This window comes from Variovorax sp. 05T418 (assembly GCF_056396385.1).
Genome location: NZ_JBFTLJ010000017.1, coordinates 55,456 through 138,738 on the forward strand (window position 1 = coordinate 55,456; position 83,283 = coordinate 138,738).

Here is an 83,283-nt window from a genome sequence, read left to right on the forward strand (position 1 = left end):
CTCGGTCATGGTCGGCACGTCGGGCAGCATCGGGATGCGCGAGGGGCCGCTGTTGGCCAGCGCGCGGATGCGGCCGGCACGCACGATCTCCACGGTCGACGAGATGTCGGCGAACGCCGCATCCACCTGGCCGCCCACCAGGTCCTGCACGCAGGGGCCGCTGCCCTTGTACGGTACGTGCGTCATCACCAGGCCGGCCTGCTTCTTGAGGCTTTCCATCGCCAGGTGGCCGCCCGAGCCGTTGCCCCAGGAGCAGTAGCTCAGCTTGTCGGGCCGCGCCTTGGCGTAAGCGACGAACTCCTGGATCGTTTTCACCGGCAGGTCCTTGCGCACCAGCAGCAGGTTGCCGCCGCGCCCGACCTGCGCCACCGGCGCAAAGTCCTTCAAAGGGTCGTAGGGCAGCTTCTTGTAGAGGCTGGGGTTCACCACCATGGCCGCGGCATAGGTGAACAGCAGCCGGTAGCCGTCGGGCGCTGCGCGCGCTGCCAGGTCGGTGCCGAGGATGCCGTTGGCGCCCGGGCGGTTGTCGACGATGAAGGTCTGCTTCAGCTTCTTGCCGAGTGCGTCGGCGATCAGGCGCGCGATGGTGTCGGTGCCGCCGGCCGGCGCGGTAGGCACCACCAGCGTCACGGGCTTGTCGGGGTAGCTGTCGGCCTGCGCATGGCTGGCGGCGGCCAGTGCGGCCAGGCCGCAGGCGGCGAGCGTGCGCAGGCTGCGGCGCAAGGATGTTGTGCTTGTCATGGTCCGTGTCTCCGATGGAAAGGCTTCAGCGCATGCCGAAGCGCGCCTGCGTGCCTTGTTCGATCATGTCCGCGCCGACGCGGTACAGGTTGCGCGAGACGTAACTGGGCACTTCGCGCGCACGCTCGCGCAGCCATTCGGCCTTGAGCGAGCGCGCCTCGGCGATCTCGGGGGCGTCGCCCTCGGCGGTGGCCAGCAGGTCGATCACGTGCAGCGCGAGCTGCCACTGCTTGGCCGCCGCCAGCTTGCGCGCCTGGTCGATCACGCCGCGCTTGTCGGTGATGGCGTCGGCCACGGCGCGGCCGATGGCCTCGGGCGCGGCCGGGTGCAGCGAGGTCGGGTTGCGGTCCCACCAGCCGTTCTCCGAGCGGTAGATGTCGCGCACGATGTAGCCGGGATCGCCGTAGGTGGGCTTCATCCAGTCGACCGCGAAGAGCTCGTCGGGAAAGCGGATGCGCGCCAGCACGTCGCGCTCGTTGAGCCCTTCGTTCATGAGCCGCACCACCTCGGCGCGCAGCCAGCGCAGCGCGCGGGCCGTGTGCAGGAGCACGTGCTGCACCTGCTCTTCGCCTTCGAGCGTGGCGCCGAATTCGCGCACCGCCTTGCGCGGCTTCAACGCTGCCAATGCCTCCAGCGTGTCGGCCCAGCGCACCGTGTCGCGCATCGTGCGAAAGGGCGTGCCGATGTTGGGAATGGAGTCGATCAGCGCCGCGCCGCCGTACAGCACGCGCTGCGCGGGGCTCCAGAGCGCGATCGCATCGTCGGTTTCCGACGGTGCCCAGCGCAGCTCGACGCGGCGCTCGCCGCTGCCGATCTGCAGCAGGCCGTCGAAGGTTTCGGTCGGCGGGTGCATCACAAGGCGATGGTCGAAGAAGCCCGGCGGGCGGTTGAACTGGATCTCGGCCATGCGGTGCTGCAGGGCCAGCGTCTCGCCGTAGCGCGCGAGGCGGCGCGGCACGTTGCGGTGCGCAATGATTCGCGGCGGCGCATCGCCGCGCGCGGCGGCATGGGCCAGCCACATCGGCACGCCGGCGTTGTAGCCGATGTGGCCATGGCTGAAGCACAGCGCATGCACCGGCGCGTCGCTGAGCTGGCGCAGCGCATCGATCATGCCCTCTGTCACCGAGCCGCCCGGGCCGGCATCGATCACGACCAGGCCCGCGTCGGTCTCGGCCACGAAAGACTGCCCCTGCCCGCGCAGGATGTGCAGGCCCGGCGCCACGGTCTCGGTGCCGGTGCCGACGATGAGGAAGGGCTTTTCAGCGGTGGCGGTCATGCGGTTTCCTTGGTGACGGTGAGGGGCGGCAGCAGGTAGTGGCCGTCGAGCAGTTCGGCGCGCGGCACGTAGGCGCGCAGGCAGAGGTAGAAATCGCCTTCGGGCGCCGGCAGCCAGTTGGCCTGCGCAGCCTCGCCCTCCGGCCGGGCGTGCTGGATGTGCAGCGTGAGCCCGCCGTCCGCATCGCGACGCAGGCCCGGCGTACGGTCGCCGATGGCGTAGCGGTCGATCGGGTTGTCGACCAGCATGTAGTCGCGCGTGTCGTACATCGTGAGCGACCAGAAGGCCTCGACCGGCGGCATCGCGCCGGGCGCAAAGCGCAGCGTGTAGCGGCGCTGGCCGGTGAGTGCTTCGCCGGCCACGTCGTGCCAGGCCATCGGGTAAGTGGCCTCGCGGCTTTCGAGCATGCCGATGTACTTGAGCGCGACCAGCGCGCGCGCCAGGTGGTCCTCGCCAAAGGAGCCTTCCACCAGCGGCATCTGCACCCAGCCCGAGGCCGTGGTGCGGCCCGATTGCGCCTCGCGCAGCCGCGGCAGCACGGTGTCGAGCGCGGCCTGCAGCGCGGCGCGCTGGCCGTCGTCGAGCGCGCCGGCGCCGGGCCCGATCCCGAGCGCGGCATAGCGTGCGAGCCGCGCCGCATCACCGACCGGCGGCACGTTGTCGCGCAGCGCCGCGTTCACCTGCGCGGCGAAGTGATCGGCCGTGAGCGGCGCCTTCGGGTCGCAGGCCGGATCGAAGGCGCGCGGCGCCGAGGCGCGGCCGGCCTGCCAGTCGGCCAGCGTGCGCACGAGAAAGCCGTCTTGCAGCGCGTTGACGGCCGGCACGTCCTGCGGGCCGTCGACCAGCAGGCGCCCGATGATCCACAGCCAGCGCGTGGGCGCCTCGATGCGCGCGCCCGGTGCGTCGAAAGCCGCGGGCAGCGGGCTGCGCCATCCCGGCGGCGTGACCACGAAGGACCGCGCCGCCGTGCCCGTGAGGCGCTGCCCGAGGTGGGCGAAGGGGTTGGTGAAGAAGTCGAGCAGGCCCAGCACGTAGTAGCGGCCGGCGGTGTCGGGCACGTCGATCACGAGCGGGCCGTCGCCCAGGTCGAGCCAGGCGTTGGTGTAGAGCGTGTCGTTGTTCGGCGTGACGACGCGGCTCTTGCCTGCGCGCAGCAGCTGGCGCGCGTGCGTGAACACGTTGCACCAGCGCTGCGGGCGCGGCGCCTCGCCGGCGGCATTGGTGCGCTGCGGCGAGGTGGCCGCGCGCATGCGGCACATCTCGTAGAGCGGGTAGGCGTAGACCACGGCCTCTTCGGCCAGGGCTTGAAGGGTGTCGGTGTGCGGCTGCATCGTGCTCAGTCCTGCTGCGCCTGCAAGGCCGGAATGCGCCAGCTCTGCACGCCCTCGCGCGGGTAGTACATGCGCAGGATCAGGTAGAAGCGTCCGGCCGGTGCCGGCAGCCAGTTGGCGGCGTCGGCGGGGCGCGCGTGGCTCACCACCAGCTCGAGGCTGCCGTCGGCGGCGCGCTTCAGGCCGGGCGTGCGGTCGCCGATCGCGTGGCGGCGGATCTCGTTGGCGTAGAGAAAGCGGTCGGTGCCGTACAGGGTGACCGACCAGAAGGCGTTCGCGGGCGGCAGGTCGCCGGCCTCGAAGCGCATCGCGTAGCGGCGTTGGCCGTCCAGCGGCTCCTGGTTGGCGTCGTGGTGCGCGGCGGCGTACACCGCCTCGCTGGTGGCGAGCGCGCCCAGGCCCAGGTAGGCGGTGCGCGCGCGGCCGAGGAACTCGTTGCCGTAGCGGCCAGTGGCCGGCGTCATCGACCAGGGCTTGGGCCGGCGGTTGCGACCCACCGCGCCGACCAGCTGCACGCCCTCGGCGAAGCCTTCGATGAGGCCTTCGCGCAGTGGCGCTTCGAGCGCGTCCCACGAGAACGCGGCATTCGCCAGCAGACCGCCCTGGCCGAACCACGCCACGAGGCCGCGGTCTTCCACGCGGCCCGGCGCCTCGGCCAGTGCGTGGCACACGTTGGTGAAGAAGTGCGGCGCCACTTCTGCGGCCGGCTCGCCATGCTCGAAGGCGGCGGCCATGGCGTCCTCGTACGGACCGGCCCATTGCTCGACGGCGGCTGGGCGGCCCTGCAGCACGGTGCCGGGCGCGGGTTTCAGTTGGATCTCCGACTGCAGCGCGCGCGCGGCCGGCCAGTCGCTTTCGTCGCCCACCAGGATGCGGCCGATGAGCCAGACCAGATCGGTCGGGCAGCGCACCACGCGGTGGGCGGCGAGCGACTCCGGCACCGTGCCGCCCGGGCCCACGAGCACCACGGTCTCGCCCTCGGAGTTGCAGTTGCGCGGGCCGAGGTTCTCGAAGTTCTCGGTGTAGGCGTCGTACAGCGGCAGCACGAAGTAGCGCCCGGGATGGCGCGACGACGCGGGCACCGTGAGCAGCATCGGCCCATGGGCCAGGTGCAGCCAGGCCATGGTGTAGAGCAGGTCGTTGGCGGGCGTGACCACGTCGCGGTCTTCGTGGGTGGAGGGGCGCGGCGCATGGTGCAGCGTGTTCATCGGCGCACGCACGTCCGAGCCCGCCGAGGCGCCGCTGCGGCGTTCGGCGCGGGGCGCGGTCTGCATGGCGCAGGTGCGGTAGGTTTCGGTGAGCGGATAGCCGTAGACGAAGGCGGCCAGGCCGATGGAGCGGGCGAGCGCCTTGCGGGCAATGGCGATGTCGGGAACGGAGACGGGAGCGTTCATGGGGGAGGACCTCGGGACTGGGGTTCGAAAGGAAGATGTGGGAAGACGGTTCAATCGAGCTTCACGCCCGTGGCCTGCGTGAGCTTCAGCGTCACGGGCAGGAAGGCCTTGTAGGCCGCGACGGCTTCGGCCGGCAGGTTGCCCACGGGCTCGGCGCCGAGTTCCTCGATGCGCCGGCTCACCTCGGGCTGGCGCACCACCGCGCTGACTTCGCGGCCCAGGCGCTCGACGACGGCATCGGGCGTCTTCGCCGGCGCCATCAGCGAGGTCGGGCCGGTCATCGCGTAGACCTCGTCCGCATAGCCTTGCTCGGCAAAGGTCGGCACCTCGGGCAGCGCGCGGGCGCGCCGGGTGCCGGCCACGGCCAGCGGGCGCAGCTTGCCGGCCTTGATGTAGGGCTGCAGCGTGGTGATGGAGCCCACGGTCATCTGGATCACGCCGCCGATCAGGTCGATCGCCATCGGGCTCTCGCCCTTGTAGGGCACGTGCATCGTCTGCAGGCCGTAGGCCTTGTCCATGTACACCTGCACCTGGTGCGGCTGCGTGCCCGGGCCCCACGAGCCCATCGAATACTTGCCGGGCGCGGCCTTCACGGTGGCGATCAGGCTCTTGAAGTCGGTGGCCGGTACGGAAGGGTGCACCGCCAGCACCGTGCGCGTGGTGGCGATGTCCGACACCATGCGCAGGTCGGTGCGCGGGTCGTAGGGCAGCTTGCTGTAGAGCACCAGGTTCGCGGTGACGGGGCCCGGCACCGTGAGCAGCAGCGTGTAGCCGTCGGGCGGGCTCTTGGCGACGTAGTCGGTGCCGATGATCCCGCCCGCGCCGCTGCGGTTCTCGACCACCACCGGCTGGCCCAGCCGCTTGGACAGCCCCTCCGCCAGGAGCCGCGCGAGGATGTCGGTCGAGCCGCCCGCCTGGTACTGCACGATGATGCGCACCGGCTTGGAGGGGAAGGGCGGCTCCGCCGCCGACGCCGCGCCGCCCGCCGCGAGGGCCAGCCCGGCGCCCAGGCTGAGTGCGCGTCCAAGTCCGTTCTTCGATGTCGTGGTCATGCGATGTCTCCGGGGTTGTCGTTCGTCAGGGCGCGCGGCCGATGACCAGCGCATCGGCCGCCACACAGCCGCCCTCCGCCTGCGGCCGTGCGATCAGCGGGTTGATCTCGGCGCTGTCGAGCGAGTCGCCAGCGCGCTGTGCAAAGTCCGCGAGCGCGCACAGCGCATCGGCAATCGACGCGAGGTCCGCCGGCGGACGGCCGCGCGCGCCGTTCAGGATCGCGAAGGCGCGCAGCTCGCGCACCATGGCCAGCGCGTCGTCGCGCGTGATGGGCAGCGCGCGCAGCGACACGTCGCGCAGCGTCTCGACGTGGATGCCGCCCAGGCCGAACATCAGCACCGGGCCGAACACCGGGTCGCGGTGCACGCCCGCGATGCACTCGACGCCGCCTGCCAGCATGCGCGCCACCAGCGCGCCGTCGAGCCGCGCATCGGGCCGCGCCGTGAGCGCGTGGTTGCGCGTGCGCTCGAAGGCCGCGCGCGCCTGCGCCGCGCCGCGCAGGCCGAGCGCCACGCCGCCGACGTCCGACTTGTGCGGAATGTCGGCGCTGACGATCTTCACCACCACCGCGTCGCCGAGCGCATCGGCGGCGGCCGCGGCCTCGTCGGCGCTGCGCACCACGCGGTGCGCGACCACGGGCACGCCGGCGTCGGCCAGCAGGGCGAGTGCTTCGGGCTCGGACATCGCGCCGGGGGAGAGCGTCAACGGTTCAGCGGCTGGTGCCTCAGCCACTGCAGCAGCGGACGCAGGCTTCAGCCCCGCCAGCGCAGCGATCGTGCGGATGCCGTCCGACGGATCGGCGAACACCAGGCAGCGCATCGCCTCGAGCTCGGCGCGGCGCTCCGGCGACAGCAGCGTGCTCACCGCCAGCAGCGTGTCGGGATACGCCTCGCGCAGCGAAGCCACGAGCGAACGCAGCACCGGCCAGAACGCATCCGACGCACCGGCCGCCGCGAGAAAGCCCATCCACGATGCAAAGCCGCGGTCGTCGAGCATCACGCGGGCCGTGCGCTCGATCAGCGTCATGTCGTTGGTGACCTGCCCCGTGATGTCGACCGGGTTGCGCGGCGCCGCGAAGGGCACCCAGCTGCGCAGCCTGTCCTGCGCGGAATCGCCCAGCGGCTGGACATCGAGGCCCTGCGCCGAGGCCTCGTCGGCCATCAGCGCGCCGACGCCGCCCGAGAGCGTGAACAGGCCGATCGAGCGGTCGCGCGGGCGGCCCGCCACGGCCGCGCTGTGGGCCAGGTCGAAGAACTCCGTGAGGTTGCGCGCGCGCAGCACGCCGTACTGGCGGAACACGGCGTCGTACACCGCGTCGTCGCCCGCCAGCGCGGCGGTGTGCGAGGCCGCGGCCTCGGCGCCCAGCGCGGTGCGCCCGACCTTGACCATCACCACCGGCTTGCCGTTGGCCTGCGCCAGGGCCAGCGCCGCGCGCAGCCGCGGGCCGTCGCGGCAGCCTTCCATGTAGGCCATGATCACGTCGGTGCCGGGGTCCTGCGCGAGCCAGGCCAGGCAATCGGCGACCTGCACGTCGGCCTCGTTGCCGGTGGTGGCCCACAGCGACAGGCCGACGCCGCGCGCCCGCGCCATCGCGTACGCATAGGCGCCGAACGCGCCCGATTGGCTCACCAGCCCGATGCGCCCCGGCGCCACGCGGCCCACGCTGGGCGCCGGGGAGAAGGTCGCATACACATGGCGTGCAATGTTCATGAAGCCCAGGCAGTTGGGGCCGACCAGCCGCACGCCCGCGGCACGCGCCTTGTCGCCGAGCCGGGCCTGCGCCGCCGCGCCCTCGGCGCCCACTTCGGCGAAACCCGAGGAGAACAGAACCACGCCTTTCACGCCCGCCGCGATGGCGTCGTCGAGCGCGCCGTCGACCAGCGCCGACGGCACCGCGAGGATGGCCAGGTCCACCGGCTGGCCGATGGCGCGCAGGCTCGCAAAGGCAGGCAGCTCCTGGATGCGCTCGGCGTTCGGGTTGACCGGGTAGAGCGGACCGTCGAAGCCGAAGCGGCGCTGGTAGTCGACGGGGATGCCGCCGATCTTCTGCGCGTTGGCCGAGGCGCCGACCACCGCAATGGCACGCGGTGCGAACAGCGCCGACAGGGATTCGGCTTGCGAGGAGAAGAAGTCCATGGACATGGCAGCTGTCAGAAGTTGTGGCGGATGCCGGTGGCGAGCACGCGCACGTCGTTGCCGCTGTTGGGTGTGACCGCGATGGTGGCGAGCGAGGCCGAGGCGCCGTGCCGGTTCAGCAGGCGTAGCCAGCGCGCATAGAGCACCGTGCGCTTGCTCAGGTAGTAGTCGTAGCCCAGCGTCCAGGCCAGCTGCGAGCGTTCGCTCTCGGCCACCTTGCGCTGCGTGGCGCCGAAGATCAGGTTCGAGGCCGGCGTCACGTTGTAGGTGAGGCCCAGGTTGCTGAGCTTCGCGGCCGGCACGCCGGGCAGGCTCGATGCGTTGCGCACGTAGCTGGCGTACAGCTGCAGGCCGATCGACGGCAGCTCGTACGAGCCGGTCAGCGCCTGGTAGGTCGTGGTGGCGGGCGAGGCCACGGGCGCCGCGGCCGAGCCGGAGCGCGCGCGCTGGAATGCATATGCGATGTAGTAGGGCTTGCGCGCCCAGCCGATGCTGCCGCCGTAGACGTTGCCGCTTTGGTGGCTCGGCGCGCTCGATTCGCCCGGCGCATAGGCGATGTCGGCAAAGAAGTCCATGCTGGCCGGCGTGCGGTAGCGCACCATGTTGCTGGCGCGGGCCGCGAAGGGCGTGAGGCCCGGCTGCGCGTCGGTGGCCGCCACCAGGTTGATGGGCGAGAACACCGAGTTCAGGCCGTAGGGGTCGGCCTTGAACAGCGCGTAGAACATCGGCGTGTACATGCGGCCCGCATCGATCTGCCCCCACGGCGCCGAAAGGCCGACGAAGGACTGCCGGCTGAACGACATCGCGGGGCCGGGCAGCGTGCCGTTGCCGGTGTCGGGCGCAAAGCCGCTCTCGAGCGTGAAGTGCGCGCCCAGGCCGCCGCCCAGGTCTTCGGTGCCGCGAAAGCCGATGCGCGAGGCGGTCTGGCCGCCGTCCTCGAGCCGCGTCGAGGAGGCGGCGCCCGACTTGGCATGCGCCATGTACAGGTCGACCGTGCCGTAGATGGTCACGGTGCTTTGCGCGAACGCAAGGGCGCAGGCCGTCAGCGCGAGGCCGGCGGTGGCTGTCTTCTTCATTTGCTTTGTCTCCGGGTGTGGCTGCCGCCTGCGGGTGCAGGGCGGTGCCGCTTGTGTGCTTGTCGAGGTCCGGGGCTTACGATAGAAATGAAGACCCGCCGAATCTGTCAACGCCTTGACAGATTCGTGAACATCAAGGCAGGGAGAACCCGCTGGCCCGATCGACTGTTTCCTCCCCCCAAGACGCCGAAGAGAGCGCCGAATTGCTCGACCGCGCTCTGCGCTGGAACGAACTTTTCTCGCACTGGCCCGACGCGCTGCGCGCCGAGCTCATGAAGTCGGCGCGCCTGGTGCGCTACCGCCGCCGCACGCAGGTGCTGGCGAGCGACCGCCACAAGCGCGAGCTGCTGGCGGTGGTGTCGGGCTGCCTGGAAATCAGCAGCATGAGTTCGCAGGGGCGCAAGTACGTCAACGCGCTGCTCGGGCCCGGGCAGGTGGCGCCGCTGGTGCGCCTGCTCGCGGACGTGCCGCTGCCCTACGACTACCACGCGCACGAAGACTCGGTGATCGTCCATCTGCCCTGCGACGCCGTGATCGCGCTGCTCGATGCCGAGCCCGTGCTGTGGCGCGACGTGGCCAAGATGGCGCTGAAGCGCCAGCGGCTCAGCGTGGTGCTGCTGCAGAACCAGATGCTCAACTCGGTTCGCGGGCGCGTGGCCGCCACGCTGATGAGCGTGATCCACTTCTATGGCATGCAGGTGAAGGCGGCGGCGAGCCTGCCCGTGCGCCTGTCGCAGAACGACCTGGCGGCAATGCTCGGGCTGTCGCGCCAGACCATCAACAAGGAGCTGGGGCGGCTGGTCGCCGAAGGCGTGATCGACATGAGCTACAAGCGCATCCGCATCGTGGACCCGGACAAGCTCGCGCACATTGCGGCCGGCACCGGGCCGCAATGAACCGCGCCGGACCCGCTCAGGGATGGATCTTCTCGCCCTTGGCCAGCATTTCCACGAACTGCGCAATGCGCTTCGCCCGCGTCTCGGGCCTCTTCGCGCCCTGCGTGCGGAACAGCACCGCATAGCGGTTGCGCGAATCGAGCGTGGCGAAGAAGGCGGCGGCCTTGGGATTGGCGTCGAGCGCGGCCTGCAGGTCGGGCGGCACGGTGGCAATGCTCTGGGCATCGTAGGCCGCGTCCCAGCGGCCATCGGCGCGGGCACGCTCCACCTCGGCCAGGCCGGCGGGCTGCATGCGGCCCTCGTCGATCAGCTTCAGCGCCTTGTCGCGGTTGATCTTCGACCAGACGCTGCGCGCGGTGCGCGGCGTGAAGCGCTGCAGGAAGAACTGCGCGTCCTGGCTCTTGCGCTGGCCGTCGATCCAGCCGTAGCACAGGGCGGCTTCGAGCACCTCGGCGTAACTCACGGTGGGAAAGCCGCTGTCCTTCTTCGCCATCCGCAGCCACACGCCGGACGCGGTGGCGTGATGGCGCTTGAGCCAGCGCGTCCAGCCGGCCACGGTGGTGCAATCGACCGGCGTGTCGTGCGCGACGCGCTCGGCGGTCGTGGGGTTCTTCGTGCGGGCGCGGGCTGTGCTCACGGCACCCACCAGTAGCGCAAGGCGTGGAAGTAGATCGGCGCCGCGAAGATCACCGAGTCGAGCCGGTCGAGCATGCCGCCGTGGCCTTCGATCATCGAGCCCCAGTCCTTCACGCCGCGGTCGCGCTTGATGGCCGACATCACGAGCCCGCCGAAGAAGCCCATGAGGCAGATGGTGAGCGCCATCAGCGCGGCCTGCCAGGGGTTGAACGGCGTGGCCCAGTAGAGCGCCGCGCCCAGCGCGGTGGCGCTGGCCACGCCGCCGACCAGGCCTTCCCAGGTCTTGGAAGGCGAGAGCTCAGGCGCCACCTTGCGCCGGCCGAAGAGCTTGCCCCACACGTACTGCAGCACGTCGCTGCCCTGCACCACGATCACGAGAAACGCGATCAGCAGCAGGTTACGGCCTTCGAAACCGGGGATCTGCAGCGTGAGCAGCGCGGGCACGTGGCTGATGCAGAACACGCAGACCATCAGGCCCCACTGGATCTTGGAGGTGCGCTCCAGAAAGCGCTGCGTGTCGCCGCCCACGGCCGCGAGAATCGGCAGCACGAGGAAGGCGTAGACCGGGATGAAGATCGAATAGAGCCCGTACCAGTCGATCCACACCAAGAAATACTGCACCGGCAGCCCGATGTAGAAAGCCGCCGCAATCGCATGATGGTCGCCGCGCCGGGTGTAGGCCAGGCTGATGAACTCGCGCAGCGCATAGAACGAGATCAGGTAGAACAGCACGATCACGCCGCCCTTGCCGAACGCGAAGGACAGGCCGATCACCGCCACCATCACCCACCAGGCATTGACGCGCGCATTGAGGTTGTCGATCACCGAGTTCGGCTGCCCCGCCGCCACACGCCACTTGAGCAGCGCGCCGATGGCCGAGGCGAGGATCAGCACGCCGGCCACGCCGCCGAACAACTGCAGCGTGGTCTGGGTGGAAGCGGAGATGTTCATGGCGTTGCTGTTGCTGCTGCTGCTTTTTCTTGTTCGGGCAGGCGGTCGTACTCGGGCCGCAGGTCGAGCATGGCGGCGCGCGCGCGGGCGATGAAGGCATTCTTGTCTTCGCCTTCTTCGAGCCGGATCGGCGTGCCGTATCGCACCGTGCAGGCCAGCGGAATCGGCACCAGCGTGCCCTTGGGCAGCACGCGCTTGAGGTTCTCGATCCACACCGGCACCAGCCGCACATTGGGGCAGGCGCGCGCCAGGTGATAGAGGCCGCTCTTGAGCGGCAGCAGGATCTCGTCGCCGGTGTTGCGCGTGCCCTCGGGGAACATGATGAGCGAGTCGCCGCCGTCCAGCGCCTCCTTCATCTGCTCGACCGGGTTCTCGCCCTGGCCCGAGCCGTCGCGCCGGATCATGAGCGCGTTGAACACGTCGGCGCCGATGAACTGGCGCAGCCTGGAAGCCATCCAGTAGTCCTGCCCGGCCACCGGCCGCGTGAGTGCGCGCAGGTCGGGCGGCAGCGTGGCCCACAGCAGCACGAAGTCGCCGTGGCTCGTGTGGTTGGCGAAGTAGAGCGTCTGCTCGGCCTTGGGCGTGGTGCCGCTCCAGATGGCGCGCACGCCGGTCAGGAGGCCGGCCGCGCCGATGATGAGCTTGCCCGCAACCACGGCCAGCGCGCGGCGCAGCACGGTGCTTTCGGGGCGGCGGTCTTTTTTGTTGTTGTGGTCTTCTTCGGTCAAGAGAGATCCTGTGTCATCAAGGCAAGAAGAAACATCGCGCTCTGGCAGGCGACCACGATGGCATGCCGCTGCATGAGCTGGCGCGTGCCCTGCACGCGGTCCTCGAGCGAACGCAGCGCCTTCGACGCTTCGGCGTTGCGAAGGCCGAGCCGGTCGAGCGCGGTGTCGAGCGCGTCCAGCGAGGCGATGGCGCCGCGCGCCAGGTCGGCGAACAGCACCTGGTCCAAGCGCAGCCTGAACGCGAAATAGCGCTCGAGCGCACCCAGCACCAGCACTGCGCCAAACCCCATGGCAGCTGTGATCGACAGCGAACGCAGCGTGAGTGCGAGCACCAGCGCCGCGATGCATGTGAGCGCGAAGCCCCACGCCGCCAGCACCGCCGCCGCGCGCAGCAGTGCGGCGAGCGATGCGCAGGTGGCGCGTTCGTCGTCAGTCATGGGGTGGTGCTCCCGAAGCGGCGGTGCCCAATGGCGCGAGCGATATCCGCCACGCCGGCCGCAGCACGACCTGCGGACGCGCAAGCCGCACGGCGTCCTCGGCCTGCGCCAGTCCGCCCATCGCGCCATAGCGGCCCAGCCAGGCGATCACGGCGGCGGCGCTGCGCGAAAAGCCCAGCGCGCAGCACACCCAAACGGCCGCGCCGTCGGCATTGCGGCGCTGCCCTTCGATGACCGCGGCCGCGCGCTGCAGGCGCACGGTCGGCGGCACGGTCAGGTCGAGCATCGGCACGCCGCGCGCATGCGGCACGCCGGCCGGCATCTGCAGTTCGGCGCACAGGCTCACCAGTCGGGGCCGGCCGGCGGCGATCCATTCGGCGCGCGTGGGCTGCCGCCCGAGCAGCAGGCCCGGCACCACTTCGACGAAGGCCGGCAGCTTGCGCGTCCAGAGCCATGCGTTGACGGCTGCGCCCAGGCGATAGGGCGCGAGCAGCCAGCGCGCCGCCCAGCCCATGCGGCCTTGGCCGTCCATCTGGAAGCCGCGGGCGCCGAAGCCGACGTAGTTGAGCGCTACCAGCGCCAGCGAGGCCGAAGGCCAGGCGAGCCACAGCGCAACGCCGCCCAGCTGCACGGCCACGGCGAGGAACAGTGCCGCACCCACGGCGTAGAAACCCGCGAGCTTCCAGCGCTGCGCATCGCGCGTGCAGCGCCAGGCGCGCGGCATCGAAACCGTGCGCTCCAGCGGCCAAAGCCACACGCAGAACAGCCCGAGCAGCGCGCCGGTCGGAATGTCGATGAAGTGGTGCTGCCAGGTCGTGAGCACCGAGGCGCAGATCGCGAACGCCCACACATGCAGCACCAGCCTTGCCCACATGGCGCGCAAGAACTGCCGGTACCAGTCCCACAGGATCACCGCCAGCGCGATGTGCAGCGAAGGCGCCTGGTTGTAGGGCTGGTCGAAGCCGCGCAGCGCGTTGAACAGGAAGGCCGGCGCGCCCTCGACGGTCGGCTGCCCGAAGCTGAAATGCAGCGGCCAGATGACGAAGCAGGTGCAGGCGATGAGCGTTGCGCTCACCAGCCGCAATGCATGCCGGTCGAACGTGTGCCTGCTGCGCGCGAGAAAGAGCGAGAGTGCGTAGAAGACGTTGATCGTCCAGTACGGAAAGATCGTCCAGGCCCAGAACGGCAGCTGCCGCTCCCACTCGAAGGCCATCGAGGGCACCTGCGCGCGCGTGGTGGCCCACCAGTTGGCCAGGCCGTAGGTCGCATAGAACAACGGCCCCAGGAACACGAGCCAGGCGGCTGCGCGCTTCCAGGGCCGTTGTGCGGGCGGGGGTTTCATCTGGCGCGCAGCCCTGGGCTCACGCGACCCTCACCGCGAGCGAGACGGTGAAGATGCCCCATTCGTCGATGCGCTGGTCGATCTTGCGGAAGCCCGCTTCCTCCACCAGCTGGTCCATCTCGGCCTGCGTGCGGCGGCGCATCACCCAGGCTTCGCCCTGGCGATGGCTGGTGAGCGCGCGCGCAATCATCTCGAGCTGCGGATGCCAGGGCTGGCCGGTGTAGACCAGGTAGCCGCGGTCTTCCACCGCATCGCCCACGCCCGCGAGCGAGCGCCGCACCATTTCGTTGTCGGGGAACAGCTCGTAGAGGCCCGACACCACCGCGAGCGTGGGGCGCGGCGTCACGGTGGCCAGGCTGATGCGGTCGAAGGCGTCGGCCTGCACGAACTGCGCCACGTCTTCCAGGCCCTTCTCGGCAATCAGCGCGCGGCCGTCGCGCACGTTGATGTCGCTGTAGTCGCGCAGCAGGATCGAGCTGGCCTTGACGGGGCTCGCAAGCACCGCGTCGAGCACGTAGCGGCCATGGCCAGCCGCGATGTCCATCACGCGCACTTCGCGGTGCATCTCGGCCAGGCGCTCCATCGCGATGCGGATCAGCTCCTCGACGTGGATCTTGCGCTGCCGGATGCCGCGCCAGCCGATCGAGTTCAGGTAGGTCTTGTCGACGGAGCGGCCCAGCGCGCCCTTGCCCTTCGGCTCGTTGCGGTAGACGTAGTCGAGCGTGCTGCCCGAATCGAAGCCGGTGTCGTGCCCGAGCTTCACGCCGCGCGAGAGCACACCGCCCAGGCGCAGGCTGGCGCGCGTCATGCCCCAGTAGGCGCCGCGCAGCGAGAGCGGCGCCAGCGGCTCGGCCAGCGCACGCGATTCGTCGGCGGTGTTGCCAGCCAGGTGCGCGGCGCGCAGGTCGACCGGCGCGGGCGGCTGGTCGAACAGCTGCAGGATGAATTCGCGGATTGCCTGCACCGCCGGCGCGCGGTCCCTCTCGCCCAGCGTGTCGTGGAAGAAGCCCGGCAGCTCGAGCTTGGTTTTGACGGCGCTGCCCAGCCGCTCGAAGAACTGGTGCTGCGGCTTGTGGTGCACCACCCAGTCCGATCCCGAGACCAGCAGCTGCACCGGCAGCGTGATGGCGTTGGCGTCGGCCACCACGCGGTCGGCGGCTTCGTACAGGCCGAGCAGGATGTTGACCGCGATGGGCCGCGAGATCAGCGGATCGCTCTCGTAGCTCGCGATGCGCTCGGGGTCGTGCGTGAGGAACTTCGCCTTCACATAGCTGTTGACGAAGAACAGGCCGCGCAGCTTGTGCATCAGCCCGAGCCCGGCGCGTGCAAAGGGCACGTAGAGCTTCACCTTGAAGGCCGGCGAGGCCAGCGTGAGCCCGCGCACCTTGGGCGCGTAGTCGTGCGCCCAGGTGGAAACCAGCACGGCCCCCACGCTCTGCGCAATCACGTGGATGTCGTGCTCCGGCACGCCGTGCGCGCTGCCGATGTGCTGGATGAAGGTCTGCACATCGCGCACCGAGGTGGCAAAGCTCGGGCTGTAGCCGCGCTGGCCCGGCGAGCGGCCGTGGCCGCGCGCGTCCCAGGCGAAGAAGTCGAAGTCGGGCAGGCCGAGCTCGTCGACCAGGTGCGCCATGCGCGCCCCGTGCTCGTGGCCGCGGTGGAACAGCACGATCGCGCCGCGCCGCGCGCCGCCGGTGGCCGGCCAGTGCCGGTAGAAGAGCGATTCGCCGTCGTGCGTGCGGAACTGGCGCTCCTGCGGACTGCGTTGATTGGTGTTTGTGTCGGTCATCGGATCCCTGTGGCTATTTATGTTTGTTCGTTGTGGGGCTACGCCGCCTCGGCCAGTGCGCGGCGCACGCGGTTGGCCACCGTCCAGGCCACGAGCGCCGCGGCCAGCGGCATCAGCCATGCCGCCCAGCCCGGCAGCGGCCAGCCCAGCGCCACATAGAGACCGAGCGCGCCGAACACGAAGGCGCGGTCGCTCTTGCCGAGCGGCCCGTCGTAGCGGCGCGAGGCGCCCACCGTGGGGCCCAGCGCGCCCGCGAATTCGCTCAGCCCCGCCAGCACGATCACCGTGCCGACCCAGAACGGGCTGAACGGCGGCACCAGCGCAAACGGCAGGTACAGCGCGGCGTCGGACACCACGTCGGTCAGTTCGTTGAGGAAGGCGCCGAGCCGGCTTTGCTGGCCGTGCTCGCGCGCCAGCATGCCGTCGATCGCGTTGAACGCCATGCGCACGAACATCCAGGCCGGGATCAGCCCGAAGGCGGCCAGCGACGGCGCCGCAAAGAAAAGCCAGAGCCCGAGCGCGACCGAAACCACGCACGCGGCCAGCGTGACCTGGTTGGCGGTGACGCCCATGGCATGCAGGCGCCCCACGAGCGGCCGCAGCAGGCCCTGGAACCGGGGTTTCAGTTCGTAGATCGACACGTGCCGGCTTCCCCTCGTTTGTTATATGGCCGAAGCATTCTGCCAGTGTGGCAGGCACTAAACTTGCCCTTGCAGCCTCTCATTCCATGACCATCCAGACCGACGATTTCGCCCCAGCCCCGCCCCGAGTGGTGTCCGCCGCCCCCGCTTCGCCCCAGGAAGAGGCCATCGAGCGGGCGCTGCGCCCCAAGCTGCTGGACGAATACGTCGGCCAGGCCAAGGTGCGCGAGCAGCTCGAGATCTTCATCGGCGCGGCGCGCAAGCGCAAGGAAGCGCTCGACCACGTGCTGCTGTTCGGCCCGCCGGGCCTGGGCAAGACCACGCTGTCGCACATCATCGCGGCCGAGCTGGGCGTGAACCTGCGCCAGACCTCCGGGCCGGTGCTCGAGAAGCCCAAGGACCTGGCGGCGCTCCTGACCAACCTGGAGCCCAACGATGTGCTCTTCATCGACGAGATCCATCGCCTGAGCCCGGTGGTCGAGGAAATCCTCTACCCCGCGCTGGAGGACTACCAGATCGACATCATGATCGGCGAAGGCCCCGCGGCGCGCAGCATCAAGCTCGACCTGCAGCCCTTCACGCTGGTGGGCGCCACCACCCGCGCCGGCATGCTCACCAACCCGCTGCGCGACCGCTTCGGCATCGTGGCGCGGCTGGAGTTCTACACACCGGAAGAGCTGGCGCTCATCGTGCGGCGCAGCGCAGGCCTGCTCAAGGTCGACACCGACGCGGCCGGCGGCTTCGAGATCGCGCGCCGTTCGCGCGGCACGCCGCGCATCGCCAACCGCTTGCTGCGGCGCGTGCGCGACTATGCCGAGGTGAAGGGCAACGGCCGCATCACCGAGGACATCGCGCACAAGGCGCTCGCCATGCTCGACGTCGATCCGCAGGGCTTCGACCTGATGGACCGCAAGCTGCTCGAAGCCGTGATCCACCGCTTCGACGGCGGCCCGGTGGGCCTGGACAACGTGGCGGCCAGCATCGGCGAAGAACGGGACACCATCGAGGACGTGATCGAGCCCTACCTCATCCAGCAGGGCTACCTGCAGCGCACCCCGCGCGGGCGCATCGCCACGCTGGCGGCCTACCGCCACCTGGGCGTGACGCCGCCTTCGAGCCGCTCCGACGGACAAGACCTCTTCGGAATCTGACGACCCATGCATACCCATGACCTGAGTGCCTGGCAGCACGACCATCATTTCGGCGCAGGCAACGAATCGGCCGAGCGCAGCACCCGCCTCGTGATGTGGATCACCGCCGCGATGATGGTGGTCGAGATCGGCGCCGGCTGGTGGTTCAACTCCATGGCGCTGCTGGCCGACGGCTGGCACATGAGCTCGCATGCGCTGGCCATCGGCCTGAGCGCCTTTGCCTATGCGGCGGCGCGGCGCTATGCACGCGATCCGCGCTTTGCCTTCGGCACCTGGAAGATCGAGGTGCTGGGCGGCTTTGCGAGCGCGCTGATGCTGCTCGGCGTTGCGGCGCTGATGGTGGTGGGCTCGATCGAGCGGCTTCTCTCGCCCTCGGTCATCCTCTACCGCGAAGCCGTGGCGGTGGCCGTGCTCGGGCTGGTGATCAACCTGGTCTGCGCACGGCTGCTGGGATCGGCGCACCACCACGGGCATGGGCACGGCCATCGCCATGACGCGCACCATCACCACGACCACCATGGCCACGCGCACGGCCACGACCTGAACCTGCGCTCCGCCTACCTGCACGTGGTGGCCGATGCCGCCACCTCGGTGCTGGCCATCGGCGCGCTGCTCGGCGGCTGGTTCTTCGGCTGGTCCTGGCTCGACCCGGTGATGGGCATCGTCGGCGCGGTGCTGGTGGCCGTGTGGGCCAAGGGCCTGCTCAAGGAAACCGGCAAGGTGCTGCTCGACCGAGAGATGGACCACCCCGTGACGGCCGAGATCCGCGAAGGCGTGGAAACCATGCTGGCCGATTCGGAAACCCGCGTGGCCGACCTGCACGTGTGGCGCGTGGGCCGCGAGGCCTATGCCTGCGCGCTCACGGTGGTGACGCATTCGCCCACGCTCACGGCGGACGAGGTGCGCGCCTGCTTCTCCATGCACGAGGAGATCCGCCACTCGACCGTGGAAATCCAGCGCTGCTGAGGACGCCGCCCGAAGCGCGGGCTTCGGCGTCACCGATATGTCACGGGACCGCCATCGCCCGGTCACGCGTTGGTGGGAGCCTACCCGTCCATGCAACGCGACGATGCTTTCCTGCGCGCATGGCGCGACACCGCGACCCGGGCCCCCGAGCCGGAGGACGACGATCTTGCGCGCCCGCCGCTGCGCTGCCGCACGCTCTGGATCTCCGACCTGCACCTTGGCACGCCCGGCTGCCAGGCCCGCGCGCTGCTCGATTTTCTCAAGCACACCGAGTGCGAGACCCTGTTCCTGGTCGGCGACATCATCGACGGCTGGCAGCTCAAGCGGAACTGGTACTGGCCGCAGGCGCACAACGACGTGATCCAGAAGCTGCTGCGCAAGGCGCGCAAGGGCACCCGCGTGATCTTCATCCCGGGCAACCACGACGAGTTCGCGCGCAAGTACCTGAACCACAACTTCGGCGGCATCGACGTGGCCGAGGAATGGATCCACGAAACCGCCGACGGCCGCAAGCTCTGGATCATCCACGGCGACCTGTTCGACGGCGTGATCCAGTGCGCCAAGTGGCTCGCGCACGTGGGCGATTCGCTCTACGAATTCACGCTCAAGCTCAACCGCCACCTCAACTCGCTGCGTGCGCGCATGGGGCTGCCGTACTGGTCGCTTTCCAAGTACCTCAAGGGCAAGGTCAAGCGCGCCGTGAGCTACGTGGGCGACTTCGAGAACGCCGTGGCACGCGAGGCCCGCAAGCGCGGCGTGCAGGGCGTGGTCTGCGGCCACATCCACCATGCCGAGATGCGCGACATCGACGGCATCCTCTACTGCAACGACGGCGACTGGGTCGAGAGCCTCACGGCGCTGGCCGAGCATGCCGACGGCACGCTGGAGATCATCGACTGGGCGCAGCACATGCCGGTGCCGGCCAAAGCGGGCGCGCCGCGCGAGGCCGTCGCGGCCTGAGCCTGGGCCGGGCCCGCCTGCCGGTTCTTCTTCAGCGCCGCATCGTGTCGAGCTGCGTCACGGGCGCACTGTCATTGCCCCATGACCCGCGAATGTAGGTCAGCACCGCGGCCACGTCGCCCGCATCGAGCACCTGCCCGAACGGCGGCATGCCGTAGGGCCGCGGATTGCCCGCGGTGGAGGGCAGGTAGCCGCCGTGCGCGATCACCTGGATCAGGTTGGTCGTCTCGGCCATGTTCACGGCGCGGTTGCCCGCCAGCGGCGGAAAGGCGCCGGGCGCGCCCTGGCCCTGGTCGCCGTGGCAATAGGCGCATTGCTGGTCGTAGATCCTGCCGCCGCGGGCCATGGTGCCGGCATCGCGGCGCGCCGGTGCGGCAGCTGTGCGTACGGGGGCCGCAGCTTGCGCCGGCACGCCGGGCAGGTCCTTCAGGTAGCTGGCCATCGCGGCCAGATCGGCCTCGCTCAGGTGCTGCGTGCTGCGAAAGACCACGTCGGCCATCGGCCCCATGACCGAGCCGCGCGGCGCCACGCCGTTCTTGAGCAGCCCCACCACGTCGGCCGTCGGCCAGTCGGCCACGCCGGCCTGGTGCGGGTCGGCAAGCGATGGTGCATACCAGTTCTCCGCCGCGATCAGCCCGCCCGAAAGGCCCAGCTTCACCTGCGTGGCGCCGAGCGAATCGCGGCTGCCGTGGCAGGCGATGCAGTGGCCCAGCCCGCCGACCAGGTAGGCGCCGCGGTTCCATTCGGCCGGCTTGGCCGTGTTGGCCACGAAAGCCTCGGGCTTGAAGGAGAGCGCCCGCCAGACCGCCAGCGCGGCCTGCGTGTCGTAGGGAAAGCGCAGCCGGTGCGCCAGGTTGGGCGCCGGCGCGGGTGGCAGGCTGCGCAGGTAGGCGTAGATCGCGTCCGAGTCTTCGCGCGTGACCTGCGTGAAGTTCGGATACGGGAACGCGGGGTACAGCAGGCGGCCGTCCTTGCTGCGGCCGTTGTGCATCGCGCGCCAGAAATGCGCGCTGCTCCAGCTGCCGATGCCGTTCTGCACGTCGGGCGTGAGGTTGCTCGAATACACGGTGCCGAAGGGCGTCTCGATCGGCAGCCCGCCGGCATAGGGCTGGCCGCCGCGCGTGGTGTGGCAGCCGGCGCAGTTGCCGGCCAGCGCAAGGTAGCGCCCGCGCTCGACCCGCTGCGGCGTGGCATTGAAGGCTTCGGCCTGTTCGGGCAGCGGGTCTTCGCCGCGCAGGTTCAGCGCGACGATGCCGCCGGCCGCGGCGCCCAGCAGCAGCACCAGAACCAGCAGCGTCCAGCCGAGGTGTCGCATCTTCATCGGCGCCTCACTTCGGCATGCCGCCGCAGCGCATCGGCAGTGCGGCGGGCAGCGATGCGGCAGGCTTCGGATCGGCCGGCATCGGCTGCACCGCGAGCCAGCTGGCCACGGCGTTGATGTCGGCCGTGGTCATGCGGCGGCCGATGTCGGCCATGCAGTCGGGTGCGAGTGCATGCCGCTCGCTCGTGAGCCAGGCGCCAAGCTGCGAAGACACGTAGAGGCGGGGCAGCCCCAGCAGCCCCGGAATGGCCGGCTGCACGCCGGTGAGCGCAGCACCGTGGCATTGCACGCAGGCGGGAATTTGCCGCGCCGCATCGCCTTCGAGCGCCAGCTGGCGGCCGCGCGCCAGCTGCGCGGGTGGCGCGTCGCTCACGGGCGAGACGGGCGGGTAGGGCAGGTCCAGGCCCGCGAAGTATTCGGCCATTTCCATCAGGTAGGCATCGGAGAGGTGCTGCACCATGTAGTTCATGTCGGCATTGAAGCGCCGGCCGTCGCGAAAGCTGCGCAGCTGGTTGAACAGGTAGCCCGCGGGCTTGCCCGAGAGGCGCGGAAAGTAGCCGGCATTGGTGGTCGCGCCTTCGCGCCCGTGGCAGGCAATGCAGGCGGCCACGCGCTGCTCGATGCCGCTCGCGGAAGAGGCGGCCGGTGTGGCCGGTGCGGCCGCCATGGCGCAGATGCCGTGGCCCAGCAGCAGCAATGCAATTGCGGCGAACCGGCGAGCGGCTTTCTTCATGTGCCGGCCGCGAAGTGCGCCAGCGCCAGCAGCCCCGCAATGAGCAGCAGCACCGTGGCCAGCGCGACGCCGACGAGCGGCAGCAGCCCGACCTGTGCAGTGCGCCGGTCGGCATCCGCGCGGCGGCCGCCCAGCCCGATGAAACTCCAGAGAACCGCGCGTACCGCGCGCATGAGATTGGACATGCACCGACTGTGCCGCAAGCGCAGCCAAAAAAACAGATGCAGATCCGAACCAAATCACCGGAGCAGATAAAGTCCCACCACCGAATGAAGACCGCCCCGCCATGAAGCGCTACGAAGCCCTTGCCGCCGACATCGAGGCGTCGATCCGCCACGGCACGCTCAAGACCGGCGACCGGCTGCCCTCGGTGCGGCACACCGGCGAGAGCCGGGGCGTGAGCGCTTCCACCGTGTTCCAGGCGTACTACCTGCTGGAGGCGCGCGGCCTGGTGCGCGCGCGGGACCGCTCGGGCTACTACGTCACCGGCGGCGGGCTGCGCGATGCACCGCCCGAGGCCAACCTCACCTCGCGCCCGGCCGAGGGGCCCAGGTCGCTCGACGTGAGCGACCACGTGTTCGACATCCTCGAAGCCAGCATGTCGCGCAAGGTGGTGCCCTTCGGCTCGGCGTTTCCGAGCCCGCTCCTGTTTCCGCTGGCGCGGCTGGGCCAGTTCATGGCCGCGAGCGCCAAGTCGCTCGACCCGTGGAGCACCGTGGACGACCTCACGCCCGGCAGCGCGGCCCTGCGCCGGCAGATTGCGCTGCGCTACCTGGGCGACGGCATGCAGGTGGCGGCCGATGAGATCGTCGTCACCAACGGCGCACTGGAGGCGCTCAACCTGTGCCTCGCGGCGGTCACGCGCCCCGGCGATTCGGTGATCGTCGAATCGCCCACCTTCTATGCGGCCCTGCAGGCGCTGGAGCGCATGGGCCTGCGCGCCATCGAGGTGCCGACGCATCCCGGCGAAGGCATCGACCTGGCCGCGCTGGAGCTTGCCATCGCGGCCCACCAGCCCAAGGCCTGCTGGCTCATGACCACCTTCCAGAACCCGCTCGGCAGCCTGATGCCCGACGCGAAGAAGAAGGCGCTGGTCGAACTGCTCGCACGGCACGCGCTGCCGCTGATCGAGGACGACGTGTACGCCGAGCTCTACTTCGGCGACCGCCGCCCGCCGCCGGCCAAGGCCTTCGACACGCAGGGGCTCGTGCTGCATTGCTCGTCGTTCTCGAAGTGCCTGGCACCGGGCTACCGCATCGGATGGGCATCGGCCGGGCGCTTTGCGCGCAACGTGGCGCGCTTGAAGCTGACGACCACGCTCAGCACCTCGGTGCCCGCGCAGCTCGCGCTCGCAAGCTACCTGGAAAAAGGCGGCCTCGACAAGCACCTGCGCAAGCTGCGCCAGGTCCTGGCCGTGCAGCAGGCAAGCTTTGCGCAGGCAGTGGGCCACTACTTTCCTGCAGGCACGCGCGCCACGCGGCCGCTGGGTGGGTACTTCATGTGGGTCGAGCTGCCGGCGCAGGTCGATGCGCTCGCCATCCACGCCCAGGCGCTGGAGCGCGGCATCAGCGTGGCGCCCGGGCCCATCTTCTCGGCCACGCGCGGCTTCGCGCACTGCCTGCGCCTGAACTACGGGCATGCCTGGGACGCGCAGAGCGAAAAGGCGATGCAGACCCTGGGGCGATTGGTGGCAGCCGCCGCGGCAGGCAGCCCGCCGCGCGAGAAAATCGTGCTGCCGTGACCTTCGATCTTTTCTCCGATGACCTCGAAGACGCCGCGTTGCCGCGCGGCAAAGAGGCGATCGGCCCCGGCGCGTTCGTCCTGCGCAGGTTTGCGCTGCCTTATGTCGACGAACTGCTGTCCGGCCTGCACGAGGTCGAGCAGCGCGCCGCCTTCCGCCACCTGGTGACCCCCGGCGGCTTCACGATGTCGGTCGCCATGACCAACTGCGGCCGGCTCGGCTGGATCTCGGACCGGCGCGGCTATCGCTATGGCGAACACGATCCCGAAACTGGCCAGCCCTGGCCCGCCATGCCGGCGGCCTTTGCGCGCTTGGCCGAGGCGTCGGCCGCCGAGGCCGGGTTTGCGGGCTTCGAGCCCGACGCCTGCCTGGTGAACCGCTACGAGCCCGGCACGCGGCTGTCGTTGCACCAGGACAAGGACGAGCGCGACTACGGCGCGCCCATCGTCTCGGTGTCGCTCGGCATGCCGGCCATCTTTCTCTTCGGCGGACTCGCCCGCAGCGACAAGGCCGCGCGCATTCTGCTGGTGCACGGCGACGTGGTGGTGTGGGGCGGGCCCGACCGGCTGCGCTACCACGGCGTGCTGCCGCTCGAAGACCGGCCGCACACGCTGCTGGGCAGCCGGCGCATCAACCTGACTTTTCGCAAAGCGGGATGAAGCGGCCGCTCAAGTCAAATTGATGACTTGTTCCTTTTTTCTGTGCACAACTCTGTGGGTTGTCTGAGGACCGGGGACGCCGGAGCCAGCATTGGCGGGGGTTGGCACTAGGTTGCCTGCGGAATGGGCAGGGGGTCGGGGCGGTGGAAAAACGGGGGCTGCCTGGAACGGGCGTCTCGAAAAGCGGTCTGGATTCGTGACATACATCACGAATTCAGCCAAGGGCCGGCGGTCGGGACGGAGGCCTTTGCCGCTTCGATCACAATCAGTTACCGATCGATGACGGAGCCGTTGCCCGCAAAGCCCTTGGTCCTCCGGCGGCGAGCGGGCTCGGTCTTAAGGGCGCACGCATGGCTTACTTCCCTCAGGGCAAAACAACCGTTCATGCCCGCTGCAACACAGGTGAGCGCAAGCTCTTCGAGGCGCTGAAACGCCACTTGCCGGACGACCATCTGGTTTGGCACGACCTCCCGATTGGCGATGCCGGCCTGCAGCCTGACTTCGTGATCCTGAGCCCGCGACAGGGCTTGCTGGTGCTGGAAGTCAAGGACTGGAAGCGAAGCACGCTGGCCGGTGCTGACAAGCATCGTGTGCAGCTCAACGTGGAGCGGGGCGTGGTGACCAGCCCCCATCCGCTGGCCCAGGCGCGCCAGCACGTGCTCGCGCTCGTCGATCGAATGCAGCTTGACCCGGCGTTGGTGGCTGCGGAAGGCCGTTTCAAGGGAAAGCTGCTGTTCCCGTGGGGCTGGGGCTGCGCCTTGGTGAATCTCAAGCGTGACAGTGTGTCGGACCCCGGCTTCGCGGAAATCTTCCCGCCAGAACGAACGCTGCTGCGTGACGATCTGGAGGACGACACGGACACAGAGCTCTTCAGCCAGAGGCTGTGGTCGATGATGCAGGTGAACTTCCCGCATACGCTGACCCTGCCGCAACAGGATCGTGTGCGCTGGCACCTGTTCCCGACCCTGCGCGTGGAGCCGCAGCAAGCGGCGCTTCTGCTGGGCGAGGCGAAGCCCGATGGCCCCATTCGCATGCACGACATGATGCACGTCATGGACATGCAGCAGGAACGCGAAGCGCGCCGCATGGGTGATGGCCACCGGGTCATCCACGGTGTCGCCGGATCGGGCAAGACCATGATCCTGGTGTTCCGTGCGCAGCATCTCTCCAAGGCCGCCGCGGCGGTCGGGCGGCCTGTGCTGGTGCTCTGCTACAACCGCGCGCTTGCCGAGCGCATCGCCTATCTCTTACAGCAGCGCGGAGTCGACGGAGCCGACCATGGTGTGGTGGTGCGCTCGTTCCATAGCTGGTGCGAGGACATGGTGCGCACCTACCAACTGGAAGTGAAGGCACCGCGCAGCCCGGCCGACGCCTACTTCGCCGAATTGGCTGCCACCGTTGAACGTGCACTCGCAAGCGGCTTCGTACCCAAGGGCCAATACACGGCCGTGATGATCGACGAGGCGCACGACTTCGAGGACGCCTGGCTGCGGATGGCGGTGGAACTGGTCAACCCCGCCACAAAGGCACTGTTGGTCCTCTACGACCATGCCCAGGCAATCTACAAGAAGCAGAATCGAAAGACGCCGTTCAAGGCCCTTGGCATCGATGTGGTCGGCGGCCGTCGCAGCACCATCCTGCGCACCAACTACCGCAACACGGCGGAAGTGCTGAGCCTGGCGCTGCGGTGCGCAGGCGAGTTGATGCCTCAAGGTCCGGCCTCGGACTCCGCTGCCGACATGAACGACAGCGAACTCGGCGCGCTGCTCGATGGCGCAAACGGTGACGCGCCGGTATCTGTCGTTCGGCCGGACTCGGCGGGGCGCCGCGGCCCGATGCCAGTGCTCCACGAAGCAGACTCCGCCCGGACCGAAGCGCTGTGGCAGGCCCAGCGCATCGCGCAGTTGCAGGCCGAGGGCGTGCGGCTGGGACAGATCGCGGTGGTCTTCCGCTACAAGGCGGCGATGGAACCTCTGGAAGACGCCCTGCGTGTGCATGGCATTCCCTTCCAGTCAATGCGCACCATCAAGCCGCGCGACCTGCAATGGGCCGACGATGCGGTGCGGATCTTGACTGCCCACAGCGTCAAGGGACTGGAGTTCTCCCATGTCCTGGTCGGTGCGATTGATGCGTTCGAAGAGGCCAAGCATCAATCTGCTGCGGACGAGTTGCGATTGCTCTATGTGGCAATGACTCGCGCCACCCTGTGGCTGGCGCTTTCGGCGCGCCGGGCGGGTCCGTTGGTCGATCAAGTGCGCGGGCAGTTGGAGAGGCTTCGGGTGGAGTGGGCGGAATTGGGTTGAGCGTTGGTTGAAGCGCATCGCATTCTCTCGACGCAGGTGTTAGGCCTTATGCAACGCCTTTTCCGCCAACTCTTGGGCACGAGCCACTGAAATGCCTTGTGCTTGATCTATGACCAGTTGGTCGTCCTCGGGATCGCCTTTGTGCAGGACCACTTTTGGACGTTGATTGCCGGACTGAACCTCAACGTCGGCAGGCCGAGTCGATGGGTATGGATAAACACCAATGTCATTGCAAACCCAGCCGAAGAATCCTTCTCCCTGAACTGGATCATCGAAAGTCTCGTAGTAGCGATCAAAGCTCTTCTTGCTTAGCGAGACCCAGACCCCCCAAAGAAATGGATCTTCGACTCCGTGGATCGGTACTTCGAGTACTGCTCGGACAAAGTAGTCGGTGCCCTCGTCGTGAGTGACGGTACAAAAATCGTCGCTCAGTCTTCCCATAGAGGCCTTCTGCTCATCCGAGAGGCATGCATAGTGGTCTGGTGCTCGAAAAGCGAAGCTAGGGGAGCCTTCGTGGATGTCACCACAGCGACTGCATTTGAACGCGAAGATGGCAGCCATGAACTCTGAGCCCTCCATTTGAAATCGGGGGTGTGATCGCACTCTCCAGGCGTCCGCTCCTGGCCGCATTCTGTCCTAGTGGCCGCGGACCGCTACGCCCCCGCCTTGATCAGATCCACGATGGTGCTCTCCGGTCGGAGTTTGCAGGCGCGGCACCAGTCCAGATAGAACAGGACATCCATGTACCGCTCGCCCCGTTCGACTTTCGAAACATAGGACTGGTCGACCTTCAGCCGTGCGCCCAGTTCAGCCTGCGTCAGCCCTGCGGTAAGCCGTACCGCACGCAGGTGCTTGCGCAGGACTTCGTATCGGCGATGGTGAATGGACAGCAGCATTCATCGATGCTCATTGCCGCCCTGGAAAAGGCCATTTTGACCTTTTATGATTATGATTCTCTCGAGCCAAAAATGTCACTTTGGCCTTTTTATCGATAGAAATCAGGGATCAAAAAATGAAAAGCAGAATGGTTTTCTTGAGCACCGCCCTCGTATTGGCGGCTTGCGGCGGCGGAAGTGGAGGCGGCAGCGCCCAAATGGGGCCTGTCGCGGGGCTTCCCTCCACCCCGGCGCAAACGACGACGCCCACGGCGCCGGCTACACCTGAGGCACAGGCTCCGGCCGAGCCCGTGGCGCCAGTCGCTTCCGCCGGCCCGACCGATACCGAAATCCTCGGCCTCCTCGATTCCACCAATCTCTCCAGCGCCGGCTACCCGTGGAACGGCCGGTACGCAGGCGTGGTGAAGCGCTGGAACCTGCCCATCCCGGTCAAGACCAATGGCGAAGCCCGCGCGGTGCCTGCGATGGACGAGATCGAAGCCAAGCTCGGGTTTGCCGTCTTCGACCGCGCCAGCATCGCCGCCGCGGACGAGGCGACGATCACCCGCGGCATCGTGTTCCGCCGGGGCACGGCCTACCTGCCGGCCGGCGCCAATCCGCAGGGCTTCTGCGCCAACGTCAGCGATGCGCCCTTTGGTGGCGGCTGGTCCGCTTCACTGCTCAACCCGGGCGAACTCAGCGGGCGGATGTACGTGAACCTGGACAACCCGCAATGCGTGGCAGACGGCGCCATCGTCATCCACGAGATCGGGCATGCCTTGGGCTTGGCAACCCACTTCAAGGGCTTTGGCGACGACGACGGGGCTGTCGGGCCGGAGTTCTGGCCCGTGCTGGCGACGCTCTATGCGAACGCCATCGGTACGCCCAAGGCGTCCGTCCTCATCAAGCAGATCGACAAGAACTGAAGGAGGGGACGCAATGAAACTGATCGAAGGCAGGCTCACGCGGCTGGGCGAGTCGACCGTGAACATGAAGAACGAGGTGGTCAAGTATTCGCTCATCCAGATCGGCGACAAGACGCTGACGAACGTGATGATCGACCGCAAGCTCAACAACTTCCTGCAGGACGGGGTCGAGACGGAGAAGGCCACGCAGCTTTGGTTTCTCAACGGCGGCAAGATCGTGATGGGCGTGCAAGTCGGCGACGACACGCGGTACTACGGCACGATCAACCCGTTCTTCTACTTCGCGATGCTGTTCAATGTGGTGTTCACCTGCATCGTGTTCACGTATCAGCCACTCGGCGCTTTGGCGTGGGCCGTGCTCATCTACGCGATCGGCGGACGCAGGTGGCTGGACTACCGCAGGGTGGCGGCTGCCGGCGGCATGAAGGTGTGAGGGCACGGCCATGAAGCCAATTTCCATCGTCATCGCGGCCTGCGCCGTGCTGCTGGCCGGCTGCGGTTCGGAGCCCGGTGAAGCCGATGTCAAGGCCGCCTTGCTCAAGGAGATCGAAACGCTCGTCGGCAAGGAGGCTGGCAAGGGCCAGCAGGCCGAGTTGGATGCCCTGAAGCTCATCGGCTGCAAGAAGGCCGACAGCAACGGCTACGTGTGCGACTGGACCGGGCCATCGGGTGGCGGCAGCGGCAGGCTGGTGAAGGATGAATCCGGCTGGGTGCTGGTGAGCCTGGGCGGCGGGTAGGCCGCCAGGCTTTGCTGCGCCGCCGGGCCCTTGCCCGCGGCGTGCGCAAGCCCAAACAAAAAAGCCCAAGTAGTTGATTTACTCAAGGCTTTTTAACTTTTGCGGAGAACCGCAAAAGTGGTGTTGGTGGTCTTCACTAGATCGAAAGATCCTTGCCAGACCCGCCTCGTACACTTGATGAATGAAATCGCACCCACCAGTTCTCCGCTTCTATATGGACGATTCTGGCTCGCGTGATCCCGACAGAGACCGCTCTACAGATCCCAGTGTTGTTGATTGGTTTGGGCTCGGTGGAATCATCGTGCGTGAGGAGGATGTCGATGAACTGGAGGCACGGGTACTGGAATTTCGTGCCCGCTGGCCGAATCCCGGTGCTCCGCTGCATTCTTGGGAGATCCGTGCCCGTAAACATGGGTTCGCGTGGCTTCGCACCACGTCGAAGGTCAAGCAGGCGCGCTTCCTTGGTGAGCTAACTGATCTCATGTGCTCCCTGCCAATTGTTGTGCACGCATCGGTTGTGGATCGGCCTGGCTACAACAGGAGGTACATGACAGAGTACGGTCCTAGGCGATGGTCGCTCTGTCGCACGGCATTCAAGATCGCCGTGGAGCGTGCCGCCAAATTTGCGGCGTCGCGGGATTCCAGGCTGAGGGTCTACGTCGAGCAGAGCGATCGGCCTAACGAGGCCAGATTGAGAGGGTACTTCAACTCACTTCGCTCTGATGGCCCGCCCTTCAACAAGGAGACTTCTTCAGTTTACGCGCCGCTCGGCGCAGCTGAGCTTGCCAAGACCTTGCTCGAGTTTCGCGTCAAAACTAAAGGGTCTGTTGCCATGCAGGTGGCAGACTTGGCGTTGTGGCCCATCTGCAAGGGGCGTTATCACCCAGAGAATCAGTCACTGATTGCGCTCACCTCGAGCGGTCTGCTACTCGATGCCCATTGCAATGCAGAAAACGGCCTGCTTGGCATTAAATACAGTTGCTTCGACTAGCAGCATCCAAAAACGCAAAAGCCCACTTTCGTGGGCTTTTGGCGGCCGCCAAACTTTTGGGGGCGACCTCATAGGCTAGGCCTGCGAGCATTTTGCCTGAAGGCCGGTGCCATTGCAAAAATTTTTGCAGCAACCCTCTGTGGACAGCACATTCTTGGCAAGACGGGCGCAGTAACTTCCAGCCACCAGCAACGACCGCTGTTGTTACCGCGCAATCCGGCGGAAGCACGCAAACTAACGTGGACCACCTCGGACGTAAAAAAAGCCCTAAGTAGTTGATTTACTTAGGGCTTTTTGACTTTTGCGGAGCACCGCAAAAGTGGTGTTGGTGGCTCTTCACGGACTCGAACCGCGGACCTGTGGATTATGATTCCATCGCTCTAACCGACTGAGCTAAAGAGCCGTTCGGCACAGTTTTGTGCCGAGCCCAAGATTATAGCGCAGGCTGCGGGCCCGGAATCAAGCCCGCCGAGCCGCACACGGTGTCTTTTTTGCGATGGCCAACCCCGAAGCCGGCCGCCGCCCGTACAACCCCGGGTGAAAATCCGCCGATGTCTGCGCTGCCCCGCGCCCCTTCCGCCAAAGCCGCCACCGAGCGCGACGCCATGCCCGACGACCAGTTGATGCTGGCCTACGCGCGCGGCGACGGCGCGGCGTTCGACGTGCTCTACGCGCGCCACGAGGGCGGGCTGTTCCGCTTCGTCAAGCGGCTGCTGGGCGCCCGGCTGGCCGCGCAGGCGGACGAGGTGTTCCAGGACACCTGGGTGCGCATCATCTCGGCGCGCGACAGTTTTTCGCCGCAGGGCGCCGCCTGGCGCACCTGGGCCTTCACGATCGCGCACAACCTGGCGATGGACCGGCTGCGCGTGAGCGGGCGCGAGGTGGCGCTCGACGCCACGCATCCGGACGATGGCGAGGACGCCTTTCCCACGCTCGACCGCGGCGTGCGCGGCGCGATGGATGCCGCGGCGCATCCATCGGCCGAAGAACTCGCGTTCTGGCGCGCCGCCGGCCGGCGCCTGCTGGCCTGCCTCGACGAATTGCCGCCCGAGCAGCGCGCCGCGTTCCTGCTGCATCATGAAGACGGGCTGACGGTCGAAGCGCTCGCGGCCAGCCTGCAGGTCGGCTTCGAGACGGTGCGCAGCCGTCTGCGCTATGGGCTGCAGAAACTGCGCGGCTGCATGGAACGCTACCTGTCGGTGCTGGAGCAGCGCGCATGAACACCGGCAGCGGCAACGGCACCTCTGGCTTCGACGACGATGGCGGCGAGGACGCGGCGCTGCGCGATCCCGCACTGCGCCGCGCGCTCGACCACGCGCCCGACTGCGACGCACTGCCCGATCCGCGCACCCGCGACGCGATCCGGAAGATGGYGCACAACCTCGCACCGGTTCCCGCGGCGGCGCCGGCGGCTGAAGACGAGGGTGCCGCGCCCTGGTGGCGCCGGCTGTTCGGCGGCGGCGGGGGATCGCATGCGCGCATGCCGTGGAACGCGGCCTTTGCGACCGTGCTGCTGGCTACCTTCGTGACCGTGCTCTGGCATCGCGAACCGGTGCCCGATGCGCGGCTGGATGGAGAGGCGGGAGTTGCCTCCGCGCCTGCGACTGCTCAGGAGGCGGCGCCGGCTGCGGCTGCAGTTCCGGCGCCGGCCGCGGCACCCGCGCCCGCGCCAGCTACCGCATCGGCCCCGCCACCGGCACCAGCGCAAGCCCAGCCGCAGGCCGAAGCGGCGCGAGACACGGTGAGCGAAGAGTCCATGCGAAGCAGTGAGATCGCAGTGCGCCGATCGGCGCCGCCGCCCTCCGGCAAGCAGGCTGCCGCACCAGCGCCCGAGCCCCAGGCCAGCCAGGTCGCGCCAGAGCCGCCGCCCCTGCCAGCGTCGCTTCCCGCACCTGCGCCACCTGCAGCAGTTCCACCGGCACCAGCATCATCACCAGCAGCAGCGATCGCGCCGCCGCTGCCTCCTGCGCCCATGGCCCCCGCAGCGCCGCCCGCCACCCGCGAGGCCGCCAGCGGCGGCACTTCTGGTTCTTCTCCAGCCCTGTCGGCACCGCAGCGCAGCCCCAGCGCCGACGCCGCCTCCGGCATGCTGCGCTCGGCCCCCGCGCCGCGCGCGGCCGTGATGGCAGGCAAGGCCGCGGCAAGTCCGGATGAAGGTGCGTTCTCGGCGCTCGACCAATGGACGTCGTTGAACGCAACACGCGCCGGGCAGAGCGTGCGCCATGCGCGCGGCGACACCGAGGGGCTGGCCGCGTTGGTCAACACGCTGGCTCGTTCGGCCACCGCGCCGGGCGCTGAACCGGCCGCGCCCGTCGAGGCGCGGCTGGAGCTCTACCGCGGCGGCGCCCTGCTCGCGGTGCTCGAGATCGCGGGCGACCAGGTGCGCTGGACGCCGCAGGGCACGGCAGCCGGCGCCTCGGTCGGCACGCCGCCGGCGCAGGCGCTGGCCGAGTTGAAGGCGCTGCTCGCGCGCTGATCGCTCAGGCGTTCTTGAAGTCCGGCTGGCGCTTGGCGAGGAAGGCGTCCATGCCTTCCTTCTGGTCGGCCGTGGCAAACAGCGCATGGAACAGCCGGCGCTCGAACATGACGCCGTCGGAGAGGCCGCTCTCGAAGGCGCGGTTGACCGACTCCTTGGCCGCCATCACCGCGATCTGCGAGTAGCCCGCGATGATCAGCGCGGCGCCGAGCGCTTCGTCGGCCAGCTGCGCATAAGGCACCACGCGGCTCACGAGGCCCGCGCGCTCGGCTTCGGCGGCGTCCATCATGCGGGCGGTGAGCGCCATGTCCATCGCCTTGCTCTTGCCCACCGCGCGCGGCAGGCGCTGCGTGCCGCCGGCGCCGGGGATCACGCCGATCTTGATTTCGGGCTGGCCGAACTTGGCGTTGTCGGCCGCAATGATGAAGTCGCACATCATCGCCAGCTCGCAGCCGCCGCCCAGTGCAAAGCCGCTCACGGCCGCGATCACGGGCTTGCGGATCGAGCGGATGGTCTCCCAGTTGCGCGTGATGTAGTCGCCCTTGTAGGTGTCGATGAAGCTGTACTTGGCCATCGCGGCAATGTCGGCGCCGGCCGCAAAGGCGCGTTCGCTGCCGGTCAGGATGATGCAGCCGATGGCGTCGTCGGCATCGAAGGCCTTGAGCGCGGTGCCCAGCTCGGTCATGAGCGCGTCGTTGAGCGCATTGAGCGCCTTGGGCCGGTTGAGGGTGATGATGCCGACCTTGCCTGCTTCGGTCCGCACTTCGATGTTTTCGTAGCTCATGGGTGTCTCCAAGGGAAGGTGAAAACGCGATTCACTGTATACAGGCCATAGGCGCGGATCAGCGCCGCGCGCCCGGCGCGAGCCAAGCCGCGATCTTTGCTGCGTCGTGCGAGAACAGGCGCCAGGTGGTGGCGCCCTCCGGCAGCACCAGCGGCAGCCTCAGCAGCTTGCGGTCGCGCGCCACCAGCGCGGTGCAGCGGGTGGCGTCGCCAAGGTACAGCGCCAGGTCGTCGAGCTTGGCGATGCGCCAGGCCTGCGCAGGGCGCTGCTGGCCCTTGCGGCCGACGGCCGGCAGCTCGATGCCGATCCATTCGTCGTTGGCCGAGAAGCCGGCCTTTTCGGCGGCGCCGCCGCGCAGCACCACCTTGACCTGGACGCTGCCGTTGGCCTCGGCCACGCGCAGGCCCAGCGCCTGCGCCTGCTGCGACGGATCCTCGAGCGCGGCCACGCCGTGCGCGCGCAGCAAATCTGCCAGCGGCAGCTCCTCGGTCGAGTGGATCCACTGCGCGATTTCCGCCGCATAGGAGCGGCCGCCCACGGCCTGGAGCGCCGCGGCCACGTCGGCTTCGCTGATCGGGCCGCCGCCGCCTTGGGTCCACAGGTGGCGCATCACGTCGTCGAGCGTGCCCTTGCCTTCGCGGCGCAAGCTGAGGTCGAAGCACAGCGCCACCAGCGCGCCCTTGGTGTAGTAGCTGACGGTGCCGTTGGGCGTTTGCTCGTCCTGCCGGTAGTACTTGACCCAGGCATCGAAGCTCGCCTCGGCCACCGACTGCACGAGCCGGCCCGGCGTCTGCAGCACCTGGTTCACGGTCTTGTTGAGCAGGCGCAGGTAGCCCGCGTCGTCGATGCGGCCGGCGCGGCGCAGCAGCAGGTCGTCGTAGTAGCTGGTGAAGCCCTCGAAGAACCACAGCATCTGCGTGTAGTTCTCGCGGCTGTAGTCGTAGTGCGCGAACTCGGCCGGGCGCATGCGCTTGACGTTCCAGGTGTGGAAGTACTCGTGGCTGATGAGGCCCATCAGCGTGGTGTAGCCCTCGGGCTGCTTCTTCGCGCCGCGCTGGGGCAGGTCGCGCCGGTTGCAGATCAGCGCGGTGGAGTGCCGGTGCTCCAGGCCGCCGTAGCCGTCGTCCACCGCGTTGAGCATGAACACGTAGCGGTCGATCGGCAGCTTGGGGCCGCCTCGCTTGCCGGCCTTGTCTCCATGCCAGAAGCGGATCTCGGCTTCGCAGATGGCCTGCGTGTCGGCGATCAGGCGCTCGCCGTCGAACGAGGCAGCGGCACCTGCGATGACGAAGCGGTGCGGCACGCCGCAGGCCTCGAACTCGGCGCTCCAGAAGGGGCCCATCTCGACCGGGCTGTCGGCCAGCTCGTCGTAGCCAGCGGCCAGGTAGCGGCCGAAGCCGTGCTTGTCGATCTTCGAGGGCACGAGCGCGGTGGCGCAGGACCAGCGCGCATCGTCGCCGGGCGGCAAGGCGGGCGCGCTGATCTCCAGCGCATGCGGCGCATCGGTCTGGCCCTCGACCCGCAGGCACAGGCTGGTGCCGTTGAAGAAGCCGCGGCCGGCGTCGAGCCAGGCGGTGCGCACCGAGTTGTCGTAGGCGCAGACCTGGTAGTGCAGCACCAGCGGCTGGCCCGGCACGCAGTCGACCTGCCAGCTGCACTTGTCGAGCTGCGTCAGCGCGGGCTTGCGGCGTCCTTGCGTGGCGCGCAGGCCCTGCAGGTTCTTGGCGAACTCGCGCACCAGGTAGCTGCCCGGAATCCACACCGGCAGCGCCACGCGCTGCTGCGCGGCGGGGGCCTCGATGGTCAGGGTGACGGCGAAGAGGTGCGCATGCAGGTCGGCGCACTCGATGCGGTAGTGCACCGCGGCGGCCGGCGCAGCCGCTCGCGCGCGCCGGGAAACGGTCGGCGCGGCCATCAGTTGATGGAGGCGGCGAGTTGCTTCTCGACCTGGTCCGCGGGAATGGCGCCCGGCGTGCGGGTGCCGTCGCTGAAGATCAGCGTGGGCGTGCCGGTGATGTTGTACTTGCGCCCGAATTCCACGTTGCGCTGCAGGGCCGTGACGTCGCAGCCGGTTGCCGCGGTGGCGGGCTTGACGCTGGTTTCCATCCAGTCGCCCCAGGCCTTGCCCTTGTCCTTGCTGCACCAGATGTCGCGCGACTTGACGGCCGAATCGGGACCGAGCACCGGGTAGAGGAACAGGTAGACGGTGACGTTGTCGACCGTCTTCATGTCTTTCTCGAAGCGCTTGCAGTAGCCGCAGTTCGGGTCTTCGAACACCGCGAGCTTGCGCTTGCCGCTGCCGCGCACGATCTTGATGGCGTCTTTCATGGGCAGCTTGTCGAACGAGACCTGGCTGAGCTTCTCGATGCGCTCCTCGGTCAGGTTCTTGCGCGCATTCACGTCGATCAGGTTGCCCTGCAGCAGGTAGTTGCCCTGCTCGTCGGTGTAGTAGATCTGGAAGCCGTTCACGCGCACTTCGTAGAGGCCCGGCAGCGGCGACTTGGTGACTTCGTCGATGGCCGGGAACTGCGGAATGCGCGCCGGAAGGTTCTTGCGGATCTCGGCCTCACCGGCCAGGGCCGTGGCGGCCGCAGCCAGCGTGCAGGCGGCGAGAAGAAGGTTGCGTGCGAGTTTCATGGGAAGTCCGGTCGATGGATTCATGCCTTCAAGCCCATCGCCTGGTTGGCGATCCAGTGCTTGAGGAGGCGCGTGCGGTCGAAGCCGCGCATGCCCCAGTTGCGCAGCGCGGGCAGGGGGCCCACGCTGTGCGAGAACAGCTGCTGCAGGCCGTCGGTGGCCAGGCTCATCTGCAGCACGTCGGCGCGGCGCGCGCGCTCGTAGCGGCGCAGCAGGCGCGGGTCGCCCACGCTGCGCCAGTACTCGCGCTGCCGGATCACGTCGGCCAGCATGGCCGCATCGGCCAGACCGAGGTTGAGGCCCTGGCCCGCAAGCGGATGCACCGTGTGGGCCGCGTCGCCGGCCAGTGCCCACGACTGCGCGGCCGCACCCTTCGCCTGCGGCAGGGTGCCGGTCCAGCGGTCGGCGATGGCGCGCGCGAGCGGCCAGGCGGCACGTTCGCTCGTGAGCCGAAGCGGGCCGAGCGCGCCATGGCTGGCTTCGCTCACCGCGGCGTTGAATTCCTCGTCGCCTTGCGCCAGCAGCGCGGGCGCGCGAAGCTGGTCGACCGACCACACCAGCGCCAGCGAACGGCCCTGCACGCCGCCCATCGGCAGCAGCGCCAGCACCTCGCCCGTGTCGTTGAACCACTGGCGCGCCACGCCGTCGTGCGGCTGCGCGGCTTCGAGCCGCGCCGCAATCGCATGCTGCGGATAGCGCGTGACCGCGTAGCTCACGCCGAGGGCCTCGCGCGTGGCGCTGGCCTTGCCCTCGCACACCACGGTGAGCGGCGCGGACACCGGCTCGGAAACGACTTCGACCTGGGGCTGGAAGCGCACCGCATCGGCCAGCTGCTGCTCGAGCGCCGGCACGTCGACGATCCAGGCCAGCGCATCGACCTTCTGCCGCACGGCGCTGAACTGCACGCGCCCGCCTTCGTCGCCGTGCACGAGCATCTCGCGCACCGGCGTGGCATGCGCCGCGTCGGGCCAGGCGCGCAGCGATTCGAGCAGGGTGCGGGAGGCGGTGTTGAGCGCATAGGCCCGGATGTCCTGCTTGCCGGCCGCGGCGGGCGGAACCACCAGCGCGACGCGCACTCGCTCGCGTGCGAGCAGCAGGGCCAGCGTGCGGCCCACGATGCCGGCGCCGCGAATGCAAACTTCAGGAGGGAGGGCCATCCGGCCATTGTAAGAACAAGCCCGTTCCCGGGCTGCGCTCCCGGCGGCCGATGCGGGACAATCGCTGCCCAATTCCAAGGAATCCAAGGAACCCCACGTGCCACAGCCCGCCTTCGACATTGAAGCCACCATTGCGCGCCTGTTCGTCTACCCCGTCAAATCGTGCGCGGGGGTCGAGCTTCCCGAGGCGCTGCTGACCGAGACCGGCCTGGAATTCGACCGCGCCTGGATGGTGGTTGACGCGCAGGGCGAGTTCGTGACCCAGCGGCAATTGCCGCGCATGGCGCTGATCCGCCCGCAGATGAAGCACATGGAAGTGGTGCTGCGCGCGCCGGGCATGCTGGCCCTGCACCTGGCCTTCGAACGGGTCGAGAAGCCGGTGCGTGTGAGGGTCTGGAAGGACGAGGTGGCGGCCTACGACATGGGCGACATCGCCGCCCAGTGGTTCAGCGACTTCCTCTCCGAGCCGGGCAAGCCGCAGGCGTTGCGGCTGGTGCGCTTCGACCCCGAGCACAAGCGCCTGTCGAGCCTGCAATGGACCGATGGCGTCGAGGCGACGAACCAGTTCGCCGACGGTTTTGCGCTGCTGGTGGCCAGCGAGGGCTCGCTGGCCGAACTCAACGAGCGGCTGGCCGCCGCGGGCCACGATGCGGTCGGCATCGAGCGCTTCCGGCCGAACATCGTGCTGGCCGGCATCGAGTCGCACGACGAGGACCGGGTCGACGCGCTGCACGTCGCCACCGGCGAAGGCGAGGCCGAGCTCAAGCCCGTCAAGCCCTGCACCCGCTGCCCGATTCCCGACATCGACCCGGCCACCGCCACGAGCAGCCCCGAGGTCGGCGACATGCTGCGCACCTACCGCGCCGATCCGCGCGTCGACGGGCGCATCACCTTCGGCATGAACTGCATCGTGCTGCAGGGCGTGGAGCACATGCTCAAGGTGGGGCAGGCGGTGGGCGCGAACTACCGCTTCGAATAGCAGGCTCTATCTAGAAGGTCACGCCGGCGTACAGGACGATGTTGGCGTAGGGCGTGCATTCGCCCGTGCGGATCACCGCCTTGGCGCGCGCGCTCAGGCGCTTGAGTTCCTCGTGCGACACCGTTTCCGGCAGGGCGGCCAGCTGGCCTTCGCACCATGCCGGCAGCTGTCCCACCGGCAGCTGCCCGATGGCTTCGCGCGCGATCAGCGTGCGCTCCACCTGCATCTCCGAAAGCACGACCTTGAGCACGTCCGCGACCCGCGGAATCCCCGGCGTGAGCGCCAGGTCGATGCGCCGGGGGCCGTCCGGGATCGGCAGGCCCGCATCGCCGATGACCAGCATGTCGCCATGGCCCAGCGCGGCAATCACTTGCGAGAGTTCGGCATGCAGCAGGGCGGTACGTTTCACAGTGCGATCCAGTCGGGTGGCAGGGGGCTTTGCAGCACGGCGTCGCGCTGCGGAATGGAAGGCTGGGCGCCGGGCTGCTGGATGCACAGCGCGGCGGCGCGGATGCCCAGGCGCACGGCTTCGTCGAAGGACTGGCCCTCGCCCAGCGCCACGGCCAGCGCGCCCAGGAAGGTGTCGCCCGCGGCCGTGGTGTCGACCGCCTGGACCTGGGGCGCGGGATGGTGGCGCGCGCCATCGGCATCGATGGCCACGGCGCCGCGCGCGCCGAGCGTGACGACCACGCGCGCAATGCCCTTGGCGCGCAGGGCCTGGCCGGCCAGCGCGGCTTCCTGCGGGCTGTCGGCGGCCTGGCCGCACAGCGCCTCGGCCTCGATCTCGTTGACGACCAGCGTGTCGATGCGCGGCCACAGCGGCTCGGCGATCGGCTGCACCGGCGAGGGGTTGAGCAGCACCTTGCAGCCGGCCTCGTGCGCCACCGAAATGGCGCGCGCGACCTGCCCCATCGGTATCTCGAACTGCGTCACCAGGAAGGCCGCGCCCTGCAGCTGCTGGCGCAGCGCCGGCGCGTCGATCTCGGCCTGCGCATTGGCGCCGGGAATCATCACGATGCGGTTCTGGCCGCCGTCTTCCACCAGGATCAGCGCGGTGCCCGTGGGCTCGCCGGGGCTGGTGCGCAGCGCGGCGGTGTCGATGCCGTCGCGCCCGAGCGCATCGCGCAGCGCCTGGCCGTGCGCGTCGTTGCCGACGCAGCCGATCATGCCGACGCGGCCGCCTTCGCGCGCGCAGCTCACGGCCTGGTTGGCGCCCTTGCCGCCCGGAATGTGGGCGATCGAATGGCCCAGCAGGGTTTCGCCCGCGGCCGGTGCATGCGGCACGCGCAGCACGATGTCCATGTTCAGGCTGCCGAGCACCACGATGCGCGGCGGCGGGGCGGCGCTGGAAGAAGAGGAAGAAGGCGTCGAACTCACGGGGTGCGGGACTTTCGGCTTGGCGTGGAAGAGGAAGACGGTGCGGCGGCCTCGCGGAAGCTCGCGTGCCGCGCGGTCGAGGCGCGCACGCGCAGCTCGGGCTGCAGCACCACCTTGCGCGCATCGCGCCGCTTGCCGCCCACGCGCTCCAGCAGCATGTCGACCGCGAGCGCGCCGATGCGCTCCTTGGGCTGCGCCACGGTGGTGAGCGGCGGGCTGGTGTAGGCCGAGAGTTCGATGTCGTCGAAGCCCACGATCGAGAGCTCGTCGGGCACGCGCACGCCGCTTTCATGCGCGGCGCGCAGCGCGCCGATGGCCATCAGGTCGTTGCAGACGAAGACGGCCGAGGGCGCCTCTTCGGTCCGCAGGATGGCGTGCATCGCCTCGTAGCCGCCCTGGCTCGTGAAGCCGCCGCGCCACAGCAGGGCATCGGCATTCGGCGCGGTGCCGGCCTCGGCCAGCGCCATGCGCCAGCCCTCGATGCGCTGCTCGCTCGGCATCACGCCCACCGGCCCGCCGATGCAGGCAATGCGCTTGTGGCCGAGCGACAGCAGGTGCCGCACCGCGAGCAGCCCGCCCTGCATGTGGGCGGTTTCGACCAGGTCGCAGGCCGGGTCGGCAATCTCGCGGTCGACCAGCACCGTGGGAATGCGCAGGCCGTGCAGCTGCGTGACGAGCGAATCGTCGTCGCCGGCGCCGGTCGACACCACGATCAGCCCGTCGATGCGGCGCTCGGCCAGCACCTGCAGGTAGACGCTCTGGCGGCGCGGCTCGTCGTCCGTGTTGCACAGCACCAGCGTGTAGCCGGCGCCGAAGCAGCGGTCTTCGACGATGCGCACGATCTCGGCAAAGTAGGGGTTCGAGCTGTTCGGAATCAGCATGCCGAGCGTCGAGGTGGTGTTGCTCTTGAGGCTGCGCGCCATCGCGTTGGGCACGTAGCCCAGCTCGCGGATGGCCTCTTCCACGCGCTCGCGCCCCTTGGCGCTCACATGGCGCGTGTCGTTGACCACGTGCGAGACGGTGGTGACCGAAACGCCTGCGCGCAGCGCGACGTCCTTGATGGTGGCCATGGTTGCTTCCCCCTTTTTATGCAGCGTCAGGCCAGGCGGCGATCGGCCCGGCGCTGGCGCAAGGTGTCGATGATCACCGCAACCACGATGACCGCGCCGGTGATGATGCGTTTGCTCGGCTCGCTGGCACCCACCTGCGCAAGCCCGGCCTCGAGCACCGCGATGATCAGCACGCCGAAGAAGGTGTTGACCACCGAGCCGCGCCCGCCCATGAGGCTGGTGCCGCCGATCACCACGGCCGCAATCACCTGCAGCTCGATGCCGACGCCGGCATTGGGGTCGGCCGCTTCGAGCCGCGCCGACTGCATGAGTCCCGCGAGCCCGGCCAGCAGGCCCGTGGCGGCAAACACGATGATGCGGATCGGCCGCGGATCGATGCCCGCGAGCCGCATCGCTTCTTCGTTGGTGCCGATGCCCACCACGTGCCGGCCGAACACCGTGCGCGTGAGCACCAGCTGGCCGGCGGCCACCAGCACCACCGCGAGCACGAAGGCCGCGGAGATGCCGCCGATCCACGGCGCGGCCAGGCCCGAGATGGCGTCGCCCACGTACTGCGTGCGCGAATCGGTCACCAGGTAGGCGCCGCCGCGCACCGCCTCCAGCATGCCCAGCGAGACGATGAAGCTCGGCAGCCGCCATGCGACCGACACCGCGCCCGTCACGCTGCCGCACACCAGGCCGGTGGCCAGGCCCAGCGCGGCGGCCGCCGGTACCGGGAGCTTCCACTGGAGGATGGCGGCGGCCGTGACCGCCGCGCTCAGCGCAAGCACCGAGCCCACCGACAGGTCGATGCCCGCGATGATCAGCACGAAGGTCATGCCCACGGCCATCACCGCGAGCGCGGGAATCTCGTTGGCAATGGAGATGAAGGTTTCGCGCGTGAGGAAATATTCGCTCAGCGTGCCGAAGAGCGCGACCATGCCCACGAGCACGACGGTCAGGCCCACGTAGGTGCCCAGCTGGCCCTTCAGGGCGGAGGGTGGGGCGGAGGTGGCGGCGGCTGCGGTCATGGTGTGTCGGCGGTGGCCGGTTGGCCCGGATTCGGATCGGAAATGGCGGAGCCCGCCGTGGGGGTTGCCGCGCTGGCGGCGCGGCCTGCCGCATCGCTGAAGGCGGCGGCCAGCAGCGATTGCTCGCTCCACTGGCCGCGCTCGAACACCGCGACCAGCCGGCCGGCGCTCATCACGCCGATGCGGTCGCACATGGCCATGAGTTCGCGCAGGTCGCTCGACACCATCAGGAGCGCCTTGCCGGCGTCGGTCATGCGGTCGAGCTCGGCGTACAGGTCGGCGCGCGCGCCCACGTCCACGCCACGCGTGGGCTCGTCGAGCAGCAGCACCTTGCATTCGCGGTGCAGCCAGCGCGCGAACACCACCTTCTGCTGGTTGCCGCCGCTCAGGGTGGCCACCGGCTGCTCGATGCTGCGCGAGCGGATGCGCAGCAGCTCCACCAGCCGCCGGGCGATGCCGCGCTCCTTGGCGCGCTGCAGCCAGCCGGCGTGCGAGATGGCGCCCAGATCGCTCAGCGTGGCGTTGACGCGGATCGGCTGCGTGAGCAGCAGCCCCTGCGACTTGCGGTCTTCGGTCACCAGGCCGATGCCGGCGCGGATGGCCTGCATCGGCGAGCGCCAGCCCTTGCGCACGCGCAGCACCGGCTGCGTGGCGGCAATGCCGTCGTAGAGAAGAATTTCGCCTCGGTCGGCGCGGTCGGCGCCGAACAGCAGGCGCACGAGTTCGGTCCGGCCGGAGCCGACCAGGCCCGCCAGGCCCATGACTTCGCCCGCATGCAGGTCGATGTCGACGTCCTTCACGGCCTCGGCCCGGCCGATGCCGCGCGCGCTCAGCAGCACCGGCCCGGCGATGCGGCGGTCGCGGCCCTCATGCTCGTGCACCGCGCGGCCCACCATGCGCTGCACCAGCTCGGCTTCGCGCACGCCGGCCATGGCGCGCACGTCCACCAGCCGGCCGTCGCGCAGCACCGCCACGCGGTCGGCAATGCGCTGCAGCTCCTCGAGCCGGTGCGACACATAAATGATGGCCACGCCGCGCGCCTTCAGCAGCTCGATCTGCTCGAACAGGTGCGAGGTCTCGCGCGGCGTGAGCATGGCGGTGGGCTCGTCGAGCACCAGCACGCGCGTGTCGTCCTGCAGGTTGCGCGCAATCTCCACCATCTGCTGCTGGCCGATGCCCAGCCGCGCCACCGGCGTGGCCGGGTCGATGTGCTCCATGCCGATCTTCGCGAGCTGGCGCGCGGCCAGATCGTGCAGCTTGCCGCGGCGGATCCAGCCGCTCTGGTTGGGCAGCCGGTCGAGCAGCAGGTTCTCGGCCACGGACAGCGTGGTGACCAGCCCCAGCTCCTGCATGACCATGCGCACGCCCAGCCGCTCGGCGTCGCGGCGGGAAGCAGGCTGGAACGCCGCGCCGCCGAGCAGCATCTGCCCGCGCGTGGGCCGCACCAGGCCGCAGACGATCTTCGACAGCGTGCTCTTGCCCGCGCCGTTCTCGCCCGTGAGCGCGAGCACTTCGCCGGCGTTCAGCACCAGCGAGACGTCGTCGAGCACCGGCGCCGCATAGTCCTTGCCGAGCGCGCTCAGCGAGAGCACGGGGACGGCAAGGCCGGCATTCATGGCGGCGGCAGGTGCGTTCAACTTCGGCCCTTTTTTTTCTTACTTTGCGGAAGTCTTGGTGACCAGCACCACGTCGGTCTTTACTTCGGCCGGCATGCTCGACTGCGGCTTCTTCTCGGCCAGCGCCTTGAGCGCGGTCTCGATGCCGAACACCGCCTGCTTGGCCGCGAACTGGTCGGCGGTGGCAAGCACGCGGCCGTCCTTCAGCATCGGCTTGATGGCGCCGATGTTGTCGTAGCCCACCACCAGCACCTTGCCGGTCTTGCCCGCGGCCTTGACGGCCGCCACGGCGCCCAGCGCCATGCTGTCGTTGCCCGCGAGCAGCGCCTTCAGGTCGGGGTGCTCGCGCATCATGCCGGCGGCCACCGTGTTGCCCTTGTCGATTTCCCACTGGCCCGACTGCACGCCCACCACCGTGGCGCCGGCGGCCTTCATGGCGTCCTGGTAGCCGAGGGTGCGCTGCTGCGCATTGAAGGTGGTCGACACGCCTTCGATGATGCCGACCTTGTCGCCGGCCTTCAGGCTCTTGGCGAGCTCGTCGCCCACCAGCTTGGCGCCGGCGCGGTTGTCGGGGCCGACGAAGGGCACCTGGATGCCCTTTTCCTTCAGCGCGGCGGCGTCGAACTGGTTGTCGATGTTGACCACGAGAATGCCCTTGTCGATGGCCGCCTTGACCACCGGCACCAGCGCCTTCGAATCGGCCGGCGCGATGACCAGCGCATTGATCTTCTGCGCCATCATCTGCTCGACCATCTTGATCTGGGCGGCCGTGTCGGTCTCGTCCTTGATGCCGTTGGCCACCAGGGTGTACTCCGAGGCATGCGCCTTCTGGTGCGCCTTGGCGCCGTCTTCCATGGTGCGGAAGAATTCGTTGGCCAGCGACTTCATGACCAGCGCGACCTTCGGCTTGTCCTGGGCCAGGGCGGGCGAGGCGGCGAAAGCGCCCAGCAGCGCCAGGGCGGCTGCGCTTTGCAGCGTGCGGCGGGTGAACTTCATGGGTGATGTCTCCTGAGGTGGTTGAGCGGTGCGCCGGTCTGTGGCCGGGGCATCGATGTTAACCAACGAAAACGTTTGCGCAAACGTTTGCTAATCCGGTTTAACCCTGATTTTGGGGCCGGCATTTCCGGGCGGGTGAAGCGGCCCGAAATGCGCGCGGCCGAGGGAAAACCTGGACAGCCTAAAATCCCCGGTTACCCAAGAGGACCCCCCATGAGTTTGCAATGCGGCATCGTCGGCCTGCCCAACGTCGGTAAATCCACCCTTTTCAATGCGTTGACCAAGGCCGGCATCGCAGCGGAAAACTATCCGTTCTGCACCATCGAGCCCAACGTGGGCGTGGTGGAAGTGCCCGATCCGCGGCTCGACCAACTCAGCGAGATCGTCAAGCCCGAGCGCGTGGTGCCCGCCATCGTCGAGTTCGTCGACATTGCCGGCCTGGTGGCCGGCGCCAGCACGGGCGAGGGCCTGGGCAACAAGTTTCTTGCGCACATCCGCGAAACCGACGCCACCGTGAACGTGGTGCGCTGCTTCGACGACGAGAACGTGATCCACGTGGCCGGCAAGGTCGACCCGATCTCCGACATCGAGGTGATCCAGACCGAACTCTGCCTGGCCGACCTGGCCACGGTCGAGAAGGCGCTGCACCGCCACACCAAGGTGGCGCGTTCGGGCGACAAGGACGCGCAGAAGCTCGTCGGCCTGCTCGAGCGCTGCCAGGCCGCGCTGAACGAGAACACGCCGGTGCGCGCGCTCGAGTTCACGAAGGAAGAGCAGCCGCTGGTGAAGTCGTTCACGCTCATCACCGCCAAGCCTGCGATGTTCGTCGGCAACGTGGCCGAAGACGGCTTCGAGAACAACCCCTACCTCGACCGCCTGCGCGAATACGCAGCCAAGCAGGGCGCGCCCGTGGTCGCCATCTGCGCCAAGATCGAAGCCGAACTGGCCGAGATGGACGACGAGGACAAGAAGATGTTCCTCGCCGAAATCGGCCAGGACGAGCCGGGCCTCAATCGCCTGATCCGCGCGGCCTACAAGCTCTTGGGCCTGCAAACCTACTTCACCGCCGGCGTGAAGGAAGTGCGCGCCTGGACCATCCACATCGGCGACACCGGCCCCCAGGCCGCCGGCGTGATCCACGGCGACTTCGAGAAGGGCTACATCCGCGCCCAGACCATTTCGTTCGAGGACTACATCGCCTACAAGGGCGAACAGGGTGCAAAGGACGCGGGCAAGATGCGTTCGGAAGGCAAGGAATACGTCGTCAAGGATGGCGACGTGATGAACTTCCTCTTCAGTTCGTAAAGCCGCCTCATGCTCACCGTCCATCACCTGAACAACTCGCGCTCGCAGCGCGTGCTCTGGCTGCTCGAAGAACTCGGCCTGCCTTACGAGATCGTCCACTACCAGCGCGATCCGCAGACCATGTTGGCGCCCGCTTCGCTGCGGGCCGTGCATCCGCTGGGCAAGTCGCCGGTGGTGACGACGGACGACGGGCTGGCGCTGGCGGAGTCGGGCGCGGTCATCGAAACGCTGATCGAGCGCCATGGCAGCGGCCGCCTTGCGCCCGCGGCGGGCACGCCCGAGGCGGTGCGCTATCGCTACTGGCTGCACTTCGCGGAAGGCTCGGCGATGTCGCCGCTGCTGCTCAAGCTGGTGTTCGACAGGATCGAGAACAGCAAGATGCCGTTCTTCGTGAAGCCGATTGCAAAAATGATCTCGGGCAAGGCGAAGGCGGCCATCGTCACGCCCAACATCGAGAGCCACCTGAATTTCATGGAAGGCGAACTCGGCAAGAGCGAATGGTTCGCCGGCAGCGAATTCACCGGTGCCGACATCCAGATGAGTTTTCCGGTCGAAGCCGCGCAGGCGCGCGGCGGCCTCGATGCGAAGCGGCCCAGGCTCATGGCGTACCTGGAGCGCATCCATGCGCGCCCGGCCTACCAGCGCGCGCTCGAACGCGGCGGCCCCTACGGCCTGCTGAGCTGAAGCGTTCGCTTCACGACGGAAACACGTAGAGCAGCGCGACCGTCATGCAGACATAGCGCAGGAACTTCCCGATGGCCATGTAGCCGAGGCATGGCCAGAACGGCAGCTTGAGCCAGCCGGCCACCGCGCACAGCGGATCGCCCACCAGCGGCAGCCAGCTCAGCAGGCAGGCCTTGGGTCCGAGCCGCTCCAGCCAGCCCAAGACCCGCACATGATGTTTCGAGTGCGAATATTTGTCTGCCACCTTGTGCGCGCCGTAGCCCATCCACCAGTCGACCGCACCGCCCAGCGTGTTGCCCACCGTCGCGACCAGGATCGCCGGCCAGAACATGTCGGGGTTGAGCTTGAGCAGGCCGAAAAGAATGGGCTCCGAGCCCACCGGCAGCAGCGTGGCCGAAACGAAGGCCGCGATGAACAGCGTGGAGAGTCCGTATTGCGGAAGCGCAAGGAGCGCCAGGAGTGCGTCGAGCCAGGCTTGCATAAAGTGAAATGAGTCGACGCAGTATAGGCAGCGGCCCCTCTGCGCCAGGTCGGAGAAAGCGCCGGATGCAGCCGTTGCTTGCGGTGTACCGCGCGCGCAAATCGTTTCAGCGCATGGCATCGCGCGTGGCTACAATCGTGCCTCATTTTTCAGCAGCCGCTCTCGCGACGCCTTCCACTTCATGACCTTGCAGATCGGCACCCACACGCTGGAAAACCGCCTGTTCGTCGCGCCCATGGCCGGCGTGACGGACCGGCCGTTCCGCATGCTGTGCCGTGAACTCGGCGCGGGCTATGCGGTCAGCGAGATGGTCACCTCGCGCAAGGAACTCTGGAACACGCTCAAGACCTCGCGCCGCGCCAACCACGACGGCGAGCCCGGTCCCATCGCGGTGCAGATTGCCGGCACCGATGCGGCCATGATGGCCGAGGCCGCGGTCTACAACATCGAGCGCGGCGCGCAGATCATCGACATCAACATGGGCTGCCCGGCCAAGAAGGTCTGCAACAAGTGGGCCGGTTCGGCGCTGATGCGCGACGAGCCGCTGGCGCTTGAAATCGTGCAGGCCGTGGTCGATGCAGCGCAGCCCCACAACGTGCCGGTCACGCTCAAGATGCGCACCGGCTGGAGCGAAGAGCACCGCAACGCAGTGAAGCTCGCGCGCGATTTCGAATCGGCCGGCGTGCAAATGCTCACTGTCCATGGCCGCACCCGCGAGCAAGGCTACAAGGGCAGCGCCGAGTACGACACCATTGCCGCAGTGAAGGCCGCGGTGCGCGTGCCGGTGGTGGCCAATGGCGACATCCGCTCGCCCGAGAAGGCGCGCGAAGTGCTCGCGGCCACGGGCGCCGACGCGGTGATGATCGGCCGCGCCGCGCAGGGGCGGCCCTGGATCTTCCGCGAGATCTCCCATTTCCTGGCCACGGGCACGCACCTTGCGCCGCCGCTTGTCGCCGAAGTGCGCCGCCTGCTGCTCGACCACCTGGTGGAGCACTACGCGCTCTACGGCGAATTCAGCGGCGTGCGCACCGCGCGCAAGCACATCGGCTGGTATGTGCGCACGCTGCCGGACGGCGAAGCCTTCCGCGCACGGATGAACACCATCGAAGACTCCGCTGCGCAACTGCGCGCGGTCGGCGATTATTTCGACGGGTTGGCGGACCGCATGGACCGCATGCCCGTGCACCAGGCGGCCGAAGAGCTGTCCGGTGAAGAGGAGGCGGCCTGCGCCGCCGGTTGAGAGGAAGAGAAGAAAAAGCATGAGCAAGAAACACATCGAGGACTGCGTGCGCACCAGTCTGGACAGCTACTTTCGTGATCTGCGCGGCACCGAACCCGACGGCATGTACGAGATGCTCGTGCGTGTGGTCGAGAAGCCCCTGCTCGACGTCGTGATGACGCGCGCCGAGGGCAATCAGTCGAAGGCCGCGCAATGGTTGGGCCTGAATCGCAACACGCTTCGCAAGAAGCTGGTTGAACACAAACTCCTGAAATAAATAACTCCACGGCATATTCCATGGCCCAGACCGCACTCATCTCCGTCTCCGACAAAACCGGCATCCTCGAATTCGCGCAGGCGCTGCATGCGCTGGGCATCAAGCTGCTGTCCACCGGCGGCACCGCCAAGCTGCTGGCCGATGCCGGCCTGCCCGTGACCGAAGTGGCCGACCACACCGGCTTTCCCGAAATGCTCGACGGCCGCGTGAAAACGCTGCACCCCAAGATCCATGGCGGCCTGCTCGCGCGGCGCGACCTGCCCGCGCACGTGGCGGCCATCCAGGAACACGGCATCGACACCATCGACCTGCTGGTGGTCAATCTCTATCCGTTCGAAGCCACGGTGGCCAAGGCCGGCTGCACGCTCGAAGACGCGATCGAGAACATCGACATCGGCGGCCCCGCCATGGTGCGCAGCGCGGCCAAGAACTGGAAGGACGTGGGCGTGCTGACCGACGCCTCGCAGTACGCCGTGGCGCTGGCCGAGCTCCAGGCCGGCGGCAAGCTCAGCGACAAGACCAAGTTCGCGTTCTCGGTGGCCGCGTTCAACCGCATCGCCGACTACGACGGCGCCATCAGCGACTATCTCTCGGCCATCGACTTCGACGCCAGCATCGGCCAGCCTTCGCCCACGCGCTCGCTGTTCCCGGCGCAAAGCAACGGCCGCTTCGTGAAGGTGCAGGACCTGCGCTACGGCGAGAACCCGCACCAGCAGGCCGCGTTCTACCGCGACCTGCATCCGGCGCCCGGCTCGCTGGTGTCGGCGAAGCAACTGCAGGGCAAGGAGCTCAGCTACAACAACATCGCCGATGCCGACGCCGCATGGGAATGCGTGAAGAGCTTCGATGTGCCCGCCTGCGTGATCGTGAAGCACGCCAACCCCTGCGGCGTGGCCGTCGGCAAGGACGCGGCCGAAGCCTACGGCAAGGCCTTCAAGACCGACCCGACCTCGGCCTTCGGCGGCATCATCGCCTTCAACCGCCCGGTCGATGGCGAGACCGCGCAGGCCATTGCCAAGCAGTTCGTCGAAGTGCTGATGGCGCCGGGCTACACGCCCGAGGCGCTCGCCGTGTTCCAGGCCACCAAGGTCAAGCAGAACGTGCGCGTGCTCGAGATCGCACTGCCGCCAGGCGGCACCACCGACTGGGACAACGGCCGCAACCTCATGGACGTCAAGCGCGTCGGTTCGGGCCTGTTGATGCAGACCGCCGACAACCACGAGCTCGCGGCGAGCGACCTCAAGGTGGTTACGAAGAAGCAGCCCACGCCCGAGCAACTGCAGGACCTGCTGTTCGCATGGAAGGTCGCCAAGTACGTGAAGAGCAACGCCATCGTGTTCTGCGCCGGCGGCATGACCATGGGCGTGGGCGCGGGCCAGATGAGCCGCCTCGACTCGGCGCGCATCGCGAGCATCAAGGCCGAGCATGCGGGCCTCTCGCTGAAGGGCACGGCGGTGGCAAGCGACGCCTTCTTCCCGTTCCGCGACGGGCTCGACGTGGTGGTCGATGCCGGCGCGAGCTGCGTGATCCAGCCGGGCGGCTCGATGCGCGACCAGGAAGTGATCGATGCCGCCGACGAGCGCGGCGTGGTCATGGTGCTCTCGGGCGTGCGCCACTTCCGGCACTGAGCCTGCGCGCTCGGGCAGGGGCGCCTTTCGGCGCCCCGCAACAGACACAGATCAGAGCGAGCGCAGCGTCCTGAAAACCTGCCGCGCCGCATCAATGGTTGCGGCAATGTCGTCGTCGCCATGCGCCGCGCTCACGAAGCCGGCCTCGTAGAGCGCCGGCGCGATGTACACGCCGCGCTCCAGCAGGCCGTGGAACAGCGCGTTGAACTTCGCGTTGTCGGTGGTCATCACGGTCGCGTAGTTCTGCGGCAGCTCGTTCATCAGGAAGAAGCCGAACATGCCGCCCTCGCTGTCGGCGTTGAAGGGCAGCCCCTCGGCCGCGGCGGCGGCCTTGAGGCCGTCGGCGAGCGAGCGCGTCTTCTTCGCCAGTGCCTCATAGAAGCCGGGCTTCGAGATTTCCTTCAGCGTGGCAAGGCCGCAGGCCGTGGCCACCGGGTTGCCCGACAGCGTGCCGGCCTGGTAGACCGGGCCGAGCGGCGCGAGCTGCTCCATGATGGCGCGCGGGCCGCCGAAGGCCGCCAGCGGCATGCCGCCGCCGATGACCTTGCCGAGCACCGTGAGGTCGGGCGTGATGCCCAGCACGCCCTGCGCGCCGTGCAGGCCGACGCGAAAGCCGGTCATCACCTCGTCGAACACCAGCAGCGCGCCGTGCTGCGTGCACAGCTCGCGGCAGCGGGCGGCGAAGGCGGGCGTGGCGCGCACGAAGTTCATGTTGCCGGCAATCGCCTCGATCATCAGGCAGGCGATGTCGTTGCCGTGCAGCGCGAAGGCTTCCTCGAGCTGCGCGATGTTGTTGTACTCGAGCACCAGCGTGTGCTGCGTGACCTCGGGCGGCACGCCGGCCGAAGTGGGGTGGCCGAAGGTGGCAAGGCCGGAGCCGGCTTTCACCAGCAGCGCATCGGCATGGCCGTGGTAGCAGCCCTCGAACTTGATGATGTGCTTGCGGCCGGTGGCGCCGCGCGCCAGGCGCAGCGCGCTCATGGCGGCCTCGGTGCCCGAGCTCACGAGCCGCACCATCTCCATCGACGGCATCAGCGCCAGGATGGCTTCGGCCAGCTCGATCTCGCGCTCGGTCGGCGCGCCATAGGAAAAGCCCTCGAGCACGGCCTTCTGCACCGCCTCGACCACCGCGGGGTGGCCGTGGCCCAGGATCATCGGGCCCCAGGAGCCGATGTAGTCGATGTAGCGCTTGTCGTTGGCGTCCCAGAAATAGGCGCCCTCGGCGCGGCGGATGAAGCGCGGCGTGCCGCCCACGGCCTTGAAGGCGCGCACCGGCGAATTGACGCCGCCGGGGATGACGGCGCGGGCGCGCTCGAAAAGAATGTCGTTTTGGTCAGCGTTTGGCATCAGTGTCGGGTGTCGTGAGGGGGCAGGGCAAAGTCTTGCGGCGCGTCGGGGTCTTCATCGTCGTCATCGTCGTCTTCCGGCTCGGCCCAGAACAGGCGGTCCGGCAGCACGTGGCCCATGCCGGGCCGGAAACCCGCGTCGAGGCAGCGGTCCATGTAGGCCAGGGCCTCGGTGGTGGCGGCCACCAGGTCGGTGCCGCTCGCGAGCAGGGCGGCCAGCGCGGCCGACAGCGTGTCGCCCGCGCCGGCAAAGACCGCTTCGAGCCGCTCGTATTTCTCGCTGGCGAGCACCGACTGCGGCGAGGCCAGCACGTTGTCGATGAACTGGTCGGGCAGCACCATGCCGGTCACCAGCGTGTAGGGCACGCCGAACTCGCCGGCGGCCTTGGCGATGTCGCGCGCGCCGGGCGGACGCTCGCCGCTCCAGTCGGGCAGCAGCCAGCGCCACAGCGTACTGTGGTTTCCAACCAACACTGTGGCCTGGGGCAGCAGCAGCTCGCGGAAGGCGTCCAGATAGCCCTCGATGAGGTCCTCGTCCCACCAGGAAAGGTTGGGCATGTAGGCCACCAGCGGCACCTCGGGGTAGTCGGAGGCGGTCTCGGCGATGGTGCTCAGCGCGTCGGGCGTTCCGACGAAGCCCACCTTGATGAGCTGGACCTCCACGTCCTCGAGGATGGCGCGCGCCTGCTCGGCGATGGCCTCTTCCTCGAAGGCGAAATGGTCGAAGATCTCGGCTGTGTCGCGGGCGTAGGCGCCTGTCACCACCGGCAGCATGTGCGCGCCGACCGAGGCCATGGCCAGTGCGTCCGCGCCCAGGCCGCCCGCGCCGCTCGGATCGCTGGCGTTGAAGACCAGCACGCAGGGCGGATTCAGGTCGCGCTCGGCCACCTCTTCGGCGTCCGGCGAGGGGTCGTTAAGATTGCCCGGTTTGCGGGCGTGGTCTGCTGGATGTAAGTAGATGGTCATACGCCGGGCGAAATCCCCTGGATGGTGGCATAGGCGCGACGTTTACCGTCCGCCAGTGAGATACGCATAGATACACTCGTTGCATTTAATGAACAAGGACTTTAAGCTCCGATGAATACGAAAACTTGGATGTGCCTGATTTGTGGGTGGATCTATGACGAAGCGGTTGGTGTACCGGAAGACGGCATCGCGGCAGGCACGGCCTGGGCCGATGTTCCGATGAACTGGACCTGTCCTGAGTGCGGTGCGCGCAAGGAAGACTTCGAAATGGTTGAAATCTGAAAGCATGGCATAGGGCTACGCGATTTGCGCCGATGTACGGTGCGGCGGGCATCCAAGTCTCATCTCAGCAGGAGCATGTGCAATGGGGCCGAATGGATCAGGTTACAAGGTGCTCGTCATCGACGACAGCAATACGATCCGGCGCAGTGCCGAAATATTTCTGAAGCAGGGCGGGCACGAGGTTCTTCTCGCGGAAGACGGCTTCGACGCGCTCTCCAAGGTTAACGACCACAAGCCGCATCTGATTTTCTGCGACATCCTGATGCCGCGGCTGGACGGCTACCAGACCTGCGCCATCATCAAGCGCAACGCTCATTTCTCCAATGTTCCGGTCGTGATGCTCTCCTCGAAAGACGGCGTCTTCGACAAGGCGCGCGGCCGCATGGTCGGGTCGCAGGACTACCTGACCAAACCCTTCACCAAAGACCAGCTGCTGCAGGCCGTGCAGCAGTTTGGCACCCTTCAACAGGAAGTGCAGTAAATGCCCATTCGAAAAATCCTCGTCGTCGACGACTCCAAGACGGAACTGGTGTTCCTCTCGGACCTGCTCCAGAAGAACGGCTTTGCGGTCAAGACCGCCGAAAACGCCGAGGACGCCATGCGCCGCCTCGAAGAGGACCAGCCCGACCTGATCCTCATGGACGTCGTCATGCCCGGCCAGAACGGCTTCCAGCTGACGCGCGCGATTGCCCGCGATCCGCAGTACGCCGCCATCCCGATCATCCTGTGCACCAGCAAGAACCAGGAAACCGATCGCGTCTGGGGCATGCGCCAGGGCGCCCGAGACTACATCGTGAAGCCGGTCAACGCGGCCGAGCTGATGTCCAAGATCAGCGCGCTGGCCTGAGCAGGCGCCTGCCGAGTCCATGGCCAATCGCGACGCTCTCCGAGCCTTCCAGTCCCGGCTTGCAAGCCGCCTGCAGGCTGCGCGCACGACCGGCGTCGCCGCCTCGTGGCTCGCGGTCGAGGCGGGCGAGGGCAAGTACCTGTTCCCACTCGGCCACGCGGGGGAAATCTTCCCGTGGACGCCGCCCCAGCCCGTGCCCTACACGCAGCCCTGGTTCCTGGGCGTGGCCAACCTGCGCGGCGGCCTCTATGGCGTGGTGCACCTGTCGGCATTCGCCTCGGGTGCGCCGGACAACACGGCCGCCACCGAGGCGGCCCGCATGCAATCGCGGCTCGTTGCCCTCAACGAGCTGCTCGAAGTGAACTGCGCGCTGCTGGTCGACCGGCTGGCGGGACTGCGCGGCGCCGAGGCCTTCACGGCTTCGGAGCCGCCTGGCGCACAGGCACCCGCCTGGCTGGGGCATCTGTACACCGATGCGGCGGGCGAGCGCTGGCAGGAAATCAACCTGCAGGCGCTTTCTCAGCAACCCGAGTTTTTGAGTATTGGCGCCTAGTGCTTCCGCACAGCCCAAAGACAACCACCTGAAGGACCGACCGTGAGCTCGATCGCCGACAAGTTCAAGAAATTACTGCCCGCGAACAGCGGCAACGACAAGGCCCGCGTCGACGGCTCCGGTTCCATATCGCTCGACGACGTCGACACGGTTCAGGCCCTGGAGGAAAAGACCATTCGGCTGGCCCGCAAGGACGGCGCGCCGGCCGCGCCGCTGCCCGCCGGCTTTGCCGACGAAATGCTCGGCGGCAGCGAGGCGGCCAACGAGGCGGCATCGCCCGAAGGCGCCGTGCCCCAGGCCGCGGGCGGCCGCGCGGGTTCGAACCCGGCGCGCCAGCAGCGCGTCCTGGCCATCATGCTCGCGGTGGTGGTGCTGCTGCTGCTGCTGGTGGCCGGCTCCGCCATTCTTCGCGCCGAGCGCCTTGCGCAGCAGGTGGCCGCCACCGGCCAGTCGCTGATGCAGTCGCAGCGGCTCGCAAAGTCGATCTCCCAGGCCCTGGTGGGCAGCGCCCCGGCCTTCGTCGAAGTGAAGGACAGCGCCGACGACCTCACGCGCCGCGTGCAGGGCCTGACCAACGGCGACGACGCCCTGCGCCTGGAGCGCGTGGGCAACCAGTACGACGAGGACATGGCCAAGATCAACCCCCTGGTCGTCCGTGCCGATGCCAGCGCCAAGGTCGTGCTGGCCCAGCGCCAGATCCTGACCCAGGTGGGCGCCGCCCTGCGCGACATCAACCAGCAGTCGTCCGCGCTGCTCGAAATGACGGAAACCGTCGCTTCGCTGAAGATGCAGCAGAACGCCACGCTGCCTGAAATCTCGGCGGCCGGCCAGCTCGTGATGCTGACCCAGCGCATCGGCAAGTCGACCAACGAGTTCTTCACGGTCGAGGGCGTGAACCCCGACGCCGTGTTCCTGCTCGGCAAGGACCTGAACACCTTCCAGGAAACCACGCGCGGCCTGCTCGACGGCAATGCGCAGCAGCGCTTCCCCGGCTCGAAAGACCCGCAGACCCGCCAGCAGCTCGAAGCCATTCTCAAGACCTACGAGCAGATGCGCACGCAGGCCTCGGCCATCCTGGGCAACCTGCAGGGCCTGGTGGCCGCGCGCGAAGCGCAGGCTTCCATCCTGACCGACAGCGAACCCCTGCGCAAATCGCTCGGCGAGCTGCAGGACAAGCTGTCCGCGCGCACCGGCCTTGGCGCCGGAACGATCGTGATGCTGTTCGTGCTCTCGCTGGCCGCCCTGGCGCTGGCCGGCGCCATCGGTTTCGTGCAGGTGCGCGAAGGCCGCGAACGTGCCGCCGTTGCAGAGCGCGAGCGTCTCGCGGCCGAGCAGGCCAGCGAAGAGGCCGGCCGCATCAACAACGCCAACCAGGCCGCCATTCTTCGGCTGATGAACGAACTGCAGACGGTGGCCGAAGGCGACCTGACGCAGGAAGCCACCGTGACCGAGGACATCACCGGCGCCATCGCCGACTCGGTGAACTACACGGTGGAAGAACTGCGCCTGCTGGTGGGCAACGTGCAGAACACGGCCACCCGCGTGGCGCAGACCACCTCGCAGGTGGAAAGCACCTCCACCGAACTGCTCGCCGCCTCGACCGAGCAGCTGCGCGAGATTCGCGAAACCGGCCAGTCGGTGGTGACCATGGCCGAGCGGATCAACGGCGTGTCCTCGCAGGCGCAGGAGTCCGCCACGGTGGCGCGCCAGTCGCTGCAGGCTGCCTCCTCGGGCCTGCAGGCCGTGCAGAACGCCATCGGCGGCATGAACTCCATCCGCGACCAGATCCAGGAAACCTCCAAGCGCATCAAGCGCCTGGGCGAGTCGTCGCAGGAGATCGGCGAAATCACCGAGCTGATCTCGGACATTACCGAGCAGACGAACGTGCTGGCGCTGAACGCCGCCATCCAGGCCGCATCGGCCGGTGAAGCCGGCCGCGGCTTCTCGGTGGTGGCCGAAGAAGTGCAGCGCCTGGCTGAACGCTCCGCCGACGCCACGCGCCAGATCTCGGCGCTGGTGAAGGCCATTCAGACCGACACGCAGGACGCGGTGGGCGCCATGGAGCGTTCCACGCAGGGTGTGGTCGAAGGGGCCAAGCTGTCCGACAATGCCGGTACCGCGCTGTCCGAGATCGACCGCGTGTCGCGCCGGCTGGCAGACCTCATCGAGCAGATTTCGCAGTCCGCCTCCCGCGAGGCCGATTCGGCCAACGTGGTGGCCGCCAACATCCAGCACATCTTTGCCGTGACCGAGCAGACCGGAGAAGGTACCCGCAACACCGCCCAGCAGGTGCGCGAGCTGTCGCAGATGGCCGAGGAACTGCGCCGCTCGGTGGCCCGATTCAAGATCGCCTGATGAAGCTCTCCCCCAGTCTTCGCGCACTTCGTGTCGCTTCGCCGACCCGCTTGAGGATGGCGCGGGCTTCGTGCATTCGGGGCGCGCAGCGCCCAGTGGAAAACTGACAGTCAAGAAAACGGCGAGCATCCAACGTGTCGACTCAAACCCCTGCCACGGCCCCCCTCGCTGGCAACGTGCCGGCCACCGAAGACCTTGGGCCGCTGGCCTGGGTTCTGGGAGAAATCCAGAAATCCCTCGACAGCGTCGGCAAGTCGCTGCGGCGCTTCGTGCGCGACGTGGGCAATGCCTCGGAGCTCGAAAGCGGCCCGCTGCAGATGGCCCGCCAGCAGCTGCACCAATCCGTGGGCGCGCTGCAGATGGTGGGCAACACCGCACCGGCGCTGGTGCTCGGCGCCATCGAGTTCGCGGTGCAGGGCTTCATTGCCGAGCCGCAGCGCTGCACCGACAGCGCGGTCCAGAAGATCGAGCGCGCCGGCTTTGCCGTCACCGATTTCCTCAACGCGCTCCTGGCCGGCAAGGCCGTGTCCTCGGTGGCGCTGTTCCCGCAATACCGCGACGTGCTCGAACTGGTCGGCAACGAGCGCGTGCATCCGGCGGACCTGTGGAGCACGGCCTGGCGCTGGGTCGAAGTGCGGCCCGCGCTGACCCAGGCTGCCGTCAGCTATGACCCGGCCGTGCGTTCGCGGCTCGACCGCGAGGTGCTGCAGCTGGTCAAGACCGGCGACCCGCAGGCCGCGCGGCGGCTGCATGCGCTGTGCCTGGGGCTCGGGCGCGGTGCGCTGCTGCCCCGCGTCGCCAGCTTCTGGACCCTGGCCGCCGGCTTCTTCGAGGCCCTGGCGCTCGGGCTGATTCCCGCCGATTCGTATGTGAAGCGCGCCGCTTCGCGCGTGCTGCTGCAGTACGCCACCCTGGCGCGCGGCGACAGCGCGGTGTCCGACCGCCTGGGCCAGGACCTGCTGTTCTTCTGCGCCCAGGCCGTGCCCGGCGCGCAGGACGAAGCCGCCACCCTGCGCACCGTTCGCACCGCCTGGGGCGTGGCCGGCGAGCGCCAGGTCGACTACACGGTCGAGCAGTTCGGCCGCTACGACCCGCTGGTGCTGGCGCAGGCGCGCAAGCGCATCGAAACCGCCAAGGAAATGTGGTCGGCGCTCTCGGGCGGCGACATCACCCGCACGCGCCAGGTGGCCGACACCTTCGCGCAGCTGGGCGAATCGCTGCAGAAGCTCCATCCGCCCATCTCGCCGATGGTGGAGGCGCTCACCCATGCGGTCGACGCCTCGGTGCGCTCCAGCCAGCCGCCCGATACCGAGCTGGCGATGGAAGTCGCCACCTCGGTGCTCTACCTGGAAGCCGCGCTCGAAGACCTGGACCCGAGCGATCCGCAGCTCACCTCCCGCACCCTGCAGCTGGCCGGCCGCATCGAGCGCGTGCGCGCAGGCGGGCATTCGGAGCCGCTCGAGCCCTGGATGGAGGACCTGTACCGGCGCGTGAGCGACCGCCAGACCATGGGCACCGTGGTCGACGAACTGCGCAGCCACCTGAGCGAGCTCGAGAAATCGCTCGACCAGTATTTCCGCCGCCCGGCCGAGAAGGCCCTGCTGCGCACCGTGCCGAGCCAGCTGCTGCAGATGCGCGGCGTGTTCTCGGTGCTGGGGCTCGACCAGGCCGCCAGCACCGTCCAGCGCATGCGCGACGACGTCGAGCAGATGCTGGTGGGCAATGCCTCGCCGATCGAGGAGATGCACAGCTTCGATGCGCTCGGCAACAACCTGGGCGCGCTCGGCTTCCTGATCGACATGCTGGGCTACCAGCCGACGCTCGCCAAGCGCCTGTTCGTGTTCGACGCAGATGCCGGCGAACTCAAGCCGCTGATGGGCCGCCAGGCCGCCGATGGGGCCGCGGAGGCCGCGACCCCCGGCGCTGCAGCGCCCGCAGCTGCCGAAGCGGTGCTCAGCATCGAGGAGGTCGATGCCCAGATCGCCTCGAAGCTCGCCGCGCTCGCCACGCCCAACCGCAAGGCGAAGGTCTCGCCCATCGAGGAATTCAGCAGCAAGGCCGACAGCTGGACCCACAAGATCGCCGGTCCCGCGGCCCTGCCCGATACCGAGGTGACCGAGCTCGAAGAAGACGACCTGCAGAACATCTTCCTGGACGAAGCCCGCGAGGTGGTGCAGAACGGCCTGGCCGCCATCGAGGAGCTCGGCGGCCACCCCGACGACACCGAGGAACTCACCATCCTGCGGCGCGCGTTCCACACGCTCAAGGGCAGCTCGCGCATGGTCGGCCTGACCGACTTCGGCGATGCCGCCTGGTCCTTCGAACAGGTGCTCAACACCTGGCTGGCCGACCAGCGCGACGCCACGCCCGACTTGCTCACCGGCACCCGCAAGGCGCTCGAGGAATTCGGCCAGTGGGTCGAAGCCATTGCGTCCGGTGCCCAGCACGGCTGGCAGTCGGCGCATTTCAGCCGCGTGGCCAATGCCCTGCTGGCGGGCGAACCCGTGCCCACCGCCCCCACGTGGGTCGCCGATGCCGACGCGCTGGCCGTGGCCGCGCGCCACATTGCCGCGGAGCCGCCGTTGGCCGCTCCCGCACCGGAACTCGCGCAACCGCTGGAGCTCCCGGAGCTGCCCGACCTGTCGCTTTCTCCCGCAGCGCCGGTGGAAACGGCACCCGCCGCGCAATTCGAACTGCCGCCGCAAACGCCGCCGGCCGCTGCAAAGCCCGAAGCCGACGACGACTTCGCTTCCACCGATTTCCTGGACTTCGAATCCCGGCCGGTGCCGGATGGCGAAGCGCTCGAGGCCTTCGACCACAGCGCCGACTTCGATTTTCTTGCGCCCGCGAAAGCGCAGGAGGCGCCGGTCCAGTCGATCGCCCGCTTCACGGCGGAACCCGCCGTCGAACCGGCACCGGCCGCCGATGCGCCCGAATCGCCGGCCCTGGAGGGGCTGCCCGACCTCGACTGGGCGACCGAGATCGTGCCGGCGAAGGCGGACGAGCCCGCGGCAGTTGCCGAGGAGCCCGCACCGATGCCGGTGAAGGCGGAAGAGCCCGCAGCAGTGGTGCCCGCCGAAGAACCCGTGGCCGCACCGGCCCTGCTGCTGGAGCCCGAAGAATCCGCCGTTGTTGCCGCCGCCGACGAAGCACCGGCCCAGGTCGCGGAAGCTGCGCCCGTCGCCGCCGAAGAAATCGCCCCGCCGGTTGAAGCCGAAGAAGAAGAAACCGCCGAAGCCGCCGCTGCCTCCGGTGCCGAAGACCAGGTCAAGGTCATCGGGCCGCTGCGCATCGGCATTGCGCTCTACAACGTCTACCTCAACGAGGCCGACGAGTGGTCCCGGCAGCTCGCCACCGAAGTGGGCGAGTGGGCGCTCGAATCGCACGAGCGGCTGTCCGACTCGACCATTGCGCTCGCGCATTCGCTGGCCGGCAGTTCGGCCACGGTCGGCTTCCACAGCCTCTCGGGCATGGCGCGCCTGCTCGAAGCCGCGCTGCAGCATCTGCAGATGCAGGGCAGCGGCTCGCGCGAACAGGGCGTGGTGCTGGTGGCCGCGGCCGACGAACTGCGCCGCCTGCTGCACCAGTTTGCCGTCGGCTTCCTGCGCGAACCGTCCGAGGGAACGCTGCAGGCGCTGCGCGACATTGCCGCCGCACCCATGCCGGCCGAGGCCGCCGCGCGCGTCGAGACCCGCCCGCACCAGCATCTGGTGGCGCAGGGCAACGTGGCCGACGTGGCGCTGGACGATTCCGAAGACGCGATCGACATGGTCGACGCGGTCGACGTCGACCTGTTCCCCATCTTCGAGGAAGAAGCGGCGGAACTGCTGCCCCAGCTGGGCCAGGCGCTGCGCCAATGGGCGCACCACCCCGACGACAGCGCGCCGCGCGCTTCGGTGCTGCGCACGCTGCACACGCTCAAGGGCAGCGCCCGGCTGGCCGGCGCCATGCGCCTGGGCGAGCGCGCGCACCGCATGGAGTCCGAGATCGAAGTGCTGGGCACCCAGGGTGGCGCCGACCGGGCCGAGATCGAGAAGCTGCTCACGCGCCTCGATGCGCTGCAGGCCACCTTCGACGCCCTGCGCGCCGCGGACGATGCCACCCAGGCCGAAGTGGCCCAACTGGTGGCCACGGCCTCGGTGACTTCGCCAGGCGTGCAGCTGGTGCAGGTTCCCGCCGAAACGGGCGTGTCCGCCAACGACGAGACACTGGTTGCCGGCGACGAGAACGCCAGCGCGGACGCGGAAGCCGCCGCCGCGCCATCGCTGCTGCCGCGTCCGGCCCACGCGCTGCTGGCGCCGCTGCGTGCGGTGTCGAGCCAGGCCGTGCGCATCCGCACCCAGCTGCTCGACCGCCTGGTGGCGCAGACCGGCGAGGTCATCATCACGCGTTCGCGCCTGGAGGCCGAGCTCGGCCAGCTGCGCGGTTCGCTCACCGACCTCACGGGCAACCTCGACCGCCTGCGCCAGCAGCTGCGCGACATCGAGGTGCAGGCCGAAAGCCAGATGCAGTCGCGCCTGGCCCAGGCCAAGGATTCGCAGCAGAGCTTCGACCCGCTGGAGTTCGACCGCTTCACCCGCGTGCAGGAACTCACGCGCATGATGGCCGAGTCGGTGAACGACGTGGCCACCGTGCAGCGCACGCTGCAAAAGACGGTGCAGGCCACGGAAGACGACCTCAGCGTGCAGGCGCGCCAGACGCGCGAACTGCAGCGCGGCCTGCTGCGCACGCGCATGGTGGAGTTCGAGGGCATCTCCGACCGCCTCTACCGCGTGGTGCGCCAGGCCTCCAAGGACACCGGCAAGCAGGTGCGCCTGGACATCGTCGGCGGTTCCATCGAAATGGACCGCGGCGTGCTCGACCGCATGACGCCCGCCTTCGAGCACCTGCTGCGCAACTGCGTGGCGCACGGCATCGAGGAACCGGCCGCGCGCGAAAAGGCCGGCAAGGACGCCAACGGCCTGATCGTGATCGACCTGCACCAGGAGGGCAACGACGTCTCGGTGAGCTTCCGCGACGACGGCGCCGGCCTCGACCATGGCCGCATCGCCGAGCGCGCCCGCACGCTCGGCCTGCTCGCGCCCGGCCATGAACTCTCGCCCGAAGAAGCCACCGAGCTGATCTTCAAGCCCGGCTTCTCGACCGCCGGACAGGTGTCCGAACTGGCCGGCCGCGGCATCGGCATGGACGTGGTGCGCGCGCAGATCGCGGCGCTCGGCGGCCGCATCGAAACGCACAGCACGGCCGGCCAGGGCACCACCTTCAAGCTGGTGCTGCCGCTCACCACCGCGGTGACGCACGTGGTGATGCTGCGCGCGGGCGAGGTGTCGATCGGCGTGCCGTCCAACCTGGTTGAGCTGGTGCAGCGCGTGAGCAGCACCGAGCTCGAGGCCGCCTACCTGCACAACAGCCATCCGTTCGGCAGCGAGCAGGTGCCTTTCTACTGGGCCGGCGCATTGCTGCAGGCCTCCGCGCGCAGCGAGCACCCCACGAGCCGGAACAACACCGTCGTGATCGTGCGAAGCGCGGCGCAGCGGGTGGGCCTGCATGTGGACGAAGTGCTGGGCAACCAGGAAGTCGTGGTCAAGAACCTCGGGCCGCAGCTGGCCCGGCTGCCGGGCCTGGCGGGCATCTCGGTGCTGGCTTCGGGCGCGGTGGCGCTCATCTACAACCCGGTGGCGGTGGCCGCGGTGCATGGCGACCAGGCGCGCGAGCGCCAGGCCGCCGCGCTGGCCGCGCCCGCGCATGCCGCCGGCGCCGACCACGGCGCGCCGCAGGAGCCGTTGCCGATGCTGGCTCCGGTGGCGCCGCAGGTGCCGCTGGTGCTGGTGGTCGACGACTCCATCACCGTGCGCCGCGTGACGCAGCGCCTGCTGCAGCGCGAAGGCTATCGCGTGTCCCTCGCGGCCGACGGCCTGCAGGCGCTCGAACGCCTGCAGCAGGAGCGCCCGGCGGTGGTGCTGTCGGACATCGAGATGCCGCGCATGGACGGCTTCGACCTGGCGCGCAACATCCGCGCGGACGATTCGATGGCCGGCCTGCCGATCATCATGATCACCTCGCGCATCGCCGAGAAGCACCGCGACTACGCGCGCACGCTGGGCGTGAACCACTACCTCGGCAAGCCCTACTCGGAAGAGGAACTGCTGCGCCTGGTGCGCAGCTACACCAGCGAGCCTGCCGCCGCGCTGGCTGTGGCCTGAACCTGGGCCGCGGCCAGCGTCCTAGGGCGCAAGCAGCGCCTTGCGCACCAGGTCGACCTGCCGCGTGCAGCCCATCTTGGCCATCAGCGAGCCGAGCTGGCTGCGCACCGTGTGCACCGACACGCCCTGCGCGCCGGCATGCTGCTTGGGCGACTGGCCCGCGACCAGCGCCGCCAGCACGCGCGCCTCGGCAGGCGTGATGCCGAAGGCGCTGCAGAGGCCGTCGGTCGAGGGCACCGCCTGCGAACGGCCGAGGCGGATGCGCGCCAGCACCAGCACCTCCTCGCCCAGGCTCAGCTGCGGTGCGGCGCGAGCCATTTCCAGTTCTTGCAGGCCTGCCGATCCGCCGGCGATGGGCAGGCAGACCCGCTGACGCGATTGCGCCGCCAGCCGCAGGCCGGCCGCCAGCGCCTGCTGCGTCTGTGCATCCGGATGCCAAAGCCGCTGGCCGCGCAGGCGCAGCAAGCGGCTGGTGCCGAAGAACTCCTGCGCGCCGGCCGATGCGCGCAGCACCGTGCCCGCAGGCGTCAGCAGCAAGACCGCCTCGCCGAAGGCCGCGAGTGCGGATTCGGCGCCGCCGAGCCACGGCCGGGCGCGCTCGTCGCGGCGCGCCAGCCCGTGGCGCAGCGCCTGGGTGACGCGGCGGATCCGCGTGCTGTCGAGCAGCCGGCGCGCATGCGCGGCCGTGCTGCGCTGCACCGTCAGGCCGCCGCGGCGCTGCGGGCCCTCGTCGACCACGCAGGCCAGCATCTGGCGCGCGCCATGGCGGCACATGAAGTCGGCGTAGTAGAGGTTCTTCGAGAGAAAGGCGGGCGAGAACAGCTCGTGCGTGTCGAACCAGCTCCCGGGCGCGGCGCCCAAGGTCGGCGGAATCAGGATGTCGTGCGCGCAGAAATGCTGCACGTATTCGCGCTCGGCGGCCGGTGAAACATTGACCTGCTGAAAGCTCAGCAGCTCGCTGCCGCGCTCCAGCAGGATGAAGGTGGCGCTGTCGCCGCCGATCACCTGCTGCATGCTTTGCAGCAGCTCGCTCCATGGCGGCTGTGGATCGTCCAGGTGCGCGATGGCGTCGAGCGCGCGGCGCAATGCGAGATTCCGGTTCATGTAGTGCCTCCCTGGCCTGCCGGTTTTTCCCACGGCCATGATGCGCGCCCGCGCCGCCGGGTGTCAACGCGGCTCGGGGTAGCCCCTAGCTCCTCGCCGATCGCCGCGCATCGTGCATTTGCGTGATGCGCCGTGCAAACCGCCCTCCCACACTGTTGAGAACGAAGGTTTGCTTTTTCGGCGGACCCGGTGCCCGACACAACCTGGAGGAAAAAGACCATGCACATTCGATTCACCAGAGCGGCCGTTCCGTCGGCCTGCGCAGGCCTTCTGCTCGCGCTGTCCGCCTGCGGCGGCGGAGGAGGCGGCGGCGGCGGCTTTCCGCCGTTCGGCCCCCCGGGCGGCGGCAACCCGCCGTCGTCCCCATCGCCGGTCACGGTGTCGGGCAAGGTGATGGTGCTCGGCCCGGTGAGCGGGGCGCTGGTCTGCGTGGACCGCAACCGGAGCGGCGCCTGCGACGAAGGCGAGCCCGCGGCCGCCAGCAAGACCGGCGAGGACGGCGCCTACAGCTTCGCCTACACGCCGGCCGATGCGGCCGCCGCAGCCGAGCTTGCCGCCGCGCCGCTGCTGGCGCAGGTGGACGGCGGCAATCCCTCGCTGCCATCGTTCTCCCGGCCTTTCACCATGAGCGCGCCGGCCGGGCACCGGGGGGCAGGTCAATCCGCTGACCACGCTGCTGCAGGCGGGCGTGGCTGCGGGCCTGGCGCCCGAGCGGGCCGAGGCGCTGGTGCTGCTGCAGCTGGGCCTGCCCGAGCTTGCCCAGCTGTACGACTACCAGGCCGTGGCCGTGACCGACCCCGGCCGCTTCGAGGACAACGCCTTCACCGCTGCGCTGGTCACGGCCGATGCGCTGCACAGCGGCGTGGCCTTGCGGCTGGTCGATCCGGCGACCGTCACGCCGGTGGCTTCGGACCAGCTGGCCCGGCTGGACTTCGCGCGCGCCGACCACTACATCGCGCGGACCTATCCGACCGATGGCGTGCCCGACCCGGCCACCGGCAAGCTGAAGCTCACCGACCGGCGCGAGGGCCTCACCAACGGCGCACCCACCGCGCACGACACGCTCTACGGCGTCGTGCAGCTGGGCGCCAACGGCTGGGTGCGCTGCGACGAGAACGCGGGCTTCACCAGCACCCTTGGCACGCCGAGCCGCAGCGACTATTGCGGCGGCACCACGCGCAGCCTCGGCCATGCCGCGGTCACCGACATCTCCGGCCGCAAGATGGCCGAAGTGGTGGCCGAGATGCAGGCGGCCGATGGCAACAGCATCTTCGGCGTGGTGCCGGCGACCGCTTTCGCCAACCCGGACGCCACCTTCCCGGCCGGCTCGCAGCTGCGCTACCGGCGCGGCGTGGACCTGGTGCAGCCCTATTCGATCAATCTGGCCAATCCGAGCGAGACCACAAGCTTCACCACGCTGGAAGCGTTGATCGCGGCCTTCCCGGCTTCGGGTGCCACCCTGCCGGCCGGAACCGGCACCATCAGCCTGGGCGTGCTGAATGAACAGCAGACGCGGCTCTTGCGCGCGGCCTTCACCGGCGCCGGCACGGTGCAGTACTACGCCTGCAACTTCGATTCCGCCACCAACGCCTACGACACCTGCGCGGCCACCGAGACCGGCACGGTGGAGATCCGCACCGAGGGCGGCGCGCGCTTGCTGGCCTTCAACGGCGGCCATCCGCCGACCGACGTGGGGTCGCTGCGCACCTTCGGCGAATACAGCGGCAAGGTCTATGTGGTGCGCACCACCAAGTCCGACGCCCGATACAACCTCAACAGCGCGCGCCGCCTCAACGGCGTGGCGTGGGAGGCGATGAAGCCCCAGCTGGGCATCGGGAGCGGTGCATGAAGCACATCCTGTGGCGTACCGCGGCCTGCGCCGGCATGCTGGCCATGGCCGGCGGGCCAGCCGCAGCCCAGGCGGCCGACGGCCTCGAAGGCGACTGGACCGCGCGCATCACGCTCAAGAACGGCCGCCAGGTCGATGCGCAGATGCAGCTGCAGGCCGCCGGAGGCACCTGGCGCACGCTGGCGCAGAGCACTGCCGACCCCTGTGTCGGCATCCCGACCCCGATGCTGTGGCGGCGCGTGGAAAGCGGCGTCTACGAGCTGCACTTCCAAGGCAGCAAGGCGCTCACCGGCTGCCGCGACAACCTCATCACCTTCCAGCAGCTCGACGCCGGCACGCTCAGGGGCCGCTCCGACGCCGGCGCGGAGATCGTGCTGACGCGCCGCTGAGCGGCGGCTGGTCGGCGCCGCGCACGGCCGCATAGCGCCGCATCGTCTGCTCGCGCGCCTCGGCGTGGTCGACCACCGGCCTGGGGTAGGTCTCGCCGAGCTTGATGCCAGCGGCTTCCAGTTCCACCGGCGATGCCGTCCAGGGCGCGTGGATCGCGGCATTCGACAGTCCCGCGAGCTGCGGCAGGTACCGCCGGATGAACTTGCCTTCGGGGTCGAAGCGCTCGCTCTGCGTCACCGGGTTGAAGATGCGGAACCAGGGCTGCGCGTCGCAGCCGCTGGAGCTGGCCCATTGCCAGTTGCCGTTGTTCGAAGCCAGCTCGAAGTCGTTCAGGTGCAGCGCAAAGTAGCGCTCGCCGCGCCGCCAGTCCAGCCCCAGGTCCTTGCAGAGGAAGCTGGCCACCACCATGCGCAGGCGGTTGTGCATATAGCCGCTCTGGTTGATCTGCAGCATGGCCGCGTCCACCAGCGGGTAGCCCGTGCGGCCCTGGCACCAGGCCTCGAACAGCTGGTCGGCATGCTTGCCGTGATGCCACTGGATCTTGTCGTACTCGGGCCGGAAGCTCTTCGACTCGCCGCCCGAATGCACGTGCGGAAAGTGCACCAGGATCTGGAAATAGAACTCGCGCCAGATCAGCTCGCCAAGCCAGGCGGCCGCGCCCGCGTCGCCTTGCAGGAAGAGCTGGTGCGCCACCCCCGCCAGCTGCCGGATCGAGACGGTGCCGAAGCGCAGGTGCACGCCCAGGTAGCTCGGCCCCCGCACCGCCGGAAAATTGCGCGCGGCGTCGTAGCGGTCGATGCGCTGGAAAAAGTCCTCGAACAGCGTCGCCGCGCCCTGGCTGCCGGTGGGAATGTCGAGCTCGGAGAGATTGCTCCGCCCAAAGCCGAGGTCCTCGAGCGAAGGCACCGGCGTGCGATGGGCCGCGGGCGGCGGCGCGAGCGCATCGGCATGGCTGCGCACCGGGTAGGGCTTGAGGAAGAAGGCGTCCACCTTGGCGAGCCAGGCCCGCTTGTAGGGCGTGAACACCGTGTACGGCTGGCCGGTCTTGTTGAGCACCTCGTCGCGCTCGAAGACGGTGGAGTCCTTGTAGGTGTAGAAGCTCACGCCCGCATTGGCCAGCGCGCCCAGCACCTGGGCGTCGCGCGCCAGCGCATCGGGCTCGTCGTCGCGGTTGGCGAAGACGGCCTGCACGTCCAGGCTGTGGGCCAGTGCCGGGATCTCCTCGATGGCGTGGGCGTGCCGCACGATCAGCCCGCCGCTCAGCGCCCGCAGTTCTTCCTCGAGCTCCACCAGCGATTCCCGGATGAATTCCACGCGCCGGTCGATGCGGGGCAGCGGGTCCAGGATGGCCCGGTCGAACACGAAAACGCACACCACCTGCCGGCAGGCCCGCAGCGCGTGGTAGAGCGCCGCGTTGTCGTCCACGCGCAGGTCGCGGCGAAACCACATGAGCCCTTTGGGGTAGGTCTTGTCGACGGCCAGTAAAATCGGCGGCATATGGCTGCCGATTCTGCCCCGATGAACCTTACGCATCACTTCCTGATCGCGATGCCGGGGATGGAAGATAAAACTTTCAACCGCAGCGTCGTCTACCTGTGCGAGCACAGCCAGCGCGGTGCGCTCGGGCTGGTGATCAACAAACCCAGCGACATCAACCTGAAGGTGCTGTTCGAGAAGATCGAACTGCACCTGTCGCGCCCCGAACTCGGCGACGCACCCGTTTTCCAGGGCGGGCCGGTGCAGACCGAGCGCGGCTTCGTGCTGCACGAGCCGGTGTTCACCCATGCCGAAAAACCCGAGGAATCGGTCTACGCCTCGACCATGACCATTCCCGGCGGCCTCGAAATGACCACCTCCAAGGACGTGCTCGAGGCCCTGGCCACCGGCGCGGGCCCGCGCAAGGTGCTGGTTTCGCTCGGTTATTCGGCCTGGGGCGAGGGGCAGCTCGAGTCGGAACTGGCCGAGAACAGCTGGCTCACCGTGGGCGCCGATCCGGCCGTGATCTTCGACACGCCGGTCGAGCAGCGCTACGACAGGGCGCTGCTGCTGCTGGGCCTGGAAGCCTGGAAACTGTCGCCGGAAGCGGGACACGCGTGATGGCCGCTGCCATGCCAGACGTTCCCGCCCCTCCCGCCGCTCCCTCCGCCGCCCCTGTTGCCGTTGCCGTTCCTCCCCACTTCCAGAGCTTCCTGGCCTTCGACTTCGGCCTGAAGCGCACCGGCGTCGCCAGCGGAAACCGCCTGCTCGGCGCCGCGACGCCGCAAGCCACCATCAAGGCCGAGGGCGATGCCCGCTTTGCGCAGGTCGAGGCCCGCATCAAGGAGTGGCAGCCCGACGCGCTGGTGGTCGGCGTGCCCTGGCACCCCGACGGCGCCCCGCACGAGAACACCCGCCGCGCGCAGAAGTTCGCGCGGCAACTGCGCGGCCGTTTCAATCTCCAGGTGTTCGAGGTCGACGAGCGCTACAGCACGACCGAGGCGCTGGCCTCCGGCGCGCGCGATGCCGATGCGGCATCGGCCTGCATCATCCTGGAGCAATTTTTGAGGAGCCTCCCTTGAGTTCAATACCCGATGCCGAAGCGCTCTACACAGGCCTCCTGGCCGGCGTGAAAGCGCTGATGCGCGCCGATACCCGGCTGGTGGGCATCACCTCCGGCGGTGCCTGGCTGGTCGAGCGGTTGCAGAAAGACCTGGGCCTGCCCGGCGCGCCCGGCGTCATCTCGTCGGCCATGCACCGCGACGACTTCGCGCGCCGCGGCCTCTCGGCCAGCGCGCAGACCGCGCTGCCCTTCGACGTGAACGGCGCCGACGTGCTGCTGCTGGACGACGTGCTCTACACCGGCCGCACCATCCGCGCGGTGCTCAACGAGCTGTTCGACTTCGGCCGCCCGGCCTGCGTGCGGCTCGCGGTGCTGGTGGACCGCGGCGGGCGCGAGCTGCCGGTGGCGGCCGATTTCGCGGCCGCCAAGCTCACGCTGCCCGATACGCAGCTGCTCGCATTGGCCCGCGCCGATGATGGCGCCTTCAGCCTCAAGGTCGAGGAGAACCGTTGATGCTCTACAAGCGAAACCCGCAACTCAACAAGAACGGCGAACTGATCCACCTGCTGTCGATCGAGGGCCTGCCCAAGGACATCGTCACGCACATCCTCGACACCGCCGCCAACTTCACGAGCGTGAGCGACCGCGAGGTGAAGAAGGTGCCGCTTTTGCGCGGCAAGAGCGTGTTCAACCTGTTCTTCGAGAACTCGACGCGTACCCGCACCACCTTCGAGATCGCGGCCAAGCGCCTGTCGGCCGACGTCATCAACCTGGACATCGCGCGCTCCTCGGCCACCAAGGGCGAGTCGCTGCTCGACACCATCGCCAACCTGAGCGCGATGGCGGCCGACCTGTTCGTGGTGCGCCACAGCGAGTCGGGCGCGCCCTACCTGATCGCGCAGCATGTGGCGCCGCACGTGCACGTGGTGAACGCCGGCGACGGCCGCCATGCGCACCCGACGCAGGGGCTGCTCGACATGTACACGATCCGCCACTACAAGAAGGATTTTGCGAACCTCACGGTGGCCATCGTTGGCGACGTGCTGCACTCGCGCGTGGCGCGCTCCGACATCCATGCGCTCACCACGCTCGGCTGCGCCGAGGTGCGCGTGGTCGGCCCCAAGACGCTGGTGCCCGGCGACATGGCCGGCATGGGCGTGCGCGTGTGCCACACGCTCGAAGAGGGCATCAGGGATTGCGACGTGATCATCATGCTGCGCCTGCAGAACGAGCGCATGAGCGGCGCGCTGCTGCCCTCGTCGCAGGAGTTCTTCAAGACCTACGGGCTCACGCCCGAGAAGCTGCAGCTGGCAAAGTCGGATGCCATCGTGATGCATCCGGGCCCCATCAACCGCGGCGTGGAAATCGACTCCGCGGTGGTCGACGGAAAGCAGAGCGTGATCCTTCCCCAGGTCACCTTCGGCATCGCCGTTCGAATGGCCGTCATGAGCATCGTCGCAGGTAACGAAGCATGAACATCCTCATCTCCAACGGCCGCGTGGTCGACCCTGCATCGGGCATCGACAAGAAGACCGACATCGCCATTGCCGACGGAAAAATCGCCGGCATCGGCCATACGCCGGCCGGCTTCAAGGCCGAGCGCACCCTCGATGCCGCGGGCTGCGTGGTCGCGCCCGGCCTCGTCGACCTGGCCGCGCGCCTGCGCGAGCCCGGTTACGAGCACGAAGGCATGCTCGAAAGCGAAATGGCTGCGGCCATTGCGGGCGGCGTCACCAGCCTCGTGTGCCCGCCCGACACCGACCCCGTGCTCGACGAGCCCGGCCTGGTCGAGATGCTCAAGTTCCGCGCCGAGAAGCTGCAGGGCGCACGGCTCTTTCCGCTCGGCGCGCTCACGCGCAGCCTTGCGGGCGGCGTGCTCACCGAAATGGCCGAGCTCACCGAGGCCGGCTGCATCGGCTTCAGTCAGGCCGACGTACCGCTCGCAGACACCCAGGTGCTGCAGCGTGCGCTGCTCTACGCGAGCACCTTCGGCTACACCGTGTGGCTGCGCCCGCAGGACCGCGACCTTGGCAAGGGCGTGGCGGCCAGCGGCCCGCTGGCCACGCGCCTGGGCCTCTCGGGCGTGCCGGTGTCGGCCGAAACCATCGCGATCTTCACCATCGTCGAGCTCATGAAGAGCACCGGCGCGCGCGTGCACCTGTGCCGCATCTCCAGCGCCGCGGGCGTGGCGCTGGTGCGCGCGGCCAAGGCGCAGGGCCTGCCGCTCAGCTGCGACGTCAGCATCAATTCGCTGCACCTGGCCGACACCGACATCGGGTTCTTCGACAGCCGCGCGCGCCTCAACCCGCCGCTGCGCCAGCAGGGCGACCGCGACGCACTGTCGGCCGGGCTGGCCGACGGCACCATCGATGCGCTGGTGTCCGACCACACGCCGGTCGAGGCCGATGCCAAGACGCTGCCCTTTGCCGAAGCCGAACCCGGCGCCACGGGGCTCGAACTGCTGCTGCCGCTCGCGCTGCAGTGGGGCGAGCGCAGCGGCGCGGGCATCGTGCGCGCGCTGGAAGTCATCACGTCCGCGCCCGCGCGGCTGCTGGCCGCCGCCGATGCAGGCACCGGCATCGGCCGGCTGGCCGAGGGCGGCGTGGCCGACCTGTGCGTCTTCGATCCGGGCCTCGAATGGCAGGTGCAGCCCGATGCGCTCAAGAGCCAGGGCAAGCACACGCCGTTCTCGGGCTATCCGCTGCTGGGACGTGCCCGCCACACCCTGGTTGCAGGCCGCGTGGTCCACGGCTAGCAATGAGCACACCCCCAGTCTTCGCGCACTTCGTGTCGCTACGCCAACCCCCTTGCAGGGGGCAACACCAGCGGCCCGGCAGAGCCGGTTCCGCGGTGTTCCACGAACATGCATTGAAAGCGGAGAGGCTGCGCGCTACATGCTCCATTCACTGAAGGCCTGCTGGCGCCTGCTGCATGCGGTAGGGCACGCGCTGGGTGGCTGGTGGACGATCCGCTTCACCTTTCCGGGCCTCTCGCAGGCAGAGCGCAACCTGCGCGTGCAGCAGTGGTCGCGGCGCCTGCTCGAGATCATGGGCATCGCGCTCCAGGTGCAGGGCAGGCCGCCCGCGCAGGGGCCGGTGCTGCTCATCAGCAATCACCTCTCCTGGCTCGACATCACGGCCATCCACGCCGCCTGCCACGTGCGCTTTGTCTCGAAGGCGGGCGTGAAGCACTGGCCGCTGATCGGCACGCTGTCCACCGGCGCGGGCTCGCTCTACATCGAGCGCGAACGCCGCCGCGATGCGCTGCGCGTGGTGCACCACATGACCGAGGCGCTGCGCAACGGCGACCTGATCGGCGTGTTCCCCGAGGGCACGACGAGCGACGGCCGCGGGCTGCTGCCCTTCCATGCCAACCTGCTGCAGGCCGCCATTTCGTCGGGCGCGCCCGTGCTGCCGGCCGCGCTGCGCTTTGCCGATGCCGCCACCGGGGAAACCAGCGAGGCGCCGCGCTACATCGACGACGACAACCTGCTGACCTCGCTCTGGAACACGCTGCGCGCGCCGCCGCTCGTGGCCATCGTGCGTTTCGGCGAGCCGCAGGCTTCGCACGGGCGCGACCGCCGCGCCTGGGCCCAGGCGCTGCACGAAGACGTGCAGCAGCTGCGCCGCGAGACGCACTAGCCGCACGGCGCGGCGCGGCACAGGCAAAAAAAGCGCTCCCGAGGGAGCGCTTAACGACGCACGGAGCGTCGTGAGGAGGAACCGGAATTCGTGCATCCGACATTGGCCGGGCCGGCGGCCGCCGCTTGCGGGAGAAATCAATCCATGCGCGTGGGCGGGTGCCTACAGGGGGGCAGGGCGGCCTGCCGGGGCCGTGGCTATCCCGGCCATGAGAATTGCCAAACCCGCCCGGGCCCGAAGCGTTGCACCATCGAGGTTCTACGCTGGAGAAAGAACCTGATGAGAATGCTGAGGAAAATCGTGGGTGGCGCCATCTCCCTTGCGGGGGCGGTGGTGCTCGTGGCGCGCCATTTGTGACGGCCGAATGGGCTGAATGAATACTATGGTTTGTAAGTAAGCGCACAGCAACACTACTTCCCGAGGGGCCGTGCGAACCGGTCGCATTTCGGCGCCCATAATGCGCCTGCGACCCACGCCAGAGGCCGCATCGAGACGCGGCTCCGGTCCTTCGAGGCGAGCCAGCCACATTCCTCTCTGGCCTTCACGGGATGACATCATGAGCGTATTGCAGATGTTTCTACCGGCGTCCGAACCAGCTCGCAGCGAGGCCCTGGAGCTCATTCGAAGAACACACCACTTGCCGCGCCACCTCGTGAGAGGCACCGGGCGCAGGAGCTTGGGCGAATCCGGACCGGGCCCGCTGGTCGGGCCGGTGCAGAGCCAGCAGCAGCAGGCGTCGTCGCAGGGCTTGCAGGCCATGGCTGCGCCGCAAGGCCGGCTGCAGGCCGAATGAGGGCGGCGCCTTCGCGCTGATCCGGCCGCCCCTGCTCGGCCGTCTCTCCACCGTCTCACTCGGCCGTGGCCGGGTCGATCACGCCATGCACCCGGTCGATGCGGTCGGCCGGGAAGCCGCCGAGTTCCGCATGCTTGCGCACCAGCGCCTCGTCGGCGGCCTGGTAGATGCAGTAGATCCGGTCGTCGGTCACATAGCTGTGGACCCACTGGATGTCGGGCCCCATGCTGCCCAGCACGCCGCAGGACTTCTGCGAGATGGCTTTCAGATCGGCCGGCGTGAACTTGCCGGCGCCGGGGATGTGCCGTTCGATGAGGAATTTGGGCATGGCGATACTCCTGTCTAGAATCGGTCGGAGCGACCAAGACCGATGGTGCCGGCGCGAAGCACCGTTGTATTGCCCGCTGCACCGGACTTGTTGACCGAAACCCCGCCCTCGCTTGCCGGGAGGTGACCATGGATGTCTTGTCGGACGTGCTGCGGACCATCCGCCTGGAGGGCGCGCTGTTCCTGAACGGGGACATGCATGCGCCCTGGTGCTTCAAGGTGCCCAAGGGCGCGCACATGGCGCAATTGCTCAGGCCCGGCGCGCAGCGGCTGGCCATCTGCCACCTCGTGCTGCAAGGCGAATGCTGGGCCCAGGTCGACGGCGGGGAGCCGATCCGCGCCCATGCCGGCGACGTCATCGCCGTGCCGCATGGCGACTCGCATGTGGTGGGCAGCGGCCTGCTCCAGGCAGCGGTGGACGTGGCGCATGTGGTGAACCCGCGGGCGCCCGAGCTGGAGCGCATCCGCTACGGCGGCAATGGCGACCGCACGGTGCTGGTGTGCAGCTGGTTCGCCTACGAAGGCGATGCGCCCAACCCCCTCATGGCGAACATTCCGCGCCTGTTCACCACGTCGTTGCGCAGCAGGCCGGCGGGCCCGTGGATCGAGCAGTCCGTCAACTTCGTGCTGGGCGATGCGGCTTCGCACACGCCCGGTTCCGAGATGGTCGCCGCCAAGGTGGCGGAGGTGCTGTTCGCCGAAGTGCTGCGCGGCTACATCGAATCCATGCCCGCCAACAACCCCGGCTGGCTCGCGGGCCTGCGCGATCCCCACGTGAGCCGCTGCCTGGCGCTGATGCACGGCGATCCCGCCCGCAACTGGACGGTCGACGCGCTGGCGCAGGAAATCCATGTCTCGCGCAGCGTGCTGGCGGACCGCTTCGCCGAACTGGTGGGCGCGCCGCCCATGCACTACCTGACGCGCTGGCGAATGATCCTGGCCGCCGGGATGCTGCGCAAGGACCAGGGCAACCTGGCGCGCATTGCCGAAGGTGTCGGCTACGAATCGGAAGCGGCTTTCAACCGCGCCTTCAAGCGCGAGTACGGGGTGTCGCCCGGGGCCTGGCGGCAGAACGGGGCGCGGGCCTTGGTGCCGGATGCGGCGCCCTGAGGTGGGGTGTCGTGGGTCAGTCTCGGACGGAAATTAGTGCCTTGGCCGGGCCAGTTTTCGGTGGCAATCAACGCCATGCCCACGTGCGTGGCGCCGCCGATTCCGGCGTGTGCGCAGGTGGCGCGTGCGAGCGTCTACTAGAGTACGCGCATGCCCTTCCGCCCATGCGATCTCCTCGCCCGCTCCCTGGCCGTCAGCGCTCTCGCCTCCGGGCTCGCCGTGGTGGCCCATGCACAGCCGAAGCCTTTGGACGATGGCGAAACGCTCCCCGCCATCACCGTGGATGCCAGGGGCCGTTCGGAAGCCGCCCAGCAAGTTCCGATCCCGCTGACTTCGATCGACGGCGAGGCCCTCGAGACGCAGCAAAGCTGGCGGCTCGAAGACCTGCAGCAATGGTTGCCGAGTACCAGCATCACCTTCGGCGATCCGCGGCAATCGGCCATCGCGGTGCGCGGCGTCGGCAGGAATCCATCGAACGACGGCCTCGAGGGCAGCACGGGCATCTACCTCGACAACGTCTACCTGGGCCGCGCGGGCATGGCGACGTTCGACCTGCTCGACATCGAGCGCGTGGACCTGCTGCGCGGGCCGCAAGGCACGCTTTTCGGCAAGAACACGACCGCCGGCGTGCTGGCGTTGCACACGCGTGCGCCGAGCCGCGAGACCGAGCGCAGCCTGCAACTCTCGATCGGGCAGCGCGGACTTGCGCAGGGGCAAGCCATCTTCTCGGGGGCCCTGTCGGAAGAGACGGCGGGCCGGCTGCTGGTGTACGGCACCCATGAACGCGGCAACATCGAGAACATCTACGATGGCGGCAGCGTCAACGGAGGCAATCGATCCGGCATTCGCGGCCAATGGCTGCTGCGCCGTGGCGACGCCTTCAGCCTGCGCCTGATCGCCGATGCGCACCGCGAGCGCTCCACGTACGGCACCCGCGTCATCTACTCGCTGGGAAGCGGACCGGCGGCGGCCCGCGCATGGGCCGGCGGTGCCACCGGCATCGTCACCGACCCGCGGCGCTATGCGGTCAATACCGACGGCGTGGAGCGCGTCGATCTCGACCAGGGTGGCGTGTCGGCCGAAGCGAGCTGGAAGCTCGGGTCCGGCGCCACCGTCACGTCCATCACCGCCGGCCGTTCATGGAAGTTCGTGCCGACGGCCAACGACAACCTCAATATCCCTGTGCTGATCGACGGCGGCTCCCGCGTGCGCCAGCAGCAGTTCTCGCAGGAACTGCGCTACGCGGGGCCCACCGGCGGTGCGGTCGACTATGTGGTGGGCGCGTTCTACATGCGCCAGCGCATGCGCAACGAGATCTTCACCGTGTTCGGTCCGCGGGCGGACATCGTTCTGCAGGGAACGTCCTTGCCGGTGCTCGCCAACGCGAGCACCGTGAGCTTCGGCGCGCTCGACACGGAGAGCTTCGCGCTCTTCTCCCAAGCCACGTGGCACGCCACGTCCAGGCTCGACCTCACGGCCGGCCTGCGCATCACGCAGGAGCGCAAGGACGGGCGCACCCATCGCGGCGACTCGACCGGTGGTGCCGCTGCCACCGCGTTCCTGCGCAATCGTCCGATCGTGCTCGGTGCCTACGACACGGGCCCCCTGGCCATCCGGAAGACCAGCCCGTCGGCGCTCCTGGGTGCGAGCTACCGGCTGGATGACGGCGCGATCGGCTACGCGAGCTTTTCGCACGGCGAGCGGTCGGGCGGGATCAATCTGGCGGGGCCGGGTGCCGCTCCCGGCCCGCTCGGCGCCTCGTCGCTGATCATCGGGCCCGAACGTGTCGACAGCCTGGACGTCGGCGTCAAGAGCAGCCTGTGGAATGATCGCCTGACACTGAACCTGAACGCCTTCCTGGCAGGCGTGCGCGGCTACCAGACGTCGATGTTCGTGCCTGCTGGCGCAGGCGCGGGCAACTACGTCGAGATCCTCACGAACGCGGGCGATCTCCGTAGCCGGGGACTGGAGCTGGACGCCACTGCGCGACCGGCGCGCGGGCTGACAGTATGGGCCAACGCCGCCTTCAACGATGCACGCTATCGACGCTATGAGGACGCGCCTTGTCCGTCAGAACGCGCGTTCGTGCCGCAGGGGCGCTGCAGCCTGAGCGGACGGCAGGTTGCCGGGACGCCGCGCTGGACATTCAACGTGGGCGCTGAATACCGCAGGCCCGTGAGCCCCACCACCCAGCATTTCGTTTCAGCGGCGTACGCGTGGCGGTCCGCACAGGACGGCACGCTCGACGGGTCGGTCCACTCGCGCATCCCTGCCTATGGCCTGCTGAACCTCGCCACCGGTTGGAAGGTCGCACGGGGCAATGAAATCTGGAGCATTTCGCTCTGGTTGCGCAACGCGCTCGACAAGAAGTATTTCCCGACCGTGGCCGCCACCGCGAACGGTGCCTACGTGGCATCGGTCGGGACGCGGCGCACCCTGGGACTGACAGTCCGGCTGGACTACTGACCTGTTGGATTCCGCCGGTCATGTGACTTGTTCGAGCGGCGCAGCCGGAAGCACGAGGCGGAATGTCGACCCGCTGGTGCCTGTTTCGTGCAGTGTCACGTCGCCGCCATGGCGCATCGCGATCTCGCGCGACAAATGAAGCCCCAGTCCGGTGCCGGCCACCGCGCTCGCGGTTTCGGCACGGAAATATTTCTCGAAGATGCGGGCCTTGTCGGCCATTGCGACTCCGGGTCCGCGGTCGATCACGTCGACCTGCACGATGCCGCCCGTGTGCCGCAGCACGACATGCACCGGTTGCTCCGGCGGCGAGTACTTCAATGCGTTCTGCATCAGGTTCTGCAGCGCGATCTCGAGCAGCGCTCGATCGCCGCGCACCTTCGGCAGGGGTTCGCGCACGTCGATGGACAGGCGCGAAGCGCCGGGAAAGTGGAAGCTCTCGCACAGGCCACGCGCGAGCGCCGCCATGTCAACGACTTCGAGGCGAAGCATCCGGTTCTCGGGCTGGAGGCGGTCGGCCAGCAGGATGTTCTCGATCAGCATGGTCAGGCGCTGCACGGCGCGCCGGATCCGCTCGGTGCGCTGCTTCACCACCGGCTCCCCGCCGAGCTTCGAGATGTCGAGCGATTGCGCCGCGCCGTCGATCACGGTCAAGGGCGTGCGGAACTCGTGCGACACCATCGAGACGAACTCGCGCTGCTGCACGATCGCCTGGCGCTCGACCTCGAGCGACTCACGCAGCCGGGCCTCCAGACGGGCGCGGGCCGCGATCTCCTCATGCAGCGCGGCATTGGTCTGCTGCAGTTCGGCGGTGCGTCGCACGACCGTGCCTTCGAGCGCCTGTTCGGCTTCCAGCCGCACTGCGAGCACGCGCTCGCGCTCGGCGCGGTAATCGCGCTCGGCGCGCCGCGTCCGGTCGGCCACGGCCACGTTCAGCAGGACGAGGTGGCACATGGTGCCGAGCCAATAGAGGCGATCAGGTGTCACGCCGGGCACCTGGTCGCCGAGCCAGAGCTTCAACAGCCCGTAGAGCCCCAGCACCGTTCCCACCGCGAAGGCCGAGGCAGGCAGCAGGTACTGGAACTGGCGCCGCACGAAGAGCAGGTAGCAGACGAAGACCGCGCCGAACAGCGTGGACGCGGCGCTGCCCGCGCTGACCCAGGGGGCGATGGCGGCGTGATGGCCGGCCAGGGCCAGCACGAACGCAACGAAGTTGTACACCACGACCGCGTTGAAGAAATGTGCCGCGGGCGGCCAGTGGCGCCGAAACTGGAAGATGCGCGCCATGAACGCGGTACCCACCATGTTGAAGAAGCAGTTGACGACCAGCAGCGTCTGCACAACGCGCTCGGGGCGGTCGCCGAGGAACCACTGCGCTGCGAACCCCTGGCGGTTGACCGACAGAGCCGCGATGCAGAACACGTACAGCGCGTAATGGGCGTAGAGCCCGTCCCGCAGCCAGGCCCCGAAGATCAGGTTCATGCAGACGGCGAGCACGGCGGCGCCAAGCAGCACGCCCATGATGGTGTAGTCGGCCGTTCGGTCGCGCTCGAAGCCGGCAGGCTGCCACAGGTCCAGTTCGGCCCGCAGCGGCGGCCCGTCGTTGCGCAGCCGCAGGAAATAGACAGCCGGCTCGGTCGGCAGGTCGACCGGGAACGCGAAGTCGTGGTCGGGGATCTCGCGCGCCGCGAAAGGGCGGGCGTCGCCGAGCGGCGTCTCGACGAAGCCGCCGCGCCCGTCCGGCGCATACAAGGTGGCTTCGTGGATGCGCGGCGGTCGCACGCGCAGCAGCCATCGTGCGGGCGCGTCGACCGTGCGCGCGAGCGAGAAGCGCAGCCACACAGCATCGCGGCTGAAGCCTTCCTCCACCGGCCCTTCGAGCGGCGCGAAGCCGCTTCGCTGCGCGCCGCGCGCGACGTCGGCGATACGCCACCCGCCCGAGGGGTCGCGCTGGATCTCGAGGCCCCCGGAGAGTGGGATGCCGCGGCCGAGGCCATCGGAAGCCGACAGTACCAGCGCCTTGGCGGGCATTGCCAAGCACCACAGCAGCAGGAACAGAAGAACAAGCAGGCGGCCCGGACCCGCCCGGGTGGTTTCGACGTCGAGGCGCATTGGGACGCGACTTTATACTTTCCGCGCCATGCCATCCCCGAGCCCGCGTACCGGTCTTCTCGTCCATGTGATCGAGGACGACGAAGACATCCGTGCAGAAACCGTCTTCGCACTCGGAGAGCTCGGCTTCGACGCGGAAGGCTTCGGCGACGCCCCGTCGTTCTACAAGGCGTTCGCGGTCCAGCCCTGCGACATCGCGGTGGTGGACATCGGCTTGCCGGGCGAGAGCGGCCTCGCGGTCGTTTCACATCTGCGCGCAGTGCAGCGACGGCTCGGTCTGGTGCTGGTGACCGCGCGGGGCGAGCTCGAGGACCGGCTGCTCGGGCTGCGCGAAGGTGCAGACGCCTACCTGGTGAAGCCGGTGAACATGCTGGAATTGGCCGAGACGCTGAACGCCGTCGGTCGGCGACTCACGGTCGCACCGCAGGGGAACGCAGCGACCCTGCCGGCCGCACCCGCCGACTGGCGCCTGCTCGAGGGCGACTGGATCCTGGGCGACCCCGAAGGCCGGCAGATGGCGCTTACCACCAGCGAGCGCGCCTTCATCGCCTGCCTTTTCGGGCAGCGCGGCACGGCGGCGAGCCGCGACGACCTGATCCGCGCGCTCGGTGGCGACGTGTTCGATTTCGACGAGCACCGCATCGATGCAATTGCCAGCCGGCTGCGGCGCAAGGCCGCGAAGCTCGGCATGCGCCTGCCGCTGCATTCGGTGCGCGGCACAGGGTACGTGCTCGCGATCTGACGCTGCCGGGGCTGCCGAGCTCGCAGGAGCCAGGCACATGGTCAGGAACCGTCAGAAAAGGTCAGGAAGGGCGCATGAAACAAACGACCGGGGCTTGCACCATGCGGCACGCGCAACGCGCCGCATCTTCATGTCCTACTGGTTCCAATCTTCCGAGCCTGCGCACATCATGGTCATCGACGACAGCGTCGAAGAGCTCCAGGTGCTGCTTGCCGCGCTGCGTGGCGCCGGCCATCGCATCAGCCTTGACTTCGACGCGCTCGGAGGCTATCGCCGCGCCGGGGTGCTGCAGCCGGACTTGATCCTGCTGGACGCGCACTTGGGGGCCACCAGCGGCTTCGAGGCGTGCCGGCTGCTGAAGGCGGACCCCACCACCGCGCACATCCCGGTGATTTTTCTCACCGCCGGTGCGACGCTCGAGGAGCGGCTGACCGGTCTGCGAGAGGGCGGCGTCGACTACATCCTCAAGCCCTTCGAACCCGAAGAGGTGCTGGTACGCATCGCGGTCCATCTCGCGCTCGCACGCCGCGGCGCGCAACCGCCCGACGGTGCCGCCGAGGCGCCCCGCAGGCCGCCGGCGTCCGAAGACGAAGCACCCCATGACCTGGACCGCGTGATCGCCAGGGCTGCGCAGCGGCTCATCGAGAGCGACCTTGCGAACATTCCACCGCTGCCGGCGCTCGCCGCACGCGTGGGCACGCACGAGAAGCGGCTGACGCGGGCGTTCCGTGCCCACACGGGGCGCACCGTGCTCGAGTTCGCGCGCGAGGAGCGGCTGTCGCGCGCGCAGCGTCTGCTCGCCCAGACGCCGCTCAGCATCGAGGACGTGGCGCATGCAATCGGGTTCTCGGGTGCCCCGAACTTCACGACGGCGTTCAAGGAACGCTTCGGCAGCACGCCTGCGGCGTTTCGGCGGCTGAGTCGCGACTGCGCGTGCGGCGCCTGAAAAGCGGCTTCGAGAACCCCGCATCAGCCGGCTGGGCGTGGCGGGCACGAACCCGTTCGCACCACCGGTCGGCATGGTGCGTCACGCGTCGGGGGCGCGGCGGCCCACGCCGGCCTGGCGGCAGGCGGACGGCGTGCAGTTGAAGTACTCGCGAAATGCCGTCGAAAAATTTGCGGCGCTCGAGAACCCCACCGCCGCGGCAATCTCCTCGATGCGCATGGCCGATTCGAGCAGCAGGCGATGCGCCTCGTGCAGCCGTGCCTCGCGTACGAACTCGAAGACCGTGCGGTTCGCCAGTTCCTTGAACACGCGCGACAAGCGCTTCTCGTGCGTGCCCACGCGCGCAGCCAGTTCGCGCAGCGGCAATACATGGCTCAGGTCGGCGAGGATCAGTCGCTCCGCCGCCTGCATGAGCATGCGGTCCATGTCCGAGCCTGGCGCGCCGTCACCGTTCGTCGCAGGGCGGTCGGTTGGGGACGCAGATTGTGTGGCAGGGGCAATGCGCGACCTGCGGGATTCGGCCAGTGCCAGATGAATTTCGACCCGGGCCATCACCTCGGCCGGATCGAAGGGCTTCACGATGTAGTCGACCGCGCCGGCCCGCAGGCCCGTCAAGCGCTCTTCCAAGCTGGCCGAGGAGGTCAGGAAGATCACCGGAATGTCCGCAGTGGCCGGGTCGGCCTTCAGCAGGCGGCAGGCGGCGAACCCGTCGGTGCTGCCCGGACCCACGTCGAGCAGCACCAGGTCCATCTGCAGCGCCGTCGCGCGCCGATAGCCCTCCATCGCGCCGAAAGCGTGGGTGATGCCGTAGCCGGCGTCCCGTAGCGTTTCCAGCAAGGGCTTGAGTTCGTCGACGCCTTCGTCGACCACCAGGAGATGAACGCTCCGGGGCTCCGGGGGTGACCAATATGACATGGAAAAAACGGGCACGGCAGTGGGACCGCGCTCTCTGGGTGAAGGCTATGAAACCAAGATTTATTGGTAATCATTCTCACCATTGCCCGCCTGCTCCGGTTCTTCTCACCGGCGAATTAGCCACGCTTTCTCGCAATTTGTGTGAAGTATTCGACGTTTGCTTACCTTTGTAAAAAGTTGTCCGGCACGGCAAAAGCGGCGACCTCTTCGGCAAAAGCCCGGCTCGCCCCCCGCACCAAGAATCCCGCCTCGTGCAAGCGCAAGCCGCGTGACCCGGCCGGGTCTTGCTGGCGAGTCCTCGAGAGCCCCGGCACTCGAGATTTCCCAATGTGCGACCCAGGTTGTTCGTCCAGGACGAAGGTGCCCCGGGGTCTGGAGTCAAGAAGCAAGGACAAATCATGGAAGCTGTTTACAAGTCTGGTGGCGCATCCCGCAAAGCGGCGGCAGACACCCCTCTGGTTCTGGATCGCCCATCGATCGTCTCGCTGAAGGTCGCGCCCGAGAGCGTGCTCAAGTTCGAGCGTCGCGGCGGCGACCTCGTGCTCGTGTTGCAGGGCGGCCAGGAAGTCGCCGTGCGCGGCTTCTTCGCCGAGTACCCTGACGGCGGCCGCAACGACCTCGTGCTCGAAGACGGCGCCGGCGTGCAATGGTGGGGCCAGTACACGGCGCCCTGGAAAGACTTTCACTTCACCGAAATCGAATGGACCGACGCCGGCGCCGCGCTACTGCCCGACGGTGTGCCCGGCTGGCTGCTGGGTGCGCTCGGCGTGCTGGGCGTCGGTGCCGCCGCGAGCGGTGGCGGCGGCGGCGACGGCGGTGGCGGCCCGGCCTTCATCCCGCCGCTGCTCCCGCCGCAGAACCGCGGCCCCGAAGGCAAGGCCGAGCCCGTCGCCACCGAGCAGGACAAGCCCATTTCCGGGCATGTGCAGGCCACCGACCCGGACCGCGACACGCTGAACTACACCGTCGCCAAGGGCCCCGAGCACGGCACCGTCACCGTCGACCCGTCCACCGGCCAGTTCCTCTACACGCCCAACCCCGGCTACGAAGGGTCCGACAGCTTCGAAGTGACCGTCAGCGACGGCAGGGGCGGCACCACCACCGTGAAGGTGCCCGTGACCGTCTCGCCCGTCAACGACGCGCCCACGGCGCCCGACTACACCGAGACCACGAACGAAGACACGCCCGTGAGCGGCCGCGTGACCGGCAGCGACATGGACAGCGGCGACACGCTGACCTACGCGAGGGGCAGCGATCCGTCGCATGGCACCGTGACAGTCAACCCGGACGGCACGTACACCTACACGCCCAATCCGGACTTCAACGGCACCGACAGCTTCACCGTCACGGTGAGCGACGGCCACGGCGGCACGACCACGAGCACTGTGACCGTGACCATCAACCCCGTCAACGACGCCCCCGTGTTCGTCGACGGTGGCGGCACCCCGGTGAACACGACAGACGGCTACGTCTTCGGCTACGACGAGAACCGGCCCGCAGGCGCCGTGCTCGGCACGGTCCACGCCACTGACGGCGACAGCGCGACCGTCACCTACAGCATCCTCTCGGGCAACGACAACGGCTACTTCGCCATCGACCCGGTCACGGGCGCGATCAGCCTCACGGCTGCAGGCGCTGCGGCGTTCGCGAACGACTACGAAGCGGGCGCCAACGCGCACGCGCTGGTGGTCGGCGCGAACGACGGCACGGTCACGACGAACATCCCCGTCACGCTCAATGAGCAGAACCTCAACGAAGCACCGACGGCGCCCGGCGACACCAAGACCACGGACGAAGACACGCCGGTCAGCGGGCAGATCATCGGAAGCGACGTCGACGGCGACACGCTGACCTACGTGAAGGGCAGCGACCCGGCCCACGGCACGGTGACGGTCAACGCTGACGGCACCTACACCTACGTGCCCGGCGCCAACTTCAACGGCACCGACAGCTTCACCGTCACGGTGAGCGATGGCCACGGCGGCACGACCACCACCACGGTGAACGTGACCGTCAACCCGGTGAACGATCTGCCCACGGTCCCGGACTACACCCAGACCACGCACGAAGACACGCCGGTCAGCGGCCAGGTCATCGGCACCGACGTCGATGGCGACGCGCTGAGCTACGTGAAGGGCAGCGATCCAGCCCACGGCACGCTGACAGTCAACGCCGATGGCACCTACACCTATGTTCCCGGCCCGAACTTCAACGGCACCGACAGCTTCACCGTCACGGTGAGCGACGGCCACGGCGGCACGACCACCAGCACGGTGACCGTGACGATCAACCCCGTCAACGACGCCCCTGTGTT

75 protein-coding genes and 1 tRNA gene (1 of these 76 only partly in view) are annotated in these 83,283 nt (G+C 68.6%); 38 read left to right on the forward strand and 38 right to left on the reverse strand.

What is annotated here, in order from left to right; genetic code table 11:
- The 7 genes in view from AC1DMS_RS26660 to AC1DMS_RS26690 are tightly spaced (at most 50 nt apart) and all read right to left on the reverse strand, a layout consistent with a single transcriptional unit that may run on beyond the window.
- Positions 1–741: the 5' portion of a Bug family tripartite tricarboxylate transporter substrate binding protein gene (locus AC1DMS_RS26660; RefSeq protein ID WP_155247881.1), read on the reverse strand. 252 nt of this gene lie to the left of the window's left edge; only the first 741 of its 993 coding nucleotides appear in the window; the start codon lies at positions 739–741; its stop codon lies off the left edge, out of view.
- 25 nt (positions 742–766) lie between these two features.
- Positions 767–2,017 carry an alkyl sulfatase dimerization domain-containing protein gene (locus AC1DMS_RS26665; RefSeq protein WP_436289758.1) on the reverse strand — a complete coding sequence of 417 codons (1,251 nt, stop codon included), beginning with the start codon at positions 2,015–2,017 and terminating at the stop codon, positions 767–769.
- Entirely contained in the window at positions 2,014–3,348 is a 1,335-nt protein-coding gene (locus AC1DMS_RS26670; RefSeq protein WP_478181955.1) for a DUF1254 domain-containing protein, read from the reverse strand. The genes AC1DMS_RS26665 and AC1DMS_RS26670 overlap by 4 nt, the downstream gene beginning before the upstream one ends.
- Before the next feature lie 5 nt (positions 3,349–3,353).
- Positions 3,354–4,742: a DUF1254 domain-containing protein gene (locus AC1DMS_RS26675; protein ID WP_478181956.1), complete on the reverse strand. Its 1,389-nt coding sequence runs from the start codon at positions 4,740–4,742 to the stop codon at positions 3,354–3,356.
- A gap of 50 nt (positions 4,743–4,792) precedes the next feature.
- Positions 4,793–5,794, reverse strand: coding sequence for a Bug family tripartite tricarboxylate transporter substrate binding protein (locus AC1DMS_RS26680; RefSeq protein WP_412511942.1), 1,002 nt, complete (start codon positions 5,792–5,794; stop codon positions 4,793–4,795).
- Between the two features lie 25 nt (positions 5,795–5,819).
- Positions 5,820–7,931: an acetate--CoA ligase family protein gene (locus AC1DMS_RS26685; RefSeq protein ID WP_478181967.1), complete on the reverse strand. Its 2,112-nt coding sequence runs from the start codon at positions 7,929–7,931 to the stop codon at positions 5,820–5,822.
- A 14-nt stretch (positions 7,932–7,945) separates the two neighbouring features.
- Positions 7,946–9,007 (reverse strand): porin, encoded by a 1,062-nt coding sequence (locus AC1DMS_RS26690; RefSeq protein WP_436301777.1) that lies wholly within the window; start codon positions 9,005–9,007, stop codon positions 7,946–7,948.
- A gap of 203 nt (positions 9,008–9,210) precedes the next feature.
- Here AC1DMS_RS26690 and AC1DMS_RS26695 point away from each other — a divergent pair, with 203 nt between their 5' ends.
- Positions 9,211–9,903 carry a Crp/Fnr family transcriptional regulator gene (locus AC1DMS_RS26695; protein ID WP_278881301.1) on the forward strand — a complete coding sequence of 231 codons (693 nt, stop codon included), beginning with the start codon at positions 9,211–9,213 and terminating at the stop codon, positions 9,901–9,903.
- 16 nt (positions 9,904–9,919) lie between these two features.
- Here the strand turns inward: AC1DMS_RS26695 and AC1DMS_RS26700 are convergent, their stop codons facing one another.
- The 7 genes from AC1DMS_RS26700 to AC1DMS_RS26730 are packed head-to-tail and all read right to left on the reverse strand — an operon-like array spanning position 9,920 to position 16,427.
- Positions 9,920–10,549 (reverse strand): YdeI/OmpD-associated family protein, encoded by a 630-nt coding sequence (locus AC1DMS_RS26700; protein ID WP_436301776.1) that lies wholly within the window; start codon positions 10,547–10,549, stop codon positions 9,920–9,922.
- Positions 10,537–11,490: a phosphatidate cytidylyltransferase gene (locus AC1DMS_RS26705; protein WP_062367197.1), complete on the reverse strand. Its 954-nt coding sequence runs from the start codon at positions 11,488–11,490 to the stop codon at positions 10,537–10,539. The genes AC1DMS_RS26700 and AC1DMS_RS26705 overlap by 13 nt, the downstream gene beginning before the upstream one ends.
- A complete protein-coding gene (locus tag AC1DMS_RS26710) occupies positions 11,487–12,167 on the reverse strand; it encodes a lysophospholipid acyltransferase family protein (protein WP_080642545.1) in 681 nt (226 codons plus the stop codon). The genes AC1DMS_RS26705 and AC1DMS_RS26710 overlap by 4 nt, the downstream gene beginning before the upstream one ends.
- A gap of 47 nt (positions 12,168–12,214) precedes the next feature.
- Entirely contained in the window at positions 12,215–12,655 is a 441-nt protein-coding gene (locus AC1DMS_RS26715) for a hypothetical protein (protein ID WP_015867423.1), read from the reverse strand.
- Complete coding sequence (locus AC1DMS_RS26720; protein ID WP_478181957.1) at positions 12,648–13,997, reverse strand: phosphatase PAP2/dual specificity phosphatase family protein; 1,350 nt, start codon at positions 13,995–13,997, stop codon at positions 12,648–12,650. The genes AC1DMS_RS26715 and AC1DMS_RS26720 overlap by 8 nt, the downstream gene beginning before the upstream one ends.
- Positions 13,998–14,016: 19 nt before the next feature.
- Positions 14,017–15,786 carry a bifunctional alpha/beta hydrolase/class I SAM-dependent methyltransferase gene (locus AC1DMS_RS26725; RefSeq protein ID WP_436301775.1) on the reverse strand — a complete coding sequence of 590 codons (1,770 nt, stop codon included), beginning with the start codon at positions 15,784–15,786 and terminating at the stop codon, positions 14,017–14,019.
- Between the two features lie 38 nt (positions 15,787–15,824).
- Positions 15,825–16,427: a CDP-alcohol phosphatidyltransferase family protein gene (locus tag AC1DMS_RS26730; protein ID WP_436301774.1), complete on the reverse strand. Its 603-nt coding sequence runs from the start codon at positions 16,425–16,427 to the stop codon at positions 15,825–15,827.
- A gap of 86 nt (positions 16,428–16,513) precedes the next feature.
- Here AC1DMS_RS26730 and ruvB point away from each other — a divergent pair, with 86 nt between their 5' ends.
- The 3 genes from ruvB (at position 16,514) to AC1DMS_RS26745 (ending at position 19,504) form a co-directional block, all read left to right on the forward strand.
- Positions 16,514–17,578 (forward strand): Holliday junction branch migration DNA helicase RuvB, encoded by a 1,065-nt coding sequence (gene ruvB, locus AC1DMS_RS26735; RefSeq protein WP_124958719.1) that lies wholly within the window; start codon positions 16,514–16,516, stop codon positions 17,576–17,578.
- A 6-nt stretch (positions 17,579–17,584) separates the two neighbouring features.
- Positions 17,585–18,544 carry a CDF family Co(II)/Ni(II) efflux transporter DmeF gene (gene dmeF / locus AC1DMS_RS26740; protein WP_062367208.1) on the forward strand — a complete coding sequence of 320 codons (960 nt, stop codon included), beginning with the start codon at positions 17,585–17,587 and terminating at the stop codon, positions 18,542–18,544.
- A 90-nt stretch (positions 18,545–18,634) separates the two neighbouring features.
- The gene (locus AC1DMS_RS26745) at positions 18,635–19,504 is read left to right on the forward strand and encodes a UDP-2,3-diacylglucosamine diphosphatase (RefSeq protein WP_018906211.1); all 870 of its coding nucleotides are present in this window, start codon (positions 18,635–18,637) and stop codon (positions 19,502–19,504) included.
- Positions 19,505–19,535: 31 nt separating this feature from the next.
- On the opposite strand, the gene AC1DMS_RS26750 is transcribed toward AC1DMS_RS26745, so the two are convergent.
- From AC1DMS_RS26750 to AC1DMS_RS26760, 3 genes are read right to left on the reverse strand one after another with little or no spacing between them, the layout of a single operon-like run.
- On the reverse strand, positions 19,536–20,825 hold the full coding sequence (locus AC1DMS_RS26750; protein WP_436301772.1) for a c-type cytochrome: 1,290 nt from the start codon (positions 20,823–20,825) through the stop codon (positions 19,536–19,538).
- A gap of 7 nt (positions 20,826–20,832) precedes the next feature.
- Positions 20,833–21,558 (reverse strand): c-type cytochrome, encoded by a 726-nt coding sequence (locus AC1DMS_RS26755; RefSeq protein WP_436301771.1) that lies wholly within the window; start codon positions 21,556–21,558, stop codon positions 20,833–20,835.
- Positions 21,555–21,743: a DUF2970 domain-containing protein gene (locus AC1DMS_RS26760; protein WP_015867414.1), complete on the reverse strand. Its 189-nt coding sequence runs from the start codon at positions 21,741–21,743 to the stop codon at positions 21,555–21,557. The genes AC1DMS_RS26755 and AC1DMS_RS26760 overlap by 4 nt, the downstream gene beginning before the upstream one ends.
- Positions 21,744–21,844: 101 nt before the next feature.
- On the opposite strand from AC1DMS_RS26760, the gene AC1DMS_RS26765 reads away from it, so the two are divergent.
- The 3 genes from AC1DMS_RS26765 to AC1DMS_RS26775 all read left to right on the forward strand — a co-directional run bounded on the left by AC1DMS_RS26765 (position 21,845) and on the right by AC1DMS_RS26775 (position 26,261).
- Entirely contained in the window at positions 21,845–23,299 is a 1,455-nt protein-coding gene (locus tag AC1DMS_RS26765; protein WP_436301770.1) for an aminotransferase-like domain-containing protein, read from the forward strand.
- Complete coding sequence (alkB, locus tag AC1DMS_RS26770) at positions 23,296–23,958, forward strand: DNA oxidative demethylase AlkB (RefSeq protein WP_436301769.1); 663 nt, start codon at positions 23,296–23,298, stop codon at positions 23,956–23,958. Before AC1DMS_RS26765 ends, alkB begins: the two co-directional genes overlap by 4 nt.
- A 350-nt stretch (positions 23,959–24,308) precedes the next feature.
- Entirely contained in the window at positions 24,309–26,261 is a 1,953-nt protein-coding gene (locus AC1DMS_RS26775) for a 3'-5' exonuclease (protein ID WP_436301768.1), read from the forward strand.
- A 39-nt stretch (positions 26,262–26,300) separates the two neighbouring features.
- Here AC1DMS_RS26775 and AC1DMS_RS26780 read toward each other — a convergent pair whose 3' ends face one another.
- On the reverse strand, positions 26,301–26,822 hold the full coding sequence (locus AC1DMS_RS26780) for a DUF2199 domain-containing protein (RefSeq protein WP_436301767.1): 522 nt from the start codon (positions 26,820–26,822) through the stop codon (positions 26,301–26,303).
- Between the two features lie 92 nt (positions 26,823–26,914).
- On the reverse strand, positions 26,915–27,157 hold the full coding sequence (locus AC1DMS_RS26785; RefSeq protein ID WP_062367220.1) for a helix-turn-helix domain-containing protein: 243 nt from the start codon (positions 27,155–27,157) through the stop codon (positions 26,915–26,917).
- A gap of 137 nt (positions 27,158–27,294) precedes the next feature.
- On the opposite strand from AC1DMS_RS26785, the gene AC1DMS_RS26790 reads away from it, so the two are divergent.
- From AC1DMS_RS26790 to AC1DMS_RS26805, 4 genes are all read left to right on the forward strand, one after another.
- A complete protein-coding gene (locus AC1DMS_RS26790) occupies positions 27,295–28,062 on the forward strand; it encodes a zinc metalloprotease (RefSeq protein ID WP_436300862.1) in 768 nt (255 codons plus the stop codon).
- Between the two features lie 13 nt (positions 28,063–28,075).
- On the forward strand, positions 28,076–28,495 hold the full coding sequence (locus tag AC1DMS_RS26795) for a hypothetical protein (RefSeq protein WP_436300861.1): 420 nt from the start codon (positions 28,076–28,078) through the stop codon (positions 28,493–28,495).
- Positions 28,496–28,505: 10 nt separating this feature from the next.
- Positions 28,506–28,799: a hypothetical protein gene (locus AC1DMS_RS26800; protein WP_436301765.1), complete on the forward strand. Its 294-nt coding sequence runs from the start codon at positions 28,506–28,508 to the stop codon at positions 28,797–28,799.
- Positions 28,800–29,013: 214 nt separating this feature from the next.
- Positions 29,014–29,790, forward strand: a complete 777-nt coding sequence (locus AC1DMS_RS26805) for a DUF3800 domain-containing protein (protein ID WP_436301764.1) — start codon at positions 29,014–29,016, stop codon at positions 29,788–29,790.
- A 326-nt stretch (positions 29,791–30,116) separates the two neighbouring features.
- On the opposite strand, the gene AC1DMS_RS26810 is transcribed toward AC1DMS_RS26805, so the two are convergent.
- Positions 30,117–30,193, reverse strand: a tRNA-Met gene (locus AC1DMS_RS26810).
- 148 nt (positions 30,194–30,341) lie between these two features.
- Between AC1DMS_RS26810 and AC1DMS_RS26815 the strand changes: the two genes are divergently transcribed.
- Positions 30,342–31,010, forward strand: coding sequence for a sigma-70 family RNA polymerase sigma factor (locus AC1DMS_RS26815; RefSeq protein ID WP_436301763.1), 669 nt, complete (start codon positions 30,342–30,344; stop codon positions 31,008–31,010).
- Positions 31,007–32,266 carry a hypothetical protein gene (locus tag AC1DMS_RS26820; protein WP_478181958.1) on the forward strand — a complete coding sequence of 420 codons (1,260 nt, stop codon included), beginning with the start codon at positions 31,007–31,009 and terminating at the stop codon, positions 32,264–32,266. Before AC1DMS_RS26815 ends, AC1DMS_RS26820 begins: the two co-directional genes overlap by 4 nt.
- A gap of 4 nt (positions 32,267–32,270) precedes the next feature.
- On the opposite strand, the gene AC1DMS_RS26825 is transcribed toward AC1DMS_RS26820, so the two are convergent.
- Genes AC1DMS_RS26825 through AC1DMS_RS26840 form a run of 4 tightly spaced genes read right to left on the reverse strand, consistent with a single transcriptional unit; the run spans position 32,271 to position 36,844 of the window.
- Entirely contained in the window at positions 32,271–33,050 is a 780-nt protein-coding gene (locus AC1DMS_RS26825) for an enoyl-CoA hydratase (RefSeq protein WP_015867408.1), read from the reverse strand.
- A 58-nt stretch (positions 33,051–33,108) separates the two neighbouring features.
- Positions 33,109–34,965 (reverse strand): M61 family metallopeptidase, encoded by a 1,857-nt coding sequence (locus AC1DMS_RS26830; RefSeq protein WP_436301761.1) that lies wholly within the window; start codon positions 34,963–34,965, stop codon positions 33,109–33,111.
- Complete coding sequence (locus AC1DMS_RS26835; RefSeq protein WP_018906230.1) at positions 34,965–35,687, reverse strand: DsbC family protein; 723 nt, start codon at positions 35,685–35,687, stop codon at positions 34,965–34,967. The genes AC1DMS_RS26830 and AC1DMS_RS26835 overlap by 1 nt, the downstream gene beginning before the upstream one ends.
- A gap of 20 nt (positions 35,688–35,707) precedes the next feature.
- Positions 35,708–36,844, reverse strand: a complete 1,137-nt coding sequence (locus AC1DMS_RS26840) for an FAD-dependent monooxygenase (protein ID WP_015867405.1) — start codon at positions 36,842–36,844, stop codon at positions 35,708–35,710.
- A gap of 97 nt (positions 36,845–36,941) precedes the next feature.
- Between AC1DMS_RS26840 and AC1DMS_RS26845 the strand changes: the two genes are divergently transcribed.
- A complete protein-coding gene (locus tag AC1DMS_RS26845) occupies positions 36,942–37,823 on the forward strand; it encodes an MOSC domain-containing protein (RefSeq protein WP_478181959.1) in 882 nt (293 codons plus the stop codon).
- A gap of 10 nt (positions 37,824–37,833) precedes the next feature.
- On the opposite strand, the gene rbsD is transcribed toward AC1DMS_RS26845, so the two are convergent.
- The 6 genes from rbsD to AC1DMS_RS26875 are packed head-to-tail and all read right to left on the reverse strand — an operon-like array spanning position 37,834 to position 43,892.
- Positions 37,834–38,232 (reverse strand): D-ribose pyranase, encoded by a 399-nt coding sequence (gene rbsD, locus AC1DMS_RS26850; RefSeq protein ID WP_278879341.1) that lies wholly within the window; start codon positions 38,230–38,232, stop codon positions 37,834–37,836.
- Entirely contained in the window at positions 38,229–39,200 is a 972-nt protein-coding gene (rbsK, locus tag AC1DMS_RS26855) for a ribokinase (RefSeq protein WP_478181960.1), read from the reverse strand. Before rbsK ends, rbsD begins: the two co-directional genes overlap by 4 nt.
- Positions 39,197–40,270: a LacI family DNA-binding transcriptional regulator gene (locus tag AC1DMS_RS26860; protein WP_015867401.1), complete on the reverse strand. Its 1,074-nt coding sequence runs from the start codon at positions 40,268–40,270 to the stop codon at positions 39,197–39,199. Before AC1DMS_RS26860 ends, rbsK begins: the two co-directional genes overlap by 4 nt.
- Before the next feature lie 26 nt (positions 40,271–40,296).
- Positions 40,297–41,280 (reverse strand): ABC transporter permease, encoded by a 984-nt coding sequence (locus tag AC1DMS_RS26865; RefSeq protein ID WP_436289755.1) that lies wholly within the window; start codon positions 41,278–41,280, stop codon positions 40,297–40,299.
- A complete protein-coding gene (locus AC1DMS_RS26870) occupies positions 41,277–42,896 on the reverse strand; it encodes a sugar ABC transporter ATP-binding protein (RefSeq protein WP_478181968.1) in 1,620 nt (539 codons plus the stop codon). Before AC1DMS_RS26870 ends, AC1DMS_RS26865 begins: the two co-directional genes overlap by 4 nt.
- Positions 42,897–42,935: 39 nt before the next feature.
- Complete coding sequence (locus tag AC1DMS_RS26875) at positions 42,936–43,892, reverse strand: sugar ABC transporter substrate-binding protein (RefSeq protein ID WP_015867398.1); 957 nt, start codon at positions 43,890–43,892, stop codon at positions 42,936–42,938.
- 213 nt (positions 43,893–44,105) lie between these two features.
- Here AC1DMS_RS26875 and ychF point away from each other — a divergent pair, with 213 nt between their 5' ends.
- A complete protein-coding gene (gene ychF, locus AC1DMS_RS26880; RefSeq protein ID WP_319439544.1) occupies positions 44,106–45,197 on the forward strand; it encodes a redox-regulated ATPase YchF in 1,092 nt (363 codons plus the stop codon).
- A 9-nt stretch (positions 45,198–45,206) separates the two neighbouring features.
- Complete coding sequence (locus AC1DMS_RS26885) at positions 45,207–45,881, forward strand: glutathione S-transferase (protein ID WP_015867396.1); 675 nt, start codon at positions 45,207–45,209, stop codon at positions 45,879–45,881.
- Positions 45,882–45,891: 10 nt separating this feature from the next.
- On the opposite strand, the gene AC1DMS_RS26890 is transcribed toward AC1DMS_RS26885, so the two are convergent.
- Positions 45,892–46,362, reverse strand: a complete 471-nt coding sequence (locus tag AC1DMS_RS26890) for a YqaA family protein (RefSeq protein WP_015867395.1) — start codon at positions 46,360–46,362, stop codon at positions 45,892–45,894.
- 181 nt (positions 46,363–46,543) lie between these two features.
- Here AC1DMS_RS26890 and dusB point away from each other — a divergent pair, with 181 nt between their 5' ends.
- From dusB to purH, 3 genes are read left to right on the forward strand one after another with little or no spacing between them, the layout of a single operon-like run.
- Positions 46,544–47,602, forward strand: a complete 1,059-nt coding sequence (dusB, locus tag AC1DMS_RS26895; RefSeq protein ID WP_307595672.1) for a tRNA dihydrouridine synthase DusB — start codon at positions 46,544–46,546, stop codon at positions 47,600–47,602.
- A 19-nt stretch (positions 47,603–47,621) separates the two neighbouring features.
- On the forward strand, positions 47,622–47,858 hold the full coding sequence (locus AC1DMS_RS26900) for a Fis family transcriptional regulator (RefSeq protein WP_007838304.1): 237 nt from the start codon (positions 47,622–47,624) through the stop codon (positions 47,856–47,858).
- A 20-nt stretch (positions 47,859–47,878) separates the two neighbouring features.
- Positions 47,879–49,486: a bifunctional phosphoribosylaminoimidazolecarboxamide formyltransferase/IMP cyclohydrolase gene (gene purH / locus AC1DMS_RS26905; protein WP_412511917.1), complete on the forward strand. Its 1,608-nt coding sequence runs from the start codon at positions 47,879–47,881 to the stop codon at positions 49,484–49,486.
- A 51-nt stretch (positions 49,487–49,537) separates the two neighbouring features.
- On the opposite strand, the gene hemL is transcribed toward purH, so the two are convergent.
- Together hemL and thiD are read right to left on the reverse strand one after the other, a co-directional pair.
- The gene (gene hemL, locus AC1DMS_RS26910) at positions 49,538–50,833 is read right to left on the reverse strand and encodes a glutamate-1-semialdehyde 2,1-aminomutase (protein WP_436301756.1); all 1,296 of its coding nucleotides are present in this window, start codon (positions 50,831–50,833) and stop codon (positions 49,538–49,540) included.
- Positions 50,833–51,798 carry a bifunctional hydroxymethylpyrimidine kinase/phosphomethylpyrimidine kinase gene (thiD, locus tag AC1DMS_RS26915; RefSeq protein WP_015867391.1) on the reverse strand — a complete coding sequence of 322 codons (966 nt, stop codon included), beginning with the start codon at positions 51,796–51,798 and terminating at the stop codon, positions 50,833–50,835. Before thiD ends, hemL begins: the two co-directional genes overlap by 1 nt.
- 111 nt (positions 51,799–51,909) lie before the next feature.
- Between thiD and AC1DMS_RS26920 the strand changes: the two genes are divergently transcribed.
- The 6 genes from AC1DMS_RS26920 to AC1DMS_RS26945 all read left to right on the forward strand — a co-directional run bounded on the left by AC1DMS_RS26920 (position 51,910) and on the right by AC1DMS_RS26945 (position 62,038).
- Entirely contained in the window at positions 51,910–52,080 is a 171-nt protein-coding gene (locus AC1DMS_RS26920; protein WP_007838397.1) for a rubredoxin, read from the forward strand.
- Positions 52,081–52,162: 82 nt separating this feature from the next.
- On the forward strand, positions 52,163–52,561 hold the full coding sequence (locus AC1DMS_RS26925; RefSeq protein WP_015867390.1) for a response regulator: 399 nt from the start codon (positions 52,163–52,165) through the stop codon (positions 52,559–52,561).
- Entirely contained in the window at positions 52,562–52,927 is a 366-nt protein-coding gene (locus tag AC1DMS_RS26930) for a response regulator (protein ID WP_015867389.1), read from the forward strand.
- A 19-nt stretch (positions 52,928–52,946) separates the two neighbouring features.
- The gene (locus tag AC1DMS_RS26935) at positions 52,947–53,480 is read left to right on the forward strand and encodes a chemotaxis protein CheW (RefSeq protein WP_015867388.1); all 534 of its coding nucleotides are present in this window, start codon (positions 52,947–52,949) and stop codon (positions 53,478–53,480) included.
- Between the two features lie 42 nt (positions 53,481–53,522).
- Positions 53,523–55,835: a methyl-accepting chemotaxis protein gene (locus AC1DMS_RS26940; protein ID WP_015867387.1), complete on the forward strand. Its 2,313-nt coding sequence runs from the start codon at positions 53,523–53,525 to the stop codon at positions 55,833–55,835.
- A 134-nt stretch (positions 55,836–55,969) separates the two neighbouring features.
- Entirely contained in the window at positions 55,970–62,038 is a 6,069-nt protein-coding gene (locus AC1DMS_RS26945) for a hybrid sensor histidine kinase/response regulator (protein ID WP_478181961.1), read from the forward strand.
- A 21-nt stretch (positions 62,039–62,059) separates the two neighbouring features.
- On the opposite strand, the gene AC1DMS_RS26950 is transcribed toward AC1DMS_RS26945, so the two are convergent.
- The gene (locus AC1DMS_RS26950; RefSeq protein WP_478181962.1) at positions 62,060–63,142 is read right to left on the reverse strand and encodes a helix-turn-helix transcriptional regulator; all 1,083 of its coding nucleotides are present in this window, start codon (positions 63,140–63,142) and stop codon (positions 62,060–62,062) included.
- Positions 63,143–63,830: 688 nt separating this feature from the next.
- Here AC1DMS_RS26950 and AC1DMS_RS26955 point away from each other — a divergent pair.
- Together AC1DMS_RS26955 and AC1DMS_RS26960 are read left to right on the forward strand one after the other, a co-directional pair.
- Positions 63,831–64,991, forward strand: coding sequence for a hypothetical protein (locus AC1DMS_RS26955; RefSeq protein WP_412511913.1), 1,161 nt, complete (start codon positions 63,831–63,833; stop codon positions 64,989–64,991).
- Positions 64,988–65,380 (forward strand): hypothetical protein, encoded by a 393-nt coding sequence (locus AC1DMS_RS26960; RefSeq protein WP_015867383.1) that lies wholly within the window; start codon positions 64,988–64,990, stop codon positions 65,378–65,380. Before AC1DMS_RS26955 ends, AC1DMS_RS26960 begins: the two co-directional genes overlap by 4 nt.
- On the opposite strand, the gene AC1DMS_RS26965 is transcribed toward AC1DMS_RS26960, so the two are convergent.
- Complete coding sequence (locus AC1DMS_RS26965; protein ID WP_412511911.1) at positions 65,331–66,878, reverse strand: cryptochrome/photolyase family protein; 1,548 nt, start codon at positions 66,876–66,878, stop codon at positions 65,331–65,333. The two genes, AC1DMS_RS26960 and AC1DMS_RS26965, sit on opposite strands and share 50 nt — an antisense overlap.
- Here AC1DMS_RS26965 and AC1DMS_RS26970 point away from each other — a divergent pair, their 5' ends adjacent.
- The 6 genes from AC1DMS_RS26970 (at position 66,879) to AC1DMS_RS26995 (ending at position 71,561) form a co-directional block, all read left to right on the forward strand.
- Positions 66,879–67,478, forward strand: a complete 600-nt coding sequence (locus AC1DMS_RS26970) for a YqgE/AlgH family protein (protein ID WP_412511910.1) — start codon at positions 66,879–66,881, stop codon at positions 67,476–67,478.
- The gene (gene ruvX, locus AC1DMS_RS26975) at positions 67,478–67,939 is read left to right on the forward strand and encodes a Holliday junction resolvase RuvX (protein WP_412511909.1); all 462 of its coding nucleotides are present in this window, start codon (positions 67,478–67,480) and stop codon (positions 67,937–67,939) included. The genes AC1DMS_RS26970 and ruvX overlap by 1 nt, the downstream gene beginning before the upstream one ends.
- A complete protein-coding gene (gene pyrR, locus AC1DMS_RS26980) occupies positions 67,936–68,433 on the forward strand; it encodes a bifunctional pyr operon transcriptional regulator/uracil phosphoribosyltransferase PyrR (RefSeq protein WP_412511908.1) in 498 nt (165 codons plus the stop codon). Before ruvX ends, pyrR begins: the two co-directional genes overlap by 4 nt.
- Positions 68,433–69,395: an aspartate carbamoyltransferase catalytic subunit gene (locus tag AC1DMS_RS26985; RefSeq protein WP_015867378.1), complete on the forward strand. Its 963-nt coding sequence runs from the start codon at positions 68,433–68,435 to the stop codon at positions 69,393–69,395. Before pyrR ends, AC1DMS_RS26985 begins: the two co-directional genes overlap by 1 nt.
- On the forward strand, positions 69,392–70,675 hold the full coding sequence (locus AC1DMS_RS26990) for a dihydroorotase (protein ID WP_412511907.1): 1,284 nt from the start codon (positions 69,392–69,394) through the stop codon (positions 70,673–70,675). Before AC1DMS_RS26985 ends, AC1DMS_RS26990 begins: the two co-directional genes overlap by 4 nt.
- A gap of 139 nt (positions 70,676–70,814) precedes the next feature.
- The gene (locus AC1DMS_RS26995) at positions 70,815–71,561 is read left to right on the forward strand and encodes a lysophospholipid acyltransferase family protein (protein WP_412511906.1); all 747 of its coding nucleotides are present in this window, start codon (positions 70,815–70,817) and stop codon (positions 71,559–71,561) included.
- A gap of 848 nt (positions 71,562–72,409) precedes the next feature.
- On the opposite strand, the gene AC1DMS_RS27000 is transcribed toward AC1DMS_RS26995, so the two are convergent.
- The gene (locus AC1DMS_RS27000; RefSeq protein ID WP_015867374.1) at positions 72,410–72,682 is read right to left on the reverse strand and encodes a DUF4242 domain-containing protein; all 273 of its coding nucleotides are present in this window, start codon (positions 72,680–72,682) and stop codon (positions 72,410–72,412) included.
- A 128-nt stretch (positions 72,683–72,810) separates the two neighbouring features.
- Between AC1DMS_RS27000 and AC1DMS_RS27005 the strand changes: the two genes are divergently transcribed.
- Together AC1DMS_RS27005 and AC1DMS_RS27010 are read left to right on the forward strand one after the other, a co-directional pair.
- On the forward strand, positions 72,811–73,791 hold the full coding sequence (locus AC1DMS_RS27005; RefSeq protein ID WP_018906253.1) for an AraC family transcriptional regulator: 981 nt from the start codon (positions 72,811–72,813) through the stop codon (positions 73,789–73,791).
- Positions 73,792–73,941: 150 nt separating this feature from the next.
- Positions 73,942–76,257 (forward strand): TonB-dependent receptor, encoded by a 2,316-nt coding sequence (locus tag AC1DMS_RS27010; protein ID WP_278879242.1) that lies wholly within the window; start codon positions 73,942–73,944, stop codon positions 76,255–76,257.
- Between the two features lie 18 nt (positions 76,258–76,275).
- On the opposite strand, the gene AC1DMS_RS27015 is transcribed toward AC1DMS_RS27010, so the two are convergent.
- Positions 76,276–78,366 (reverse strand): sensor histidine kinase, encoded by a 2,091-nt coding sequence (locus AC1DMS_RS27015; protein WP_478181963.1) that lies wholly within the window; start codon positions 78,364–78,366, stop codon positions 76,276–76,278.
- A 67-nt stretch (positions 78,367–78,433) separates the two neighbouring features.
- On the opposite strand from AC1DMS_RS27015, the gene AC1DMS_RS27020 reads away from it, so the two are divergent.
- Both AC1DMS_RS27020 and AC1DMS_RS27025 read left to right on the forward strand, forming a co-directional pair.
- Positions 78,434–79,108 (forward strand): response regulator transcription factor, encoded by a 675-nt coding sequence (locus AC1DMS_RS27020; RefSeq protein ID WP_478181964.1) that lies wholly within the window; start codon positions 78,434–78,436, stop codon positions 79,106–79,108.
- A gap of 130 nt (positions 79,109–79,238) precedes the next feature.
- Complete coding sequence (locus AC1DMS_RS27025) at positions 79,239–80,054, forward strand: helix-turn-helix domain-containing protein (protein ID WP_478181965.1); 816 nt, start codon at positions 79,239–79,241, stop codon at positions 80,052–80,054.
- An 81-nt stretch (positions 80,055–80,135) separates the two neighbouring features.
- On the opposite strand, the gene AC1DMS_RS27030 is transcribed toward AC1DMS_RS27025, so the two are convergent.
- Complete coding sequence (locus AC1DMS_RS27030; RefSeq protein WP_478181969.1) at positions 80,136–80,969, reverse strand: response regulator transcription factor; 834 nt, start codon at positions 80,967–80,969, stop codon at positions 80,136–80,138.
- Positions 80,970–81,367: 398 nt separating this feature from the next.
- Between AC1DMS_RS27030 and AC1DMS_RS27035 the strand changes: the two genes are divergently transcribed.
- On the forward strand, positions 81,368–83,283 hold a 1,916-nt coding region (locus AC1DMS_RS27035; RefSeq protein WP_478181966.1), incomplete at its 3' end, for a tandem-95 repeat protein.

What these genes read in the sequence shown, in the direction of transcription:
- AC1DMS_RS26870 (WP_478181968.1), bottom strand. Translation starts at nt 42,896, where the DNA reads ATGAATGCCGGCCTTGCCGTCCCCGTGCTCTCGCTGAGCGCGCTCGGC.
- AC1DMS_RS26745 (WP_018906211.1), top strand. Translation starts at nt 18,635, where the DNA reads ATGCAACGCGACGATGCTTTCCTGCGCGCATGGCGCGACACCGCGACC.
- hemL (WP_436301756.1), bottom strand. Translation starts at nt 50,833, where the DNA reads ATGCCAAACGCTGACCAAAACGACATTCTTTTCGAGCGCGCCCGCGCC.
- AC1DMS_RS27005 (WP_018906253.1), top strand. Translation starts at nt 72,811, where the DNA reads ATGGATGTCTTGTCGGACGTGCTGCGGACCATCCGCCTGGAGGGCGCG.
- AC1DMS_RS26685 (WP_478181967.1), bottom strand. Translation starts at nt 7,931, where the DNA reads ATGGACTTCTTCTCCTCGCAAGCCGAATCCCTGTCGGCGCTGTTCGCA.
- AC1DMS_RS26780 (WP_436301767.1), bottom strand. Translation starts at nt 26,822, where the DNA reads ATGGCTGCCATCTTCGCGTTCAAATGCAGTCGCTGTGGTGACATCCAC.
- AC1DMS_RS26705 (WP_062367197.1), bottom strand. Translation starts at nt 11,490, where the DNA reads ATGAACATCTCCGCTTCCACCCAGACCACGCTGCAGTTGTTCGGCGGC.
- AC1DMS_RS26875 (WP_015867398.1), bottom strand. Translation starts at nt 43,892, where the DNA reads ATGAAGTTCACCCGCCGCACGCTGCAAAGCGCAGCCGCCCTGGCGCTG.
- AC1DMS_RS26990 (WP_412511907.1), top strand. Translation starts at nt 69,392, where the DNA reads ATGAACATCCTCATCTCCAACGGCCGCGTGGTCGACCCTGCATCGGGC.
- AC1DMS_RS26900 (WP_007838304.1), top strand. Translation starts at nt 47,622, where the DNA reads ATGAGCAAGAAACACATCGAGGACTGCGTGCGCACCAGTCTGGACAGC.
- AC1DMS_RS26755 (WP_436301771.1), bottom strand. Translation starts at nt 21,558, where the DNA reads ATGAAGAAAGCCGCTCGCCGGTTCGCCGCAATTGCATTGCTGCTGCTG.
- AC1DMS_RS26930 (WP_015867389.1), top strand. Translation starts at nt 52,562, where the DNA reads ATGCCCATTCGAAAAATCCTCGTCGTCGACGACTCCAAGACGGAACTG.
- AC1DMS_RS27010 (WP_278879242.1), top strand. Translation starts at nt 73,942, where the DNA reads ATGCCCTTCCGCCCATGCGATCTCCTCGCCCGCTCCCTGGCCGTCAGC.
- AC1DMS_RS26760 (WP_015867414.1), bottom strand. Translation starts at nt 21,743, where the DNA reads ATGTCCAATCTCATGCGCGCGGTACGCGCGGTTCTCTGGAGTTTCATC.
- AC1DMS_RS27025 (WP_478181965.1), top strand. Translation starts at nt 79,239, where the DNA reads ATGTCCTACTGGTTCCAATCTTCCGAGCCTGCGCACATCATGGTCATC.
- AC1DMS_RS26815 (WP_436301763.1), top strand. Translation starts at nt 30,342, where the DNA reads ATGTCTGCGCTGCCCCGCGCCCCTTCCGCCAAAGCCGCCACCGAGCGC.
- ruvB (WP_124958719.1), top strand. Translation starts at nt 16,514, where the DNA reads ATGACCATCCAGACCGACGATTTCGCCCCAGCCCCGCCCCGAGTGGTG.
- AC1DMS_RS26995 (WP_412511906.1), top strand. Translation starts at nt 70,815, where the DNA reads ATGCTCCATTCACTGAAGGCCTGCTGGCGCCTGCTGCATGCGGTAGGG.
- AC1DMS_RS26920 (WP_007838397.1), top strand. Translation starts at nt 51,910, where the DNA reads ATGAATACGAAAACTTGGATGTGCCTGATTTGTGGGTGGATCTATGAC.
- thiD (WP_015867391.1), bottom strand. Translation starts at nt 51,798, where the DNA reads ATGACCATCTACTTACATCCAGCAGACCACGCCCGCAAACCGGGCAAT.
- AC1DMS_RS26765 (WP_436301770.1), top strand. Translation starts at nt 21,845, where the DNA reads ATGAAGCGCTACGAAGCCCTTGCCGCCGACATCGAGGCGTCGATCCGC.
- AC1DMS_RS26835 (WP_018906230.1), bottom strand. Translation starts at nt 35,687, where the DNA reads ATGAAACTCGCACGCAACCTTCTTCTCGCCGCCTGCACGCTGGCTGCG.
- AC1DMS_RS26865 (WP_436289755.1), bottom strand. Translation starts at nt 41,280, where the DNA reads ATGACCGCAGCCGCCGCCACCTCCGCCCCACCCTCCGCCCTGAAGGGC.
- AC1DMS_RS26925 (WP_015867390.1), top strand. Translation starts at nt 52,163, where the DNA reads ATGGGGCCGAATGGATCAGGTTACAAGGTGCTCGTCATCGACGACAGC.
- AC1DMS_RS26965 (WP_412511911.1), bottom strand. Translation starts at nt 66,878, where the DNA reads ATGCCGCCGATTTTACTGGCCGTCGACAAGACCTACCCCAAAGGGCTC.
- AC1DMS_RS26985 (WP_015867378.1), top strand. Translation starts at nt 68,433, where the DNA reads ATGCTCTACAAGCGAAACCCGCAACTCAACAAGAACGGCGAACTGATC.
- AC1DMS_RS26670 (WP_478181955.1), bottom strand. Translation starts at nt 3,348, where the DNA reads ATGCAGCCGCACACCGACACCCTTCAAGCCCTGGCCGAAGAGGCCGTG.
- AC1DMS_RS26690 (WP_436301777.1), bottom strand. Translation starts at nt 9,007, where the DNA reads ATGAAGAAGACAGCCACCGCCGGCCTCGCGCTGACGGCCTGCGCCCTT.
- AC1DMS_RS26665 (WP_436289758.1), bottom strand. Translation starts at nt 2,017, where the DNA reads ATGACCGCCACCGCTGAAAAGCCCTTCCTCATCGTCGGCACCGGCACC.
- AC1DMS_RS26935 (WP_015867388.1), top strand. Translation starts at nt 52,947, where the DNA reads ATGGCCAATCGCGACGCTCTCCGAGCCTTCCAGTCCCGGCTTGCAAGC.
- AC1DMS_RS26825 (WP_015867408.1), bottom strand. Translation starts at nt 33,050, where the DNA reads ATGAGCTACGAAAACATCGAAGTGCGGACCGAAGCAGGCAAGGTCGGC.
- ruvX (WP_412511909.1), top strand. Translation starts at nt 67,478, where the DNA reads ATGGCCGCTGCCATGCCAGACGTTCCCGCCCCTCCCGCCGCTCCCTCC.
- AC1DMS_RS26840 (WP_015867405.1), bottom strand. Translation starts at nt 36,844, where the DNA reads ATGGCCCTCCCTCCTGAAGTTTGCATTCGCGGCGCCGGCATCGTGGGC.
- AC1DMS_RS26675 (WP_478181956.1), bottom strand. Translation starts at nt 4,742, where the DNA reads ATGAACGCTCCCGTCTCCGTTCCCGACATCGCCATTGCCCGCAAGGCG.
- AC1DMS_RS27015 (WP_478181963.1), bottom strand. Translation starts at nt 78,366, where the DNA reads ATGCGCCTCGACGTCGAAACCACCCGGGCGGGTCCGGGCCGCCTGCTT.
- AC1DMS_RS26785 (WP_062367220.1), bottom strand. Translation starts at nt 27,157, where the DNA reads ATGCTGCTGTCCATTCACCATCGCCGATACGAAGTCCTGCGCAAGCAC.
- AC1DMS_RS26890 (WP_015867395.1), bottom strand. Translation starts at nt 46,362, where the DNA reads ATGCAAGCCTGGCTCGACGCACTCCTGGCGCTCCTTGCGCTTCCGCAA.
- dusB (WP_307595672.1), top strand. Translation starts at nt 46,544, where the DNA reads ATGACCTTGCAGATCGGCACCCACACGCTGGAAAACCGCCTGTTCGTC.
- AC1DMS_RS26775 (WP_436301768.1), top strand. Translation starts at nt 24,309, where the DNA reads ATGGCTTACTTCCCTCAGGGCAAAACAACCGTTCATGCCCGCTGCAAC.
- dmeF (WP_062367208.1), top strand. Translation starts at nt 17,585, where the DNA reads ATGCATACCCATGACCTGAGTGCCTGGCAGCACGACCATCATTTCGGC.
- AC1DMS_RS26830 (WP_436301761.1), bottom strand. Translation starts at nt 34,965, where the DNA reads ATGGCCGCGCCGACCGTTTCCCGGCGCGCGCGAGCGGCTGCGCCGGCC.
- AC1DMS_RS26960 (WP_015867383.1), top strand. Translation starts at nt 64,988, where the DNA reads ATGAAGCACATCCTGTGGCGTACCGCGGCCTGCGCCGGCATGCTGGCC.
- AC1DMS_RS26805 (WP_436301764.1), top strand. Translation starts at nt 29,014, where the DNA reads ATGGACGATTCTGGCTCGCGTGATCCCGACAGAGACCGCTCTACAGAT.
- AC1DMS_RS26970 (WP_412511910.1), top strand. Translation starts at nt 66,879, where the DNA reads ATGGCTGCCGATTCTGCCCCGATGAACCTTACGCATCACTTCCTGATC.
- AC1DMS_RS27030 (WP_478181969.1), bottom strand. Translation starts at nt 80,969, where the DNA reads ATGTCATATTGGTCACCCCCGGAGCCCCGGAGCGTTCATCTCCTGGTG.
- AC1DMS_RS27000 (WP_015867374.1), bottom strand. Translation starts at nt 72,682, where the DNA reads ATGCCCAAATTCCTCATCGAACGGCACATCCCCGGCGCCGGCAAGTTC.
- AC1DMS_RS26680 (WP_412511942.1), bottom strand. Translation starts at nt 5,794, where the DNA reads ATGACCACGACATCGAAGAACGGACTTGGACGCGCACTCAGCCTGGGC.
- purH (WP_412511917.1), top strand. Translation starts at nt 47,879, where the DNA reads ATGGCCCAGACCGCACTCATCTCCGTCTCCGACAAAACCGGCATCCTC.
- AC1DMS_RS26950 (WP_478181962.1), bottom strand. Translation starts at nt 63,142, where the DNA reads ATGAACCGGAATCTCGCATTGCGCCGCGCGCTCGACGCCATCGCGCAC.
- AC1DMS_RS26715 (WP_015867423.1), bottom strand. Translation starts at nt 12,655, where the DNA reads ATGACTGACGACGAACGCGCCACCTGCGCATCGCTCGCCGCACTGCTG.
- AC1DMS_RS26795 (WP_436300861.1), top strand. Translation starts at nt 28,076, where the DNA reads ATGAAACTGATCGAAGGCAGGCTCACGCGGCTGGGCGAGTCGACCGTG.
- AC1DMS_RS26860 (WP_015867401.1), bottom strand. Translation starts at nt 40,270, where the DNA reads ATGGCCACCATCAAGGACGTCGCGCTGCGCGCAGGCGTTTCGGTCACC.
- AC1DMS_RS26725 (WP_436301775.1), bottom strand. Translation starts at nt 15,786, where the DNA reads ATGACCGACACAAACACCAATCAACGCAGTCCGCAGGAGCGCCAGTTC.
- AC1DMS_RS26800 (WP_436301765.1), top strand. Translation starts at nt 28,506, where the DNA reads ATGAAGCCAATTTCCATCGTCATCGCGGCCTGCGCCGTGCTGCTGGCC.
- AC1DMS_RS26885 (WP_015867396.1), top strand. Translation starts at nt 45,207, where the DNA reads ATGCTCACCGTCCATCACCTGAACAACTCGCGCTCGCAGCGCGTGCTC.
- AC1DMS_RS26750 (WP_436301772.1), bottom strand. Translation starts at nt 20,825, where the DNA reads ATGAAGATGCGACACCTCGGCTGGACGCTGCTGGTTCTGGTGCTGCTG.
- ychF (WP_319439544.1), top strand. Translation starts at nt 44,106, where the DNA reads ATGAGTTTGCAATGCGGCATCGTCGGCCTGCCCAACGTCGGTAAATCC.
- AC1DMS_RS26720 (WP_478181957.1), bottom strand. Translation starts at nt 13,997, where the DNA reads ATGAAACCCCCGCCCGCACAACGGCCCTGGAAGCGCGCAGCCGCCTGG.